112 protein-coding genes and 4 tRNA genes (1 of these 116 running past the window's edge) are annotated in these 115343 nt (G+C 46.3%); 50 read left to right on the top strand and 66 right to left on the bottom strand.

The features are described from left to right. Positions 1–1388 carry the 3' portion of a PepSY-associated TM helix domain-containing protein gene (locus CWB99_RS03080; protein WP_138552505.1) on the top strand. It extends 226 nt beyond the left edge of the window, so 1388 of the gene's 1614 nt are visible here — the last part of the coding sequence; its start codon lies off the left edge, out of view; its stop codon occupies positions 1386–1388. An 82-nt stretch (positions 1389–1470) separates the two neighbouring features. Here CWB99_RS03080 and CWB99_RS03075 read toward each other — a convergent pair whose 3' ends face one another. After that, complete coding sequence (locus CWB99_RS03075) at positions 1471–1992, bottom strand: TetR/AcrR family transcriptional regulator (protein ID WP_138552506.1); 522 nt, start codon at positions 1990–1992, stop codon at positions 1471–1473. 194 nt (positions 1993–2186) lie between these two features. On the opposite strand from CWB99_RS03075, the gene CWB99_RS03070 reads away from it, so the two are divergent. From CWB99_RS03070 to CWB99_RS03050, 5 genes are all read left to right on the top strand, one after another. After that, entirely contained in the window at positions 2187–2396 is a 210-nt protein-coding gene (locus CWB99_RS03070; RefSeq protein WP_138552507.1) for a hypothetical protein, read from the top strand. A gap of 122 nt (positions 2397–2518) precedes the next feature. Further along, complete coding sequence (gene purE / locus CWB99_RS03065; RefSeq protein WP_138552508.1) at positions 2519–3001, top strand: 5-(carboxyamino)imidazole ribonucleotide mutase; 483 nt, start codon at positions 2519–2521, stop codon at positions 2999–3001. A 2-nt stretch (positions 3002–3003) separates the two neighbouring features. Then, positions 3004–4152: a 5-(carboxyamino)imidazole ribonucleotide synthase gene (locus CWB99_RS03060; RefSeq protein ID WP_138552509.1), complete on the top strand. Its 1149-nt coding sequence runs from the start codon at positions 3004–3006 to the stop codon at positions 4150–4152. Positions 4153–4214: 62 nt separating this feature from the next. Further along, positions 4215–5156: a YeiH family protein gene (locus CWB99_RS03055; RefSeq protein ID WP_138552510.1), complete on the top strand. Its 942-nt coding sequence runs from the start codon at positions 4215–4217 to the stop codon at positions 5154–5156. Positions 5157–5460: 304 nt separating this feature from the next. Then, positions 5461–7935 (top strand): S9 family peptidase, encoded by a 2475-nt coding sequence (locus CWB99_RS03050; protein ID WP_171045245.1) that lies wholly within the window; start codon positions 5461–5463, stop codon positions 7933–7935. Between the two features lie 43 nt (positions 7936–7978). Here the strand turns inward: CWB99_RS03050 and rrtA are convergent, their stop codons facing one another. Then, positions 7979–8551 (bottom strand): rhombosortase, encoded by a 573-nt coding sequence (gene rrtA / locus CWB99_RS03045; protein WP_138552512.1) that lies wholly within the window; start codon positions 8549–8551, stop codon positions 7979–7981. An 82-nt stretch (positions 8552–8633) separates the two neighbouring features. Between rrtA and ggt the strand changes: the two genes are divergently transcribed. The 7 genes from ggt to CWB99_RS03010 all read left to right on the top strand — a co-directional run bounded on the left by ggt (position 8634) and on the right by CWB99_RS03010 (position 16464). After that, the gene (gene ggt, locus CWB99_RS03040) at positions 8634–10397 is read left to right on the top strand and encodes a gamma-glutamyltransferase (RefSeq protein ID WP_138552513.1); all 1764 of its coding nucleotides are present in this window, start codon (positions 8634–8636) and stop codon (positions 10395–10397) included. A 173-nt stretch (positions 10398–10570) separates the two neighbouring features. After that, positions 10571–12265 carry an NAD-dependent malic enzyme gene (locus CWB99_RS03035; RefSeq protein ID WP_138552514.1) on the top strand — a complete coding sequence of 565 codons (1695 nt, stop codon included), beginning with the start codon at positions 10571–10573 and terminating at the stop codon, positions 12263–12265. Between the two features lie 656 nt (positions 12266–12921). Beyond that, a complete protein-coding gene (locus tag CWB99_RS03030; RefSeq protein ID WP_138552515.1) occupies positions 12922–13737 on the top strand; it encodes an ABC transporter substrate-binding protein in 816 nt (271 codons plus the stop codon). Between the two features lie 91 nt (positions 13738–13828). Beyond that, complete coding sequence (locus CWB99_RS03025) at positions 13829–14527, top strand: SIMPL domain-containing protein (protein ID WP_138552516.1); 699 nt, start codon at positions 13829–13831, stop codon at positions 14525–14527. A 48-nt stretch (positions 14528–14575) separates the two neighbouring features. Continuing rightward, entirely contained in the window at positions 14576–14950 is a 375-nt protein-coding gene (locus CWB99_RS03020; RefSeq protein WP_138552517.1) for an MAPEG family protein, read from the top strand. 3 nt (positions 14951–14953) lie between these two features. Then, on the top strand, positions 14954–15607 hold the full coding sequence (locus tag CWB99_RS03015) for a sulfotransferase (RefSeq protein WP_138552518.1): 654 nt from the start codon (positions 14954–14956) through the stop codon (positions 15605–15607). 284 nt (positions 15608–15891) lie between these two features. Then, positions 15892–16464 (top strand): tRNA-(ms[2]io[6]A)-hydroxylase, encoded by a 573-nt coding sequence (locus CWB99_RS03010; RefSeq protein ID WP_138552519.1) that lies wholly within the window; start codon positions 15892–15894, stop codon positions 16462–16464. A 116-nt stretch (positions 16465–16580) separates the two neighbouring features. Here CWB99_RS03010 and CWB99_RS03005 read toward each other — a convergent pair whose 3' ends face one another. The 12 genes from CWB99_RS03005 to CWB99_RS02960 all read right to left on the bottom strand — a co-directional run bounded on the left by CWB99_RS03005 (position 16581) and on the right by CWB99_RS02960 (position 24746). Then, on the bottom strand, positions 16581–17363 hold the full coding sequence (locus tag CWB99_RS03005) for a PhzF family phenazine biosynthesis protein (RefSeq protein ID WP_138552520.1): 783 nt from the start codon (positions 17361–17363) through the stop codon (positions 16581–16583). 101 nt (positions 17364–17464) lie between these two features. Continuing rightward, positions 17465–18271, bottom strand: coding sequence for a substrate-binding periplasmic protein (locus CWB99_RS03000; protein WP_171045244.1), 807 nt, complete (start codon positions 18269–18271; stop codon positions 17465–17467). Between the two features lie 226 nt (positions 18272–18497). Beyond that, positions 18498–18695, bottom strand: coding sequence for a hypothetical protein (locus tag CWB99_RS02995; protein ID WP_249331643.1), 198 nt, complete (start codon positions 18693–18695; stop codon positions 18498–18500). 25 nt (positions 18696–18720) lie between these two features. Beyond that, on the bottom strand, positions 18721–19881 hold the full coding sequence (locus tag CWB99_RS02990; RefSeq protein ID WP_138552522.1) for a zonular occludens toxin domain-containing protein: 1161 nt from the start codon (positions 19879–19881) through the stop codon (positions 18721–18723). A gap of 2 nt (positions 19882–19883) precedes the next feature. After that, positions 19884–20201, bottom strand: coding sequence for a DUF2523 family protein (locus CWB99_RS02985; protein WP_138552523.1), 318 nt, complete (start codon positions 20199–20201; stop codon positions 19884–19886). A 1-nt stretch (position 20202) separates the two neighbouring features. Further along, complete coding sequence (locus CWB99_RS02980) at positions 20203–21855, bottom strand: hypothetical protein (RefSeq protein WP_138552524.1); 1653 nt, start codon at positions 21853–21855, stop codon at positions 20203–20205. A 254-nt stretch (positions 21856–22109) separates the two neighbouring features. Next, positions 22110–22244, bottom strand: a complete 135-nt coding sequence (locus CWB99_RS24760) for a hypothetical protein (RefSeq protein ID WP_283235371.1) — start codon at positions 22242–22244, stop codon at positions 22110–22112. A gap of 28 nt (positions 22245–22272) precedes the next feature. Next, entirely contained in the window at positions 22273–22509 is a 237-nt protein-coding gene (locus CWB99_RS02975; RefSeq protein ID WP_138552525.1) for a hypothetical protein, read from the bottom strand. 1 nt (position 22510) lies between these two features. Then, the gene (locus tag CWB99_RS02970; protein WP_138552526.1) at positions 22511–22864 is read right to left on the bottom strand and encodes a DUF1293 family protein; all 354 of its coding nucleotides are present in this window, start codon (positions 22862–22864) and stop codon (positions 22511–22513) included. A 2-nt stretch (positions 22865–22866) separates the two neighbouring features. Continuing rightward, positions 22867–24027 carry a replication initiation factor domain-containing protein gene (locus tag CWB99_RS02965; protein ID WP_138552527.1) on the bottom strand — a complete coding sequence of 387 codons (1161 nt, stop codon included), beginning with the start codon at positions 24025–24027 and terminating at the stop codon, positions 22867–22869. Continuing rightward, positions 24028–24222, bottom strand: coding sequence for a hypothetical protein (locus CWB99_RS23960; RefSeq protein WP_171045243.1), 195 nt, complete (start codon positions 24220–24222; stop codon positions 24028–24030). Further along, positions 24222–24746: a 3'-5' exonuclease gene (locus CWB99_RS02960; RefSeq protein ID WP_138552528.1), complete on the bottom strand. Its 525-nt coding sequence runs from the start codon at positions 24744–24746 to the stop codon at positions 24222–24224. Before CWB99_RS02960 ends, CWB99_RS23960 begins: the two co-directional genes overlap by 1 nt. 205 nt (positions 24747–24951) lie before the next feature. On the opposite strand from CWB99_RS02960, the gene CWB99_RS02955 reads away from it, so the two are divergent. Then, positions 24952–25131: a hypothetical protein gene (locus CWB99_RS02955; RefSeq protein WP_138552529.1), complete on the top strand. Its 180-nt coding sequence runs from the start codon at positions 24952–24954 to the stop codon at positions 25129–25131. 283 nt (positions 25132–25414) lie between these two features. Here CWB99_RS02955 and CWB99_RS02950 read toward each other — a convergent pair whose 3' ends face one another. After that, positions 25415–25663, bottom strand: a complete 249-nt coding sequence (locus tag CWB99_RS02950; protein ID WP_138552530.1) for a hypothetical protein — start codon at positions 25661–25663, stop codon at positions 25415–25417. 628 nt (positions 25664–26291) lie between these two features. Between CWB99_RS02950 and CWB99_RS02945 the strand changes: the two genes are divergently transcribed. Genes CWB99_RS02945 through CWB99_RS02925 form a run of 5 tightly spaced genes read left to right on the top strand, consistent with a single transcriptional unit; the run spans position 26292 to position 31814 of the window. After that, a complete protein-coding gene (locus tag CWB99_RS02945) occupies positions 26292–26675 on the top strand; it encodes a response regulator (protein WP_046004429.1) in 384 nt (127 codons plus the stop codon). Continuing rightward, a complete protein-coding gene (locus CWB99_RS02940; protein WP_138552531.1) occupies positions 26672–27583 on the top strand; it encodes an AAA family ATPase in 912 nt (303 codons plus the stop codon). Before CWB99_RS02945 ends, CWB99_RS02940 begins: the two co-directional genes overlap by 4 nt. Positions 27584–27621: 38 nt before the next feature. Further along, complete coding sequence (locus CWB99_RS02935; protein ID WP_171045242.1) at positions 27622–28536, top strand: DUF58 domain-containing protein; 915 nt, start codon at positions 27622–27624, stop codon at positions 28534–28536. Further along, on the top strand, positions 28526–30472 hold the full coding sequence (locus CWB99_RS02930; protein ID WP_138552533.1) for a transglutaminaseTgpA domain-containing protein: 1947 nt from the start codon (positions 28526–28528) through the stop codon (positions 30470–30472). The genes CWB99_RS02935 and CWB99_RS02930 overlap by 11 nt, the downstream gene beginning before the upstream one ends. Before the next feature lie 4 nt (positions 30473–30476). Then, positions 30477–31814 carry a Na+/H+ antiporter family protein gene (locus tag CWB99_RS02925; protein ID WP_138552534.1) on the top strand — a complete coding sequence of 446 codons (1338 nt, stop codon included), beginning with the start codon at positions 30477–30479 and terminating at the stop codon, positions 31812–31814. Between the two features lie 103 nt (positions 31815–31917). On the opposite strand, the gene CWB99_RS24535 is transcribed toward CWB99_RS02925, so the two are convergent. From CWB99_RS24535 to CWB99_RS02900, 5 genes are all read right to left on the bottom strand, one after another. Then, positions 31918–32832 carry a hypothetical protein gene (locus tag CWB99_RS24535; protein ID WP_249331640.1) on the bottom strand — a complete coding sequence of 305 codons (915 nt, stop codon included), beginning with the start codon at positions 32830–32832 and terminating at the stop codon, positions 31918–31920. 8 nt (positions 32833–32840) lie between these two features. Further along, entirely contained in the window at positions 32841–33353 is a 513-nt protein-coding gene (locus CWB99_RS02915; RefSeq protein ID WP_138552535.1) for a GNAT family N-acetyltransferase, read from the bottom strand. Positions 33354–33601: 248 nt separating this feature from the next. Then, positions 33602–34033, bottom strand: coding sequence for an acyl-CoA thioesterase (locus CWB99_RS02910; protein ID WP_049864149.1), 432 nt, complete (start codon positions 34031–34033; stop codon positions 33602–33604). After that, a complete protein-coding gene (locus CWB99_RS02905) occupies positions 34030–34842 on the bottom strand; it encodes a M23 family metallopeptidase (protein WP_249331648.1) in 813 nt (270 codons plus the stop codon). The genes CWB99_RS02910 and CWB99_RS02905 overlap by 4 nt, the downstream gene beginning before the upstream one ends. 28 nt (positions 34843–34870) lie before the next feature. Continuing rightward, complete coding sequence (locus tag CWB99_RS02900) at positions 34871–35725, bottom strand: 6-carboxytetrahydropterin synthase (RefSeq protein WP_138552537.1); 855 nt, start codon at positions 35723–35725, stop codon at positions 34871–34873. A gap of 351 nt (positions 35726–36076) precedes the next feature. On the opposite strand from CWB99_RS02900, the gene fabA reads away from it, so the two are divergent. Continuing rightward, positions 36077–36592, top strand: a complete 516-nt coding sequence (gene fabA / locus CWB99_RS02895; protein WP_010384707.1) for a bifunctional 3-hydroxydecanoyl-ACP dehydratase/trans-2-decenoyl-ACP isomerase — start codon at positions 36077–36079, stop codon at positions 36590–36592. 78 nt (positions 36593–36670) lie between these two features. On the opposite strand, the gene rmf is transcribed toward fabA, so the two are convergent. From rmf to lrp, 7 genes are all read right to left on the bottom strand, one after another. Further along, complete coding sequence (gene rmf, locus CWB99_RS02890; RefSeq protein ID WP_046004422.1) at positions 36671–36841, bottom strand: ribosome modulation factor; 171 nt, start codon at positions 36839–36841, stop codon at positions 36671–36673. A gap of 516 nt (positions 36842–37357) precedes the next feature. Continuing rightward, positions 37358–38647, bottom strand: coding sequence for a serine--tRNA ligase (serS, locus tag CWB99_RS02885; protein ID WP_138552538.1), 1290 nt, complete (start codon positions 38645–38647; stop codon positions 37358–37360). An 11-nt stretch (positions 38648–38658) separates the two neighbouring features. Further along, entirely contained in the window at positions 38659–39045 is a 387-nt protein-coding gene (gene crcB, locus CWB99_RS02880) for a fluoride efflux transporter CrcB (protein WP_138552539.1), read from the bottom strand. Next, positions 39045–40397 carry a replication-associated recombination protein A gene (locus CWB99_RS02875; protein ID WP_138552540.1) on the bottom strand — a complete coding sequence of 451 codons (1353 nt, stop codon included), beginning with the start codon at positions 40395–40397 and terminating at the stop codon, positions 39045–39047. The genes crcB and CWB99_RS02875 overlap by 1 nt, the downstream gene beginning before the upstream one ends. Next, the gene (gene lolA / locus CWB99_RS02870) at positions 40390–41043 is read right to left on the bottom strand and encodes an outer membrane lipoprotein chaperone LolA (RefSeq protein WP_138552541.1); all 654 of its coding nucleotides are present in this window, start codon (positions 41041–41043) and stop codon (positions 40390–40392) included. The genes CWB99_RS02875 and lolA overlap by 8 nt, the downstream gene beginning before the upstream one ends. Then, positions 41043–43676, bottom strand: a complete 2634-nt coding sequence (locus CWB99_RS02865) for a DNA translocase FtsK (RefSeq protein WP_138552542.1) — start codon at positions 43674–43676, stop codon at positions 41043–41045. Before CWB99_RS02865 ends, lolA begins: the two co-directional genes overlap by 1 nt. Positions 43677–43744: 68 nt before the next feature. Continuing rightward, entirely contained in the window at positions 43745–44224 is a 480-nt protein-coding gene (lrp, locus tag CWB99_RS02860) for a leucine-responsive transcriptional regulator Lrp (protein WP_138552543.1), read from the bottom strand. 139 nt (positions 44225–44363) lie between these two features. On the opposite strand from lrp, the gene ald reads away from it, so the two are divergent. The 9 genes from ald (at position 44364) to CWB99_RS02815 (ending at position 55769) form a co-directional block, all read left to right on the top strand. Next, positions 44364–45485 carry an alanine dehydrogenase gene (ald, locus tag CWB99_RS02855; RefSeq protein WP_138552544.1) on the top strand — a complete coding sequence of 374 codons (1122 nt, stop codon included), beginning with the start codon at positions 44364–44366 and terminating at the stop codon, positions 45483–45485. Between the two features lie 135 nt (positions 45486–45620). Continuing rightward, positions 45621–46448 carry an HDOD domain-containing protein gene (locus CWB99_RS02850; RefSeq protein WP_138552545.1) on the top strand — a complete coding sequence of 276 codons (828 nt, stop codon included), beginning with the start codon at positions 45621–45623 and terminating at the stop codon, positions 46446–46448. Between the two features lie 84 nt (positions 46449–46532). Further along, entirely contained in the window at positions 46533–48407 is a 1875-nt protein-coding gene (locus CWB99_RS02845) for a methyl-accepting chemotaxis protein (RefSeq protein ID WP_138552546.1), read from the top strand. A gap of 84 nt (positions 48408–48491) precedes the next feature. Next, entirely contained in the window at positions 48492–49085 is a 594-nt protein-coding gene (locus tag CWB99_RS02840; RefSeq protein WP_138552547.1) for a PilZ domain-containing protein, read from the top strand. A 54-nt stretch (positions 49086–49139) separates the two neighbouring features. Continuing rightward, on the top strand, positions 49140–50183 hold the full coding sequence (locus CWB99_RS02835) for an agmatine deiminase family protein (protein ID WP_138552548.1): 1044 nt from the start codon (positions 49140–49142) through the stop codon (positions 50181–50183). A 6-nt stretch (positions 50184–50189) separates the two neighbouring features. Continuing rightward, positions 50190–51080, top strand: a complete 891-nt coding sequence (locus CWB99_RS02830) for a carbon-nitrogen hydrolase (RefSeq protein WP_138552549.1) — start codon at positions 50190–50192, stop codon at positions 51078–51080. Between the two features lie 113 nt (positions 51081–51193). Then, positions 51194–54667, top strand: a complete 3474-nt coding sequence (mfd, locus tag CWB99_RS02825; RefSeq protein ID WP_138552550.1) for a transcription-repair coupling factor — start codon at positions 51194–51196, stop codon at positions 54665–54667. Beyond that, complete coding sequence (locus CWB99_RS02820) at positions 54664–55509, top strand: CsiV family protein (RefSeq protein WP_138552551.1); 846 nt, start codon at positions 54664–54666, stop codon at positions 55507–55509. The genes mfd and CWB99_RS02820 overlap by 4 nt, the downstream gene beginning before the upstream one ends. Positions 55510–55520: 11 nt before the next feature. Further along, positions 55521–55769 (top strand): hypothetical protein, encoded by a 249-nt coding sequence (locus CWB99_RS02815; protein ID WP_010384588.1) that lies wholly within the window; start codon positions 55521–55523, stop codon positions 55767–55769. A 63-nt stretch (positions 55770–55832) separates the two neighbouring features. Here CWB99_RS02815 and CWB99_RS02810 read toward each other — a convergent pair whose 3' ends face one another. Beyond that, entirely contained in the window at positions 55833–56336 is a 504-nt protein-coding gene (locus CWB99_RS02810) for a GNAT family N-acetyltransferase (protein ID WP_138552552.1), read from the bottom strand. A gap of 100 nt (positions 56337–56436) precedes the next feature. On the opposite strand from CWB99_RS02810, the gene CWB99_RS02805 reads away from it, so the two are divergent. Next, the gene (locus CWB99_RS02805) at positions 56437–56640 is read left to right on the top strand and encodes a hypothetical protein (RefSeq protein WP_054015048.1); all 204 of its coding nucleotides are present in this window, start codon (positions 56437–56439) and stop codon (positions 56638–56640) included. 110 nt (positions 56641–56750) lie between these two features. Here CWB99_RS02805 and CWB99_RS02800 read toward each other — a convergent pair whose 3' ends face one another. The 11 genes from CWB99_RS02800 to bioB all read right to left on the bottom strand — a co-directional run bounded on the left by CWB99_RS02800 (position 56751) and on the right by bioB (position 64840). Beyond that, on the bottom strand, positions 56751–57179 hold the full coding sequence (locus CWB99_RS02800) for a hypothetical protein (RefSeq protein WP_138552553.1): 429 nt from the start codon (positions 57177–57179) through the stop codon (positions 56751–56753). A 38-nt stretch (positions 57180–57217) separates the two neighbouring features. Then, a complete protein-coding gene (locus tag CWB99_RS24755) occupies positions 57218–57346 on the bottom strand; it encodes a hypothetical protein (RefSeq protein ID WP_283235372.1) in 129 nt (42 codons plus the stop codon). 83 nt (positions 57347–57429) lie between these two features. Beyond that, positions 57430–57834 carry a DUF3574 domain-containing protein gene (locus CWB99_RS02795; protein ID WP_138552554.1) on the bottom strand — a complete coding sequence of 135 codons (405 nt, stop codon included), beginning with the start codon at positions 57832–57834 and terminating at the stop codon, positions 57430–57432. 148 nt (positions 57835–57982) lie between these two features. Beyond that, entirely contained in the window at positions 57983–58318 is a 336-nt protein-coding gene (locus CWB99_RS02790; protein ID WP_138552555.1) for a 2OG-Fe(II) oxygenase, read from the bottom strand. Positions 58319–58370: 52 nt separating this feature from the next. Further along, on the bottom strand, positions 58371–60359 hold the full coding sequence (locus CWB99_RS02785; RefSeq protein ID WP_138552556.1) for a methyl-accepting chemotaxis protein: 1989 nt from the start codon (positions 60357–60359) through the stop codon (positions 58371–58373). A 178-nt stretch (positions 60360–60537) separates the two neighbouring features. Next, a complete protein-coding gene (locus CWB99_RS02780; RefSeq protein WP_138552557.1) occupies positions 60538–60783 on the bottom strand; it encodes a Rho-binding antiterminator in 246 nt (81 codons plus the stop codon). Beyond that, positions 60767–61222 (bottom strand): hypothetical protein, encoded by a 456-nt coding sequence (locus CWB99_RS02775; protein WP_138552558.1) that lies wholly within the window; start codon positions 61220–61222, stop codon positions 60767–60769. The genes CWB99_RS02780 and CWB99_RS02775 overlap by 17 nt, the downstream gene beginning before the upstream one ends. Beyond that, on the bottom strand, positions 61219–61914 hold the full coding sequence (gene bioD, locus CWB99_RS02770) for a dethiobiotin synthase (protein WP_171045241.1): 696 nt from the start codon (positions 61912–61914) through the stop codon (positions 61219–61221). The genes CWB99_RS02775 and bioD overlap by 4 nt, the downstream gene beginning before the upstream one ends. After that, positions 61911–62666, bottom strand: coding sequence for a methyltransferase domain-containing protein (locus CWB99_RS02765; RefSeq protein ID WP_138552560.1), 756 nt, complete (start codon positions 62664–62666; stop codon positions 61911–61913). Before CWB99_RS02765 ends, bioD begins: the two co-directional genes overlap by 4 nt. After that, a complete protein-coding gene (locus CWB99_RS02760) occupies positions 62663–63796 on the bottom strand; it encodes an aminotransferase class I/II-fold pyridoxal phosphate-dependent enzyme (RefSeq protein WP_138552561.1) in 1134 nt (377 codons plus the stop codon). The genes CWB99_RS02765 and CWB99_RS02760 overlap by 4 nt, the downstream gene beginning before the upstream one ends. Then, the gene (gene bioB, locus CWB99_RS02755) at positions 63797–64840 is read right to left on the bottom strand and encodes a biotin synthase BioB (protein ID WP_138552562.1); all 1044 of its coding nucleotides are present in this window, start codon (positions 64838–64840) and stop codon (positions 63797–63799) included. 114 nt (positions 64841–64954) lie between these two features. On the opposite strand from bioB, the gene bioA reads away from it, so the two are divergent. Continuing rightward, positions 64955–66244, top strand: coding sequence for an adenosylmethionine--8-amino-7-oxononanoate transaminase (bioA, locus tag CWB99_RS02750; RefSeq protein WP_138552563.1), 1290 nt, complete (start codon positions 64955–64957; stop codon positions 66242–66244). Between the two features lie 174 nt (positions 66245–66418). Then, positions 66419–67756 carry a KamA family radical SAM protein gene (locus CWB99_RS02745; protein WP_125717577.1) on the top strand — a complete coding sequence of 446 codons (1338 nt, stop codon included), beginning with the start codon at positions 66419–66421 and terminating at the stop codon, positions 67754–67756. A 67-nt stretch (positions 67757–67823) separates the two neighbouring features. On the opposite strand, the gene CWB99_RS02740 is transcribed toward CWB99_RS02745, so the two are convergent. Continuing rightward, positions 67824–68258, bottom strand: coding sequence for an AAA family ATPase (locus CWB99_RS02740; protein WP_046004386.1), 435 nt, complete (start codon positions 68256–68258; stop codon positions 67824–67826). Positions 68259–68621: 363 nt separating this feature from the next. Between CWB99_RS02740 and asnS the strand changes: the two genes are divergently transcribed. Continuing rightward, positions 68622–70019 carry an asparagine--tRNA ligase gene (asnS, locus tag CWB99_RS02735; RefSeq protein WP_054015032.1) on the top strand — a complete coding sequence of 466 codons (1398 nt, stop codon included), beginning with the start codon at positions 68622–68624 and terminating at the stop codon, positions 70017–70019. A 57-nt stretch (positions 70020–70076) separates the two neighbouring features. On the opposite strand, the gene CWB99_RS02730 is transcribed toward asnS, so the two are convergent. The 15 genes from CWB99_RS02730 to gyrA form a co-directional block, all read right to left on the bottom strand. Next, positions 70077–71294 (bottom strand): glycoside hydrolase family 18 protein, encoded by a 1218-nt coding sequence (locus CWB99_RS02730; RefSeq protein ID WP_138552564.1) that lies wholly within the window; start codon positions 71292–71294, stop codon positions 70077–70079. Between the two features lie 152 nt (positions 71295–71446). After that, positions 71447–72064, bottom strand: a complete 618-nt coding sequence (locus tag CWB99_RS02725; protein ID WP_054015030.1) for an FKBP-type peptidyl-prolyl cis-trans isomerase — start codon at positions 72062–72064, stop codon at positions 71447–71449. Between the two features lie 154 nt (positions 72065–72218). Continuing rightward, complete coding sequence (locus tag CWB99_RS02720) at positions 72219–72587, bottom strand: hypothetical protein (protein ID WP_138552565.1); 369 nt, start codon at positions 72585–72587, stop codon at positions 72219–72221. Between the two features lie 51 nt (positions 72588–72638). Then, positions 72639–72729: transfer RNA gene (locus CWB99_RS02715), tRNA-Ser, on the bottom strand. A gap of 656 nt (positions 72730–73385) precedes the next feature. After that, entirely contained in the window at positions 73386–73823 is a 438-nt protein-coding gene (locus CWB99_RS02705; protein ID WP_138552567.1) for a nucleoside deaminase, read from the bottom strand. 131 nt (positions 73824–73954) lie between these two features. After that, entirely contained in the window at positions 73955–74368 is a 414-nt protein-coding gene (locus tag CWB99_RS02700) for a hypothetical protein (RefSeq protein ID WP_138552568.1), read from the bottom strand. A gap of 223 nt (positions 74369–74591) precedes the next feature. Further along, on the bottom strand, positions 74592–75302 hold the full coding sequence (gene pyrF / locus CWB99_RS02695; protein ID WP_138552569.1) for an orotidine-5'-phosphate decarboxylase: 711 nt from the start codon (positions 75300–75302) through the stop codon (positions 74592–74594). A gap of 34 nt (positions 75303–75336) precedes the next feature. Continuing rightward, the gene (lapB, locus tag CWB99_RS02690; RefSeq protein ID WP_138552570.1) at positions 75337–76488 is read right to left on the bottom strand and encodes a lipopolysaccharide assembly protein LapB; all 1152 of its coding nucleotides are present in this window, start codon (positions 76486–76488) and stop codon (positions 75337–75339) included. Then, positions 76485–76748 carry a lipopolysaccharide assembly protein LapA domain-containing protein gene (locus CWB99_RS02685; RefSeq protein WP_138552571.1) on the bottom strand — a complete coding sequence of 88 codons (264 nt, stop codon included), beginning with the start codon at positions 76746–76748 and terminating at the stop codon, positions 76485–76487. Before CWB99_RS02685 ends, lapB begins: the two co-directional genes overlap by 4 nt. Positions 76749–76763: 15 nt before the next feature. Further along, the gene (ihfB, locus tag CWB99_RS02680) at positions 76764–77054 is read right to left on the bottom strand and encodes an integration host factor subunit beta (RefSeq protein WP_046004371.1); all 291 of its coding nucleotides are present in this window, start codon (positions 77052–77054) and stop codon (positions 76764–76766) included. Positions 77055–77112: 58 nt separating this feature from the next. Further along, a complete protein-coding gene (rpsA, locus tag CWB99_RS02675) occupies positions 77113–78780 on the bottom strand; it encodes a 30S ribosomal protein S1 (protein ID WP_010384522.1) in 1668 nt (555 codons plus the stop codon). Positions 78781–78876: 96 nt separating this feature from the next. Further along, the gene (cmk, locus tag CWB99_RS02670; protein WP_138552572.1) at positions 78877–79584 is read right to left on the bottom strand and encodes a (d)CMP kinase; all 708 of its coding nucleotides are present in this window, start codon (positions 79582–79584) and stop codon (positions 78877–78879) included. 219 nt (positions 79585–79803) lie between these two features. Beyond that, a complete protein-coding gene (gene aroA, locus CWB99_RS02665; protein ID WP_138552573.1) occupies positions 79804–81081 on the bottom strand; it encodes a 3-phosphoshikimate 1-carboxyvinyltransferase in 1278 nt (425 codons plus the stop codon). After that, the gene (gene serC, locus CWB99_RS02660) at positions 81081–82163 is read right to left on the bottom strand and encodes a 3-phosphoserine/phosphohydroxythreonine transaminase (protein ID WP_138552574.1); all 1083 of its coding nucleotides are present in this window, start codon (positions 82161–82163) and stop codon (positions 81081–81083) included. Before serC ends, aroA begins: the two co-directional genes overlap by 1 nt. A gap of 144 nt (positions 82164–82307) precedes the next feature. Beyond that, complete coding sequence (gene gyrA, locus CWB99_RS02655; RefSeq protein ID WP_138552575.1) at positions 82308–84971, bottom strand: DNA topoisomerase (ATP-hydrolyzing) subunit A; 2664 nt, start codon at positions 84969–84971, stop codon at positions 82308–82310. A gap of 182 nt (positions 84972–85153) precedes the next feature. Between gyrA and ubiG the strand changes: the two genes are divergently transcribed. The 5 genes from ubiG (at position 85154) to yfaE (ending at position 90614) form a co-directional block, all read left to right on the top strand. Beyond that, on the top strand, positions 85154–85864 hold the full coding sequence (gene ubiG / locus CWB99_RS02650) for a bifunctional 2-polyprenyl-6-hydroxyphenol methylase/3-demethylubiquinol 3-O-methyltransferase UbiG (protein WP_138552576.1): 711 nt from the start codon (positions 85154–85156) through the stop codon (positions 85862–85864). Next, positions 85861–86508, top strand: coding sequence for an HAD family hydrolase (locus CWB99_RS02645; protein ID WP_138552577.1), 648 nt, complete (start codon positions 85861–85863; stop codon positions 86506–86508). Before ubiG ends, CWB99_RS02645 begins: the two co-directional genes overlap by 4 nt. 366 nt (positions 86509–86874) lie before the next feature. Further along, the gene (gene nrdA, locus CWB99_RS02640) at positions 86875–89160 is read left to right on the top strand and encodes a class 1a ribonucleoside-diphosphate reductase subunit alpha (protein ID WP_138552578.1); all 2286 of its coding nucleotides are present in this window, start codon (positions 86875–86877) and stop codon (positions 89158–89160) included. A gap of 51 nt (positions 89161–89211) precedes the next feature. Then, on the top strand, positions 89212–90342 hold the full coding sequence (nrdB, locus tag CWB99_RS02635) for a class Ia ribonucleoside-diphosphate reductase subunit beta (protein WP_125717593.1): 1131 nt from the start codon (positions 89212–89214) through the stop codon (positions 90340–90342). Next, positions 90342–90614 (top strand): class I ribonucleotide reductase maintenance protein YfaE, encoded by a 273-nt coding sequence (yfaE, locus tag CWB99_RS02630; protein WP_138552579.1) that lies wholly within the window; start codon positions 90342–90344, stop codon positions 90612–90614. The genes nrdB and yfaE overlap by 1 nt, the downstream gene beginning before the upstream one ends. Here the strand turns inward: yfaE and CWB99_RS02625 are convergent. Then, the gene (locus CWB99_RS02625; RefSeq protein WP_138552580.1) at positions 90606–91130 is read right to left on the bottom strand and encodes a YaeQ family protein; all 525 of its coding nucleotides are present in this window, start codon (positions 91128–91130) and stop codon (positions 90606–90608) included. The genes yfaE and CWB99_RS02625 overlap by 9 nt on opposite strands. Before the next feature lie 141 nt (positions 91131–91271). Between CWB99_RS02625 and CWB99_RS02620 the strand changes: the two genes are divergently transcribed. Further along, positions 91272–93818 carry a TonB-dependent receptor gene (locus tag CWB99_RS02620; RefSeq protein WP_138552581.1) on the top strand — a complete coding sequence of 849 codons (2547 nt, stop codon included), beginning with the start codon at positions 91272–91274 and terminating at the stop codon, positions 93816–93818. Between the two features lie 114 nt (positions 93819–93932). Here the strand turns inward: CWB99_RS02620 and CWB99_RS02615 are convergent, their stop codons facing one another. The 3 genes from CWB99_RS02615 to CWB99_RS02605 form a co-directional block, all read right to left on the bottom strand. Continuing rightward, on the bottom strand, positions 93933–94481 hold the full coding sequence (locus tag CWB99_RS02615) for an NAD(P)H nitroreductase (protein ID WP_138552582.1): 549 nt from the start codon (positions 94479–94481) through the stop codon (positions 93933–93935). An 82-nt stretch (positions 94482–94563) separates the two neighbouring features. Then, entirely contained in the window at positions 94564–95265 is a 702-nt protein-coding gene (locus CWB99_RS02610; RefSeq protein ID WP_138552583.1) for an HvfX family Cu-binding RiPP maturation protein, read from the bottom strand. A gap of 140 nt (positions 95266–95405) precedes the next feature. Further along, entirely contained in the window at positions 95406–97367 is a 1962-nt protein-coding gene (locus CWB99_RS02605) for an FAD-dependent oxidoreductase (protein WP_138552584.1), read from the bottom strand. A gap of 241 nt (positions 97368–97608) precedes the next feature. On the opposite strand from CWB99_RS02605, the gene sppA reads away from it, so the two are divergent. Continuing rightward, positions 97609–99480, top strand: a complete 1872-nt coding sequence (gene sppA / locus CWB99_RS02600; RefSeq protein WP_138552599.1) for a signal peptide peptidase SppA — start codon at positions 97609–97611, stop codon at positions 99478–99480. An 89-nt stretch (positions 99481–99569) separates the two neighbouring features. Then, positions 99570–100580, top strand: coding sequence for an asparaginase (ansA, locus tag CWB99_RS02595; protein ID WP_138552585.1), 1011 nt, complete (start codon positions 99570–99572; stop codon positions 100578–100580). 66 nt (positions 100581–100646) lie between these two features. Here the strand turns inward: ansA and gndA are convergent, their stop codons facing one another. Next, positions 100647–102020 carry an NADP-dependent phosphogluconate dehydrogenase gene (gene gndA / locus CWB99_RS02590; RefSeq protein ID WP_138552586.1) on the bottom strand — a complete coding sequence of 458 codons (1374 nt, stop codon included), beginning with the start codon at positions 102018–102020 and terminating at the stop codon, positions 100647–100649. 320 nt (positions 102021–102340) lie between these two features. Between gndA and pyk the strand changes: the two genes are divergently transcribed. Next, positions 102341–103774, top strand: a complete 1434-nt coding sequence (gene pyk / locus CWB99_RS02585) for a pyruvate kinase (RefSeq protein WP_138552587.1) — start codon at positions 102341–102343, stop codon at positions 103772–103774. 75 nt (positions 103775–103849) lie between these two features. Here the strand turns inward: pyk and CWB99_RS02580 are convergent, their stop codons facing one another. The 4 genes from CWB99_RS02580 to CWB99_RS02565 form a co-directional block, all read right to left on the bottom strand. Further along, positions 103850–104674, bottom strand: a complete 825-nt coding sequence (locus CWB99_RS02580) for a LytR/AlgR family response regulator transcription factor (RefSeq protein ID WP_138545584.1) — start codon at positions 104672–104674, stop codon at positions 103850–103852. Positions 104675–104678: 4 nt separating this feature from the next. Then, the gene (locus tag CWB99_RS02575; RefSeq protein WP_138552588.1) at positions 104679–105749 is read right to left on the bottom strand and encodes a sensor histidine kinase; all 1071 of its coding nucleotides are present in this window, start codon (positions 105747–105749) and stop codon (positions 104679–104681) included. Between the two features lie 162 nt (positions 105750–105911). Then, positions 105912–107153, bottom strand: a complete 1242-nt coding sequence (locus tag CWB99_RS02570) for an amidohydrolase family protein (protein WP_138552589.1) — start codon at positions 107151–107153, stop codon at positions 105912–105914. A 10-nt stretch (positions 107154–107163) separates the two neighbouring features. Beyond that, positions 107164–108546 carry an amidohydrolase gene (locus CWB99_RS02565; RefSeq protein ID WP_138552600.1) on the bottom strand — a complete coding sequence of 461 codons (1383 nt, stop codon included), beginning with the start codon at positions 108544–108546 and terminating at the stop codon, positions 107164–107166. A gap of 610 nt (positions 108547–109156) precedes the next feature. Between CWB99_RS02565 and CWB99_RS02560 the strand changes: the two genes are divergently transcribed. Next, positions 109157–109516 (top strand): DUF3718 domain-containing protein, encoded by a 360-nt coding sequence (locus CWB99_RS02560; protein WP_138552590.1) that lies wholly within the window; start codon positions 109157–109159, stop codon positions 109514–109516. Positions 109517–109619: 103 nt separating this feature from the next. Here the strand turns inward: CWB99_RS02560 and CWB99_RS02555 are convergent, their stop codons facing one another. Further along, positions 109620–110312 carry a DUF445 domain-containing protein gene (locus tag CWB99_RS02555; protein ID WP_138552591.1) on the bottom strand — a complete coding sequence of 231 codons (693 nt, stop codon included), beginning with the start codon at positions 110310–110312 and terminating at the stop codon, positions 109620–109622. A 135-nt stretch (positions 110313–110447) separates the two neighbouring features. Here CWB99_RS02555 and CWB99_RS02550 point away from each other — a divergent pair, with 135 nt between their 5' ends. Together CWB99_RS02550 and CWB99_RS02545 are read left to right on the top strand one after the other, a co-directional pair. Further along, the gene (locus tag CWB99_RS02550) at positions 110448–111302 is read left to right on the top strand and encodes a fructosamine kinase family protein (protein WP_138552592.1); all 855 of its coding nucleotides are present in this window, start codon (positions 110448–110450) and stop codon (positions 111300–111302) included. A gap of 78 nt (positions 111303–111380) precedes the next feature. Then, positions 111381–111584, top strand: coding sequence for a CPXCG motif-containing cysteine-rich protein (locus tag CWB99_RS02545; RefSeq protein WP_138545590.1), 204 nt, complete (start codon positions 111381–111383; stop codon positions 111582–111584). Between the two features lie 202 nt (positions 111585–111786). Here the strand turns inward: CWB99_RS02545 and CWB99_RS02540 are convergent, their stop codons facing one another. Next, the gene (locus CWB99_RS02540; protein WP_138552601.1) at positions 111787–112428 is read right to left on the bottom strand and encodes a riboflavin synthase subunit alpha; all 642 of its coding nucleotides are present in this window, start codon (positions 112426–112428) and stop codon (positions 111787–111789) included. A 138-nt stretch (positions 112429–112566) separates the two neighbouring features. On the opposite strand from CWB99_RS02540, the gene CWB99_RS02535 reads away from it, so the two are divergent. The 5 genes from CWB99_RS02535 to CWB99_RS02515 all read left to right on the top strand — a co-directional run bounded on the left by CWB99_RS02535 (position 112567) and on the right by CWB99_RS02515 (position 115303). Next, positions 112567–113922 (top strand): MATE family efflux transporter, encoded by a 1356-nt coding sequence (locus CWB99_RS02535; protein WP_138552593.1) that lies wholly within the window; start codon positions 112567–112569, stop codon positions 113920–113922. Continuing rightward, positions 113894–114880, top strand: coding sequence for a DUF3080 family protein (locus CWB99_RS02530; protein ID WP_138552594.1), 987 nt, complete (start codon positions 113894–113896; stop codon positions 114878–114880). Before CWB99_RS02535 ends, CWB99_RS02530 begins: the two co-directional genes overlap by 29 nt. 126 nt (positions 114881–115006) lie before the next feature. Beyond that, positions 115007–115083: transfer RNA gene (locus CWB99_RS02525), tRNA-Val, on the top strand. Between the two features lie 33 nt (positions 115084–115116). Next, positions 115117–115193: transfer RNA gene (locus tag CWB99_RS02520), tRNA-Val, on the top strand. Positions 115194–115226: 33 nt separating this feature from the next. After that, positions 115227–115303, top strand: a tRNA-Val gene (locus CWB99_RS02515). Positions 115304–115343 lie beyond the last annotated feature (40 nt).

Genomic DNA, 115343 nt, shown 5'->3' with positions numbered 1-115343 from the left:
CTGACAGCGTAACCCTGCATTTTGACAAGTCGCTATCGCCTGTAAGTTGGTACGAGCAGGGCAATGGAAGAGGACTTGCCCTTGATGAGGTCAAGTGGCACGGAACATTAAACGGTGACGGTGAGTTGGTTACCCAACTGGTACCTGTCAATACGCTTTCGGCTATGCTGGATATGTTACATCGCACTGCGGGTATTATTGGTGAAATTGATCACCATCAGGCGGGGGTTTTTGTTCTCGGCGTTGCTGCATTTGCATATTTTATTGCGTTGGTTTCTGGGGTGATATTTCTGCTCCCAACCCTGGCTAAGCGTTTTCAGGCACTGCGCCAGGATGGGGAAAGAAAGCGTTTTTGGCTGGATGGCCATAATTTGCTGGGTATTGCGAGTTTACCCTTTCACATTGTTATCGCTATTACCGTGACCGTTTTTGCGTATCATGATGTATTTTATGGTGGCTTGTCGCAACTTTATGGTGATAAGCCGATGTTTCCAGCGCCGCAGCAGCAAAAAATTGAACGGCAATTAACAGATCTACCAAAGGTATCAGAACTAGTTGCGCACGTAGAGGCACATGCACCGGGTTATACTGTTTCGTATATCAGGTATGCAAATCTGACCAAACCAGCCGCATCAGCCAGCGTAGGTGTAGTAAATGAAGAGCAGCTTATGCGCGGTGCGTTGAATGACTACGTATTTATAAATCCTTACACGTTCAAAATTGCCTCATCCAGTGCTGCACATCCGGATCAAAACATATGGGCGAAACTCGTGTCGGCGTTTTTTAGTCTGCATTTTGGTAGTTATGGTGGAGAGTTAGGCCGTTGGGCTTATTTTCTGATGGGCCTGGCCGGCGCTGGTTTATTTTATTCTGGGAATATTCTGTGGCTTGAAAAAAGGCGTAGAAAAGGAACCCAGCAGCAACGATCTTATCAGATCATGGGGGCACTTACAGTCGGTGTCAGTCTTGGAGCGCTAATGGGCATTGCTGCTGTATTTGCAAGCAATAAGTGGCTAACTTTGACGTCCGTGAACATAAATCATGCTTATTTGTTCGTTTACTATGCGAGCTTTTTTAGTGTTTTGGGAGCTGCATTTGTTTACGGCCCAGCGCGAACGGCAATTCACGGACTTAAACTCCTGGCATTGTTGTGTGTTATCGTGCCAGCGACATCACTTCTCGCCGCGGTAATTCCGGCCACCGAACTTTGGACACCCAAAAGCTTTGAAGCGCTTATGGTGGAGGTGATATCGTTGCTGTTTGGCGTATTCTTTTGGTTGCTGTCTAAACATGTTGCGCGCCGAGCCTTGCAAAATGAACCGGGTAGTATCTGGTATTTAAAGGAGTCTAAGGCAACTTCAGGTATTTCGATTAGACATACTGTTTAGCGCACGAAGATAGGGCTGGTCTTGGCAGAGTTAGAGGCTCTGCCTTTTAAATACCTAACTAAGAACACATCATACTGTGAGTTTAATACAATAATGTCAGCTTATTAGTAAGAGTTCGTAGCATAGAGTCTTCACAAGAAGAGGGGTCTGATAACCCCTGTATAAGGGTCATAAAGTAACAATCCATCATCACTGTTGCCTTCGTTTCATCGTATTCCTGTTCGGCAAAAAGCAGATGTTTGAAAGCATCAAGTTGCGCTGCAAAATACGACTGATGCCAAAGCAGATCTCCCAGTAAAGCCTTGCTAAATTCTCTGTGTTGCAAATAAAAAGCAAATAAATAACTGGCGTAGTGTCTGAGCTTAAGCCTTGCAGTATGATGCTGATCCGTCTTTTGAGCCAAAGCTATCACGCTGTCAATTTGCTGATGCATGGCCGTTTTAAGAATATCAATTTTATTAGGGAAGTGACTAAATACAGTTCCTGTGGCAACGCCTGCAGCGGTGGCTATTTGTCGGGTTGAGGTATCTTTATAACCTTGTACTATAAACAGCTGCCAACTGTTGTCTAATATCAACTGCCTTGTTTTTTCTCTCTTTTTCATTGGTGCTTAAGCTAAAAACTTTTCGCTATTATATCACGGTTACAGGGTACCTTAACACACTACATACCACGCCGTTTAAGGTTGCGTAAAAAACAACAAGTCAGTAATGGCTTCTTAATTCTCATTATAATTCTTGATAATTGAGCGCGCTCACTTATAATTGTGAGCGCGCTCAATTATGTTAAGGAGGCTTTATGTTGCAGCGATTGATAGGTTATGTATTGTTTATTCCATTCATTACGTTCTACAGCTACGTCTTGGGTCCTGCGCTCAAAGTAGTACTGGTGCCTGGCGGGTTGGCTATACTCTTTTTGATTTTAGGACCCGAGGCTTTTTTTCATCACTGGAGAAAAGCTAAAAGTAATACTGAAGCGACAATAAAGGAGAGTATCCAGCCGGGCTGAAAACACGGCGGTACGGAAATGTCGATTCGCTTTGAAGCGCCACTTGGGTATAATACGCCTGAAGTTGGCGCACACCCCAAAAAACTGCGCCTAAATCGTTCAATTTTAACTGAGGAATAATTATGACGGTTGGCATCATCATGGGCTCGAAGTCCGATTGGCCTACAATGCAACATGCAGCGGAAATGTTGGATAAATTCGGTATTGATTACGAAACTAAAGTTGTTTCTGCACACCGCACTCCTCATTTGTTGGCAGAATATGCTTCCTCAGCGGCAGAACGTGGCATTAAAGTCATCATTGCTGGTGCTGGCGGTGCAGCCCATTTACCAGGCATGGCTGCTGCATTTACCAGCCTGCCAGTATTAGGTGTGCCTGTTAAGTCCAAAACTCTCAATGGCGTAGATTCTTTATTGTCTATCTGCCAGATGCCGAAAGGGGTTGCGGTAGGTACTCTTGCTATCGGTGATGCTGGTGCGGCCAATGCTGGTTTGCTTGCTGCACAAATTCTCGGCTGTCAGCAGCCTGAAATTTTCGAGAAGGTCGAAGCGTTCCGTAAAACACAAACCGACACCGTTCTGGCAAACCCTAACCCAGCAGAGTAGTAATGAAAGTATTAGTATTAGGCGCAGGCCAGTTAGCTCGCATGATGAGCTTGTCTGCCACGCACTTAGATATTCAGGTTTCAGCCTACGATGTGGCGACCCAGCAAGTCATAAATCCAGTAACTTTCGAAGCACATAGTGCCAGTCTGGAGCAAGCCATTGCAGATGTGGACGCTATTACTGCTGAGTTTGAACATATCCCTGCAGATGTACTGTCAGTATGTCAAAAAACAGGGAAGTTTTACCCTGGTGCAGAAGCCATACTGACGGGTGGTGATCGTGCTAAAGAAAAAGCGCTGCTGGAAAAAGCAGAAGTGGCCTGTGCTCCCTATGCGTTGATCACTGAAAAAGCCCATTTTCTGGCGTCCATCGAAGAATTAGGTAAGCCGCTTGTCGTCAAAACCTGTCAGGCAGGATATGACGGTAAGGGTCAATGGCGTGTCAAACACGATAACGAAGTAGAGGCGATTTGGCAGGAAATGTCTGAGTTTCTTGCCGCGGGCACAGACACTGCACCGCATGCGATTATTGCCGAGCAAATGATCCCATTTGATCGTGAAGTATCTATTATTGGTGTCAGAGACCATAACGGTCAATGCCGTATTTATCCATTGACTGAGAATCAGCATACCAACGGCGTACTGACGTTGTCTGTTGCTGGCAAAGAAAAGTCTGCAATCCAGTCACAGGCAGAAACCGCTTTTGCGGCCATTGCCAATGAGCTCAATTATGTTGGCGTGTTGGCAATAGAGTTTTTTGATGTCAACGGTACTTTGCTGGTCAATGAAATTGCACCGCGCGTGCACAATTCTGGCCACTGGACTCAGCAAGGCTGTCACGTCAGCCAGTTTGAGAACCACATACGTGCAGTGACAGGCTTACCCACGGGTGATACTAGCCTGCTAAGACCGACTGCCATGATTAACGTGTTAGGCCAGGATGGTATACCGGCAGAAGTGTTGAGTGTAACAGGCGTTACGAGTCACTGGTATGGCAAAACGGCAAAGCCGGGCAGAAAGATGGGGCACATTAATGTCTCTGCTAATAGCCTGCATCAACTGGGCGAGCGGCTGGCTGAGCTTGCTGAGATACTCCCCGAAGTCGATTACCCCGGCATTGCTCAGACAAGTCATGCCCTGATCCTCAATTAGGGCAATCATCACGCCGGGTTTACCCGGCGTTTTTTAACTGATGACTGCTGGGGAGTAATAACATGATATTAGAACGATCTGGTTTACACCGAGCCTTATTTCTGTTTGCTTTCTTGTTTGCGTTATCTCCATTTGCCAGCGCCTCTTTGGCACTGTTCATTGGCCTGGGGTTTGCGCTATTACTGGGCAACCCTTGTCCTGATTTATCCAACTCTGGCTCAAAATGGTTATTAAAGTTGGCTGTCATTGGTTTGGGGTTTAACGTTAATATTGAGGAGGTTTTGAGTGTAGGTCGTAGCTCTGTAGTATTAACTATTATCAGTATTACAGCGACGATTGGCTTGGGTGAAATACTGAGCCAGGTATTCCGGCTAAACCGTAATACGGGCACTCTCATCTCATTTGGCACGGCTATCTGTGGTGGCAGCGCTATTGCCGCTATGGCGCCCGTTATCAAAGCAAAACAAGAAGAGATCGCCATTTCATTAAGTGTAATCTTCGCCCTAAACGCACTTGGTTTGCTTATCTTCCCTTGGCTTGGGCACTACTTTTCTCTGTCAGAAAGTCAATTCGCATTATGGAGTGCACTGGCAATTCATGATACCAGCAGTGTTGTGGCGGCCGCCGCAGTATATGGCCCGGTTGCGCTCACAATGGCTACGACCATTAAGTTAACCAGGGCTATGTGGATCGTCCCTTATGCTGCTATTGCCGGCGTATTTTGGCGCTCTTCCGAAAAGGCGAGTATCCCTCTATTTATAGTTGGCTTTATCGCTGCGGCAATGATCAATACCTGGTTGCCTGATTACCAGCCTGTATGGTCTGTACTTTATAGCGGCGCAAAGTCAGTTCTGGTTGCGAGCTTGTTTTTGATAGGCAGTGGTGTCTCAATGACAATGTTACGTCAAAGTGGTTGGCGACCTTTTGCTATGGCCTCTGTGCTTTGGTTTATCGTCAGTGGCGTGATGTTACTCCTGATCCTCGATGGCCTGATCTCATTATAAGACAGTGAACTGAACGGGTGCTCCACATAGACATCAATGCTTTACAAAAAAAATAAAATAAATGAATTTTTTTGGAACTTATTACGCAAGCGTCGGGTCTACTTTTATGAGGCGTGGATAGGCCTCATTTCATACTCGTTGTCCATCAACGACTATGTGAGCGCAGAGAGTATTTGGCCAGTATCTTTACTGGCCTTTTTTTTGCAATAATCGTTCTATTAGGTCATTTATCTTAAATTGTTCGAATTATCCGTATTCTTCTGCTTAAATTAGCCCACAATAACAACCTTAGACAATTCATATAATGAAACAATCTCTTACTTCTCTTGCCGTGGCATCAGCGCTGTTCCTCGCCGGATGTCAGGTCACCCAATCAAGTCATAACAAATCGACCTCATACGAAACCCAACCCGCAAAAGTGATTACGTCCAAAGCGGCCACTGGGTCTGAATCGATTACGCTAGAGCAGGCTATGGCTCATCCTGACTGGCTAGGTCGAAAACCTGAGAAGGGGTTTTGGAGTACCGACAGTCAATCCGTTTTGTTTAAACAAAAACAAGCGGGTAGTGAGCTAAGAGATACTTTCAAATATGGTCAGCACGGGCTTGAACAAGTCGCGTTATCTGACAAGCACCAAATTGGTGCTGTAAACGCGGTATATTCACAAGATGGCAAACGACAAGCCTACACCTTTGCGGGCAATGTGTTTGTCAAAGACGTTGCTTCCAATTCGGTTCGTCAGTTAACACGCTCCAGTCAAACGGCAAAGCAATTGCAATTTCTCACATCGGGCAATCTTTCCTATTTTGCAGGTAATGCCTTTTATGCCATTGATTTGGAATCCGGACTTACGACCGAGTTGGCTAAGCTGGTGCTTAGCGATGCACCTGAAGGCGTTGCTGAGCCAAAAACTTATATCGCTCAGGAACAGCACAAATTAATTGACTATGTGGCGCTGCAGCATAAAAACGCAAAAGATGCGCAGAGCCGCCAAGAAGCGCTGGTCGAGCAAAACGCCACTCTCGACAATAACCAATTTTATCTGGGTAAAGGCCAGCGTATTGTTGAAGCCAGTTTATCTCCCGCGGGGGATAAACTGCTCGTCGCAATAACCAAAGACGTTCCTGAGCGCAGTGAACAGGACATCATGCCTAACTATGTGTCACAGGATGGTAATATTGACCCGGTTAAAGCACGCAGCCGCGTAGCAGATAACAAACCTGTCGAGCACAGCCTTGTCTATATCGATCTCAATAGCCAGCAGCAAAGCATGCTGCCTTATAACACGTTGCCGGGCTTCGATGAGGATGTATTGGCACAAGTCAGGAAAGAAAATGCTCAGGCAATTGGTAAAACGTATACCAGTAAAAAAGCCCCCCGCCATATTACACTGATGCTTGACTGGGCATGGGACCAGTCTGCAATTCAATGGAATACACAGGGCTCTGAAGTAGCTGTCATGTTAGAGTCCTGGGACAATAAAGACCGCTGGATAGCAAGTGTTGACTTTAATAGCAACAAACTGGTTTCTCAGCATCGTTTGCACGATGAAGCCTGGGTAAACTACACGCACAATGATTTTGGCTGGCTCAACAACCAAGATACCCTGTATTACCTCTCTGAAGAATCAGGCTACAGCCATTTGTATACCAAAGCCCTGAACGGCGAGGCGAAGCAACTGACTTCAGGAAAGTTTGAGGTGTCAGAGCTAACGCCGACAAAAGATAACAAGTCCATCTACTTTAAGGCAAACATCAAGCACCCTGGTATCTATGAAATTTACCGAGTTGCGCTGCAATCAGGTGAAGTTGAAACGCTGACAAACCTTGATGGTATGACAGATTATGTGTTGAGCCCTGATGAAAGCAAACTGCTACTGACGCATTCAAAAATTGTCATGCCGCCTGAATTATTTATCGCTGATGCTAAACCAGGCAGCACGCCAAAACAAATCACCCATACTGTGTCTCAGGAATTTCTGAATAAAAAACTGATAGCACCAAAAGTGGTGGCTGTGCCATCGAGCAATACCGAGCAACCGATTTATGCCAAGGTATACTATCCTGCTGACTATCAGGAAGGGGAGCAGGGCAAAACACGCAAAGCCGTGATCTTTAACCATGGCGCCGGCTACCTACAAAATTCACATATGGGCTGGTCTGTGTATTTTCGTGAATTTATGTTCCACTCCTTGCTTGCCAGCGAAGGCTACGTCGTGATGGATATGGACTACCGAGCTTCAAAAGGGTACGGTCGAGACTGGCGTACAGCTATTTACCGCCATATGGGTAAACCAGAGATAGAAGATTTAGCAGATGGTGTTAACTGGATGGTCGAAAACGTCAACGTAGACAAAAACTCTGTTGGTACCTATGGTGGCTCTTATGGTGGGTTTATGACTTTCATGGCCTTATTTACTCGGCCTGAGCTGTTCCAGGCGGGTGCTGCGCTCAGACCCGTTACTGACTGGGCCTATTATAACGACCCCTATACCTCGAATATTTTGAATCGCCCAGCAGATGACCCTATTGCGTATCGTCGTAGCTCACCCATCTATTTTGCTGAGGGACTAAATAAACCTATGTTGATCAATGCACCTATGATTGATGATAACGTCTTTTTCCAGGATGTTGTGCGTCTGGTACAAAGATTAATTGAACTCGAGAAAGAGAATTTCGAAACTGCCATTTATCCTGTAGAGCCACACGGGTTCGTGCAGCCCTCGAGCTGGTTAGATGAATACCGCCGCATCTATAAATTGTTTAAAGAAAATCTATAGTTAATGTACAGCGCAGATCTGTCGATCTGCGCTGTTACAACGTTCACTTTTTCTGCCACAACAGAGGTATCGCCAGTACCAGCCCTCCGACGGCACCAATTAAGTGTGATTCAATGGCAACACGAGACGAAATGAGTTGACCTACATCTTCACTGGGGCCAGCGTATTGTTCCCACACCAGCTTGCCAGCAATACCGAGAAATAACAGAATACCGGTTCTTTCGCCCACTTTTATATCCTTGACTGCTCCCCAGACAATAACGCCGTGTAACAGGCCACTGAGTCCAGTATAAATACGAATATCCGGGCAAAATAACCAGATCCCGATTCCGGTCCACAATCCAAGTATCAACAGGTGAAGTGCATAAACTTTAGGAGTGCGGTACTCTGCATGGAGTACCCAGATAAACACGATGCCAACTACGTTCAGTAACCAATGCATCCAGTTGGTATGAACATACTGACTGGTCCAGATCCGCCATAGCTGGCCCTGGTCAATCAGCTCTCGGTTAAAAACCAGTATTTCCCTGATTGATGGGATCATCAGTAAGGTACAAAAGAACATTAAAACGAGCGGGGGAAAAAGGTAACGAGGCGCTAAAGGGAGATCAAACATAATATTTCTTAGAATTTTTTTGCATATTGTGCCTGTTTACTTTTATGATGCCAATCATCTATCAGAAGAATTTCCAGACTCTATGAAATATCGCCTATCACTTGCCGCACTGGCGCTTGGCGCCGCCATACCATTCACTTCTTTAGCCCTAGACAATAACACCAGAGAAGTCAGAGAGCCCGAAGCTGCAACCGGTTTGCAGCTAAAAAAAGAGAAGACGGCCAAAAAGTATATGGTCGTTGCAGCCAATGCGCATGCGAGCAAAGCCGGCCAGCTCATGTTACAACAGGGTGGCAGTGCTATTGATGCCGCCATTGCAGCGCAACTGGTGCTAACGCTTGTTGAACCCCAATCCTCGGGGATCGGGGGAGGGGCCTTTATCCTTCACTACGACAAAGAAAATGAATACCTGACTACATTCGATGGTCGAGAAACAGCACCTAAAGCAGCTGCACCTTCATTGTTCTTGGACAAGGAAGGTAAACCCGTACGTTGGATAGAAGCCGTTGTTGGCGGACGCTCCGTAGGCACACCGGGTGTATTACATGCAATGAAGCAAGCACATGATAAATACGGTAAATTGAAGTGGCGCCATCTGTTTAAGCCTGCAATAGAGCTTGCAGAAAAGGGCTTTTTGGTTTCTCCACGACTTCATATGCTGTTGGAAAAAGAGCTTAACCCGGGGTTGACCAAGTTATCCCCAGCCAAAGAATATTTTTATCCTGAAGGAAAAGCTCTGGAAGCCGGTACTTTGTTAAAGAACCCAAAACTTGCGAGATTATACCGAGAGATTGCAGAGTTTGGCTTGAAAGGGTTTTACGAAGGTAAAAATGCCGATGACATAGTGCGCGCAGTCCAAAAATCGGCGATTGCGCCGGGTGTATTGTCATTATCTGATCTTAAAAGCTACCACAGTAAAGAGCGTGCTCCCATTTGTACCATCTACCACAGTTACCGGGTGTGCTCAATGGCTCCACCAAGCAGTGGCGGGATTGCCGTTTTGCAGATCCTAAAACTGCTCGAGGGTAAGAAGCTTAGTCAATATAAGCCAAACGACCCAGAAGCCCTCCATTTATTTACTCAGGCTTCTCGATTGGCTTTTGCTGATCGTAACTATTATATTGCCGATCCTGACTTTGTAGAAGTGCCAACACAGGGTTTGCTGAATCCTGCTTATCTAAAGCAAAGAGCCGCACTTATCACGGATAAAGACAATAAAGAGGTTCCCATTGGAGACCCTAGTATGGGTAAGCTGGCTTATGCTCAGGACAACAGCTACGAGTTGCCATCAACCACACACTTATCGATAGTGGATGCACAGGGCAATGCGGTTTCTATGACTTCTTCGATTGAAATGGCCTTTGGCTCAACCGTCATGGTCAACGGATACCTGTTAAACAACCAACTGACCGACTTCGCGTTGTCTCCGAAAATTGGTGATCTTTGGGTTGCGAACAGAGTGGAAGCTAACAAGCGTCCACGCAGCTCAATGTCCCCTGTCATGGTATTCAACAAGGATGGCTCATTGAAACTTGTTGTTGGCTCACCGGGTGGCAGTCGCATCATCAATTATGTGGCACAAACCGTGATTGGCGTACTTGATTGGGGCATGTCACCGCAGCAAGCTATTGACCTGCCAAAGGTGACAAACCGCAACCAATACACCACGCTTGAAAAAGGTACCGAGGTGGTCAAGTTAAAGCCGCTTTTGGAAGCAAAGGGGCATACTGTGAGAGTCCGAGACCTTAATTCGGGTATTCACGCCATCGCAGTAACAGAAGATCTGTTATTGGGGGGCGCCGACCCACGTAGGGAAGGCGCAGCAATGGGAGAATCCAGCGAGTAAGTTTGGCGCTTAAGATCGAATTACCGTATAATGTACGGCTCTGTTTACGCATTGACCATGCCTGAACAGAGCCGTTTTTTATTGGTCTGACATGCTTAAAATTCATTGAATTTTAATGCATTTGCGCAATAATAATTCTTTGTACTTAATTTAACGAGTCACAGCTTGTAAATATGACTAAACAATCCGATCCCAATTATCTCTACATTCCATACTCTGGCCCAACGCTTTTAGAAACTCCGCTATTAAATAAGGGCAGTGCATTTAGTCAGCGCGAACGAGAGAACTTTAACCTCACGGGTCTCGTACCTCCCCGTTTTGAAACCATAGAAGAGCAGGTCGAACGCTGTTATCAGCAGTTCTCAAGTTTCAGCGACAACCTTAACAAGCATATTTATTTGCGTGCTATACAGGACAACAACGAAACCCTGTATTATCGTCTTGTACGTGATCACCTGGAAGAAATGATGCCTATCATTTACACCCCAACGGTAGGCGATGCATGCGAAAAGTTTTCCGACATTTACCGCAGCTCACGTGGTTTATTCATTTCTTACGAAGAACGCCATCAAATTGACGATATTCTGCGTAACGCGACCAAAAATAAGGTTAAGGTTATCGTAGTGACCGACGGTGAGCGTATTCTGGGTCTGGGTGACCAGGGGATCGGTGGAATGGGTATCCCAATCGGTAAGCTTGCATTATACACTGTATGTGGCGGGATCAGCCCAGCATACACCTTACCGGTAATGCTCGATGTAGGCACAAACAACGAAAAGTTACTGAATGACCCCATGTATATGGGCGCACGTCATAAACGTATTTCTCAGGACGAATACGACGAGTTTTTAGACTTGTTTATCAAAGCCGTTAAGCGTCGCTGGCCAAACGTTTTACTCCAGTTTGAAGACTTTGCCCAACCCAATGCAATGCCTTTGTTGGGCCGCTATCGTGACGAAATTTGCTGTTTCAACGATGATATACAAGGTACTGCCTCAGTTACCGTTGGCTCTTTGTTGGCGGCTTGCCGCGTTAAAGGTACAAAGTTATCTGAGCAAAAGGTGGTGTTTGTTGGAGCGGGTTCTGCCGGCTGTGGTATTGCAGAACAGATCATTGCACAAATGGTATCCGAAGGTATTTCTGACGAGCAAGCTCGTAGCCAGATATTCATGGTCGATCGTTATGGTCTTCTGACCGAAGGCATGGAAGGATTACGCGACTTCCAGGCAGCATTGATTCAATCAAAATCGGCGCTTGAAAACTGGAACTTCAGTGGTGAATTTGCGTCTTTACTTGATGTGATGCACTGCGCTCAGCCAGATATTCTGATCGGCGTATCCGGTCAGCCTGGTTTATTCACCGAGCAGGTTATTAAAGCGATGCACTCTGGGTGTGAACGTCCTATTATCTTCCCTCTAAGCAACCCGTCGCGTCAGGTTGAGGCACATCCAAAAGATGTGATTGAGTGGACTGAAGGTCAGGCAATCGTCGCAACAGGTAGTCCGTTTGAGCCTGTCGAGTTTAACGGTCAAACCTTTACGATTCCGCAGTGTAACAACAGCTACATTTTCCCGGGCATTGGACTGGGCGTATTGGCAGCTAAGGCCTCACGCATCACAGAGTCTATGCTGATGATTGCCAGTGAAACACTTGCAGAGTCTTCACCCTGGGCTAATACAGGTAAAGGCAGTTTGCTTCCTTCACTGGTTGAAATTGAACCTTTGAGCAAACGGATTGCATTTGCTGTGGCTAAGAAAGCGATGGAAGAGGGCGTTGCGCTGGAGATGCCGGAAGACCTAATCTGGGCAGCCATTGAGAAAAATTACTGGTTACCAGAGTACCGCAACTACAAGCGTTGTAGTGTGTAACTAGGTAAAAGGCGCGATATGTATGTTCGCGCCTTTTAACTATGGTTCTAACACATTCGTCAAACGACAGTATTTATTGTTGTTGAGAAGATACTGTCCGTCAGTAATGTAAGAAACTCTTACCATCTTTTCACGAGCATGAGCAGACATTACTATAGATAAAACAGCGTTTTCAGAACTGGGAAAGTAAACGGCTTCGCAAGTAGACCCAGGACTGGATTGTAACTTAAATAATGTATGATCTTTTGATGTGTGTGGGTGTGCATTCGAGAAAACTTGCAGATTTAGCACGTAAGTGTTCGAAGTGTGAATTGTTGGAGCAGCCCACGCAAGCGCGTTTACAAATAAAAGTGGTAGCCATAAAAACAGACATTTTTGCATCATAATCAACCGGGTTATTGTAAAAGTCAAGATAGTATCACCTTTACTACCCCCACCAAAAGTACTCATTCACATTGATTTCGTTATTTAAATTGCCTTGGCAGATTTACTCTTTTTAGGCCACACTTAATACTAGTATTAAGCGCTCTGCATGTAGCGTTTGGCTGTGCATGGAGCACTGATATAGAGAGTCTGTGCAATCCGACCCCATTTTGCTCTGTAGTAGGATCCCAGCAAAACCGGCTTTGCATAGATGTGCGAGTTAGGTGAACTGAATGCACTATGCTATCTTAGCTGTTTTATTGCTCGTTTCTGTGTTTGTAAAGAGTGAACCTATCTACGTAGATATTATTTCAGACTACTCTCCAGATTCACGCAAAGCCCCCGCAGATCTGGGGACCCAGCTACTTCTTCAACTAGAGCACACACTTCAGGGAAAGTTAGTTCTGACCTTTATGCCAGCCAGCCGCAAAAGAGAGTGGCGAGAACTCGTTCGTAATCCAAAAGCGTGCCTGTACAACAAAGTTAAGACGCCTAAGCGAGAGACCATGGCGTTGTTTACGCCTTATCCGTTAATGTCATTTCCTGCCAACCGTTTAATACTCAAGGATCAACCAAATATTCCCGATACCATTTCTCTGGGCACCATTGTCAGAATGGGCCTGAATATTGGGGTGTCGGAGGGCCGTTCTTATGGCCTGGAAATTGACAATTTTATCGCTTCGAACCAATCAGCTTTTTGGGTAGCACAAGGCAATCAAAGTGCTTATCGGCTCAGGACGATGCTGAGCCAGGGCAAGCTGGACGGGATAATAGAGTACAGCTCGGTCTTTATTACTGAACATCCTTCTGCACAGGCCCTCAACAGATATAGTTTTCATGCCATAGAAGAGGCTGGTTTGACTATTTTTGGCTACATAGCGTGTGCAAAGTCAGACGAGGGCCGCAAAGCAATCGGCCTGTTTCAATCAGCACTTGAAAGACCCGATTTACAGCAAGCGATACTCATCGCCCACACAGGATTGTTCTTTGAGCAAGAGGAACCCTTTATTCTTCGCTCTTTACACAAAGCGTATAACATTCAGCATTGATTAACAAACTTGTGCTTTAATTGGCGCATCTGTTGTGGTGTTATAATTTCAACACCACATTATCTCATTTGATTAAAGTAAGGAGGCGTCCATGCGCTCACTTTTAGCCGCCGCAATTTTTGCGCTCAGTACCGGCGCACAAGCAGGCAGTTTGCCCGAAGGTCCACACTTGTATGTCAAAGGAATGTCTTCTGTAGAAGTACAGCCTGACGCAGCCATTATTCGTGTTGCGATAACTGAAAAGCACAAGTCATTACCAGATGCAAAAGCTAATGTTGATCAAATCATGGCCAAGGCGATTCAGATAGCCAGAGATTTCGATATCAAGACCAATGATATCCATGCGGAGCAGCTTAATGTGCATCGTCAGACACGCTACAATCGCAGTAACAATGAAGAAGAGTTTGATGGCTTCAGAGTCAGTCGCAGCCTGACGGTAAAACTAAAAGATTTGGCTGAATACCCAAACTTGCTTCAGGCCTTTGTAGACAGCGGTATTAATCAATTTAATAACACGGAATTTGTTGTTGAAGACAAAGCTGAGTACATGAAAAAGCTTAAAAAGTCTGCTATTGAAGAGGCTAAGGCGGCAGCCAGAGAGCTTGCAGATGACTTTGATGTTGAGCTGGGTCGATTATATTCGGTATCATTTTCGCCCATGAATGTGCCCGTACAGCCTTATGCCCGTGGCAAAATGATGGCGGCAGAGTCGATGGATGTCAGTCAGGCCTATAACACTGGAGATACAACACTGACTGCCGAAGTGTATGCTGTGTATTTTATTGAATAAACTCTCTATACTGGACCTACTTATAATACTTACAAGTAGGTCTGCGTCATGATAACAGGATTTTTTGCTGCCATATTTACGCTTTTTTATATCAAACTCAGTTTTGATATCATATGTTTACGTCACAAACACAAAGTTGCGCTAGGAGATGGTGGTAACCCTGCCTTAGAGCGAGCGATCCGCGCCCATGGCAACTTCATGGAATATACGCCTTTACTATTGATACTGTTATTTGCTTTGGAATTTCAAGGTGGTCAGGCAATTTGGCTATACATTACGGGCAGCACTTACTTAATCGGCCGTATTTTACACTCATTCGCGCTGAATATGGCTAACCTGAAGCTACGTGTTTTGGGTATGGCATTGAGCTTTTTGTCGCTGCTGGCACTGTCGATTATTAATATTTACTGTTATTTTATTTGATTAATGGAAAAAATCTTTATTACCGGATTACCAAGAACCGGTACAACCAGTGTGTGTGCTGCTTTTTTAGAATTGGGTTTTAAAACAGCACACACAGCTTACACCCGAGAAACCTTTTCTCAAGCTCAGGTTATAGCTGATACCCCTATATTCAATGACTACGAAACACTGTCAGAACTGTACCCAAACAGCCGCTTTGTTTATCTGGACAGGGCCATGTCAAGCTGGGTTCCCTCAATACGGCGCTTACTAACCCGTATGTTACCCAGGCTGGAAACCCAGCAGGGCGGCTTCAATGACACCTTGAAACGTTGCTACTTTGATACCTTTGAACACTTAAGCGCAGATAATCTCGAATGCGATCAGTACCTGATAGAGAGCTATCACAAGCACCGCGCAGATTGTCTGAGTTTTTTAGAGCGTTCTCAGCAAACATACCTGATCCTGGATGTAGCTCAACCAGATAGCTTACAAACACTGACGGACTTTCTGGATATTCATACTGATTTGGCGAGTACCATGCCAAACCTTAATCAGGGAGGAAAAGTGACAGCGTGGAAGCAGATTGATCATCCACTGAAAGTAGAATCTACCAGAAACGGAAAAGCAGACAGAGACAGCCTGCTGTATAGCACGGCTTATACCAATTTCACTTAATACCTGTTCTATTTGAAGGAGCAAATAGGGCGCTAACGGCGTTAAAAATTTCTCATTTAGAACAACTAAATAGCAAAATTTTTGCCTTGTTATCGACCCTATTTTCTCGCCTCAAAATAGAACACTTAATTAAGCAAATTGGTATTAGTTGTGTCGCAAAAATGTCCGATACTAGTGTCGCAGGTATTGAGAATACCCAAGAGCAGGGCCCATCCTCCAAGTTTGGATATTGCAGCCGTTCTTGGGTAAAATACCCAGAAAATTCATAGCAGAATAAATAACAGATGTTTGAACTAAAATTTCACACGCCCTTTGAGTGGACGCATAAAGTCATGGCCGAGTTTGATACCTTTTTACAGGATCACGCTGCGGCAGAGAAAAAAGCTTCCGGTATGGCCATGTCAATGTTGAGCCATTATCCGGATCGAATTAAACTCGTTAAAGCAATGGCAGACCTTGCTATTGAAGAGATGATCCACTTCAAGCAAGTGCTTAAATTACTGACTGATCGCCAGGTGACTTTGGGCAACGATAAAGCAGATCCCTATATTAAAAAAATGCGCGCACTATTTCGTCAGGGCTCAGATGAGTTTTTAATTGACCGCTTGTTAGTTGCTGCGGTTATTGAGGCCCGAGGCCATGAGCGCTTTTCACTGGTTGCGGAAGCCTTACCAGAAGGCAAAGAAAAAGACTTTTACGTGACCATAGCCAAATCGGAAGAAAAACACAAAAACCTGTTTGTTGAACTTGGCTATGAGTACTTTGACAAAGCTGTGATCGACGCACGCCTGGAAGAAATACTGATTGCAGAAGCCGAGATCTGCGAAAGTATTCCATTTACCGCCGCATTGCATTAATTGTATAGAATTAAGGTAAAAACCTCATATTTCATTATGTTAAATTGATTGCAAAGTTTAAAAGGGAGGGGAATGCTACTCCCTTTTTTGCTTGTATGAACCACTTTCAGTCGTGTTTAGATAGAAATTTGACCCTGCAAATAATCTACAGCATTGCCTTCAAGTATTACTCTGCCTTCGACAAGCGTACACTTTATCTTCCCGGTTCGTTCAGATAACTGCTGTGCTGTCAGTTTATTTTTGTCTAGTCGCTCACACCAGTAAGGTGCCAGCTGGCAATGAGCTGAGCCCGTAACGGGATCTTCATTCACCCGCAGTTTTGGATAGAAACAGCGACTGACAAAATCAACGGAGTCTCCACGCGCAGTAACAACAACGCCACGTAAATCAAGCTGAGCTAGCTTCTCAAAGTCAGGCGATACCGCTTTAACTTCAGACTCATGGCTTAGTACGACAAGGTAATCGAACCCAGCCAATACAGCTTCAACGCTGGAAACTCCCAAGCCTACTAGTATATTCTCAGGGGGGTCAACAGGGTGTGGAGGTGTAGCGGGGAAGTCCATACTGTATCCCTCAGGCAACTTAGTCACCGAGAGTAAGCCGCTTCGCGTTTGGAATTGAACAGTTTGATCATGAAAACCTAAATGAGTAAACAAAACGTGGGCAGTCGCCAGGGTTGCATGACCACACAAGTCTACTTCACCTTTTGGTGTAAACCAGCGCAGCTGGTAGGTGTTTTCTGCAGAGACAAAAAACGCAGTTTCCGATAGGTTATTTTCTTCCGCTATTTTTTGCAGCAGGTCGTCAGGCAGCCAGCTTGGCAGAGGACACACGGCTGCTGGATTACCTTCAAACACCGCTGATGCAAACGCATCAACCTGAAAAATATCTAATTTCACATTATGCTCATTGTATGGATCATCTGACTTCAACCTTAACATGTGCGTGTGAAATCGGCCAGTGAGCAGCAGGGCGCTTGTGCTTTTTCCGCTGTCAATAGTTACTGTTTATTGCAACTATTGTCAGTGTTGTATTTGATCTCGTCCAGAATGCCGTGCTTTTTAAACTCAGCGATCGCCCGATTGAGCTCAATAACCAGGGTTTTACCGTACTTATTGTGCTTTGAAACGGCGAAAAACAGCCCGTTCATCTGTAAAATGGGTTCAACCATCACCAAATCCTGAGCCATAGTCGCCAATTCGATATTGCTATGGTGCGCAAAAGACGCAATTTCCATCTTGATAACTTCCGGATCGCCAACAATAAGGTTGACGCGTCCAGCCATCAATAGCCTAATGTTGTGCGCATCATCAACGGCTTCCATGACGTTGAACTTACCAGCATCCATAAGTCGGTCAAACTCCGGCGTATTTTGATAGCCACGGACCACGCCAATGCGTTCATCAGCAAGTGCAGCCAAACTGGTAAAGTGGTCCGTGTTATAGTCCTTGCGTTTGTACAGCGCGATCGGACCCCATCCAAATGCCTCTGTGAGAGTGAGATGATCTAATCGGCGTGTACCTGGAAATGTATCCGATGGCGATTCAGGCTCAATGAAATACTCAGGTACCAGCAAATCTACTTTTCCATTTTCTGCATACGCTACAGCACGCGCCCAGGGGTAAAAAGTCACAGTTGCGCCATAGCCCTGACTGTGAAGCAAGGCAATCGTGGCCTGCATGACCCATCCTTGCTTGCACAAGCTCAAACCAATATAGGGTTGCCATTCTAAAGTAGTGACCTGAATTTGTTTGTCAGCTTGAATATTGTAACGAAAGGTATGGTCACTGATTTTTTTACCTGACACGGTATGAGTGCCTTTATAGTCGCGATACGTAACGCTCACTTCTGGTGTATTCGCTAAGCTCTTAAACGGGTAGAGCAAAATTAGACAAAGATATAACGACAAAGCATACGGCATTGTAGACAGACTCTTAGATTTGTTAGCATAAGCTTAGTCATTAACTGTAAACTTGTCACAGATATAGCATTTAACATAATATGAATTATAGGATATTGGCTATCGGCCGGAGTCAGTCAATTTTTTTAAATCGACCTGTTTTAATATTGCGGACCTGCGCCGGTATATGTCCCGGATTTTTTATCATAAACTCAATCATCTGTTTGATTTCGATTTCCTGCGACTCTGGTATCCAGACCGTCCGTTTAACCAAACCCTGTGATTTCATTTTTTGCTCATAGCGCTGGTTTTTAGTCAGTTTTTTGGTCACCAGTGACCTATCGTCTGATTGCATTTTACTCAGCCCCCATTGAATCATCAACACTGGGCATATTGTCCTGCGGCATCATTTCGATTTTTGGTGCATCGCAGGTTATCCAGTCTGCATAACTATCACCAAACTGGATTTGTATAGAGCAACGATTATGGACAATGGTGCGATAACCCGCCAGCGCTAAATCACGCAAATCCATTTGAAACATATGCTGACCGTTTTGACTGGCGCTAATATGATACGTGCGAACTATTCTCGCGTATTCGTCAGTATATTCCGCAAACCCGCTAATATGTAAATCAACCCGATAATATGGGTGTTTACCAGAAAAACTAACTGGCTCACTAGCGACCTGGACACCATTATTTTTTTGCTGAGAATGATTATCAGGACCAGCATTTAACTCTGATGATGGTTTTTCAACAGGTGTTTTAATTGGTGGTTTATCGTTCGTTTTGTCATCAGCGGACACGCCAGCAACACCCAACCCAAACGACAAAACCAGCATAGCCGCCCCACCAATAACAAAACCATTCTGCCACCATTTTTTTGTATCTGATGCGGTAGTTTCATCAACAGCAACGCCTGATTTTGTATGCGATTTATAAAACGAAAAATATTTAGGGTCATATGCACGCTCCTCAGTATGCACAACAGTAGAGTTTGAGCAACTCGCAGAGCTGTGTATTTTTCGTATGTATTTATCGTTCTCACCAACAAATGACTTTTTAATACAACGATAATGCGTACCAATCAAATCACGTATGTTACGTTCGATTTTTCTGAAATTCTGAGTTATCAAATAAATATCAAACCCATAATGACGGTGCATGTCATAAAATTCAGAGAGCGATTTATCGGTCGAACCAGATGGCATCGCCAGATGCGCCTCATCAATAAAAAACGCAACCCGATTACCCTGCTCATTCTGCCAGTTCTCATACTGTATATAATGCTCTCGTTTGGAAAATGGACGCTGACCGCCATAATTATGAAACTGACCATCAATCACCTCGATTAAATCGACAATTTCATCGCCATAAACGGCCCTAAAAACATCCAACTCCAACGGTATATTGGTAACGATTTTCCGTTTTTGTTTGGTTATCATAGGTATGATGTGATTAACAACACACTCATAGGATTTACCACCACCTGTTTTACCTGACACTCCGTAAATCATGTTTAACTCCCTAATCTCGTAAACGGCACCAATTGCAACATAAATCTAATTGTTAATGAGGTGATTATCATGCCAGTGGCCTCACCCAGACCAACAGCACCCATATAGTATGCAACATTTGGCGGTATGCCATTTATATAACCGGATATATCCAACCCCTCAAACAGGGCACCCATACCCTCCAAAATAACAACAACCAAATCCATAAATATTTCAAAAATAAAATAAAACAAATCCTTTAATGCATCCAATAGGGTTAATAATATCGAATATAAAAATTGCTGAAAATCAACCCACGTTTTAGCTAACCATTCCAACATATTAACCCCCAAATATTATACGGCGACAGGTAAACACAGCCGTTATCAATATACAGATACGTATAAATGCCAACACAGGCGGCGATATCACAACCAGTTCGACACACCCAAAATTCATGTTTCTGCCCAGATTAAAACACCAATTAGGTGAGCTGGGCGCACCACCTGACGTATTAAATTTGAATTTATCTAAAAACGAAATGGCAGGTGTATTTGATAGCAACTCTGATTTTTCAGACCATATGCCAGGCAATCCATCTGGGTAACTCGATTCCCAAAACGACGCTGATTTAGCTGGGTCGAAAACACCGAAATCAGGGAGGCAATCAGGCGAATCACACGGCTCACAATCAGGCCCAGTACACGGCTCAGGCTCACAATCATCTCCCGTGCATGGCTCGCAATCAGGCCCAGTACACGGCTCAGGCTCACAATCATCTCCCGTGCATGGCTCACAATCAGGGCCAGTACATGGCTCAGGTTCACAATCCGCACCGACGCATGGCTCAGGGTCGCAATCCGGCCCAGTACACGGCTCACAGTCAGGCCCAGTACACGGCTGACCACCGCCATTGTCATCAGTATCGATAATGGTTTTAATGGTGCCAACTGTCTCGCCAACGCCTAAAATTGCTGCGTTCGCATCCTCAACACCCACAACCAACGCGTCAACACCATCAACAACCTCACCCAGCAGGGAGACCATTTCAGACTGGTCCTCTCCAGTCATTTCAACAGCAGAAATAACGCCATCCAACTGAGCCTCCAGCGTACCGCGCGTGGCATCCAGAGACGATATAACGGCCTCCTCAGCAGATTTATCCCGCAACTCATCAACGATTAATTTGGTGTTATCGATGGTTTTTTCATTTGCCCTCTGAATCCTAAATAAATATTCATTCGACTGCTCAACCAATCTAAATTGGTCATCATTATCTAGGTGTATATTTTCCAGCATTTTATACATGTTTTCATAGCCGCTGTTTTGATTATCTATCACAGCAGCCAAATTTTTATTTATTTTGTTTAATGCGTCGATTTCCAATCCTGACTCACTACCATCACCCTCATTCTGTTCTGGGGCGCCTGTTTGGTTCCTGCCATTTTTTTCTACATCATCCAATTTGGGGAGGTTGAATGGCTCCTCAGGCTCAGTTTTATCAGGACCATCATTGCCACACTGCGTCCATTCCTGACCGTTATAATGGTCACTAATTAAAAATGAGCCGTTTTGACTGGGATTATATTTGCAGATAGTGCCGTCAGGATTTTCAAAACACCGCGACCGTTTATCAGCACTAAACGTGAGCTGGTCAGACTCAGACGGCATAGGACAATTTTCGTCAACGTTAGGTAGCCCACAACGCTCATCGCCATTAACATCAACATACAGACGAGTAAATCTGGGGTCATCCTCTGGCGGGCAGGTTCGTGTCTCAATATACTCATCAGGACGATAAAACCCGAGACGCACCTCATACGCCTCCCAGTTACACCCATTATCAGGGTCACACCCAACCTGCCCCGCAGCAGTGGCCCAAAGGTGAAATTGATTCTCATCAGGCGCCTCACGATAATGAAACATTTTATATGACACATCGCCGTTTTTTTTCGGCGCATATGCCTGCTCTGCGTTAGATTTACACGTGGCCATATTAACCCACGCCTCATTATATTTACCTGTCTGACATAAACCTCTCGACTCCTGAGTTCTATCAGGGTCTCTATGTGATGGGTCAAATGCAAATACACCACAAACAAAAATGGCGCTAAACAGCGCCAATATATATTTAACAAACACTGGTTATTACCCCCAGCCAAAATTTTTACAGACTATAAATCCAGTTAACGCCCCCATCATCGCTATAATCGTATAGATGAGGGCGGCTATTAAACCGCCCATTCCGATTAGGCCGCGCGAACAGCACGTTTCGCTAATTGAATACCTTTCAGCGCCATGGTAATTCCCACGATTGCGACACCAGTGGCACCAATAAACGTCGCGACAGTAGACAAATCAACAGCAGCAAAAATATCAGCCATAATATATTCTCCAATTTATTTAGTTTAATTAAATCATTTTAATAACAGCCCGAGCGGCTCGGACCTTATAACTCAAGAACCCCAGCATCACCACGACACCAAAGCCCCATGTAAACGCCTCAGTTATACCGAGACTGGTTATTTGATAGCTGGCCGTTAATGCCTGCGCATCAGCAGCCGGAACCAACACATAACCCGTGCACTGCTCCAGCGTTTCTGATGTTGCGCTAACAGTGCCGTCAGCTCTCAAATAAATACATTGCATTTTATTTATGCCCACCCAGAGAATGTTTGAAATGCTGTTTTAAATCAGCATCAACAGGTATTAGCTCGACAACCTCGTTCTCAAACGTTTCCGAATTAAACGCAAATTTCAAATCGTATTCACGGTCCGAAACAAATGCGCCCGTATCAATCAATAAATGCGCATACGCTACGTTAATCTGTATAGGTTTTTTATTAAACGGCGTGTCCGTCGTTTTACCCGCGGATTTGCGCTTGAATTTCGGACTATCAACCGACTCAAACGGATATAAAACCTCTAATTCCGCATTTTCCACATCTGGGTTTTTAGACTGCGGAAATGATGTAATGCCAATGCCTGCAATAACAATAGCCATGTTTAAATGCTCCTAAATTGTTCCGTTAATATTTGTTTGTATGTATTAGGCAAATCGAGTGATTTACCTGTTATATATTCATCGGGTATTAAATAACCGAGCGCCTGCTGAATATCGCCAGCGGTCATTTCCAGAATTTCAGACAACGCCTTGCCACACATGCGACGCACCCAGCGAGCGCGAGAGGCTAAATCAGTTGCAGCCTCAGATTTTCGAGGGGATACAGTGGTGTTAATACCCTCAGCCTCTATCATGGATTGCGCAAATCTACACAAACCCGCAAATGCAGCATCAGGATTTAATAATGTCTCTACAGGGTATTTTTTCAGCTCGACCTCGTTTCGATACCAAACACAATCAGCCTGTATACCCTGCTCTAATTTTTTATTGTAAATACGCCAAAATACAGGGCTGGTCCGTTTACCAAACGTCACCATTTCGACATCGTAAACCCCATTAATATCAACACTATGCCGAGGGGACATTGTGGGGCTGCGGCCACCACCAGAGCGAGCGAACGCATTGTCATAAAATGCGGTCTCAGCATATTTGCAATCAAAATTGCCGTCATAACAGTCATAGGCCAAATCGACACGCGCTAGGTATCTGATTTGCAATACATTTGATAACCAATGATGCAGTACAAACGGCGTTGTGTGTGACCAGAGGTGTTTGCACCCCTCGCCTGATATCTGGATGTAGCAGGTATCGCGCTGACCACCAATACCAACAAACCCGATTTGCGTACCCTCATGGGTAACCAGATTCATGCTGTTTTGATAACCATGGAACCCCCTGTCACGAGGGGCTGACAGATTAAAACCGAGAATCTCACGGCAAAAAACATGAAGGGTTTTTAGATAAAAATCAGACATTAACGTCGCAATGCGTTGTTTTTCGGTCTCGATTAGAGCCATGGTTTTTTCATGGCTGAGACCGTGATAATTACACTCGGATTTAATGTCTGGATGGGACGGCCACAGGTGGTCAGTCTGTTTAGATTTGAGATAACCGGCACGCGAACAGTAACGCAAATCAGCCAATTTGAACGTAAACGCCAGATGGTCGATACCTACCTGATTTTGTTCATTTTTACGTGTGCGGTCCAAACGATTTTTAATCATTTTGGACGCTAACTCACTGGTTTGAGTAGGACCGTACATCTAAATCACTCCCTGCTGTACCAACTGAGGATAATTTTCGTCAGTTATTTCAATGGACTGACAATCATATTCATGGCTCAACCATGCATTGAATAAATACATGTTTTCGAAAAAATCATATTGACGCCCATACTCTGGGTGGTCATAGGTCACCTGAACCCCTGCCTGATGATTATTTTCGAAATAAACAACCATCAGCCTGCAAATTCCATGAATTCAACCATCAACAAACGCGTCATCTGGCAATCACCCAATGCCCTGTGAGCAACACAATCAGATGTATCAACACCCTGCTGATAACAGGCATTAACCAGACGCTGCCATTTGTAATCACCATAGGGACCAATTTCACCGTAGTACTCTGCATAATTGTGCATGACGCAATATGAGCAATCAGACGTGTCCCACAAACCCCCCTCAAGCGACTGATTTAACAGACGAATGTCATAATCCGCATTGTAAATAGCGAGGATTTTGCCTGAGATAGCTGATTTGATTTCGTTCAGAACAGACTGGATAACAGGCGCATGAGCAACCATCTCGTTAGTAATACCGTGAATGGCAATGGCCTCTGATGGAATTTCGATTTCAGGATTTATCAACGTATCCAGCAGAACATTGCCAGACATATCAATAATGGATATTTCACAAATGCGTGCATCTGAATCTAATCCAGTAGTCTCCGTATCCAATACAACGTAATCACATTTTTTGAACATAACCGAAATCCTTGGGTGTTGCGTTAAAGCGAATGTTACTGAAATCGAAACCCTCGGACAGGTCAAAAAAGACCTGAAAAGCTGATTTCTAAGTTTCTCAGTAATTATTTATAGGTGCAGAGCTTAGTTTCTTAGATTCTTAGTGTCAACAAAAATTAGATTCTGAGTTTATAATAATTTCGATGAAGAGAACCGAGGTAGGAAAATGCCAACTAAGCACATTGATGACTCGACATGGAGAAAAGTCGAAAAAGAACATGTAAAAGCGGTGATTTCGACGCAGAGATCACTAAAAGACACTGAAATATTAAAAATACTAATTAACAAAGGGTTGGAGGTAATCACCGAAGAAGACTACCAAGACTTTGCAAATGGTAAAAAATAGACCGAGATTAGGGAAACGCCCGAATCGTCGGTAAGTTATACCCCGTAATACAATCACGGGGTATTTTTTTGCATCACCGCCGCTGGGAACCCTCCCGCGGGAGCGGTGCCCTCCCATCGTCTGCGATAGCGTTAAAAACAATGGTTTATCAGGAGGCGATTGAATTTATCGAATAGTTTTGAATAGGGGCGCAATTGACATGGGGAGTTTGGGCGACAGCGCACCCTGATAACCAATCGCAATTTTGATACCCGACAGCTAAAACCGCCGAACCTCTGGAATGCTAATCATGGCCTACGGCCATCAAACCACTAAACGCCTGCTGAAAATCAGTAACAATCTGCCGATTTCGACGCAATTCGTCCCTAGCCTCGGTAATTTGCGCGCGCTGTGTTGAAATCTGAACCAGTTTATCAGAGTGAGCATGCACCAAATGCGTGAGCAGCTTGCTAGTCGTCGCTATTCCCAACTCTGTTTTCAGTCGTTCAATCTCTGCCAGTGTTGCATCATTCGGTCTGTATGTGATTGCCATAATAACCCCGTTTGGTTTCATTATTCGCCCTGGACAATAATGTCCTGGAATGGTTTTGATATCATTTATCTTCCTGGAAATCGTTTACCTGGTCAAGTTTTGATTTCATTTTGGTGCTTCAGATGGGTTTTCCTGGAACAGTTTTGATAGCAATCGCCACCGCCAAAATCCTATAACCCGCCATTATGTTACGGGCAGCGCGGCCAGCCGCTCGATGCTCGGGCGGGACCATTGTCCCTCGCATAAACCAAACAGCCCCAGCCGATTGCTAGTCTGGCTGAGGCTGTCTAAACATAACGCCGCTCTCACATTATAGGAAGTTAAATGATTACCGCTCTGTGCTGAGACTGAAATCATCTTTCACAATAAAATGTCCTATACTAGACGGTATCGGACATTTTGAACTTATATTTGCATGACTATAAAACTGCCGATCTCTTGTGGTTTTCATATTCGCTATCATCAGCTAACCTTACATCCTGTCACATCTTTCAGTACCGGTGCATAAATTAATGTGCTAGCCACCTTACCGTTAAGATGAATTTACAGTTAATTGATAAAATGCCATTGAGCTCACTTTACGCTTGTCTTAGTATTAGCCTTGTCGTTCAAAAGAAGTAAATACAATATGGAACTTGTCAGACCCCTAGAGCCAATTTTAATCATCGATGACGTCGAAGATGTACGTAGTTACCTGATAGACATTCTTGAAAACCTGGGTTTTGAAGAAGTCTATGAGTCTGAAGACTTCAAATCTGCAATGCCCTTGATGGCCGAAAAGTCTCCCAATGTGATTTTCCTGGATATCGAATTACCCGATACCGATGGCACGCAAATTCTGGAATATATCAATGACAATTATCCCAATGTCCATGTCATTATGTGTTCTGGGCATAATAGCCTCGAAAACGTACAAAATACTTGGGAGTTGGGCGCAAAAGGCTTTATAGCAAAACCTTTTAACGCTAAAAAAGTCGATTCAGTTATGAAAAGACTCGAAATGATTGCATGAATAAAACCACCGAAGAAATAATCAGTCAGCTCTCAGAGTTGATACTGGGAAAAGAAGAGCAGATCAGGCTCGCTGTCGTTTGCCTGCTTTGTAAAGGGCACCTGTTAATTGAGGACTTGCCCGGCATGGGTAAAACCACCCTCTCCCACGGTCTTGCGAATGTGCTGGGATTGAGTTACCAGCGAGTTCAGTTCACCAGTGATCTGTTGCCGGCCGATATTACCGGTTCCAGTGTGTTTAATACCTCACAACAAAGCTTTGACTTTCACCCCGGACCTATATTTAGTCAGGTATTGCTCGCCGATGAAATAAATCGAGCCAGTCCAAAAACACAAAGCGCATTGCTCGAAGCCATGGAAGAGCGTCAGGTCACGGTTGATGGTAAGACACATCCTTTGCCTGACCCGTTTTTTGTCATTGCCACACAAAACCCGTTGCATCAGTCGGGGACTCATCCGCTCCCAGAGTCGCAGCTCGACCGATTTTTTTTGCGGATCAGCTTAGGTTATCCGGATGAGCAAGCCGAAAAAAGCCTTATTTTGGGCAACAACCTGCAAAGGCAGGCTTTGAGCGAGATACCATGCGTGTTAGACATGAGTGCGCTGGCCGCACTTCAGCAAGCTGTGCTTTCCATCAACCTGTCAGACTCCGTTGTGCAATACATTATCAACCTGGTAAATTTCACGCGCTTTAGCGGGCAGTTTAGTGATCCCCTATCACCACGTGCCAGTATCGCTTTAGGGCTGGCAACTCGTGCTTATGCACTAACTCTGGGGCGAGATTATGCATTACCTGATGATGTGCAAGCCGTATTTGGAGCCGTTGCCGGTCATCGTCTGAATATCGCTACACATGAGTTGGACGATGTGATCATGAACGTCTTTGATAACGTCGCGGTTGTATTGTAACAATGCGCAGTGACTGGCTGCAGTCCTGGCTGGCTGACATGATTAAGCGCAAACACAGCGCTGCGCAAATCACACTCTCTCATCATAACATTTATATTGTTCCGTCAAGGCAAGGCGCGTTCTTTCTATGTATGGTGATCCTTAATTTTATCTTGGGCAGCAATTACCAGAATAATCTGATACTCGGCGTCGCATACATTATGCTTCTGATCCTGGTACTTGCACTAATATATGGGTACCTCAATTTACATGGCTTGACGATACAGGTGCTGGATATTAAGAACAATTTTGCATCAAAGCCAGTTGAAGTACTCATCAAACTTTCTGCACCCCATGATTGTTATTCCCTGGATATCGCAAGTCAGGAGTATGACTTCAGCCCCAGCAACAACAACTATCAGCAAGGGGCAACCGTCTCCTCACTTTTTTTACATCCAGAGCAAAGGGGCCGATATCAGCTTGGCAGAATTAAACTATCCAGTCGCTATCCGTTCGGTTTGGTGCGGGTCTGGACCTATCTGAATGTAGACAGAACATTTTGTACCTACCCTACTCCACTCACCTGCCAACTGACATTCAGTACCCAGGAAGCGAATGAATCTCAGGGGCAATACTTACACCAGAGTACACAAAGCCATGAAAACTTTGACGGCCTGGAGCGTTTTAGACCGGGCATAAGCAAAAGCAGAATATCCTGGCGACATTTTGCTAAAAACCAGCAACTGCTGGTCAAACAGTACAGCGGCGACAGTTATTATTCCCAGCATACCTTTGATTATGCCGCACACGATGGCAACAAAGAAGCCCGGTTATCGAAGCTATGCTACCAGATCCTTGAAGCTGACAAGCAAGGGGATGTGTTTGCGTTACGTCTGAGTAATGCGGTTCAGCTCGGCGTCGATCGTGGCGACAAACATCGGGAAATGTGTTTGGAGGCACTAAGTGACTTCTGACAAACTTCTGGGTGCACAAACCTTAATGACAACAGTAATGTATGGGATAGTCAGCCTCTTACTGTTTAACAGTTTTGGGGTTGTATTTACCAGTGCCATGCTGCTTATCGTGCTGTTTAAGGTAGCAATCTATCGGGACCTGGTTAAAGGGCCCTCTGAGACAATGATCAACCTCCTGGCTTTTACTATCATACTGGTCGTATTTGTAGCGATAGGTTTTTCAAATCTGGTCGAAATGTTCGTATCCTTGCTACTAGGCGCGTGCGCGCTGAAGACTATCCAGGCAAAAAGCAAAAAACAGGCAATGTCTGTACAGTTGCTCAACTTTTTTGTTTATCCTTGTTTTTTTATCTTTTCTCAGAATGTTTTGTCACTGTTTTTTGTACTTGCGCTTTTGGTGGTGAATCTGGCTCAAATGCTTTGGATAGAGCATGATATTAAGCTTCGCAGCGCCTCAAAGCAAGCGACTAAACACCTGTTACTTGCCCTACCACTTGCCGCTATCATGGTTGTCCTACTCCCTAAAGTTTCACCATTTTGGCAACTTCCCGGTGCCAAAAAAACGCAAACAGGATTGTCGGAAGATATAGACCCTTTTCAGATTTCAGAACTGTCTCGCTCAGACGAATTGGTATTCAGAGCCATACTGCCCAATAATGCACAGATGCAGCCGCCGTTTTACTGGCGCACTTTAGTACATGATAAATTCGACGGCACACGATGGCGGGTATCGCCGCACCATGACGTGCCGCTGCAAGCGCCCTATAGAGCAGTCGGCGAAAGCTACTCTGTGATTGCCAGAGCATCGGGTAAAACCTGGTTATATAGTCTGAGCCAGGCCAAATCAGCAACGCGCGGGGTAAATACCAACCACTTTGGTACTTTGTTTATGCAAAAGCACCTCAGCAGTAGCATTGAATATCAGGTTACGCCCATCCACATTACGGGTTCTGGCCTGGTAAACTGGCAATATAGAGTGAATACCGCACTGCCGGAAGAAATAAACCCGCTAGCTACTGAGATGTCTCAGCAATGGGATCGTCGCGCCGACAACACCGCTGAGTTTATTGAACAAATGAAGCAGTATTTTGTTCAGAACAATTTTCGTTATTCACTCAAACCACCGGCAATTAGCGCGTCGGATAGTATTGATGTGTTTTTAACCCAGACTCGGGAAGGGTTTTGTGGCCACTACGCCGCAACGGCGGCATTTATGTTGCGTGCAGCGGGGATCCCCGCCCGTCTCGTGTCTGGGTATTTGGGTGGTGAATATAACGAAGAACGCGGCTATTATAGCGTTTATCAATATGATGCCCACGCCTGGGTTGAGTACTATGTGCCACAGCAAGGCTGGTATCGTCTTGATCCGACTGCCTGGGTAGCGCCAGACAGACTAACAGGTTCTCTGTCTGAATTGACGGCACTCGAAGAGGAATTTAAAGATAACCTGGGTCTGAGTTTGATGTCTTATTCAAATTTGGCTGTGGTTAACTGGCTCAGGCTTCAGATAGAACAACTAGACTATCAGTGGACACGCTGGGTGCTAAATTTCGACCACCAGAAGCAATCACGACTGCTGAGAGACTTATTCGGACAATACCACAAAGTGTTACCTGGGCTGAGTGTGTTCCTACTGTTAATCACGATATTTATCGTACGCTTTTGGTACCTGCAACGAAAGCAGATTGTTAAATTACCTGAAGCTGTCAGGCTACATCACGCAATCTGTCGCCTGGGGGGAGATGGGCTTGTCAAAGTGACCCCGGCACAAGCATTGTCGGCGTTGCAGTCTCAATACCCCACTTTATCGCAGGAGTTGGAAGAATTTAACCAGTACTTTGTAAAATCAAGATTTTCCCGAGTGCCATTAACCAAGGCGGAAGCTGCAAGGATGAAGGCGCTGGGTCGTTTAATAATAAAAAAGGCGAAAAAGTAATATTATGAATGCTGTCATTATTGGTGTTTTGCTGATGCTCGGCCTAACACTATTTAGAGTAAATGTGATCGTTGCAATGACGATCAGCGCCATGGTTGCCGGGTTAAGTGCCGGCCTTGGGTTATCCGATACACTCAATGCGTTTAATTCTGGCCTCTCCGGTGGCGCAGAGATTGCGCTGAGCTATGCCATGTTAGGTGCGTTTGCTGTTGCCATTTCTAAGTCTGGGTTAACCCAGATCCTGGCCGACAAACTGCTGTCACTGGTGCACGGTAATCAGCAAAGTTCCAGTCAGCTGTTAAGTATGCTGATTATGGTTATTATTCTGGGCTGCTCTGTTGCATCACAAAACCTTATTCCGGTGCATATCGCTTTCATCCCAATTCTTATACCGCCACTGTTAGTGATATTTAATCAGCTGAATATCGACCGTCGAGCCATCGCCTGTATTTTGACTTTTGGTCTGGCAACATCCTACATGGTTTTGCCTTACGGATTTGGCGGTATCTACCTTTACTCAATCCTGCATAAAAACCTGATTGATAACGGCCTTGAAATAGTCAATACACAAGTTCCTTATGCAATGGTGATCCCGGCATTAGGGATGCTTATTGGTCTGATCGTTGCTGTGTTCATCAGCTACCGTAAAAAACGTCAATATACACATGATGAAGTTAAGCCAGACATGTCCGTGTCCGGTATCACGACCCAAGATGCTCAGGAAAAACGTAAGGTTATCATTGCCGGTACACTTGCGATTATCTGTTCCTTACTTGCACAGAACGTCAGTGGCTCCATGATTTTGGGCGGTCTCGTTGGCGTTATGATGTTCAGCCTGTTCGGTATTGTTAAGTGGGATCAGAGTTCGGATGTATTTAGTAAAGGCGTGGCTATGATGGCGATGATTGGCTTCATTATGATCTCTGCACAAGGTTTTGCGTCTGTTATGAAAGAAACAGGTCATGTTGCCAGCCTGGTAAGTGCGTGTGCTGATTTTGTTGGCGAGAATAAACCTCTGGCCGCTGCCATGATTTTACTGGTGGGTTTACTCATTACCATGGGAATTGGTAGCTCCTTCTCAACAGTGCCTATCATCGCAACTCTGTTTGTACCTTTGTCAATGGAAGTGGGCTTTTCTGCTATGGCAACGGTTGCCCTTGTAGGAACAGCAGGAGCGTTGGGAGACGCAGGTTCACCGGCATCTGATTCGACCTTAGGACCAACATCCGGGTTAAACGCCGATGGTCAGCACGACCATATCTGGGATTCAGTAGTCCCAACCTTCATTCACTTTAACATCCCTTTGCTCATCTTTGGCTGGATTGCGGCAATGGTGCTATAAAAAAGAAAAAGTCGACCCAAGGGTCGACTTTTTCTTTTGTGGTTATCACCTGCTGTGAAGCAAAGACTAAACGGCGACTCCACACTGCCTCAAGCCCAGTAAATCACGGTGTGCTTTTAAGACCGTTGAACAGCACATCAAACCAGCGAATATCCTCAGGACCAAGCTGTGCTTGGTTGTAAAGTGATGGGTCGTTATACACATCTTTGTAGATATGATACATAGCAATTTCCGTGAGTACTCGCCACTTATCGCCATCGAGCTCCTTTATTTCAGTGGTACTAAAATCAAAGTCAAGCAATGGGTCGTGCTGGCTCTGCTTGGTGCGTAACGCCAGATCAAGCTGCTGTAAAATCGGGTTAATAACCTTAACCGTACTTGCGTCGCCGAATTCTCTCAGTACGTTTTCTTCTGCTTGCCTGATGGCTTCAATCTCTTTGCGGTCGGCCAGCTTTTGCGCAGCTGGCCTGAGTGTGAATTTAGAGACTATGCCTGCAACGCCCGGGAGTAACGCTTTGGCAGCGATCCCCGCACCTAGTAAGGGGTTCGTTAGTGCAGCCACACCACCGATCAAAAGCATGCCATAGGTGAGTTTGCGGTCCAATGCATCTATTTGATCTGCCAGAGAGTGAAGTGAATTCGGGTCCTCACTGGTTCGTTCGATAGCAAGCTGTGCAGCACAGTTCACCATATATTCTCGCAGCATGGCTTCAGCGTTAACGGTTGGAAAGTGAAAAACACGCCTTTTTGGTAGCTCGTTAACTTCAGGCACCCCTTGGGGCAGGCTCCTCAGAGTATGCAGAGCAAAGCCATGTTCACTAAGGGCGAAGGGGACGACAAAATAGTGCTTCTCATCATACTTTATGGCACTGTTACTTGCGGTCCTTTCCACGGACATAAAAATAGGCAGCCCGTTCACCTTTTCTTTTACAAACTGAAAGCCTGACGCAAGATCTGCTGACACCTTTTCTGGCATGTCAGACAACATTACTTTGCCTTTGTTAAGTAACTCTTTCATATAACCCTTTATGACAAGTCAGCTGTGTATACGCACATAGTTTTCGGCAACTTATCTTGCATTGCGATGGAATAGTTTCGTGTCAGTTTAGCCCCTACCCGCTGAGCGATTTTGATACTGGCGACATTGAAATCCAGACAATGAAACTCAATATGCCGTACCTCTTGCTCTTCTATCAGACAGGGTAACATGACACGGAGAATCCGCGCTATTACCGCGTGACCACGTGCCTGTTCACACAGCCAGTACCCAATTTCGCAGGTATTTGGTGCATCAACCGACTTAACCGCAAAAATGCCGATAAATTGATGATGAAACAGGACAGAAAAATAGCGACTGCCAGGCATTTCTAGACGCTCTGTGATGTATTTTTGGGCGCTGTCCAGATCTGTAACAGCCTGTGCCCAGGGTAAATAAATCTCCAGGCTCTCTCTGCTCATGTTCACAGCTTCCAGGAGCACACTCGCTTGTTTTATGTTTAGAGGAGTGAGATGTAAATGCGGTGAAATGTAGTAATCCATTATTCCCTTCCAGGTAATACTCTATCCTGCTTGTCGAGCCCCTTGCTCAGCTAACGGTACCCGACAAATTGCCATATTGATATTACGCAAACTAGTTTGCGTTTAAAATCCAGTTTGTCGATTAATCGGGACTATTTTTAGCTATTGCTAAGTTTATTAAAGATAGTTTTATGTATGATGTGTTCCCTGCTGGTTAAAGAAGTCTAAAAGACTTCTCTTTTGAATTGATACTGATTACATACTTTCTATTAGCTAAAGCCATTTAACATTTGGTCGCATACGACAGGCGTAGGTCTGTGGTTGTCATCAACGGCTACAAATGTAAAGCTACCAGAGATAGCCAGATGCTTATCGTCTTTATGCATGGTTTCAAGATATATGTGAACTTCTACCTTCAAGCTGGTATTGCCAACATGGGCGACTTTTGCCACAAGTTCAGCGAATGTACCAGCAGGAATGGCTTCTTTAAAATCCACCCGGTCGGATGAAATGGTCACCAAGGGCTTACGGCAAAAACGTGTTGCAGCAATAAAGGCCACCTCATCCATCCAGGCTAATGCGTCACCACCAAACAAAGTATTGTGATGGTTAGTGCGACCAGGAAATACCGTCTTAGTTACAGAGGTTTGCGAGTCTTTGATTCGTTGAGCTATTACTGCGTCTTTATCTGTTTGTGTCATTCTTTACTGCTTTTCGTTGCGAGTTTATCAATCATTAGAAGTTCAGGATCTAAGCGCTCATTAAACCAATTAAAACGCCAGTCCAAATGTGGTCCGGTTACCCTGCCGGTTGCACCTATATCGGCAATATGGTCGCCAAGTTCTACCAGCTGCCCTTCTTCTACATGTAACTTGTTCAGATGAATATAGGTAGAGGTAATACCGTATCCGTGATCCAGTATCAGTGTACCGCCACTGTAATAGAGATCTGGATTAGCAAAAACAACTTTGCCTGATACAGGCGCCAATACCGGCGTACCGGTTTTATTGGCAATGTCCAATCCAAAATGAGGTCTTCTTGGCTTGCCGTTAAAATAGCGCTGGCTACCATAAACGCCCGATATTCTGCCCTTAGCAGGTCGGTATACAGGATCATCAAAGTACGGTAGTGTACTGGGTTTACTTCTGGCAGCGCTTACCTGTGCGCCCTCTTTGCGGATCCGTGCCAGCACTTCTTTTGGTGGCGACACATACTTTTTCTCTACGCCTGTGATGCGGTCAATATCGTACTCTCTGGACGTGATCAGTAATGACTTAGTGTGTGTTTTGCCTTCTTTATCAACCCAGCTTAGGGTGTGCTCCACGTCTGCGTCCCGGCCAAACCCAAATACGAATTTTCCCTCAGGAGAGATAGCCAGCTCTTTGTCATTAAGCCGCGCTGACTGCACACCTGCCAACTTGCCAATCACCATGCCACCCTGGGTGAGTGATCCTTTAAGCTCAATGGCATGAGCAGACCCCATACCAAGGCATAAACCGGCCAAAAACATGGCCGTTTTCTTTGCTTTACTTAGCAAATCAGGCATAAGCAATTGCTCCTTTTCCAACGCCTTCAAACGCCTTCACTTTCACTTTTCGCTCTGGATACTGTGCTTTGATCTCAGCGGCGAGATACTCTGCAATACACTCAACGGTACTATCACAGGGGAGCAAGTCACACCGTGCTTTACTGATAGCCAATTCGAAGTAGCCCTGAGAAGCCGTATAAGCAAAGGCATAATCGCCGGCTTTTGCTTTGATATGTTGCAGTGCACCTGTTTCGATCAGATCCTCTTCACTGCCCAGGTAGATATCCTGCCAGCGCTCCGCCCATTCTTTTTGCAAGCGAGGCATACTGATATCATCAAGATAAATGCCAATGTCAGAGCGGTGACCGTGAATAATACGCTGGCAATTTCCGTCATGCTTCTTCAGGCCATGACTGTAATGGTAATAAAAACTGCGACTAGGCTCCGGGCGAAGCTCAATCTCGAGGTCTTTCACGTTATCAGGCATGTTGGGCAAAATTTGTTGCTTTAAAAATGCAATCACATTTTCTTCGTTGATCACGTCACCTTCGACGATGCAAACTGCTTCTTCAGGTGCACTCATTGCAAGGTGATGACCACCAAACTCGCCATCAAAGTCCACCCGGCCATCTTGCACCGAAAAGTTGCATTGCAATTGACTTGGAATTGCCAGTTTATGATCAATTGTGTCATCGATAATGGCTTTGATCTGTTTCTTTACTTTGGCAAAGTCCAGCACCATAGATTCTTCATTCAACTGGCCATGAAGTGTCATATCAACAATCCAGCTCTCACCCACTGCACCACGTTTACCACACAAGTAAGAAAAATCAATTACCGTCAAGGCATCTACAAAAAGGATCATAAACTTCCGTTACTATTAAAAACGACTGCGGCAATTATAGAGATTTTTAAAGTAAAAATCGCCTTGAAAGGTCGATAAATAAAGAATTTATCGATTAAGATAGATACTTTGAATAATTTTCATTCGCCCTGGCGCACCCTGCCTCTTTTGCTGTCATGTTTCTTCAAAACAGTGCTGTACTCAACACTGCTGAGAAGCGCTCGAATATGATTTGACTAGGTTGCAGAACAGGAATGGGATGTACAAATTCGTTAAGACGCTCACAAAGCAGGCAAATTTTAACTGTTCAGAGTTGTTTGGCGTACAAGTGTAAGCTAAAGTAGCGGCAATTTAAGACTAAGATTGAAGATTATGGAACCAAAAAATAGCTATACAAAAGAAGAACTGATCCTCTGCGCTGAAGGCAAAATGTTTGGCGAGAACAACTGTCGCCTGCCGATCGATAACATGCTCATGATGGATCGTATCATTGAGATTAATGAAGATGGTGGTGAATTCGGTAAAGGCCAAATCGTAGCAGAGCTAGATATTAATCCTGATCTGTGGTTTTTCGACTGTCACTTCCGTGGCGACCCGGTCATGCCTGGTTGTCTGGGCCTGGATGCAATGTGGCAGATCGTTGGTTTCTTCCTGGGTTGGTCAGGCGGTCCAGGTCTTGGCCGTGCATTGGGTGTGGGTGAAGTAAAATTCACAGGTCAGATCCTGCCAACCGCTAAAAAAGTAACTTACCGTGTAGACATGAAACGTGTGATTAAGCGCAAGTTGTTTATGGGTCTGGCGGATGGCACAGTAGAAGTTGATGGTCGTGTGATTTACGAAGCAAAAGACTTAAAAGTTGGCTTGTTCCAGGACACCAGCGCCTTCTAAGTACCTAAGCGTCTATAAAAACAAAGCCCCTTTAAAGGGGCTTTTGACATTGCTTAGTCATTAGATATTTATAGGAATTTAGGTTTTGTACATGTTGCGGTTATCTATGGCCTCTCGCCATCCCCCCAACCATTCTGATCTGTGCTCTACTTGCTGATATGGACATAACTCTTTGGACCGGCCCGCTAAACCTGCTTTGAATCCCTGGGCATGTGCTCTTTCTAAACGGTCTCTTTTCTGTCTCTTCATAGGTAAATTCCTCACCTTTATATTTTTCAAGTTGCTTTCGTCGTTACGACATCCACATTTAATAAATAGTTAATAAATTCGTAAATATCAATCCGTACGAAACACGACAATGTCCTCTGTACAATTTGATTTAGTGCCTCGCCGCAGGCTGCCTGGCAGCCGATAGCTCGAATTTCACTTAACTACTAACATTTTTACTATTGCATATGGTTAAACAACGGCCGACTGCGAATGCACTTTTTTGCCAGACACACGTCGACTAATTCAGGATTGGCCAAACCTTCAAAAACAATAAATCATATATCGTTTTGACATGCAACATGCTGGCGATGAGTGAGGGTAATGAAAATGGAAGAAAAGAGATATAAATACAACAAACCCTTTTTCTTTAGCTATTTTATCTTTTTTACTCTTTTTTTAGGCTTATTTATTAATATTTAAGCGTAAAAAAACATTCATTAATTTGTAATAAAAAAGGCCACAGGAATGCGGCCTTAGATCAATGCGTTAAGCACTTTACTGGATTTTCTCAACACCACCCATGTATGGTCTCAACACTTCTGGCACCACAATAGAACCATCTGCTTGTTGATAGTTTTCTAATATTGCGACCAAAGTACGGCCAATTGCCAATCCAGATCCGTTTAACGTATGTAGTAATTCTGGCTTCTTCTCACCAGCACGACGAAAACGTGCCTGCATACGACGAGCCTGGAAATCCTGCATATTTGAACAAGAAGAGATTTCTCGGTACGTGTTTTGTGCAGGCAGCCAAACCTCTAGATCATAGGTTTTAGCGGCACCAAAGCCCATATCACCGGTACACAGGACAACTTTACGATAAGGTAGATCCAACGCCTGCAAAATGCCCTCTGCATGACCAGTCAGCTCTTCCAGTGCAGCCATTGAGTCTTCTGGCTTCACCAGCTGAACCAATTCTACTTTATCAAACTGGTGCTGACGAATCAGACCACGGGTATCACGGCCATAACTGCCTGCTTCACTTCTGAAACACGGCGTGTAAGCAGTCATGCGAACAGGTAACTCTTTTTCATCGAAGATTTCATCACGTGCGCAGTTGGTCAGCGGAACTTCTGCGGTCGGGATTAAGCTGTACCCATCCTGATCTTCGCTCAGCGCCTCAGTGTGGAACAAGTCTTCTGCAAACTTAGGCAGCTGACCTGTACCGTAAAGGCTTGCTTTGTTAACCAGGTAAGGCACACACATCTCAGTGTAACCATTTTTATCTGTGTGCGTATCCAGCATAAATTGTGATAAAGCGCGGTTCAGACGAGCAATACCGCCACGCATCACGGTAAAACGTGAACCACTTAACTTAACACCGGTTTCGAAATCCAAGCCCTTGCCCAGCGCTTCACCCAGATCAACGTGGTCTTTTACTTCAAAGTCGAATGTTTTAGGCTCGCCCCATTTGCTGATTTCAACATTTTCGCTTTCATCAGCACCAACAGGTACATCATCGGCTGGCAGGTTAGGTAAAGTTGCTGCAATATCTTGCAATTGAGCCAGCACTTCATCCTGCTCAGTTTTTGCTGCGCTAAGCTGATCACCCAGATCTGCAACTGCATCAAGTAATGGCTGAACGTCTTCCCCTTTTGCTTTGGCCTGGCCTATCGCCTTGGAACGGCTGTTACGCTCACTTTGCAGCTCCTGAGTTTTGGTCTGCAGTGTTTTTCGTTTTTCTTCCAGCGCGTTAATAGCTGCCACATCAAGTTCAAAGCCACGTTTTTTCAAACGCTCCGCAGCTTCATCAATGTCCTGGCGTAAATACTTTGCATCTAACATAGTTTGTTCTTTTAACCTTTTTGCATGACTAAGCACAGGCCTATCCAGGCCATGAAAATACACATCACGACATTCAACACTATATTCAGTACCATTTTCGCAATCTGGCCTTGCTGAAGTAACAGCAAAGAATCCATAGAAAAGGTAGAGAATGTCGTTAAAGCACCCAAGAAGCCAATTCCAACTAGACTTTTAGCCGGTGATACTTCAATGATCTGCTTATCAATTAGTCCGTAGAGAATGCCCATCAACAGTGAACCCAGAATATTAACGGTCAATGTGCCAAAAGGGAATCCCTTACCTAAGAGTTTTAAGGTGATATCACTAATAAAAAAGCGCAGACAGGCGCCAAGGGCACCGCCCGAGGCAATCATCAGGTAAGTTTTAAGTAGATCCATCAGAGGTCATCTTCATCTTTGTAGCGCTGCTGTGGACTTTGCTGGTTTTGGGCGCGCAAATAACGGAGTTTTTCCGAAATTTGTTTCTCAAGCCCTCTGTCACTGGGGTCATAGTATCGACGTTGCTGAATTGCCTTGGGGAAATAGCATTCACCCGCAGCAAATGCACCGGGTTCGTTGTGCGCATAGCGATACTCTTCTCCATAGCCAAGCTCCTTCATAAGCTTGGTGGGTGCATTACGTAAATGCTCAGGTACAGGGTAATCCGGGTCACTCGCGGCATCTTGTTGCGCCTGATTAAATGCCACATAAACCGCATTGCTTTTTGCAGCACTGGCCAGATAAATGGTAGCCTGCGCAATGGCTCGCTCGCCTTCGCTGGGCCCCACTCTGTGATAAATATCCCAGGCATTGAGCGCCACCTGCATGGCTCGAGGATCAGCATTGCCAATGTCTTCTGTGGCAATAGCCAGCAACCTCCTGGCAACGTACAAGGGATCTCCTCCTCCAGCCAGAATCCGACAATACCAGTAAAGCGCAGCATCCGGATCACTACCGCGCACTGATTTATGAAACGCAGAGATCAAGTCATAATAGATGTCGCCGCCTTTGTCGTATTTTGCCAGGTGCGAAGGCAAAACCTGTTTTAGCACAGCTTCGTCAATCACAATTTGACCTTCGCCATTAGCACCCAGATCGGTGGCCTGTTCCAGCAGGTTTAATGCTTTTCTGGCATCACCGTCCGCTGCATGTGACAGGGCATCCACCACGGCATCATCCAGCGTGATTTGCTGACGACTAAGCTCTTTATCCTGGGAGAGAGCCTGACGTAATACCAGGCCAAGCTCATCCAAACTTAAAGGTTTAAGGGTATAAACTCTGGCCCGGGATAAAATCGCATTATTCAATGCAAATGACGGATTCTCTGTGGTCGCACCGATAAAGATAAAGGTACCGTCCTCAATGTGCGGCAAGAATGCATCCTGTTGCGACTTATTAAACCGATGCACTTCGTCGACAAAGAGTATCGTGCGCATACCGCTCTGAGCCAGGCGGTTTTTTGCTTCAAGGACTTGCTCGCGAATTTCTTTCACACCGGCAGTCACAGCAGATAACTTGCACAGTTGTGCATTGGCGTGGTGAGCAATGATTTCAGCGAGCGTGGTTTTTCCCACTCCAGGCGGTCCCCATAAAATCAAGCTGTGACATCTCCCTTGGGAAATGGCTCTTCGCAGCGGGCTGTCTGACGCCAAAATGTGGCTTTGGCCAATGTAACCGGTCAGGTCGGTTGGACGCATTCGCGCGGCCAAAGGCCGCACGTCTGGCGCAAAATCAAATCCCAGATTAGTCACTTTGTGTCTGGTCGTCGACGACCACCCCTTCTGGGATCACAAACTTAAACAGCGCTGCATCAATTGGTACATTGATTTGTGCACCACTAAACTTAAAGCTAGAGATCTGGCCAGATGAATCTGTCACGTTAAGCTGACCTATTTTAAGGCTGCTGTCTGCAAACAAAACATCAAGGCGCTCCACCTGAGCGCCCGTTTGAACAGGTTCGATACGATACCCACCTGAAATCTCTGACACACTATATTTTTGCCACTGTTTCGGGTCTTGTGTTGTTAGCAATACAAAAGGTGTAGTATCAATCAAACCAAGCGTATTGAGAATGGTAGCCTGCTCTGCAAAGCTGTCGAAATAGACTGTTCTTAACCCATCCGAAACCAGCAGCGTTTCATCAGGCTCATCCTGCTGCCAGCGTATTTTTGCTGGATATTGTAAGGCGATTTCACCTTTACCTGACTGGATCAGGTGACCATCCTGATCGATAACGCTTTGCTCAAATTTGGCACGGAAGCTCTCCAGTGCCTTTAGCTTTTGTTTTAAAGACTGTGCCGCGACGCTAATCGTCTGAGCTTCGCTCGTTTGTGCTGCACTTGCTACGGGGGTGACCCCGATAACACTCAGGGCCAGAATAAGTGGTTTTAACTTCATTAATTCGCTCCACCTTTAGGCACCAGGACTTCTCTGGCGCCATTGTGCCCGGGCGCACTGACAACGCCGGACATTTCCATTTGTTCAACCAGACGAGCTGCGCGGTTATAACCCACACGTAACTTACGCTGAACACTCGAGACTGATACCTTGCCAGTTTCAATCACAAATCCCACCGCTTCATCATAGAGCGGATCCGATTCTTCATCTTCACCTTCGCTTGTCTCGCCTGGTAGTAAAATATCTTCTGTGGCCTCGCCACACAAGATGTCTTCGATATAGTTCGGTTTCCCCCGCGCTTTCCAGTCGCTCACCACGGCATGCACTTCATGGTCGTCTACAAACGCGCCATGCACACGAATTGGTACACTGGTGCCAGGTGGCAGATACAGCATGTCACCCATCCCCAATAGATTTTCTGCACCCTGCTGGTCTAATATGGTACGCGAGTCAATTTTACTCGATACCTGGAATGCCATCCGCGTTGGGATATTTGCTTTGATCAAACCCGTGATCACATCAACAGAAGGTCGCTGGGTTGCCAGTACCAGATGAATACCGGCTGCACGAGCCTTTTGAGCGATCCGGGCAATTAACTCTTCCACTTTTTTGCCGACAATCATCATCATGTCAGCGAATTCGTCAATCACCACTACAATACTTGGCAACTTATCGAGTTCCTGTGGTTCATCTGCCATACCATCGGTATCTTTAAACAGCGGATCCATAATGGGGTGTCCGGCTTCTTTGGCATCCAGGATTTTTTGATTATAGCCTTTGAGATTACGCACGCCCAGTGCCGACATCAGCTTATAGCGACGCTCCATTTCACCCACACACCAGCGCAGTGCATTGGCAGCTTCTTTCATGTCGGTGACCACCTCACATAACAGGTGTGGAATGCCTTCATACACCGACAATTCGAGCATTTTCGGGTCAATCATGATCATCCGTACATCTTCTGGTGGCGACTTGTACAGCAAGCTTAATATCATAACATTAACGCCCACTGACTTACCTGAACCAGTTGTACCTGCAACCAGCAAGTGGGGCATCTTGGCTAGATCTGCAACCACAGGCTGACCCGCGATATCTTTACCCAGTACCATGGTCAGTGGCGAGGGGTTTTGCTCGAATTTAGGTGCGTTTATCACCTCTGAAAGACGCACGATTTCACGGTTTTTATTGGGTAACTCCAGTCCCACATAGGTCTTACCCGGGATCACTTCTACTACCCGAACGCTAACAGCTGATAGTGAACGCGCCAAATCTTTTGCCAGCCCGGTAATTTTCGCTACTTTTATTCCTGGCGCCAGGTCTAGCTCAAAACGAGTAACAACAGGGCCAGGATAAACCCCCATGACCTTGGCCTGAATATTGAAATCCAGTAATTTAGCCTCTACGAGACGAGATACGGCTTCCAATTCCTCTTCTGATATCGGATTCTTCGCCTTATCGGGCCTGTCCAGCAAGTCAAGCGAGGGCAACGGTTCTTTCGGCGGCTCAGCTTCTAATAAAGCCTCAAACTGCTCTTTAGCGCTTGGTGGTGGCTGATAACCAGGGGCTGGTTTTTCTTTTGGCTTCAATGGTCTGGCTGGTGAAACGACCTTGGTCTCTGCAGGCGCAGGTGTGTCGTCTAGCGCATTAAGTGCAGCAACCGTATCAAATGCTTCGTCGTCAACCGCTGAAAAATTAATTTCCTGTTCAAGAATATCATCGAGTTCATCAAACACGCTTGGTGCTACAGCAATGTCGTCTACAGAGCGGTTGTCTGTTTCTTTCACCATGTCTGGAACAGACTCTGTGACAGGCTCAGCTTTGGGACCAAACAATCTGTCTTTAAGCTTCTTGGGCTTACTTTCTTCTGTTTCCGGCTGCTCTGCTTCGACGGACATGTCCGACTTATTCTCCACAGCTGCGTCAGCATTGAGTCCACTCTCAGGCGCTGTCTCTTTATCCAAAGTGTGTATCAGGGTAGGTTCAGACGTAGCCTCATTATCAGCATGGACACTTTCTGGCGTAGCAGTTGAAACTGGTATGTGCTCTGAACGATGTTTTATCTTTGCAAAACACCACTTACAGAACGCCACCACCTTTTCGCCAATATAGTCAACAAACTCAACCCAGGAAACGCCGGTTAAAAGCGTCAAACCGGCAAAGAAAAAACACAATAACAAAATGGTGGTGCCGGTAAAGTTAAACGCTGGCATCATCGCACTGGCGACGACATCCCCCACTACCCCACCGGAAGAAAAATTATAAATGTCGTCAAAATTAATGCTGCTGATTGCACTGGCGGACGTGATAAATAAGGTGCCACCAATCAGCCTTAACCCCAGGGTTGTGTAATCTAGCTGCAATAATTTGTGTGGTTTTTTAAACAACAAGTAGCCGAATAACTGAATAAATGCCGGCACCAGAAAAGCCAACCAACCAAAACTGAGTAGCAGAATATCGGCAACCCAGGCACCGGCTGCACCTGTGATGTTATTAACCTTGATAAACTCGCCCGTTTGAGTCCAGGCAGGATCCGCTGGGTCAAAGCTGATAAGTGCGCACAGCGTAAAAATTGCTGCCGCCGTACTGATGATCAGGCCAGTTTCCAGCAGGCGCTGAATACCATTTAAGCGCATTGTGTAATACCTAAATACTGTTTAGTTAATTCTAACATGACTTTTTGCACACCTTAGCAAGAATTTCCTTAGGGTGCACAAGGTTTTATCACTTCACCTTGCTCCCCTTTAACTTCTTCCATAACAACATAAGTACGACTTTCGCTGATACTGGGCAGTTTCAATAGTATCTCACCCAGGACTCCTCGGTATTCAGACATATCCGTAACGCGGGTTTTTAACAGATAATCAAAGTTACCGGATACCAGGTGACATTCAATAATCTCGTCATGTTGCTTTACCGCCTGATTGAACCGATCAAATACATCAGGCGAATTTTTATTGACCGTGACTTCCACAAAGACCAACAAACCCTGACCCAGTTTGACTGGATCCACAACCGCCTTGTAACCTTTTATATAACCTTCGCGTTCAAGCTTTTTGACCCGCTCCAGACAAGGTGTTGCACTGAGCCCAATCCTTCTGGCCAATTCTACATTAGAAATTCGTCCGTCTTTTTGCAGTTCAACTAAAATCTTTCTATCGGTTCTATCTAACTGGGTATACATGATCAGTTTTTTATCCTAAATATTTACTTAATACAGTGTTAATAACTGCTGAGTATATCAAAAAAGGTAGGACATACTAGCAAACCATATCTATAATGGTCGAAAATTTTTACCCCGTTCTTAATTGAGGCGAATTGTTATGATTATTGGTGTACCTAAAGAAATAAAAAACCACGAGTACCGTGTTGGTATGGTTCCAGCAAGTGTTCGTGAACTGATTAATCACGGCCACCAGGTAATAGTAGAAACAAATGCCGGTATCGGTATCGGTTTCACAGATGAAGACTACATTCAGGTAGGTGCTGAGATCCGTGACACGGCGGCACAGGTTTTTGCAGAAGCAGACATGATCGTGAAAGTGAAAGAGCCTCAGGCTGTTGAGCGTGCGATGCTTCGTGAAGATCAAATCCTGTTCACTTACCTGCACCTGGCACCTGATCTGCCTCAGACAGAAGACCTGGTTAAGAGCGGCGCAATTTGTATCGCGTACGAAACTGTGACTGACGCACGTGGCGGCTTGCCTCTGCTTGCACCTATGTCAGAAGTAGCTGGCCGTATGTCTATTCAGGCTGGTGCTCAGGCACTTGAGAAGTCTCGCGAAGGTCGTGGCATGCTGCTTGGCGGCGTACCTGGTGTGGAGCCTGCTAAAGTCGTTGTTATCGGTGGTGGTATGGTTGGCCGTAACGCTGCTCAAATGGCGGTTGGTCTGGGTGCTGACGTTACTATCCTTGACCGTAACATCGACGTACTGCGCAGCCTGAACGCTCAGTTCGGCAGCCAGGCAAAAGTGATTTACTCAACTGCTGATGCGCTTGAGAAGCACGTACTGGAAGCTGACCTGGTTATCGGTGGTGTACTTATCCCGGGTGCTGCTGCACCTAAGCTGGTTACAGCGGATCACATCAAATCAATGAAGCCTGGCTCTGCCATTGTTGACGTAGCTATTGACCAGGGTGGTTGTATCGCGACATCTAAAGCAACTACGCACGCCGAGCCAACTTACATTGTTGACGATGTAGTACACTACTGTGTTGCTAACATGCCAGGTGCCGTGCCTCGTACTTCTACGTTTGCACTAAACAATGCAACTCTGCCTTACATCATCAAGCTTGCGAATCTGGGTTACAAAGAAGCCCTGCTTGCTGATCAACACTTCCTGAACGGCCTGAATGTCATCAAAGGTCAGATTACGTGTAAAGAAGTGGCTGAAGGTTTCAACATGGAATATGTTGACGCACGTTCAGCGCTAGCTAACGTATAATTATACGCAAAGCGTTCCAAAAGCCTCGCTGAAGCGGGGCTTTTTGCTTTTAGCCCCTTCGCGAAACAGAGAGTTGCCTGCACCACAGATTATTGACTATCTTTTTATAATAGTCAGTCGTACAGGTAGTGTTGCATGGCCATTTCCCTCACACAGCAAGAAAAACTCATTTTAAAAACGGTCAGTATTCCTCCGCGTCCTCAGGCACTGTTGCAGTTTTCAGAAGAAGCTAAACTTCCCGAGCCCAATATCACTAAAATTTCCGAGATTTTACAAAGCGATGTAGCGATCAGCGCGGCCATTTTGCAAGTAGTCAATTCTGCCGCCTTCCGACGCGCTCGGGAAATAGATTCCATCGAACAGGCCGTCATGATTTTGGGTCTAAAACGGCTAATTCCCTTGGTTAAAGCCGTTGCTTTGAAATCATCTGTTGACCTGCCACCAGCACTCAGCGATTTCTGGGAAACCCAGTCAGAAATTGGACAGCAGGCGTCATTGATCTGCAACCGGCTTAATCGCCCGGCTCTGGCTAACCATGCCTATATGCTTGGTTTGTTTCATGGCGTTGGCATTCCGATTCTATGTCAGCACTTTGATGACTATCAGAGTGTATTAGACAAAGCACAAACCGATGGATGGACCGAAGCCAGTCAGTTTGAATTCGCACAATATCATACCAGCCACGGTACCATAGGCGCTTTACTGGCTCAGCAATGGCGTTTGCCAAAGATAGTGATAAACGTGATCTACTATCAGCATGACGTTGATGGCATTCTTACTTCAGGGGAGCTGGATAGTCTTGGTAACGACTTGCTATCTATTTTAAAAATTGCCCGCCACAAAACGTATTTGTCTACCAATCCCGTAAGCGAACAAAACCCAGAGTGGCAGGTGATCAAGGATGATGTCATGGATTATCTTGAAATGTCCGATGAAGAACTGGATGAACTTTGGGGTGAATAGTCACGCTCCAGGCTATTTAAATACCTAAATAATTGAAAGTTTCCGTCAATGATTTACCTTTATAGAGGGAAGCAGTTAGGAGATATGCCTGTGAAGTTCAAATTTAAGGTAATTGCCGTTTCAGCCTCAGTGCTCTTTCTGGCCTTGTTACTACTATCACTCAAACAGTATTTTTTGCTGAAAGATAATTTACAACAACAAGTCAATGATAGTGTAGGAGAAATAATTCAGGGGATCAGCAATACGGTGACCTCACAAATGCAGGGTGCCATTGATTTAGCAGTTCTGACCACCGGCCTGGTAGAGCAAAGTGACACGCTGCAAGATGCTCTGCCACTGATTTCACAACCCAAGCTGAAAGAGACCTTTTTACTGATAGGCTATGGCGAAGACGCAACCGGCAACTATGTAGCCAGTGATCCGGGTTGGGATCCAGGCCCTACCTGGGATCCGCGTGTACGACCCTGGTTTGCCGGCGCAAAACAAGCAAATCAGCTGATAGTCACAGCCCCATACGCCGATTCGGTCACCAAAGAAATAGTGGTGTCCGTGGGTACGCCTGTGAAAAAAGGGGGCAACTTCCATGGCGCTATCTTTTTTGATGTCAGTCTGGCCAAGCTCGGTAACATGATCAATTCTTTCGAATTGTTCGACTCAGGCTTTGCCTTTATGGTCAGTAAAGATGGCACTATTATTTCTCACCCCAATACAAAACTTAATGGCCAACAAGCTAGCGAGTTTTTGGGCCGTACCCAAGTATCACAGATGGTGCAGGAAGTTGAGATGAACAACCGCACCTATCTGGTCACCTTTAAAGATGTGGAAGGGCTGGACTGGTACGTTGGTGTAGCACTGGAAAAAGACAAAGTATTTAGTGCAGTTGATACCATGGCACAAGACGCTACTTTATTCTCAATTATCGCCGTGATAGCCGCTGTGGTCGTACTTTCTTTGGTCATAAACTTGCTACTAAAACCGCTTGAAGACATCAATGTCGCCATGGCGAATATTGCGCAAGGCCACGCAGATCTTACTGTACGTTTAGAGGCTTCTAATGAGCCAGAATTCGCCTCACTGGCAGAGAATTTCAATCGCTTTACCTCTCGTCTGCAAAATCTGATTGCTGATATACAACAACTTGGTCATGAAGTACTAGAAGATGCCCGCCAGACTTCAACAGGTGCAAACCAGGCAACTATGGCTATCGAAGAGCAGCTTAATGCGCTTAATACGCTGGCCACCGCGACAGGTAATATGTCAAATACGGAGCAGCAAGTAGCGGATACCGCTCAACAGGCTGCTGATGCCATACAAAACACCGACAATCTTGCCAGCAACGGCGAAACCATAGTCGCTGAGTCAACTGATGCCATCACCGAGCTGTCGGTGCAGATTAAACGTGCGGTTGACGTTGTGGCAGAGCTGGAAGTGTCTTCGTCGGGCATTGAACAGATCTTGTCTGTGATCAATGGCATTGCCGAGCAAACCAACCTACTGGCGCTCAATGCTGCGATAGAAGCAGCCCGAGCTGGTGAGTCAGGTCGCGGGTTTGCCGTTGTTGCCGATGAGGTCAGGACCCTGGCACAACGCACTCAGGAAGCCACTACAGAAATTAAGGCCATGATCGACCAGCTACAAAGTGGTGCTCAAAGTGCGGTAGGTGTGATGAATCAGAGTCAGACCATAGTAGAGAAGTCGGTCAATAAAGCCAATGACACCCGTGAAGCCCTTGAGTCGATCCGTCAGTCTATAGCAAGCATTGTTGATTTAAACGTCAGTATTGCAGATATGATCAGTGAACAAAAGCATGTGGTAGAGGAAGTGAATAATAACGCCTCACAAATTCGTAACTTGTCAGACACTGTATTTGATGAAGCCAAAGCCGTTGATCACACCATGCAGTCTCAGGTAGAGAAAATTGCCAAGCAGGAAAACATGTTAGAACAATTCAGAGTCTAATTCTGAAACAGCATAATACTAGCGAGTGCGGTTAAAACTCGCTAGTATATGGATATAAAGACAGTACCAATATCATTTCGGCATATGCATAGCGACCTAAAAGAGACTTTCGAGCAATATTTCCAGATTGCCGAATCAAACCAGATTAATCTGTATCCTGTAGACACCAATATGGTGCCAAAAAGCCAGGCACAGCTTGAAGCTGCCATTCCGCCTCTGTTCAGGTTGGCAAATGAAATCAATGAGCTGGACTTAAATGCGCTGAGACCATTGCGTAACCTTGGCGATGTGGCCAGTGACCTGGCAGCCTATCTGCAGGCCCAGTCACGAAAAATCGACTTGATCATGAGCCATATCCTGGCCACGGAACAACCTGAAGACGAGCTGCTGAGATGCGATAGTTACGGCGGCGGTGGTATTACTGCAACGCTTGAACAGGACTATGATGTTGGCCAGGACTTCAGAACCAAGGTATTCCTGCAACACGAAGCCAGCGCCATCTTTTGTTATGCGCAGGTCATAGACAAAGAAGCTGTGGACTCGGGCTTTCGCTATACCCTGGCTTTTACCCAGATCCGCGATAATGATCAAGAGCTACTGGTCCGTGCCAGTTTACATGCTCAAACCCGGCAGCTAAAAAAGCGTCAGTCGCCTGACGAAAACGAACAAAATAGCTGACAGCCAAGCTGTCAGTGCTAAACTAGTCGTCTACTATTTTTGATTGATAACACCATGAGTTTTACACTTTTACCTGAGTGGGCGCCGCAAGATGCGGTGATGCTCACCTGGCCACATCAAGATACCGACTGGGCAGATATTTTACCCCAGGTTGAACCCGTTTATATCGCTTTATGTCAGCACATCTCTCAAGTTGAGAAAGTGGTTATTGTGGCACACAGTACTGAGCTAAAAGCACACATTAACCGTAAACTTATCGCCGCAGACGTCGATATGACGCAAATTGTGTTTGTTGATGCACCCTGCAACGATACCTGGACTCGCGATCATGGTCCACTCACAACGCGTGACGCATCGGGTCAGCTGTCTGTAAAAGACTTCACCTTCAATGGCTGGGGCAATAAGTTTGCCGCCGAACTGGATAACCAGATAAACGCTCAGCTTCACGCTCAAGTCGTCAACCCCGCGAACCACTACGAACGCATCGAGCTGGTCCTTGAAGGCGGCGGTATTGAAATTGACGAAGCAGGTACCCTGTTAACCACCTCTGAGTGTTTGCTCAATCCAAACCGTAATCCGCACCTGAGCAAAACCGAACTTGAGCAGGAGCTAACTAACACACTGGGTGCAAAACAGTTCCTTTGGGTTGACCACGGGTTTTTGGCAGGTGACGATACCGACAGCCATATTGATACGCTGGTACGCTTTGCCCCCAATAATACTTTGGTGTATGTCAGCTGTGATGACCCGCAGGATGAGCATTATGCGGCCCTGAGCGCCATGGAAAAACAACTTAAGTCGTTTCGTACCCCGCAAGGAAAACCTTACAACCTGGTTGCCCTGCCCTGGCCCAAAGCGGTCTTTAACGATGAAGGCGACCGTTTGCCGGCCACCTATGCAAATTATCTGATCATCAATGACACCGTTTTGATGCCGTTATATGGTGATGACAACGACGCCCAAGCGCTGACTCAATTGCAAAGCGCTCACCCGGAACGTACCGTGATTGGCATTGACTGTCTGCCTATTATTCATCAGTTTGGCAGCCTGCACTGTATTACCATGCAGCTACCCGCCGGATTTTTAAAACAGGACTAAATTTTAATGAGCAACAACACGTTAAAAGTCGCACTGGTTCAGCACAGCAATAGTGATGATTTACAAAACAACCTGGACAAGTCCATTGCGGGGATCCGCGATGCGGCGGCCCAGGGGGCTAAACTTGTGGTATTGCAGGAGCTTCATCGCAGCCTGTATTTTTGCCAGACCGAAGACACCGACCTTTTTGATCTGGCAGAAACCATTCCAGGCCCAAGTACAGACCTGTTTTGCCAGCTAGCCAAAGAGCTGAACCTGGTGATCGTTGCCTCGCTTTTCGAAAAACGCGCGACCGGCCTGTATCACAACACGGCGGTCGTGTTTGAAGCCGACGGCAGCATTGCAGGTAAATATCGTAAAATGCACATTCCTGACGACCCGGGCTTTTATGAAAAGTTCTACTTTACACCGGGCGACATGGGCTTTACCCCAATTCAAACCTCAGTCGGTAAACTGGGTGTGCTGGTATGTTGGGATCAATGGTTCCCGGAAGGCGCACGCTTGATGGCGATGGCCGGTGCTGATATGTTGATCTACCCCACCGCCATTGGCTGGGATCCGCGCGATGATAAGGACGAGCAAGTTCGTCAACGCGACGCCTGGATGATCGCACAGCGCGCTCACGCCGTATCTAATGGCCTGCCAGTATTGAGTGTCAACCGTGTCGGTCACGAAACCGACCCCAGCGCCCAAAGCGAAGGGATCCAGTTCTGGGGTAACTCCTTTGTCGCCGGACCTCAGGGTGAACTACTGGCACACGCCAATGAGACAGAAGAGCAGCTATTAGTCGTTGAGCTGGACCAGAGCCGTAGCGAGTCGGTACGACGCATCTGGCCTTACCTGAGAGATCGTCGCATTGACCACTATCAGGATCTTTGCAAAATCTATCGGGACTAAACCATCCCTCTTACGGCCTGAGCACATTATCAGGCCGTTGTTTTATCATCGCGAAAGCGAATCGATTAAAACTACGTGCAATAAAAACAACATGCAGTAACAGGAGTATATGAATGGCAACAGCGCAGTGGAACCAACTTCCCTGGGTCAAATCACAAAAGGATAAAATCCATTGGGGCCAGCTGGTCGGTAGCAGTATGTCCATTGCCATCAGTGAAGGCGTCAGACAACATGATGCATTGGTTGTGGTCGTCACCCCCGACACGCCAAGCGCGCTGCGACTTGAAACTGAGCTGGGTTACTTGCTGGACGAAGACAAAGTCCATGTTTTCCCCGACTGGGAAACCTTACCTTACGATCACTTTTCGCCGCACCAGGACATTATCTCACAGCGTCTTGCCAGCCTGAACTCTTTACGCCATCAACATCAGGGCGTCTTACTGCTGCCCGTGTCGACCTTAATGTTGCGCACCGCACCGCCAGAGTTTATTTACGGCAACGCCCTGCAATTCAAAGTAGGCGACTCGCTGGATGCACAAAAGCTGAAAGAAACATTGGCACAGGCCGGTTATCGCAATGTGCAACAGGTGATGGAGCATGGTGAATTTGCCGTGCGTGGTTCTATCATAGATTTGTTCCCCATGGGCAGTACTACGCCATTCAGGCTCGACTTTTTCGATGATGAGCTCGACAGCATTCGCCTGTTTGATATTGAAACTCAGCGCTCCAGCGAGCAGATCAAGTCAATCGACCTGTTACCGGCCCATGAATTCCCCACCAATGACGAAGACATAGAGCGTTTTCGGATTGCTTATCGTGAAACCTTTGGCGCGAGCAGCGAACAAGACTCCATTTACATGCAGGTTACCCGGGGCAACTGGCCGGCGGGTATCGAATATTATTTACCATTGTTTTATGAGCAGGTAGCCACGATTTTTGACTATTTGCCAGAACAAGCGGTGTTTATGCATCTGGGCGACATTGAGCAAGCCGCCTCGGAGTTCTGGCTGGATGTTAACAAACGCTATGAAAGCCGTCGGGTTGACCCATTACGCCCTCTGCTGGAGCCGGTGCGCCTGTATCAAAATGTCGAAACCCTGTTTGAAGGCTTTGCACGTTACCCCAGAATTCGCCTGAGTGAAGCAAGCTTAGGCACTAAGGCGGGCCATACTAACCTCGGTGCCAGTTTAGTGACCGATGTCCGGGTTGACCATAAACAGAGCGACCCATACAAGCCTCTGCTGGATTACATTACCACTCAAAAGAAGAACAAAGGCCGGGTGCTGTTCAGTGTTGAGTCGGATGGTCGTCGTGAATCCCTGATGACCTTGCTCAAGCCAAGTGGCCTGAAACTCAAAGAGTTCGACAGCTTTAGCGACTTTGTTGGTGCACGTAACGATGTGGGCCTGATAGTCAGTCCGCTGGAGCGTTCGGTGCTGCTTGATGGTACCAAACCTCTGAGCATACTGACGGAACAAGAGCTGCTGGGTATTAAGGTGTCGCAGCGCCGCCGTCGCAAGCATAAATACGATCAGGGTCAGGATGCACTTATTCGTAACCTGGCCGAACTTAAAGAAGGCCAGCCAATTGTGCACCTGGACCATGGTGTCGGCCGTTATCTTGGTCTGCAAACCATTGACGCAGCCGGTGTTGCCACTGAGTTTGTAACCATCATCTATGCCAACGATGCCAAGTTATATGTGCCGGTATCGGCGCTGCATATGTTGAGCCGTTACTCCGGTGGTGAAGAAGCTTCAGCCCCGCTGCATAAGCTCGGCTCTGATGTATGGGAAAAAGCCAAACGCCGTGCGGCCGAAAAGGTCCGTGACGTTGCCGCCGAGCTTTTGGACATTTACGCAAAGCGCCAGAGTAAGCCTGGACACTTATTCAAACTCGACGGCCAGGCGTATCGCGAATTCAGCGACACCTTCCCGTTTGAAGAAACCGACGACCAACGCAACGCCATTGATGCCGTACTAGGTGATATGCAAACCCCGCTGGCAATGGACCGGCTGGTGTGTGGTGACGTTGGCTTCGGTAAAACCGAGGTGGCAATGCGCGCCGCGTTTGTGGCCATTAACGACAACAAACAAGTGGCCGTGCTGGTGCCGACCACCTTGCTGGCCCAACAGCACTACGAAAACTTCCGTGACCGCTTTGCGTCTTTGCCTATCGAGGTAGGCGTATTATCTCGCTTTAACAGCACCAAAGAGCAAAAAGATACCCTGGATAAACTCGAAAATGGCCAACTCGATATTGTCATTGGTACGCACAAGCTGCTGCAGCAGAGCATCAAGTATAAAGACTTAGGGCTACTGATTGTCGACGAAGAGCACCGCTTCGGGGTCAGACAAAAAGAGAAAATCAAGCAACTGCGCGCGGATGTAGATATACTCACGCTCACCGCAACGCCGATTCCCAGAACCCTGAATATGGCCATGAGCGGCATGCGCGACCTGTCTATCATTGCCACGCCACCAGCAAAACGCCTGGCGGTTAAAACCTTTGTGCAGGAGCGCAATGATGAGGTTATTCGCGAAGCGATTCTGCGGGAAATTAAACGCGGTGGTCAGGTGTACTTCCTGCACAACAATGTAGAGACCATAGATAAAACCGCGGCTGACATTGCCGCATTGGTGCCCGAAGCCAGCATTGCCATCGCTCACGGCCAGATGCGTGAAAAAGAGCTTGAGCAGCTGATGAGCGACTTTTATCACCAAAAGCACAATGTGCTGGTGTGTACCACCATCATCGAAACCGGGATTGATATCCCGTCTGCCAATACCATCATCATGGACCGCGCAGACAAGCTGGGCCTGGCGCAGATGCACCAACTGCGCGGTCGGGTTGGCCGTAGCCACCATCAGGCTTATGCCTACCTGCTAACTCGTAACAGCCAAACGCTGACCAAAGATGCAGTGAAACGCCTGCAGGCCATTGAGTCACTTGAAGATCTCGGTGCCGGTTTTGCCCTGGCCACCCATGACTTAGAGATCCGCGGCGCCGGTGAATTACTGGGGGATGAGCAAAGTGGTCAGATCCAGACGGTGGGCTTTACCCTGTATATGGAAATGCTGGAACAGGCCGTTCAGGCACTCAAAGAAGGTAAAGAGCCGACGCTTGAAAACCTGTTACAACAGCAAAGCGATGTGGACCTGAAGATCCCCGCCCTGCTGCCTGATGACTATATCCATGACGTCAATATGCGCCTGAGCATGTACAAGCGCATTGCCAGCGCCAATAATGAAGAGGCACTGGACGAGCTAAAGGTTGAGCTGATCGACCGCTTTGGCCTGCTGCCGGATGCAGCGAAAAACCTCTTTAGTATCCAACTTTTGAAATCAAAAGCGGCTAAACTGGGGATCACCAAAGTAGAAGCCAACCAAAAAGGCGGCTACTTTGAATTCAGTGCCAGTACCACGGTTAACCCGACATTCATCATTGCTCTGATACAAAGCAACCCGGCTGTATACCGCATGGAAGGTGCCAGTAAGTTACGCTTTAATATCGAAGAGAAAAATGGTCAGGAACGCTTAAAACTGGTAAATGCAATGATAGACGACTTTCAGAAAAAGGCGGTGGCATGATAAGGACAGCCCTTTCACTGACGATACTGAGCACAGCGCTGCTGGCCTCTGCGCCAGCCAGTGCAAAACGCTGGTATGAGGTTGAGCTGATCGCCTTTGCCCAGCAAAAAAACGATCAGCTGAATGAAGACTTTACGATTGAAAACCCTGAGCTGGATTTAGACCGGACACTGGACTTACTGACAAAAGGCTATAACAGCGCAGGCCAACAGGCTTGTCTGAATGGTGACAGTCGTTTTGACCCTCGCCCGGTAACCAGTCGCTTTGTTCAGCAGGATGCCTCGTGGCACTGCGCCGACGGCATAGATTATATGGAAAAATATCAGCAGCTGCCGTTGACGCCCTATGCTGAGCCACAGGAGCATAAACAAAGCATCTACTTGCTAAGCGAAGAGCAACTTAAATTCGACAGCGTGCTCAATCAACTAAAAAGGAAAGGACTCGAACCTATTCTGCACACCGGCTGGCGCTTTCCCGACCAAAGTAAAAAACGCGCGCCGAACATACTCGTTTATGGCGGACAAAAGTTCGAGCAGCCTGCCAGCTATGTGGCTCGCTTAGATACGCCCGATGATGGCTTTATCAGCCTGCTGGGTGAGCCCAAAGAGCGTGCACTAAGAGAGCAAGACCCTGCGCTATGGCAACTACAGGGCTGGATGAAAATCCATATACGGCATTACTTATACGTCACCAGTAACTTTGACTATCATTATAAAAGTGATGAGGGTGACTTAGAAAGCGCCAGAATGTCTCAGTTTACCCGGGTATACAGCGGTGACATCCATTATTTAGATCATCCCAAAATGGGGATTATCTTCCAAATCAGAAAATACAGACACTGACGGAAACTACTATGAAAAAAATTTTAACTTTGACTCTGCTCCTCGGCCTGGCCGCCTGCTCTAAAGTAAGCATGGAAAACTACGATAAAATCGAAGTAGGCATGGACAAGACTGAACTTGAGCAGATCCTTGGCTCGGCAGATCAGTGTGAAGAAAAAACCCTGCATACCAACTGCACCTGGGGCAACGACAGCAAACACATTAAAGTAACGCTGGTATCGGATAAGGTTACCCTGTACAGCAAAAAAGGGCTGGAATAGGCACTACTCGTTAGTTAATACGCATTTGAGGTACCCGGCTGAATAGCCGGGTATTTTTTATGACTACACAGGCAATTGGCTCGTGTGCAGCTCAAAAACGCAAAGTTTCCCGCAACTGATTTGCTTAAATCCACACCCTAGCAATAAACGCTGACAACCTGCATTTTCCTCTGAAACCTTGCCAACAACCCGGGAAACCTCGCAATCAGGCACCAGTTGATACAGCGCATGCAAAGCTGCGCTGAGTGCCTCAGAGGCCAACCCTTGGCGCCAAAACCTAGGCGCAAGCTCAATGCCAATGTGAATGTGCTTTGTATTGACGTCGTAATCGTACAACCCCAGCGTACCTATGAATTCACCGTCGTATTCTATGGCAAAGCGTCCGCCTCGCCCTTCGTAGAATTCTTCAAGATCAGCCTGTAACATCGCCCTGACTTCTGGCTGGGTTAGCTTATCGCCATAATCATTGTACTGGCTTACTAAAGGGTCGTTTAACAGCGCCACCAGCGCCGGTACATCACGATAGTTCACCAGCCTTAACAGCAATCTGGGGGTTTTAATTTGCATCGGGTTACATCATCCAAAAGCTTTTAATAAAGCCCTCTCTTTTTCGCTAAATTAGTATAAACTATCGGGCCTTAAGTAACAGCCGCCAGGAGTCGTTGAGATGAGCGAAGAGTATATTGTCATTCCCCCCACCACCAAAGTATGGTGCCCGGAAAAAGGCGAAGGCTGGACACTGACCGGGATAACCGGTATTGAAGAAAACACCTCAGTGATGTTCAGTGGCGTCCGCTACACCATCCCGGCAAAGACCATTGTCGAAGAACTGCTGCCAAATTATCAGGCAAGAGAGAAAGAGCAAGGGTGAGCTCATCAGCTCACCCGCACAATATTAACTAAGAAAGATACGCCGCTACCATACCGAATATCTTCATTCTGTATAACTGCCAGAAGATAGAATTTTTACGCATTAATGTGCTAGGCATAAAATCGCACTTTGATTTTCCTGAAGAACCATATGCAAATGTAGCTAAACAGAAACACGACCGCGCTATAGGCCGCTGCAAGATAAGGCGTTAACAAGTAGCCAACCACATTTCTGCCGCCATCAGCGATAAACATTTTACTGGCTCTTGATTCCGCTTCAGTCCAGGTCGCTTTTTCACTTGGGCTGATAAACCTATCCCCATCTCTGTCTAGCTGTGCAACGACCAAATCCAGCTGATAATTTAGGTTATACAAAGGCACAACAATAACGAGGTACATCAGTACAACACTGAGCACATACTTAGTAAAAATCGGCAAAGGTTTTCGACTGAAGCCTTTAAAGAAGAGCATGACCATCGGCAATACTAAAAAAAACAGATAGCCAATCATTCTCAATAAAACAGCAGTTTCTACACTCATGCTAATCATAATAGATCTACAGCTAATGCCCTTATTAGTTAGCTATTTTCATCGACGATTTGAGACATACCGTCAGCCATAATTTCTTGCTCAAACTCATGCCTATCGCGCTCTTTGCAAGATAACTCTACCAGGTTCACAGTAGGGATTGCGAGCTTTACGATCATCTTTTGTATTTCCCTTGGCATATAAATGTGAGCGCTTAAAGCAAGATCGCAAATATTTCATTCCTTTTCACTCATTTCTTGGACTATTGCCCGTTCGTAGCGCTTTTATAATCTGGCCCGATAAAATCCCACTCAGCAACCGGTACTTTTACCAGCATTACCGACTCCTGGCCAAATCGACGGGCATATAAAGACGCCAGCACCTTGGCCTTTTCAACGCCCTGCTCGTCTACAATCACAGTCACCACTTTCGAGCGCTCTGGTTTACCTTTGTAGTAACCAACCGAATCAACAACATTAAAACCATCGAACGTCTTCACGATTTCATCGTTTTGAAACGCTTGCCATTGCTCCAGCGATACCCCACCGCCACCTGGCAATGACAGACCAAAGAACAGTCTGAGCCGATAGACTTCATCTGCATAGGCGGATGAAGCACTCAGCAACAAAGTGAGTAACACAAAACGACTTATCAGTTTTACAGTCATGTATTTTCCTTATTAAGGGCGCGAAATTTATTTTCACGATTTGAGCGCTTCTAGGCTAAATAAAAATTGTTCTTTGCTTTTGGCGATTTAGATTGATCTGTATATCAGGCTAGCGGCTGACTTAAGAGTATGATGACTATTTATTCTCTCACCCACCCACACTTAACACATAGCGGCTGCCTTGCGTAACTTTAGTCACGGCATGGGCTTCTATGTCGGGTCTGAACAGTTTAACCCTTGTCCAGTTAACAAGGGTATTTTGGCAGATAAACTCTCCACCTTGTTTGGCGTGTTTGAGGATAATATTGAGCCGATAATGTTTGCCAGAGTCGACCTGATCCACATGCTGTTTAATTTCACTGCCAACCGGGAAGTGGATCAGGTAGCAGTCGAATTTAATGGGCCAGATTGCACCGCATAACAGCATTTTATCGTACCCCGAGTCTTGCCTTCCCGCTTCCCAGCGCCATAACTTATTCAACATACCTGCACTCTCTAAACGCCTGCGCAGAGATCGTCTTGTTGAAACTGCGCCTTTAGTCGATTTTAAAATTGTCCATCGTGCGTTGCAGTGTATCACTGTTTAGTTTCATGTCATCAAAGAGTTTTTTCAGTGCCTGAGAGGTTTTAAGTTCTTCATTTGCCGCATCTAATACCGCGGTGGTATTACTGGAGATGTCTTGTGCAACCACAGACTGCTGCTGCGCCGCCGTGGCCACGGAGGTAGTCAGTTGCTCTACGTGATTACTGTGATCGCTCACCTGCATAGAAACCTGGCGAGTTTGTTCTACCTCACTCATAATACTACTCGCCAGGCCAGTGTTTTCCTTAATGGCATTGACCACATTGCGACTGATGTCATTCAGATTGCTGAGTAATGTAGAGATCTGCTCCGACGACCCCTTACTGTTGTTGGCAAGCCCTCTGACTTCATCGGCAACGACAGCAAAGCCCCGGCCATGTTCGCCCGCTCTGGCCGCTTCAATGGCTGCATTCAGGGCAAGCAAGTTGGTTTGATCAGCTACGCTGCGAATTGAGTCCAGTATGGTGTTAATCTCTTCAACCTGCTGCTCCATATTGAGTGCCATTTCGTTTACCTGCTCCATGTTTTGCGATAACACATTCATGGCATCCAGGTTGCGCTGATTGTCCTCCAGCAACTTTTTAGATTCGTCATTAAGCTGATCACTGGCTGTCAGCGTATCTGAGGCCGCTTTGGCGATGTCTTCGCTGGTTGCGGCCATTTGCTCTATCGCCGCGGCAATATTTGTTGCCAGGCTCTGGGTGCGCTGCGCATCTTCGGTGACATGACCGGCCGCTTTTTCCATCTTATTACCCAGCTTTGTGCCCACATTAATAGACTTAGAAAGCCCCACTAGCAGGTCCTTAAAAGCATACACAGTGCTATGGATAGACTCCGAAATTTTACCCAGCTCGTCACTGGTTTTTAATCTCACATCCAGCGTCAGGTCACCATTATTGGCCACTTTGGTCAAAATGCCTGTCAGCTCGTTCAGCTCGTCCCGCAATGAAGTAAATAAATGGATATTAATGACTGTGATAAATAGCATAGAGATCAAAAATAACACGAATAGCCAGATCATTTGCTCGATAAGATCGGCCTGATACGCTTCACTGATAATACGTGTGTGCTCCCATTGTTTATCGAGCAAGGCTTTTACATCCTGAATTTGCCCGGTTGCCTGAGCAAACCACTGGCTGCTGTCTGGCAGTTGCGAAAAATCAATATTATCGGCAGTAGAGACCGTCGTAATAACCCGGTCCAGAGTTTGTGCGCGATTGTCTGACATGATCTGCTTGTAGGTGTTCAGTGTGTCATCATTAAGGGCGGTTTCTAGCTGCTCTTTAAGTAACGTCAGTTGCAGCTGATAATAGGCAAGGTCGCGCTTTGTGGCTTCATCGACAGATTGCCTGGCCAGCGCGCCATTTACCTTACCCCGCAACTGCCCTTTGCGCTCTTTACTCTGCGCCATGAGCAAAGCAATAGACAAATTAGATGCCAACTCCCGGTTAGTCACGTAGGCCTGCATCCGCATTGCCGTACTCAATGTAAGCTGATTGACATGACTGTAGTAATTGAAGGCATTCTTACCCAGTTGCTGATCCACCTCACGGCGTAGTGCATCTTTTTCTCGCAGTAAGCTGAATAAGTTTGGCAACCATTGTTGCACCATTTTATCTTCTTTAAATGCTCCGCGATATAAGTCTTCCAGTGCAGCAACCGAGGCATCGGCTTTTATTCTCTGTGCGGCAACGGCCTGGCGGGTTTGTCCATTCGGGTTACCCAAAAAGCCCGCCGTTAAGCCCCGCTCCACAGCATGATGATGTGCCACTTTTTCCATCGCATCCAACAAGCCTATGTAGGCAATGTCTTTTTTGGTGGCCTCAATATCCTGCCAGTACTGAAAAACCACTTTGCTAAGCAGAATAAGAATGAAAATAAGTAAAGCGGTAGAGCAGATAATGGATAGTTGTATGATAGAAAAGCGCTTTAGCAGATTCATGATTTCTCCGGTGATCACTTAATGACGCCAATCTGATACACCATGACTGGCTATCCTTATTGATACTAAAGATAGTCAAAAATCTGCAAAATCAACAATAACTGCGCTGCGACCTTAGTTGGGTGATCTCAGCGTGCCGGGCAACTCCCAGTGGCTGCCCGGCACGCTTATCAAACAGTCAGCTAAATTGTTTTTCGCCAAAATGTGGATTGCGCACATTAATGGTCAACTTAGCGATCTGGGTCAGCTGCTGATACCGGAGGGTGCCATCAACATTTAATTGAATACACTCATTCTTTTGCTCATCGCGGCATAAGTCCACGGCAACGCCCGTGAGCTCCTCGCCATTTTGCAGACTCAGTGTAATCGGGTAGTGAAACATGCAGACAATTTCAAAGTAATCGTAATCACTGCAACTGATCATACGCTGATTCTCCTGTTCCAAGTGTGCCCATGACGATCTGGTTCACAGAGTGCTGTCTGAACAAGTTTGACGCCGTAATGACATCTTCAACTGACGCGTCTGGCGATATGTACAACCAAACACTTTCCGTAGGGTTCTCGATGCGCAACTTATCTACTAGCTTACCGAGCTCGCGGATCTCATTCAGAGGGTAACTGACCTTCTCATACATAAAGTATAGATGGCCACTCGCCAGCAATTTTACTTTAATCGCTCTGTCGTGGGCACAACCATAGTCGCAATGGTTGATTGGTTTTCCTTTGACAACAGAAAGCGCCTGAGTTAACGACTGTCGCGGAGTAACGAACAGCAATAGCAGGAATGCCAAACTCAGGCTTGCATAGCTCAGTACAGACAATACTGAGTTATCGCTACGGTGCTGACGACGCACTCGGGTCATGCTTTGGCGCTGTGCTGAAGACCCAGTAAATCAAGCAATGCACTGTGGATCTGCAGTTTGGGTGTGCCTTCGCTGTATGGTGCGACAGCAAGCAAGGGGGCTTTTAACCGTTGTTTTAAGGTCTCCAGATTGGCATCGTATTCCTGCATCTCGGGGTCTACCTGATTGGCCACCCAACCAACACAGTTTAGCCCTGCAGCGGCTATTGCCTGCTCGGTCAAAAACGCATGGTTCAGACAGCCAAGCTTCATACCCACCACCAGGATCACGGGCAATTCTTCTTGCTTTATCCAGTCATACAAAAACTGAGTGTCGTTGATCGGCAATGCCCAGCCACCGGCGCCTTCCACCAGCGTATATTCAGCACCTAAGCTGCCTAGCTCCTGATACTTTTCACTTAAGGCTTCACAGCTAATAGTCACACCTGCACGCTGGGCAGCGATATGTGGTGCAATGGGCGGTTCAAAGCAAAACGGATTGATCTGCTCGTATTTACCGTGCACTGACGCCGCTTCCATCAGGCTTAGTGCATCTTCATTAACCAGCTGGCCAAAGGCTTCTTCGGCACCTGCCGCCAATGGTTTAAAGCCCACTGCTTTTTTTCCCCGCTGGGCCAATAGTTTTAGCAGCAAAGAAGAGACATGGGTCTTGCCCACTTCGGTGTCTGTGCCGGTGATAAAAAATGCACTCATAATTTAGTCAGCTCCATAAACGCAACCTGATAACTTAACTGGGCACGGCCATTGGTAAGTGGATATCCTGCCAGTAATTTACGATATTGTGTCTTGCCCAGCAAGCCTCGGCGCTGGCCTTCATGTTGCAACTGGTTAGCACCGATGGCTTTCACAGATTTAAAAGCTGCCTGCGCAGTTGCAAAGGTTTCTTTAAGGCACATAAACTGGGCATCATCGAGCGCGAACCCGGCCTCTTCAGCATAGGCTAGCAAACTATCGAAGGGTGTAAAACGATTAACATGACAGTGTGCATCTACATTCTGCCAGGCCTGCTGTATTTCGCGCAGTGAACCGTCGGCAACTACACTCAGATAGGCTTTACCGCCGGGTTTTAATATTCGATTCAGCGCCTTAAACAAAGCCGGATGATCCTGACTCCATTGCATAGCAAAGTTGCTAAAAATGGCATCTACACAGTTATCTGCCAGCGGCAAGTTGTCCATATCCGCGCAGACTTTAAATGCCCCTTGTGGCCCCTGCTCCAACATACCAGCACTGAGGTCCAGCGCCACCAGCTGGGCGCAGCGCGCACTTAGCGCGTCATAGTGTTGCATAGGACCGGCGCCCAGGTCTAACAAGGTTGTACTGGGTTGGGTAATTTTCCTGAGCAGGATCTCCGCGGCTTGTTGCTGGACATTGGCATGCTGTACATAAACCTGAGACGCGCGAGAAAAACGTGAAGCGACCTGCGCTTTAACAGACGCTCTCATATCGCCTCCTTAAGTGCATTAAGTAACGCATCTATATCTTGTGTTGTATGCGCTGCAGTCAGCGTCACTCGCAGCCGGGCTGCGTTTTGTGGCACCGTGGGTGGACGAATAGCAGTAAGCCAAATGCCCCGCTCCTTGAGCTGCTGTTGCGCCGCCAGAGCATTGTCTGCTGAGCCCAGTACAATAGGCTGAATGGCGGTGTCTGAGGGCATCACTGCAATGCCTAATTGCGCAGCGGATTGCGAAAAATAGGCAATGTTGTTTTTTAATGCCGCTCTTTGTGACACTGCACCGCGTAACTGAGCAAACTGGCTGAGGGCGATGTCGGTCAGCATGGGCGACATGGCGGTGGAGTAAATGTATTCGCGGCTAAACTGGAGCAGATACTGCTGAACCCGTTCACTGCATAACACTGCGGCCCCCTGACAGGCCATGGCTTTGCCAAAGGTGATCACCAAAAGCTCTGGTTTTACGCCACGTTCAACACTGCCCAGCCCGTTGTCGCCCACCACGCCGAGCGCGTGGGCGTCATCGACCATCAGCCAGGCGTTATGGGTTTTTGCAAGCTGCGCAATATCAGCTAAAGGCGCACAGTCCCCGTCCATCGAGAACACGCCTTCCGTCACAATCAGTTTATGTTTTGCTTTGGATTTTTCGAGCCGGGCACGCAAATGCCCCACATCGTTGTGGTTGAATCGGGTCAGCTTGGCCTGACTATGCAACGCACCATCGAGCAGGCTTGCGTGGTTGAGTTTATCCTGAAACAGCTCTGACTCGCGCCCAACCGCCGGGTCGTTAAATAGTGCCTGAAGTACACTGGTATTAGCTGCAAAGCCACTTGCAAAAAGTAATGCGCTTTCGTAACCAAAAGCTTCGCACAACTGTGATTCAAACGCCGCATGTACTGACTGAAACCCGGTCACCAGCGCTGAGCTGCGACTACCTGGTTGGCCTGTCAGGTTCAGTGTTTGGTCGGCCAGTGCCAGATAATCGTTACTGGCAAAGTTGAGGTAACGCTTACCACCCACTTCAATTTCACGGGCAGAGACCCTGTCAATGCACTGACGATGGCGCAGCAAAGAGGCAGCAGCTCTGCTACTCAGAGCCGCATCGATGAACTCAAAGGCCATTTAGTTGGCTTCGTAGAACAGTTCAGAAGTGGCTTTGTCTGCAATGGCAGAATTCAGAGACGCTTCATAGGCTTCGTCTGAGTAATCCTGACGCTTCTCCGGCTGCATACCGAGTTTTCTTAGCAGGTTCATGTCTGCGTCGGCTTCCGGGTTTTCTGTGGTTAATAGCTTGTCACCGTAGAAAATCGAGTTTGCACCGGCAAAGAAGCACATCGACTGCATCTGCTCGTTCATCGCAGTACGGCCCGCTGATAAACGCACATAACTGTAAGGCATCATAATACGTGCAACGGCAATGGTGCGAATAAACTCAAAATGGTCCAGATCTTCTGCGTCTTCAAGTGGTGTGCCCGCTACTTTAACCAGCATGTTAATTGGCACACTTTCTGGTTGTTTTGGCAAGTTAGCCAGCTGCATCAGCAGACCATAACGGTCAGAAGCTTGCTCACCCATACCAACAATACCACCGGAACAGACTTTCATACCCGCGTCACGTACATGATCAAGTGTATCCAGACGATCCTGATAAGTCCGCGTGGTAATGATCTGCTCGTAGTACTCAGGCGATGTATCCAGATTGTGGTTGTAGTAATCCAAGCCTGCTTCTCTGAGCGCGTGTGCTTTATCATTATCAAGCTTACCCAGCGTCATACAGGTCTCCAGACCCAGCTCTCTGACTTCGCGCACCATTTTCTCGATATAAGGCATATCGCGATCTTTCGGATCAGACCAGGCAGCCCCCATACAAAAACGTGTTGCGCCCTTTTCTTTGGCCACCTTGGCCTGAGCTACCACTTTTTCTACTTCCATCAGACGTTCACGCTCCAGGTCAGTTTTATAATGACCCGACTGAGGGCAGTATTTACAGTCTTCCGGACACGCACCGGTTTTAATAGATAAGAGTGTAGAGATCTGTACTTCATTGGGATTAAAGTTTTTTCTGTGAATGCTCGCAGCATGAAACAACAGATCATTGAATGGCATTTCAAATAGTGCTTTAACTTCTTTATGCGTCCAATCGTGACGTACTGTGCCCAATTCCATAATTATTCTCTTCTTTTGACTGACATTTTTTGGTCAGTTGTTATGACGGTGATTGGCTTAGTCTACTTCTTGCTTTACCATTGTCAACACGGACCACTTAAGAAAGGTTTACAAGTGAGCAATAATAACACAACTGATTTAGCCTTTGATAAAGCGCATATCTGGCACCCCTATACCTCCATGCTGGATCCCCTGCCCGTTTACCCGGCTAGCCATACCCAGGGCAACCGTATCCACCTGGAAACAGGCGAAGAATTAATTGATGGTATGGCATCCTGGTGGAGCGCCATTCATGGCTATAACCACCCCGATATCGTAACTGCAATTACTGAGCAAGCAGGCAAGATGAGCCATGTAATGTTTGGCGGACTGACCCATGCCCCGGCGGTTGAGTTGTGTAAAAAGTTGGTTGCCATGACCCCGGCTCCCCTCAATAAAGTGTTTCTGGCAGACAGCGGATCGGTCAGTGTTGAGGTGGCGATTAAAATGGCTCTGCAGTACTGGCTGAGCCAGGGCCATACACGCAAAACTAAACTAATGACAGCGCAAAAAGGCTATCATGGCGACACCTTTGCCGCCATGAGTGTGTGCGATCCGGTAAATTCTATGCACAGCATGTATCAGGGCTTTCTGCCGGAGCATATTTTTGTGCCGGCACCCTCCGGGCGCTTCCATGAACAGGCATGTGAAGAAGAGCTTGCGCAACTTGAAGCGTCATTTGCAGCCCATCATCAGGAGGTTGCCGCGTTTATCATTGAGCCTATTGTACAAAACGCCGGCGGGATGAACTTCTATCACCCGGATTACCTGAAAAAGCTCCGCACACTGTGCGACCAATATGATGTTTTGCTGATCCTCGATGAGATAGCGACCGGCTTTGGCCGTACCGGAAAATTATTTGCCTGCGAGCACGCCGACATTAGCCCGGATATTCTGTGCCTGGGTAAAGCCCTGACCGGTGGCACCATGACACTGTCGGCAACGCTCACCACAGATGAGATAGCCATTGGGATCAGTCAAGGCGAAGCCAAAGTACTAATGCACGGCCCCACTTTTATGGGTAATCCGTTGGCCTGTGCTGCTGCAAATGCAAGCCTAAGCCTGTTGCAAACGAATGCCTGGCAACAACAGGTCCAACGGCTGGCGAATAGTTTAACGTTGCTCGAGCGCTGTAAAAGCCTCGATGCGGTGCAGGATGTCAGAGTGCTGGGGGCAATCGGGGTGGTTGAAGTAAACCGCACCATAGATGTAGCAAAAATACAGCGCTTTTTTATTGAAAAAGGCTTGTGGATCCGCCCGTTTGGCAGGCTGATCTATCTGATGCCTCCGTATATCACACCGGATGAAGATATCGCGCAACTGGCTGATGGGATTTATGACGCCATCGCACAGAACGCGTACTAGCTTTCCTCAGCACAGCTAAAAAGTGCGATAATAAAAGCAAAATTGGCACTTTTTTTGCCAATTTTGCAATTATTTAAGATATTTCATCGTTTGTACCTGAAATCATTTCATGGCTTTGTTAGACTAGGCGACTTTGATTGTAAATTTCGAAATAGAGTTGAGAATCGAGTAACTATGCAACAAACCGTCAAATTGCAGCCAGCTGAAGCTTATCAGCCACCGCGCTTTACTGTTTATCAACACCGTCAGATTGATAAAATTGAGCAACTTGAAAAACTGCCTGAGCACCTGCGCTTCCAGATGAAGGTGGTTGCAAACGTTTTCCCTTTCCGCGTGAACAACTATGTTATTGATGAACTGATTGACTGGGACAAAGTACCTAACGATCCTGTTTTTCAGCTTACTTTCCCTCAGCGTGGCATGCTGGACGACGAGTCGTACGAAGAAATGGCCGCACTGCTTAAGCGTGAGCACACACCAGAAGAAGTTTTTGAGCTATCAACTAAGTTAAGACAAAAGCTTAATCCGCATCCAGCCGGTCAGATGGATAAAAACGTCCCCACCTTTGACGGTGAGCGCGTTGAAGGTATTCAGCACAAATACAAAGAAACCGTGCTGTTCTTCCCGGCACAGGGCCAGTACTGCCACTCTTACTGTACTTTCTGTTTCCGCTGGGCGCAGTTCGTTGGTAAAGCAACCCGCTTTAACAACAACGACGAAGATCTACTACACAGCTATCTGGAAGAGCACACAGAAGTGACCGATCTGCTTATGACAGGCGGTGACCCTATGGTTATGCGTACCGTTAAGCTACGTAAGTACCTGGAAGCGCTGAAAGAGCCACGCTTTGATCATATTCGTACTATTCGTATTGGTACTAAGTCTCTGACTTTCTGGCCATTCCGTTATGTGACCGATCCGGATGCGCAAGACTTGTTAGCCCTGCTTAAAGAGCTGGTCGACGCTGGTAAGCACGTGTCTATTATGGCGCACGTTAATCACAAGCAAGAGCTACGCACCGACATTGCCAAAGAAGCGATTAAATTGCTACGCAAGACTGGTGTACAGATCCGTACTCAGGCTCCTTTACTTAACCACCTCAACACCGACCCTAAAATGTGGTCTGAGATGTGGAAAGAGCAAACACAAATGGGCATGATCCCTTATTACATGTTCATTGAGCGTGATACCGGTGCTAAGCGTTACTTTGAATTGCCGCTTTACAAGACCTGGGAAATCTTCCGTGACGCCTATAAAGAGGTATCGGGTGTAAGCCGCACAGTGCGTGGACCTTCGATGAGTGCCGGACCGGGTAAAGTTGAAGTCTCTGGTGTGACAGAAATCAACGGCGAAAAAGTGTTTGTATTGCGCTTTATTCAGGCTCGTAACCCGGATTGGGTGCAAAGACCTTTCTTTGCTAAATATGATGAAGAGGCAACCTGGCTGGATGGCCTTAAGCCGGCATTTGGCGAGGAAAAATTCTTCTGGCAGGACGAATACGAAGCCATGTAAGGGTTCAAGTTACAAGAAAGCCGACAACATTGTCGGCTTTTTCTTTTCTGATAATCGCTTATTGCAACTACCACTCAAACATATAGGCCATTTTACTGATGGTTCTCAGTGCCACACCATGAGTGTTACGTTTGGCATATAGGTGCTGCATTGACTTATCTTTCACTTCGCCGACTATCACTTCTTTGACCTGATATCCCATCGCCTGTGCTGCACTGGTGTAAGCAACAAACTCCCAGCGTTTGATATTGGTGTTATCAGCTATCACCAGCGGGATCCCCTCAGCCAGCGCATTGATAAAGCGCGCCAGGTTCAGATTATGGTATTCCGGCAGCCTGAACTTTTCAAAATGATATTCGCCCTGCTCATTATGAAAGTAATCATCGGTAGAACAAATGATAAATTGCGTTTCATCGCCTGCTACCAGCTCGTCTGCCAGTGCGTAAGCGTAATGTGTTTTCCCAGAGCCAGGTAATCCCCGTAATATAAATGCCTGTTTCATCTATTGAACGACTTATATCCAGTTTTTCTTAGTAGTAGGCGGATATAATGCCATAAATTTTGCATTTAAGTAATTCATCAGGCAAATGGCACGCAGTTTTTACTTGGTAATCAGCAAACGACGGCACACTTTTCATAATAAATAGCTCCGGGGTGAGCAAATATCGTTCGTTCTTTTGCCTGCGCCCCCTAAATAAGGGAAAAAAGCCTTAAGAAATTACCTCAGACCCTCATTTGGTGGTTTTTTTATATGTCCATCGCAGGTAAGATACGACATAGCTGACTGCGCAAAAAGCGTGGTCATGGCAGTGAGTTAAACAACACACGCAACAGACTAATTATAAATAATCATTTTGGAGTAAAGATGAGCCACACAGCGATAACGGAGCTACTAGCAGGCACCGTTGCGGTAGACAGCCAGGTTACTGTAAAAGGCTGGATCCGTACACGACGCGATTCAAAAGCGGGTATTTCATTCCTAGCCGTCCATGACGGTTCTTGTTTCGATCCTATTCAAGCCGTAGTCCCTAATTCGCTTAATAATTATGAAGAAGTGACTCGTCTTACCGCTGGCTGCTCTGTGGCCGTGACCGGTGTTCTGGTGGCCTCTGAAGGTCAGGGCCAGGCTTTTGAAATTCAGGCTAACAAAGTAGAAGTACTGGGCTGGGTTGAGAATCCGGATACCTACCCGATGGCAGCAAAGCGTCACAGCATTGAATATCTGCGTGAGCATGCTCACCTGCGTCCACGCACCAACGTTATTGGCGCGGTTACTCGCGTTCGTAACTGTTTGTCGCAAGCTATCCACCGTTTCTTCCACGAAAGAGGCTACATGTGGATCAGCACCCCTATCATCACAGCAAGTGACTGTGAAGGTGCGGGCGAAATGTTCCGTGTTTCTACACTGGATATGCAAAACCTGCCACGCACAGACAAGGGCGACATTGATTACAGCGAAGACTTTTTTGGTAAAGAAGCTTTCCTGACCGTATCTGGTCAGCTGAACGGCGAAACGTATGCCAGCGCCATGTCAAAAATCTATACGTTTGGTCCAACATTCCGCGCGGAAAACTCGAATACCTCGCGTCACCTGGCGGAATTCTGGATGGTTGAGCCGGAAGTAGCGTTTGCCGATCTGGACGACATTGCGGCCCTTGCCGAAGACATGCTGAAATATGCCTTTAAAGCTGTATTGGAAGAGCGCCGTGACGACATGGAGTTCTTCGCACAACGCATCGAAAAACAGGCAATCACGCGTCTGGAATCCTTTATCGACAAAGACTTTGCACAAGTTGATTACACCGATGCGATCGAGATCCTGAAAAACTGTGGTAAGAAGTTTGAATTCCCGGTTGACTGGGGCGTAGACCTACAATCAGAGCACGAGCGTTACCTGGCAGAAGAGCACTTTAATGCGCCGGTTGTTATCAAAAACTACCCGCGTGACATCAAAGCTTTCTACATGCGCCAGAACGAAGACGGTAAAACCGTTGCCGCAATGGACGTTGTTGCACCGGGCATCGGTGAAATCATCGGTGGCTCTCAGCGTGAAGAGCGTCTGGATGTGCTTGATAAGCGTCTGGAAGAAATGGGTCTGGATAAAGAAGACTACAGCTGGTACCGCGACCTGCGTAAATACGGCACGGTGCCGCACTCAGGCTTCGGTCTGGGCTTTGAGCGCTTAGTTGCTTACGTAACCGGTATGGGCAACGTCCGTGACGTTATCGCCTTCCCGCGCACCAAAGGTAGTGCAACTTACTAATCTTATTTAGTTTTAAAAAGCCCCGCTTGGGGCTTTTTTTATGCCTGTTGGACTTATTTATTGCGCTGCAACATAATTCTGGCACGCGCCCAACTCGCTGTACCTGTGCGCATGTCCTTCGGTCATAGGCGCAACCCCATGCAAAGGTCCCCCATTTATCCGCCAGTTTTTTCCTGCAAAGCTCACGACATCTCCTGTGTGATACACACTCGGGTAAGCTTGCCAGGACTCTGCACATGGCTGGCATTTAGGTAAAACTTCCCCAATGGCATCCAGGAGCTTATTCTCACCGCGCGCGTCCTGATGCAACTCCCAGATAAAAATGCCCGGATAGCCATTGTCGGCAACAAACTGTGACTTGGTACGTACCAGCTCCGGCGTCTCCCAAAAATGCAGGTAGTTATCCAGCTCATAGAATCCAGCATTATAATCTACGCCGAGTCCGTCAACGAAGGTTTCGACAATGTCTCGTGCCGTATAGGTCATGACAGGGCCACTCACACCGTCCGGGAAGGACTTATTGTAAAAAGGAATACCTAAGCTGGTTTTGCTCACGTCATACTTGGTGATCATGCTTTGGCTCCATTGTGCAGGATTAACCAGGCCATCATGGATATAAGACCAGGCAGCATGATGGTTTTTAGGTGAGCCTCCCCACCCTCCGGTATAGTCATAAGCCATGAAGCGTATGTAATCGGCATGCTCATCTAAGTCGGGATGAAAGTTAATTCCGGACCAGCCACCGGCCTGAACATCTACACTGACCTCCAGGTGCGCAGGTAATGCCGCTCTCAAGTCTTTGACCAGGTCCAGCAGATAACCACTCTCGACTGGGTTTGGCTGGTTGTATGTACTCCAGTCTTCCCAGTCGACATCGATACCATCTAACTTGTGTAACTCAGCATAAGCAACCAGATTCTTTACCAGGTTAGCCCGAGCCTGCTCATCCATAGACAGAAAGTCGACTCCGGCTCCGCCCACTGAAATCATGACACCGGTATTGTTGGCATGGGCGTGTGCCACTATGTCATCGATATAGCGATCAGCTTCAAGTGTATTCAGCGTGCCATCGGCATTGGGATAGGCAAATGCCACTATAATATGGGTGAGCTTATCGGTAGCCAGGTCCTGAACATCCAGTTGACCACCCGCAGGGTAATCCCAGGTAGAATAAAAGCCTTCAACTCGTGGACAGAAAGCCTCTTGTGCCCATGCAGACTGCATTGACAGGCCGGATATAGCCACAGCTAAAGTAAGACAGGTTTTCTTAAACATAACGCGCTCCATGTTGTATAAATATTAAACACAACAAATATCACGTTAACAAAAAATTTAAAATTGAAGATTTATAATAATGGAAAAGATTAGCGAAGCACTGAAGGGGTAAAAATAAAGGCCGCTTACATTAAACGGCCTCTGGCGTTAGATTATAGTACTTCTAACAGCTCAACATCGAAGATCAATGTAGAGAAAGGTGCGATTGATGCACCGGCACCACGCTCGCCGTAGGCAAGGTCGTGTGGTACATACAGACGCCATTTAGAGCCAACAGGCATTAGCTGTAGTGCTTCAGTCCAGCCTTTGATTACGCCATTTACTGGGAACTCAGCAGGCTGACCACGCTCGTAAGAGCTGTCGAATACGTTACCGTTGATCAGAGTACCGTGGTAATGAACACGAACAGTTGAATCAGCTGCCGGCTTGTCGCCTTCACCTGTTTCAATTACTTCGTACTGCAGACCAGACTCAGTGACTGTGATTTCAGCGCGCTTGGCATTTTCTTCCAGGAATGCAGTGCCTTCAGCAGCAAGTACTTTAGCTTCTTCTTCACGACGCTGTTGAATTTCTGCATTGATTTTTTCGAATGCAGCCTGGATCTCAGGGATCTCGACACGGAATGCTTCACCGGCGTAGGCATCTTTCATACCTTCAAATACCGAGTTCAGGTTCAAACCTTCAAACGGGTTAGACTTAAGCTGCTCACCCATTTGCAAACCAATACCATAACTTGCCTTTTCAGCATCTGTGTTGAATAAATCTGACATATTAGATCCACTTATTTATCAGTTTAAAAGAAGCGGCAGTGTATCACAGCACACAGATGACTAACAGGGAGGCGAATAACTTTATAGAAACAGCAGGATTGGAGGTAATGTGCAGGCAGCCCGGCTGCCTGCGAATCTTGTGAGTGGCTTGCGCCTATTGCGTTTTGCTGTAACTTTTCTGTTTGAACTCTCTGACGATGAAAGTGGCAAATGGCAAACTGAGCGTCAAACCTATGATTAACTCGTTACTGTACCCTGCCAGGCGCTCAGTAAAATAACAGCCGAAGCCAACGACGCCAAACACAGCAATGACCACACTGGCTACCATAGGAAACAGCTTTTCATACTTGGTGATGATGTGTCCGACAAGCAAGTTGAATATGAAAGTGTAGAGCAAGGTGATACCGATACTGGGATACGCCTGCCCGTCAATTGCCAATACCAAAGCAGCCTGCAGGCCACTCAAATAAAAGAAACTAAAAATCACCCATAACGAACTATGAATAACAACTTGCTTAGTCATCACTGCCTCCTAACGAAAAAAACCGCCGTATAGGCGGTTTTGGGAATGAGGTGGCGGAGAGATAGGGATTTGAACCCTAGATACGCTATTAACGTATGCCGGTTTTCAAGACCGGTGCTTTCAACCACTCAGCCATCTCTCCGTTGTTGGCGCGCATTCTATTGCGCCACGGCGTAAATGTAAAGCCTTAATTTAAGATTTTGCAAAAGTAATGCTTAGATGGTTATCTTTCATTCATCCTGCTTAATCTAAAGCGTAGCCAGCTAATAATACTGTCTCGGTCTTCTCGCAAATAGTGCACCTATTACACTTACCCCAATACAAATCAGTATCACAAATGCCATATCAACGATGCCCTGTGTTGGATCAATTACCGGGAATAAATGTTCAATGAAAATGGGGATAACAGACATAACCGTCACACAACTGAGCACCTTAAATGCGCGACTAAAGTCAAAGCGTCGACTATAGTTCATCCAGCTGGTTAATATGAGCAAAAAACAACCAGGTGACAACAGTGCAAGCCACACCTCACTAATGTGCGGTAGTATGATACCAGTAGAAATACACCCTAAAATACCCCAGACAATCCAAGTCCACCAATTCTCCCGTTCTTTCAAAAATAGATTGCCCATTACTATTCTTCTTATAATTGTGCTCTGAGACTGCTACGCTTTAGCCTAACAAACATTCAGGTCACAAAACAACCGCAAGACCGATAATTAGTGGACAAAGTTCCTTTTTTAATGACAAATCACAGTTTCAAAGACCGAGATAAGAAATTCACTTTCAGTAAGATCATTCACCTATGTCTTCATTCCATAGATCAGGGCGGGCTTTGATAAAATCGTCCATCATAGTGATGCATTCAGGATCCTGACGAACATCCAGTTCTACACCATTTTCACGAAGTAACGCTTCATTACCCATAAAGTTTTTGTTTTCCCCTATCACCACTTTCGGTATACCGTAAAGCATGACAGTCCCTGAGCACATTGGACAAGGCGACAACGTGGTATATAAAGTACACTCTTTGTAAACCGCAGCGCTCAAACGGCCGGCATTTTCCAAGGCATCCATTTCGCCATGTAGCACCGTACTCCCCTTCTGGACTCGCTGATTATGCCCACGTCCAATTATTTGGCCTTTATGAACCAGCACAGAACCAATCGGGATCCCCCCTTCATCAAGCCCTTTTTTCGCTTCTTCAATCGCCGCAGCTAAAAACTTATCCATCGTTGCACTCCTGATGTTTATACCAATTTGAATATGAAGACGGATCGTCCTCAACTTCTCCCAAGCTAGCATGTAATTGAGGACAAAATAAGAATAACCTAACTCTGATACGGCGGTGCCATCTGAGCAAATTAACGCTGTACCTGATATCTGTATTGCTGGTTGAGCTGTTGAGCCTGCACATCGTCAACAACGCCTTGTTTGCTCAATACCGCAATAATTGAGCCCGGCTTTCTCGCGAGGTTTACTGCGATTTTATCGATCTCTACATTCCCTTTGTATTGCTCCAGCACCTGCTCTATGTCTTTTTCTGACCAGGGTAACCCATAATTTTTCGGTAACCCTTTCTCGAAGTTTTCCTGCTGTTTTTGAGCCAGAGTTTTCTTTACTTTTTTGGCCTTGGGCTGCCACTGTAAAGACTGAAAAAGGGCCCTAATCACGTCTGGGTGGTTATAAGGCGACTGTGCGGGCAGGATCTCTCCTGTGATGGGGTCAATGCCATTAGCCAGGCCATGCACTATGCTGGCCACTTGTTGCTGGTCCATATCAGCTCCTTGATGTTGATACCAATGCGTAAACTTCCTGTAACAATATTAGTGTAGCAGGCTTATACATGTTGGGGGATTTTTCCCTTGATTAAATATCCAGCACAACTTGGATGTTAACGCATAGAAGTGATTTTGGACGCTGTAGTAGCTGGCCTAAGGTTGGCACAGCAAGACCAGCTATTTAGAGCTAGCTGGTCTTAAGTCTGAGATGGGACTGGGTTTAAAGACCCCTGATTGATTCGTTGATGGCGCTCAGGGCTTCCACCGGATTAGTAGCCTGAGTGATAGGCCTGCCAACCACAAGATAATCACTACCCGATTTTATTGCCAACTCAGGTGTCATGATGCGTTTCTGATCTCCGGCATCACTCCCCGCAGGACGGATCCCCGGTGTGACCAAGCAAAACTCATTGCCTAATTCAGCCTTGAGGGTTTGTGCTTCCTGCGCAGAGCACACAACACCATCGAGCCCTGACTCTTTTGCCAGTTTTGCCAAGTAAAGCACCTGCTCTTGAGGCGTTTTATCTACGCCCAGTTTGCTGAGCTGTGCCTGGTCCATGCTGGTCAGCACTGTTACTGCAATCAACAGAGGGGCTTTGTCTCCATAAGCTTCGAGTGCTTGTTTTGCTTTGCTCATCATTTCGGTGCCACCACTGGCATGCACGTTAACCATCCAAACACCCAGCTCGGCTGCCGCAGTTACAGCTTTAGCGACAGTATTTGGGATATCATGAAACTTCAAATCCAGAAATACATCAAACCCTTTATCGATCAGCTTTGAAACAAACTGAGGACCGAAGTAGGTAAACATTTCTTTTCCAACTTTTAGTCGACATTCATTCGGAGAAAGCTGGGATACAAACGCCAGCGCAGCAGCTTCGTTGTCGTAATCCAGTGCAATAAGCACCTTTTTCATTTCTGTGTTTGACATAGTTGACCTATTTCACCTTCTAACATGTCGATTTTTAATACCCGTCCACGCCCTGGCTTGGCAGTATTGACTCCCAAGACTTACAGGAAGGACATAACCAATAGAGTTTGTGGCTGGTGAAACCACAGTTGCGACACTGGTAGTCTGGCTTTGTTGCTACATAGGCAGACACCAGATTGTCTACTTCATTTAATACAGACTGAAACTTATCTTGTCTTTGGGCGAGCAATTTAAGTAAAAAACTAAAACCACGGATTGATGGTTCACGCTTTAGTGTGTCTGTAAGATATTCAACCGCTTGCTCTGTATTGCCTGCTTCCATTAGACCTTCGCAGTGTTTTATTTTTACCAATACACCGCTGGCTGTGAGCAGATCATTCACCAGCGTATAAAATTCGTGCTCAATATTAAGGCGCTGATAACAAATTTGCAGGTCTTGCAATACAAGCGGGATGGCACAAGGGAATTGTGAAACCAACTTACGCCAATAATAAATAGCTTTGACATTATCCTCTTTGCCCAGAGCATCATGGCCTAGTTCAAACAGTGGCCTAATAGTGGTTTTTGGTAATTTGAGTGCTCGCTCAAAATACTCTGTATCACACTGGTCCTGAGCTGGCCTTTCAAGTGCAGCTTCACAATAAAAATTGGCAATGGCGGCACAATAAACTTGTTCGGTAAACAGATCCGAATGGCTCTCATACATATTGACGCCCTTTTGCCATTCGCGCGTTTGCGAGTAAAGCTGAATTATGGGCGTCAGTGCTTCTTCATAGTCTGCTTTAACCAGCTCGACCAAATGTTCTTCTGCACTGTCTAATAAACCTGCCATGATGTAGTCTTCGGCAAGAGCTAGCTTACAAGACTGAATAACCTGAGTATCCAAGCTGGGTTGCTTTAGCAATAGCTCGTGAATGCGGATGGCTCGATCGAGCTCACCCCTTTTGCGGAATAAGGTGGCGAGTATGAGGTAGTGCTCTACGGAGTCGGCACTGACCTCTAACAATTTTATCAGGTGTTCTAGACCCTGATCTTCTTCTCTATCTAAAAGAAACTTTAATCCTTTGCTGTACTCCGAAGTAATCTTTCGGTTTTGTTCATGAGCTTGATTCTTAGCACTGTTTTTCCCCATGACGTAGCCATAAGCAGCTGCTACCGGAAGCAATAGGAAAAGTAACTCAATCATTTACTGTTTTGCGCTTGCGTCGAATGATTGACTCTCTGCTGCTGGCGAATTTGCCTTTTTAACTGCGTTATTTTGCCAATGCCCAGCAACACCCCTAGCACTAAACCGAATACCACACACAGGCTCATTAAACTGGCCAACGGTACTTCTGAACTGGCGATGATATAATCCACTCTGACCAAAGCTGGGTTTTGTGTTCCCAGTACGAAAGCGATTATCACCAGTACCAAAAATAATCCTTTTCTTACTACCTGGATCAAGCGTTACCTCTTTATTTAGCTTTCAAGACTGGCATTTACGCGGTCGCGAAGTTCTTTACCAGGTTTAAAATGAGGTACGTACTTTCCATCCAGCTCTACGGTTTCACCAGTTTTAGGATTGCGACCTGTACGAGGTGAACGATAGTGGAGTGAAAAGCTACCAAAGCCGCGGATTTCGATGCGATCCGAGCTTGAAAGTGAACCTGCCATCTGCTCTAAAATCTCTTTTACCGCATTTTCAACGTCTTTGACTGGAACGTGAATATGTTGCTCAGCAAGTTTTTCGATTAGTTCTGACTTTGTCATAGCGTTTCCTTTAGATAAAAAAGAAGGGCAAAAGTGCCCTTCTATTCAAGACTGAGTATTAGTCTTTTTGAGCGTTTTTGAAAGCTGCAGCCATTGCATTTTCGAATGCTGGCTCTTCTTTCTTCAGCTTCTCAAGCGCTTCTTTCTCTTCAGCTTCGAAGATAGCTTTAACAGATAGGCTGATAGTACGGTTCTTACGATCAACACCTACAAATTTAGCTTCAATTTCGTCGCCTGCAGAAACAACGCTAGTTGCGTCTTCGATGCGCTCTTGTGCGATGTCAGCAACACGGATGTAGCCTTCAACGCCTTCGATAAGCTCAACAGTTGCGCCTTTCGCGTCAACATCTGTCACTTTACCTTTAACAATAGCACCTTTTTTGTTTGCGTCTAGGTAGTTATTGAAAGGATCAGCTTCGATTTGCTTAACGCCTAGTGAGATACGCTCACGCTCTGGGTCAACCTGAAGAACGATTGCAGAGATCTCGTCGCCTTTCTTGTATTCACGTACGGCTTCTTCGCCAGGCGTGTTCCAAGAAATGTCAGACAGGTGTACAAGACCGTCGATACCACCGTCAAGACCGATGAAGATACCGAAATCAGTGATAGACTTGATCTTACCAGTAACTTGGTCGCCTTTGTTCTGTAGACGAGCAAATTCCTGCCAAGGGTTAGCTTTACACTGCTTAAGACCAAGAGAAATACGACGACGCTCTTCGTCGATTTCAAGAACCATAACTTCAACAGTGTCACCTAGTGAAACAACTTTTGAAGGATGGATGTTCTTGTTAGTCCAGTCCATTTCAGATACGTGTACCAGACCTTCAACGCCTTCTTCGATTTCAACGAAGCAACCGTAGTCAGTCAGGTTAGTAACACGACCAGTCAGCTTAGCGCCTTCTGGGTAACGGCCAGCGATAGCTGCCCAAGGATCTTCGCCAAGTTGCTTAAGGCCTAGAGAAACACGCGTCTTCTCTTTGTCGAACTTAAGTACTTTAACTGCGATCTCGTCACCAACATTTACGATTTCGCTTGGGTGCTTAACGCGCTTCCAAGCCATGTCAGTGATGTGAAGTAGGCCGTCAACACCGCCCAGATCTACGAACGCACCGTAGTCTGTCAGGTTCTTAACGATACCTTTAACTTCTTGACCTTCAACAAGGTTAGCCAGCAGCTCTTCACGCTCTTGTGAGTTTTCAGACTCGATAACAGCACGACGAGAAACAACTACGTTGTTACGCTTCTGGTCAAGCTTGATTACTTTGAACTCAAGCTCTTTACCTTCAAGGTGTGTTGTGTCACGTACTGGACGAACGTCAACAAGTGAACCAGGTAGGAATGCACGGATTGAATCAACTTCAACAGTGAAACCACCTTTAACTTTACCGTTGATGATACCAACAACAGTTTCTTGTTCTTCACAAGCTTTCTCAAGGCGGATCCAAGCTTCGTGACGCTTCGCTTTCTCACGAGAAAGAATAGTTTCACCGAAACCATCTTCGATTGCGTCTAGTGCAACATCTACTTCGTCGCCAACAGCAACTTCTAGTTCACCAGCAGCATTTTTGAATTGCTCTGCAGGGATTGCACTTTCAGACTTAAGGCCAGCATCTACAAGAACAATGTTGTTCTCGATTGAGATAACAGTACCTTTAACGATAGAGCCTTGCTCTGCTTCAAAACCCTTTAGGCTTTCTTCAAATAACTGCGCAAAATTTTCTGACATACTAAATACGTCTCATAAATAAACATTCCAATTAGCAACCATGCTGCATGGGGTGGTTAATATAACGTCGGCTTCCTGCCAACGCGGTAAAAAAATCTAGTTCGATGCGGGCAACTTACCAGCGGCAATCGCCTCTTGAACCAAAGAGATTACTTTCGCAAACACTTGTTCTGCATCTAATTCAGTTGTATCGACCACAATAGCATCCTCCGCTGGCACCAAAGGGGCGACTTTGCGGTTCATATCGCGGTCATCACGAGCTTCAATCTCGCTTAAAAGACCATCTAGTGTAACATCCAGGTCTTTATCCTTCAACTCCAGATAACGACGCTTTGCACGCTCTTGTGCACTGGCTGTTAAATAAATTTTCAATTCTGCTTTTGGGAAAACGACCGTACCCATATCTCTACCATCGGCAATCAAACCACTTTCACTGCGAAAAGCTCTTTGACGACGCAATAGTGCTTCACGAACCCGGGGTAATGCGGCTATTTTTGACGCAGCTGCGCCCACTTCCTCATTGCGGATCGTATGTGTAACGTCCTCACCTTCAAGTATCACTTTAATTTTTTTCGTAACGCCATCGATTGGAAACTGAACATCCAGATTCGCGGCAAGCGGCACTAAAGCCTCTTCGTTATCGAGTGCAATATGATGATGAATAGCGGCCAAAGATAAAACGCGATAAATAGCGCCACTATCCAACACGTCCCAATCGAGCTTTTCGGCAAGCAAACGACAAACCGTTCCTTTACCTGAGCCGCTTGGGCCGTCCACGGTGATTACTGGCATTGCAGCCTGCATTTAAACCTCCCGAAATGCACACCAAAAATTAACGGCAGTATTATACGCAAGTTTACTGAATAGATCCTTATTGACATGTAACTTTTTGTTTGATTTTAAATTTACAGTGCAAACAATGGTGAGTGAGATGGCATGACAGGCAACCTGTTCATAAGTAACAAGTTGCCTGAGAGCGGCTAAATTTCAGTTACCTAAAGCGACCAAACAGTCGTTCCGGTGTTACTGACTAACCGAAGACAAAACGTCAAAATAAGTTGGGAAGGTTTTCGCTGTACAGCCGGGGTCATTAATGACTACATCCACCCCACCCACGGCCACCATGGAGAAACACATGGCAATGCGGTGATCATTATAGGTATCGATCTCAGCCAGGCGGAAAGCCGCAGGCGGTGTGATTTCGATGAAATCGTGTCCTTCTACTACCTCAGCACCGACCTTTTTAAGCTCCGTTGCCATGGCGTATAAACGATCCGTTTCTTTAACACGCCAGTTGTAGATGTTACGAATTGCCGTTTTGCCCTTTGCAAACAAAGCAACGGTCGCCAATGTCATTGCAGCGTCAGGAATCGCGTTGGCATCAATATCGACCCCATTGAGCTCCCCTTTACGAACCACCAGTTTTTCGTCGTGCCAATCAATTACCGCCCCGACTTGCTCCATCACAGAAGCAAAGCCGATGTCCCCCTGAACACTCTTGCGCCCGACCCCATTGATTTCGATTTCGCCGCCTGCAATAGCCGCTGCGGCGATAAAGTAAGATGCCGACGATGCGTCACCTTCAACCATGATGCTACCTGGAGAAACATAACCCTGCTGGCCTTTAACATGAAATACCTGATAGTTGTCATGCTCAACCGTAACGCCAAACTGCGCCATCACACCCAGCGTTATGTCTATGTAGGGTTTTGAAACCAGCTCACCCTTGATCCGAATGGTGGTGTCCTTGACAAACAGTGGTGCAGCCATAAGCAGAGCCGTCAGAAACTGACTTGAAATGCTGCCGTCGATTTCAACGTCTCCCCCCTCAATGGCATCCCCGTTGACCTGTAGCGGAGGGTAGTCTTTATTTTTCAAATATTTTATGTCGGCACCTAAGGTATGTAGCGCATCAACCAGGTGACCAATGGGACGCTCCTCCATTCTGGGTTCACCTATCAGGGTGAACTGGCCCTGAGATGCCGCCAGCACGGCGGTCAGTGGCCTGAACGCGGTTCCCGCGTTACCCAAAAATAATGCCTCAGACGGCGATTTGAAACGTCCGCCCTGACCATAGACACGAGCAGACGTTTTGTCCGCACTTAACTCAACATTCACGCCCATCTCTGCAAGCGCTAACAGCATATGGCGAATATCGTCACTATCGAGCAGATTGTTCACTTGTGTGACACCATCACACAAGGCTGCCAGTAATAAAACCCGGTTTGACAAGCTCTTAGAGCCGGGCAAGGTGACACTACCGTTCACTTTGCTAATTGCATTAAGCTTGAGTTGCTCCATCAGCTGTTCTCCTGAGCAAACTTTTCCATAAATGCGATCAGCGCTTTGATCCCTTCAATAGGCATCGCATTGTAGATACTGGCTCGCATGCCACCCACAAAACGGTGACCTTCCAATGCAATCAGGCCGTTTTCCTGTGCCTGTGACAGAAATTTCTCATTCAACAATTCATCGTTCAACCAGAATGGCACATTCATCAGAGAACGGCAGTGTTTAGCAACCTTGTTCAGGTAGAAAGAAGAACTGTCGATGTAATCGTACAGCAGCGCTGCTTTTTCTTTATTGTGCGCTTCCATCGCCTTAACACCACCAATTGACTCGAGATATTTAAATACTTCAGCGGCCAGATACCAGGCAAACGTGGGTGGCGTGTTGTACATGCTTTGCTGTTGCGCTTCAATCGCGTAATCCAGAATTGCAGGTCTTGGCAGACCTTTTCGCTCAAGCAGAGTCTTGCGTACAATGGCAATACTCAGCCCTGATGGGCCTATGTTTTTCTGTGCACCGGCATAAATCAGATCAAAGTCATCTACGTTCATTTCACGCGACAGAATATTTGAAGACATATCTGCGACAATCGGCGCGGTTGGATGCTTTGGTACATCAAATAGCTCTATGCCATCAATGGTTTCATTAGGACAATAGTGAATATATGCTGCATTTTCAGGTAAATCCCACTGCGACACAGGCAGCACGTCAAAAACACCATCCTGATCTCGTCGGATATCAATCGCCTCGACCTGAGTGAATTTTTGACCTTCTTTGGTCGCGCCGCAGGACCAGATACCATTTTCAATGTAAACACCGGGTGCGTCGTCCTGGTGCAAGTTAAGAGGCACTGCCGCAAAATGGCCGCGACCGCCGCCGTGCATAAACAACACCTCAAACTCATCTGAAATATTCATCAGACGGCGAAGACTTGCTTCACATTCACGGGCCAGTTCCAGAAATGGCGCTGAACGATGGCTAATCTCCATCACAGAGACGCCAAGATTCTGCCAGTTAATAAATTCTTGCTGGGCTTTTTTCATAACAGCAGGTGGCAGCATCGCCGGACCGGCACAAAAGTTATAAACGCTCATAGTTTCCTCATTCCAGTTTTTATACTGCACCAGGCAGTGTGCTTAATTATCTTTCACGGGCACATTGTTTGTGATGTTGCGCCCAGACTGTAGACGTCGGAGAATAAAAAAGCGGCCTAAGCCGCTTTTTTATCTTGAACCAGATTACTCTGGCGCCTGCTCATCAGTGTCAGGCGTTTCAACAAGCTCTGCTTCCCCTTCCAGGGTGTCGTCGATTTCAATCTCTTCGATACGTTGTAAACCAACTACCTGCTCGTCGTCAACCGTTCTGATCAGGATAACGCCCTGAGTATTACGTCCAACGGTAGATACCTCGTTGACTCGGGTACGGACCAGAGTGCCACGATTAGAGATCAGCATGATTTCGTCATTGTCCTGAACCTGTACGGCCCCAACGACGCGACCGTTGCGCTCAGTCACCTTAATTGACACAACCCCCTGAGTTGCACGGCTCTTCGCCGGATACTCCTCAAGTGGCGTACGCTTACCATACCCGTTTTCAGTCACGGTTAGAATGGCACCGTCATTCTTAGGCACAATTAACGAAACCACTTTGACGTCATCAGGCATCTTGATGCCGCGAACACCTGTCGCAGTACGACCCATAGGGCGCAGCGCCATCATTTCTTCGCCAGTTTCAGGGTCGATCTTCACTTCACCGGTTTCTGAATCGCGCAGCTTCTCGTTGAAGCGAACGACTTTACCATGGTCAGTGAATAGCATGATGTCGTTTGTGCCATCAGTGATATCTGCACCGATCAGGTTATCACCGTCATTCAGGTTAATCGCGATAATCCCGCTTGCACGTTGACGGCTGTATGCTGTCAGAGGCGTCTTCTTCACTACACCATTGGCCGTCGCCATCAGTACAAATTTATCGTCTTCATACTGTTTAACCGGCAGAATCGTGGTGATACGCTCGTCGGCTTCCAGTGGCAGTAAGTTAACGATTGGCTTACCACGCGCAGCACGCGATGCCAGAGGTAACTGATACACTTTCAGCCAGTACAGGCGTCCTGATGTTGAGAAACACAGAATAGTATCGTGGGTATTGGCAACCAGCAAACGCTCAATGAAGTCTTCATCCTTCATCTTAGTTGCCGCTTTACCTTTACCACCACGACGCTGCGCTTCGTAATCAGACAGAGGCTGATATTTCACATAGCCTTCGTGAGACAGGGTCACAACCACATCTTCTTCGTTGATCAGATCTTCCAGGCTAATATCGTGCGCTGCCGCAGAAATCTCAGTACGACGGTCATCGCCATAGTTTTCCTTTATTTCCGCCAGCTCGTCACGGATCACTTCCATCAGACGATCTGGTGATGACAAAATAAAGAGTAGCTCAGCAATTAGATCTAGCAGCTCCTGGTATTCACCCAGAATCTTTTCATGCTCAAGGCCTGTGAGCTTGTGTAAGCGTAAATCAAGAATAGCCTGAGCCTGTTGCTCTGACAGATAGTACTGGCCATCACGGATCCCCAGCTCAGCATCCAGCCAGTCTGGGCGTGCCACGTTCTCTTCGCCAGCACGCTCCAGCATAGAGCGCACAGAACCCAGCTCCCATGAACGTGCGGTTAGTGCTGCTTTTGCTTCTGCCGGAGTCGGTGACTTACGGATAAGCTCAATAATCGGGTCGATGTTCGCCAGCGCAATTGCCAGACCTTCAAGCGTGTGCGCACGATCACGTGCTTTACGCAGGTCATAAACGGTACGACGCGTAACCACTTCACGGCGGTGAACAATAAAGGCTTCGAGCATTTCTTTGAGGTTGAAACACTTAGGCTGATTGTTATCCAGCGCAACCATGTTGATACCAAAGACAGTTTGCAGCTGAGTTTGAGCATACAGGTTGTTCAGAACAACTTCGCCCACTTCACCACGTTTGATCTCAATAACGATGCGCATACCGTCTTTATCAGATTCGTCACGCAGTGCGCTGATCCCTTCTACCTTCTTGTCTTTAACCAGCTCGGCGATTTTCTCAATCAAACGCGCTTTGTTAACCTGATATGGGATCTCGTTGACAATGATGGTTTCTTTGCCGGTTTTCTCATCGGTTTCGATTTCAGCACGGGCACGGATATAGACTTTACCGCGGCCGGTTTTATAGGCCTGTTCAATGCCTTTTTTGCCGTTGATGATAGCTGCGGTCGGGAAATCCGGACCCGGAATATAATCAATCAGCTCATCGATGGTGATATCCGGGTTTTGGATCACAGCCAGGCAGCCGTTGATCACTTCAGTCAGGTTGTGAGGCGGAATGTTTGTCGCCATACCAACCGCGATACCAGACGAACCGTTCACCAGTAAGTTAGGGACTTTTGTTGGTAACACATCAGGAATTTGTTCTGTGCCATCGTAGTTTGGCACGTAATCAACGGTTTCTTTTTCCAGGTCTGCCAACAGCTCGTGAGACATTTTCGCCATACGAACTTCGGTATAACGCATCGCAGCTGCCGAGTCACCATCGACAGAACCGAAGTTACCCTGACCATCCACCAGCATGTAGCGAAGTGAGAAAGGCTGTGCCATACGAACTATAGTATCGTAAACCGCACTATCACCATGCGGGTGGTATTTACCGATCACGTCGCCCACAACACGGGCTGATTTCTTATAAGGTTTGTTCCAGTCGTTACGCAACTCGTTCATTGCGAATAACACGCGACGGTGCACAGGTTTCAGGCCATCGCGGACATCCGGTAACGCACGTCCAACGATAACGCTCATCGCGTAATCAAGGTAGGAATTTTTCAATTCGTCTTCGATATTGACCGGGAGGATTTCATTGGCAAGATCAGTCATTTAATACCACTTTCCTTCAGAGTCTTTCCCTTTTGTGTCACACTATGGACATCAAAAGGCTCAATTATTATTAGTTCGACTGGGGATACTATCATAGTTTCTGCCCTAATGCAGTGGCTAAATCACTCGGAAATTTAATCCAATACCGATAGAATGCCCTCAGCTCAACGAGGAAGTTTTTTATGACCGAACATCAAAATGTAGATTTAAGTGAAATTGCGAAATTTGAAGAGATAGCAGAACGCTGGTGGGATCGCGACGGTGAATTTAAGCCGCTGCACGATATTAATCCGCTGCGATTAGATTTTATCAATGACCGCTGTGGCGGGTTATTTGAGAAAAATGTGCTGGATGTGGGCTGTGGAGGTGGCATTCTGACCGAAAGCATGGCAAAGCTTGGCGCAAAAGCACACGGTATTGATTTGGGCCAGGAACCGTTAAACGTTGCTAAATTACACGCACTCGAAGCGGGGGTGAGCATAGACTACCGTAAAGTGGCTGCCGAAGAATTTGCTGCACACCACCCCGAGCAGTTTGACGTAGTCACCTGTATGGAGATGTTGGAACACGTACCTGATCCTGCATCTATCGTTGCAGCGGTTGCAAAAGCAGCCAAGCCCGGAGCTGATGTGTTTTTTTCGACATTGAATAAAACCCATAAGGCGTTCTTACTTGCTGTCGTTGCTGCGGAGCGAGTATTAAAAATGGTGCCTCCAGGTACCCATGACCACAATAAATTTATTCGCCCCTCAACTTTGATTGGCTGGGCTGAAGCAGAAGGCCTGAAAGTACGTCGTGCTGCCGGGATCAACTACAACCCGTTTGGCAAAACCTTTACACTGACCAATGATGTCAGTGTCAATTACCTACTACATTTTGAGAAGCTCGCATGACACAGGCTGTAATATTTGACCTCGACGGCACATTGCTCGATACCAGTGATGACTTAGGCTGTGCACTGAACCACGTTTTGAAAAAACACGGTATGGCGCAAGTCGATCGCGCTGTGTATAGCCCGGCTATCTCCAATGGTGTAAAAGCATTATTGGAAGTTGGCTTTGGTGACAAACTCACTGAATTCGACTTCGAAACCCTGAAACAGGAAGTCCTCGACTACTATGCACAGAACCTCGCGGTTCACTCACACTGTTTTACAGGGGTTGAGTCTTTATTAGAGACTCTTGCGCAGAAAGGGATTAAAACGGGCATCATGACCAACAAGCCAACCTTTCTGACCCTGCCCTTGCTGGCGCAAATCGCCGTACTCAGAGACATTGAGGTCGTTGTCTGTGGCGATACATTAACCGTTGCCAAACCCCACCCCGAGCCGCTGCTGCTTGTGGCCGAAAAACTGGGGGTTAATCCTGAGCAATGTATATATGTAGGAGACGCTGCTCGAGATATTGCTGCGGCCAAAGCGGCTGGTATGAGGTCAGCGGCAGCCTTATGGGGCTTCATTCCATCCCTGGAAGAGGCACACAGCTGGTCTGCGGATCTGGATCTTACTAACCCAGAATCGATCTTTTCTCATATTTAGTGTCATTTATAATAAAACACCACTATATATTGTGCTTTATACTATATTGAGAACAAACTTGCGCAGAAAAAAAACAGTCGTGCAATTTGCGAAAATTTCTTAAAAAAAGCGAAAAATCGACTGGTGTGAGTTGATTTTTTTTTGCTTACAGCGTCGTTGGATAGCAGAAGGTTAGTATTTGCTAACATAAAAATATTATCCCTATGTTATCCACAATCCATAGAAAGTTGTTCTATTGCAAAATGACGCTAACCCCACTATCTTGTGATCCTCTTTCTAGCGGACACCATATATAGTGGTGAAATGCTAAGCAATTATGAATATGCGATGAAAATTACCGCATTCCGGGGGAATACAGGCGTAGCTATGAACCAACAATTATCTGTCAGTAAACGAAACGGCCGTAAAGAGCCGCTTGATTTAGATAAAATTCATCGAGTGATAAACTGGGCTGCCGAAGGCCTGAATAATGTGTCGGTTTCTCAAGTCGAGCTTAAGTCTCACATTCAGTTTTATGATGGAATTCGTACAGAAGACATTCATGAGACAATCATTAAAGCCGCTGCTGATCTAATCTCAAAAGACACACCAGACTACCAATACCTTGCGGCGCGTCTGGCTGTATTCCATTTGCGCAAGAAGGCCTATGGCCAGTTCGAACCACCTCATCTTTACGACCACGTGACTAAACTGGTTGAAGACAAGCGCTATGATGCAGGTCTGTTAACCGACTATACCCGTGAAGAATATGAGCAGCTAAACAACTTCCTCGATCATGACCGTGATATGTCGTTCAGTTATGCTGCGGTAAAACAGCTCGAAGGTAAGTACCTGGTTCAGAATCGTGTAACAGGTGAAATCTATGAAAGTGCTCAGTTCCTGTATATCCTGGTTGCTGCCAGCCTGTTTTCAGATTATCCAAAAGAAACACGCCTTGACTACATCAAGCGTTTTTACGATGCGGTTTCACAGTTCAAGATTTCGTTGCCGACACCTATTATGTCGGGCGTACGTACGCCAACGCGCCAGTTCAGCTCATGTGTATTAATTGAAACAGCAGACAGTCTGGATTCGATTAACGCCACTTCATCTGCCATCGTAAAATACGTCAGTCAGCGCGCAGGGATCGGTGTCAACGCAGGTCGAATTCGTGCGCTGGGTAGCCCTATTCGCAATGGTGAAGCATTCCACACAGGATGTATTCCTTTTTATAAACACTTCCAGACAGCAGTAAAGAGCTGCTCTCAGGGTGGTGTACGTGGCGGAGCAGCAACGCTGTTTTACCCACTTTGGCACCTGGAAGTTGAAAACCTGCTGGTGCTGAAGAACAACCGTGGTGTTGAGGAAAACCGTGTAAGACACCTCGACTACGGCGTTCAGTTCAACAAAACCATGTACACGCGTCTGATCAAAGATGACTATATCACGCTATTTAGTCCGTCAGACGTACCGGGGTTGTACGATGCCTTCTTTGAAGATCAGGACAAATTCGAGCGCCTGTATGTACAATACGAGCAAGACGAGTCTATCCGTAAGAAGCGCATAAAGGCACTTGAGCTGTTCTCTATGTTTGCGCAGGAACGCGCAAGTACGGGCCGTATCTACCTTCAAAACGTAGACCACTGCAACACGCATAGCCCGTTTGATGCCAAAGTTGCGCCAATTCGCCAGTCTAACTTGTGCCTGGAAATTGCACTGCCAACTAAGCCACTCAGTCATGTTAATGATGAAGAAGGCGAAATCGCCCTGTGTACGCTGTCGGCCTTTAACCTGGGTGCTATCAGCAGCCTGGATGAGCTTGAAGAGTTAGCTGAGTTGGCCGTTCGCGCTTTGGACAACTTGCTTGACTTCCAGGACTACCCTGTTCCGGCGGCAAAAAATGCGACTATGGGTCGTCGTACACTGGGTATTGGTGTTATCAACTACGCCTACTACCTGGCTAAGAATGGCGTAAAATATTCAGACGGCAGTGCCAACGGCCTGACTCATAGAACGTTTGAAGCGATTCAGTACTACCTGATGAAAGCGTCCAACAAGCTGGCTCAGGAACGCGGCGCATGTCCTAAGTTCAATGAGACAACTTACGCAAAAGGTATTATGCCAATCGATACCTACAAGAAAGATGTCGACAACATCTGTAACGAGCCACTGCACCTTGACTGGGACGTACTGCGTCAGGACATCATGCAATACGGTATGCGTAACTCAACCTTGTCTGCACTGATGCCGTCTGAGACCTCTTCTCAGATCTCAAACGCAACCAATGGTATTGAGCCACCGCGTGGTCACATTAGCGTTAAGGCCAGTAAAGATGGTATCCTAAAGCAAGTTGTGCCTGAGTACGAAAGACTGAAGGGCAACTACGAGCTGCTATGGGATATCCCGTCAAACGATGGTTACCTTGGTCTGGTAGGTATTATGCAAAAGTTTGTTGATCAAACGATCTCAGCAAACACGAACTACGACCCTACTAAGTTTGAGGGTGGTAAAGTACCTATGAAGCTGTTGCTTAAAGATTTGCTTACTGCATACAAACTGGGTGTGAAAACCCTGTATTACCACAACACCCGTGACGGTGCATCGGATGCTCAGGACGAAATGAAACCTGAGGTTGAAGACGATGATTGTGCAGGCGGCGCTTGTAAAATCTAATCATGGTTAGCGGGTATTTTACCCGCTCTTTTTTGGTGTCGAGAATTATCTATGTCGTATTCTACGTTTAACAGAACCCACAACGATCAATTGCAGGAACCGATGTTTTTCGGTCAGTCTGTTAATGTCTCCCGTTATGATCAGCAGAAGTACCCTATTTTCGAAAAGCTGATTGAAAAGCAGTTGTCTTTTTTCTGGCGACCAGAAGAAGTCGATGTGAGCAAAGACAGGTTAGACTTTCAGGCATTACCAGAGCACGAAAAGCACATTTTCCTGAGTAACCTGAAGTACCAAACTCTGTTAGACAGCGTCCAGGGACGTTCTCCCAATGTGGCTTTGTTGCCAATTGTATCTATCCCTGAGCTGGAAACCTGGATTGAAACCTGGGCGTTCAGTGAAACCATTCACAGTCGTTCATACACACACATTATTCGTAATGTGACTAAATCACCTGAGCTTATTTTCGACGACATCGTTGAAAACGATAAGATCAGTGAGCGTGCAGAAGCCGTCACTAAGCACTATGATGAACTAATAGAAAAAGTATCACTTTATAACCTGTACGGCGAAGGCAAACACGAAATCAACGGTGAGACAGTGCATATTAACCTGTTCGAGCTGAAGAAAATGCTGTATCTGTGCATTATGTCGGTGAACATTCTTGAAGCCATTCGCTTTTATGTGAGCTTTGCCTGTTCGTTTGCATTTGCTGAGCGTGAGCTGATGGAAGGTAATGCAAAAATCATTAAGCTGATCGCCCGAGACGAAGCGCTTCACCTGTCTGGTACTCAGCACATTCTGAATATCATGCAAGATGGCAAAGACGACCCGGAAATGGCCATTGTTGCTGCGCAATGTCAGGAACAAGCCATTCAGATGTTCGTAGAAGCCGCGGAGCAGGAAAAAGAGTGGGCTGAATACCTGTTTAAAGATGGCTCTATGATTGGGCTGAATAAAGACATTCTGTGTCAGTATGTTGAGTACATCACCAATGTCCGCATGACCGCGGTTGGATTACCAGCACAGTTTGAAAGCAATAGTAACCCAATCCCCTGGATCAATGCCTGGTTAGTCTCTGACAACGTTCAGGTTGCCCCTCAGGAAGCTGAGATTAGTTCTTACCTGGTTGGTCAGATTGACTCAGAAGTTGATGCCTCTGACTTTGGTGACTTTGATCTGTAATGGCAGACAGGCCAGTCAAAAAAATCTTTCTTGACCCAGAAAAAGAGCCGCTGTTACACGCGGCTCACTCCCCTTCATTACTCGCAACGCTTGAAGCAAACCAGGTTGAAGTAGCCTATCAATGCAGAGAGGGATTCTGTGGCGCCTGTCGCGCCAAGTTATGTCGAGGTAAGATTGCCTATAATCAAGAGCCTTTGGCGTTTGTGCGTGACGGAGAAATTTTGCTCTGTTGCAGCAAACCCGTGACAGACGTGATCATTAAGCTAGTGTAGTTTAATGATCTCACTCTGGTAGTAATCCACTTTATCACTCACACTTATCACCCCATTGTCTATGATCACATCCCAGTGCAGACTGCGTGAGAGCGCAGCAGCCAGCTGACTTACAAACTCCGCCGATAAAGAAAAAATTCGAATGTCCTGCATCGCTATCAAATGGGGAGAGAGCTCCTTGTACCAGGCGTCTGCGTCGGCCACCAGACAAACCACTTTATTTGCATGTTTACGATACTTTTGCAGTTCACCCAGGCTGAGCTCACCAATATACAGCGCAACTTCGATTTGGCCTTGGGCATTTTCAAGCCAGACATCGGGCTGATTTTTCTCTCTCACTCCCAGCCAGTGCACGTTGTCTAAGTAAGACAAGCCACAGAAACCTATTAGCTTCAACACAAAGTGCTCCAGCGTTTCGGCTTTTTGCAACGCTGCGGTGAACACTTCCTGATGATGTGACCGATGAAACAGATCTGCTATGTTCATCCGTACTTTAAAAACAAAGAGATCTGTCATAATTCATCCATCCAAACCTATCACTGTAACTATATGAAGCCGTCAAAATAATGCAACCTTGCGGATATAGTATAACATCATTGATACCGCATTGGTGCGGTGTTATATTATTGCAAGTATAATCAATCCAGAAAGAGCACTATGTTTAAACAATCTTTGATCACTTTTGCCATAACCAGCGCAATTTTTTCTTCTCAGGCCTCAGCCGCACAACTGAAAGGTAAAGTGCTGGATACCAACAACCAACCAGTTCCTAATGCCACCGTACACTTACACGGTAAGTCACAGTCAGTAAAAACTGACATTAACGGTCAGTTTAGCATTAATGTCGATCAGGATTCACAGCTTCATGTAAGCAAAAATAACTTCGTAAACGAGCGTATCGATGTTTCTCCAGACTCGCCTTATGTCACAGTCAAGCTGACCCCAAGCTCTGTAGAGAGTGTTGTTGTCTATGCGTCTGCACTACACAAAAATAACATCGAAATGGCTTCCCCTGTTACCGTGCTTAGTGGTGACGAGCTGAAAAACAGCGCACAACCAACACTGGGTGAAACCCTTAAGCAACTGCCAGGCATTAATGCCAGCTATTTCGGGCCAGTCTCTTCCAGCCCGATCATTCGTGGCCTAGACGGTCCGCGCGTTAAAATCACTCAGAATGGCCTGGACAGCAGTGACGCATCTCGTGTTGGTCCTGATCATGCGAATACCAACGATTCGTTGTCTGCACAGCAAATTGAAGTACTACGCGGTCCTGCTACTTTACTGTATGGCTCAGGCGCCATTGGTGGTGTGGTTAATGTAGTAGACAACCGTATCCCAACTGATGTCATTGAGGTTGTTCAGGGCGCTGCTGAGTTCAGCCATGACACCAACTCAAACACCAATACAGTTGCCGCCTTATTTGAAGCGGGCAACAACGGCTTTAACTTCCACTTTGATGGCGTAACGCGTAAAGGTGGTGACTATGACACACCGCGTTTTGCTCTGCCGGGTGAAGAGCATGACGATCATGACCACGATGAAGAGCATCATGACGAACATGAGGAACACGGTCACGACGAGCATGCAGAAGAAGAGCATGGCGAGGAAGCACACGGCGAAGCTGAGTACGCAGAGCGTGTTGCCAATACCTTCATCGACTCTGAACAGTTTAATATTGGTACCAGCTTCGTTGGCGATCACTTAACGGTTGGCTTATCTTACGGCCGCATTGAAACAGACTATGGGATCCCTGCTCACTCTCATGAACATCACGACCACGGCGACGATCACGATCATGATGAACATGATCACGATGAGCACGACCATGATGAGCACGGTGAAGACGAACACGATGATGCACATGGTAATGAAGAAGAGTCGGTCTTTGCCCGCGTAAAACAAGACAGATGGCAGGCCCTGTTTAACTATGCACTGCACAATAACTGGATTGAGTCTATTCAGGTGCGCGCTGGTTTTACCGATTATGAACACTCTGAGATTGAACATGGTGCCGTTGGTACAACGTTCACTAACGAAACAACTGAACTGAGAACCAACATCGAACACAGGTTGGGCGAGTGGCATGGTATTATCGGTTATCACTATACTGATAGCGATTATGCTGCAGTGGGCGCAGAAGCTTTCACTCCTGCTACCAATACCAAAACTCATGCTCTTTATATCCTGGAAGAACGTCGCTTTGGTGATGTGACGTTAGAATTGGGTGCACGCGTTGAGGACTTTGCGCTGTCGAGTAGCTTTACCTCAGGCCACGATGAACACGACGAACATGATCATGACGAGCACGATGAGCACGAGCATGAAGGTCATGAAGATGAACATGTGGCTGAAATCATCGACTACACACTGGATACCACTAACTTCAGTGCATCCATTGGTGCTGTATATGATTTTGCAGAAGGTCAGAATGTCGCTGTCAACCTGTCACGCTCTGAACGTGCGCCTTTGACTGCTGAACTCTTGTCAAACGGCCTGCACATTGCAACCTCTACCTACGAGCTCGGCCTTGGCTATCACATCGAAGGTGACGAAGTTCATTTCGAGCCGGAGAATATAGAGCAGGAAAGATCCACTAACCTGGACATTAGTATCAGACGTTTCATCGGTGACTTCGGTTACACAGTAAACTTTTTCTACAATGATGTTTCTAACTACTATTACCAGCGCAACACAGGTTATATGTACACAGGCGAGCATGGCATAGAACTGGCCGACCACCATCACGATGGTGCATTACCTGTGTATCAGTTTGAAAGCGCCGATGCTGAACTATACGGATTTGAATTTGATGCCCACTATCAGATTGATGCCCGTAACCGTATTAAGGTATTTGGTGATCACCTGAGAGCTGAACTTGACTCTGGTGAATATCTACCACGTATCCCAGCCAATAAACTCGGTACTAGCTACCGTTTTGAACTGGAAGATTTCTCAGCGGAGCTAAGCGCCACGCATTACATGACACAAGATAAACTAGCGCAGTCAGAAACGAAGACGGACAGCTATACTTTGCTTAATGCCAGCTTCAGTTATGATTTCAGTTTATCGGGTGTAGACTTAGTTGGTTATGTGAATGTCGACAACATCACAGATGAACTGGGCTTCGTACACAGCTCGTTTATCAAAGAGCAAGCTCCACTGCCAGGACGTAACTTCAAGTTAGGGATCCGTGGCTATTTCTAAGTTTGTAGGCTCTGTTTATCTTACACGCTAATAGCCAAAGACAAACAGTTCCTATCTGAGCCCAATGCCGCCACCTGGCGGCATTTTCTTTTCCGTATCAAATAAATCTTCGCATTACAACTGAGTGAAAAAATCTTCTGGCTGATGCCTGACAGGTTTAGTACATTGCACTGTTGGCGTGCCAAGGTATAGATAACCGACAATCTCATCCTGTTCGTTCAGGCCAAGCTGGCGCTTAACGGATGCGCTCTGCGCAAAATAACCTGTTCTCCAAACACCAGACAGGCCCTGTGCAAAAGCCGCTTGTTGCATAGCAAACACGCTACAGGCTGCGCTTTCAATCTGCTCGATTCTGGGCACTTTTGGGTGCTCCATATAGGGGGAAATGGCAATGATCAGCATAGGTGCACGCTCAGGCAGTGATTTGGCACGGTCGATGATACGCTGCTCTTGTTGTTCCTCGACTGCTGCCTGGTAGAATATCTCGCCCAATTTCTCTCTGCCCTGCTCCTCTACCAAAATAAAGCGCCAAGGCTTTAAGCCACCGTGATCAGGCACCTTGAGGGCAGCTTTTTTTATCACTTCAAGCTGGTCGGTATTTGGTCCCGGAAAAGACAGGTTGCTGTCGGATTGTCGCGTCAGTAAAAGTTCTATGGCATCCATTTGTAATTCCTAAAATTTCTGTTCACTCACTATTCTAACGCGACACAGGCCTAAAAGTTTAGTAGCAGTTGCTAAAAACCATTCATGGCAAGTAATCCTTAGTAGGTTCGAGATATTTACGGAGCCAATAGTCGAGGCTGAAATAGCGCCCACCCCCCGTAAATATCAGGCTTACCAGCATTGCAAAGTAAATGGCTGCGAACTCAATGCCATTATTCAGGATAACCGGGTTTCCGTATTCATAGAGGTATTCTGGTAATCCATTGGCGTCAACAATTTCTTTGATGCGGGACAGCCGCTCAGCCACCTCGTTACTCGCTTCCAGGCTCTGCTTAGCGACATCGCTTCCCAGCCAGGCAAATACTTGCGCGGCGCTGGTATCCGGATTACTAGGTGCGACCGAGAACCAGCCGTTATGCCAGTGCACCTGAGTCGCGGCAACAAACATAGTCACGGCAAGTGGCACAGACACCAGGCGCGTAGCCAGTCCGATCAACAGTAGCCAGCCGCCAAGAAATTCACTCCAACCCGCGAGAAAAGCCAACAAATCCGGCGCAGGCAGGCCAAGTCCCCACTGCGCGTTACCAAACCAGGCAACGACATTTTCATCGGCCAGCAAGCGTTGCCACCAGGCGAGATCCGCATTAGCAAGGTTGAGTTTATTGAATCCGGCAATGATCATTACGGGTGCCAAAATAAGCCTGAGCATCAGAGGCGCCAGGCCATCCAGTAAAGACGCTTTGTCCAGAAGAGAACGATAAAGGAGGTAGAATGATTTAAGCATATATAAAGTCTGTTATAACTGATGTTATGAGTGTAGACCTTATATCACCGTTTTTTATTGCAAATAGTATGCTTTTAACTGCCACACAACACGGGCGCCATACATAAAGCCTACCCGTGTTGTGTTGTTCATCGTCAGGTTTATATCTTTCTCGCTACCTGCAACGCTTCATAGATAGCTCTCTTGGCATCAATAGCCGCCGCCAGCTTAGCACCGCCAATGACATGCTGGTTGGCAGGCATGGCGTCTTTGTCAAATAAAGCATCGTTCGATGTCTGACCAATACAAGCAACCACGGTATCCACGTCCAGGACGCGCTCTTTCCCGCCTTGCTTAACAAGCAGACCTTTGTTATCAAAAGAAATATACTCACATTCGGCAATCTGTTCGACGTTATGGTGCTTCGCTACCGCTCGGTGGATCCACCCTGTCGTTTTGCCTAAGTTGTTACCAAAGCGACCTTCGCTACGTTTAAGCATATAGAGCTTTTTACCCGTCCCGCTGTCTGACGGCTGACATTCAATTCCCCACTGCGCTTTAAATTCTTCTATGCTCTGATCTGCCTGCTCAGCCAGAAAAGCAACCATATCAAAACCAATTCCTCCGGCGCCAAGAATCGCGATTTTATCACCCAGCTCAACTTCCTTACGGATCACCTCATCGTAAGCAAAAACACGCTTACCATCGCTACAGGTAATTCTGGATTGTCGAGGACTGACCCCGGTTGCAAATACAATGTCATCGTATGACTGAGCCATAGATGACTCATATTCACAACCAAGCTTGAGCTCAATGCACAGGCGTTCGACTTCCTTCAGGAAGTAGTTCAAGGTGTATTTAAAGTCTTCTTTACCAGGGATCCGCATGGCCAGATTAAACTGACCTCCAGCATGTTCATTCTTGTCAATCAAGGTCACCTTATGGCCCTTTTTGGCAAGATAACAGCTGGCGGACAAACCCGCCGGGCCTGCGCCGACAACTAGCACCTGTTTGGGGCTGCTTGTACGCTCCAGAGGATAATCAAGCTCGAAACCTGCCTGCGGATTAACCAGACAAGTAGCCCGCTTGCCTTTAAATACATGGTCCAGGCAACCCTGATTACAGCCAATACAAATATTGATTTGTTCAGCCTTATCCTGCGCATACTTGTTAAAAAACTCAGGATCGGCGAGTAAAGGGCGCGCCATGGAAATCAGGTCCGCCTCTCCCTGATTGAGAATATCATTGGCAAGCTCAGGGGTATTGATCCGGTTGACCGCCACGACTGGAATATCCACAACATCTTTAAGACGCTTAGAGGCTTCACGAAAAGCGCCCGCTGGCACCATACTGGCAATCGTTGGAACTCGCGCTTCATGCCAGCCGATCCCCGTATTGAGGATGTCTACACCCGCCTCTTCCAGCGCTCTGGCCTGAGCCGTAACCTCTTGTGCTGTTGAACCATTAGGGATTAGATCCATTACCGATAAACGAAATACAATGATGAACTTAGGCGAAACCTTTTCACGTACAGCACGAACAATCTCAACGGCCAGCCGCATTCTGTTTTCCAGGGTGCCACCGTATAAATCTTGACGCTTATTGGTGTGTTCAGCCATGAACTCGTTGATCAGATAGCCTTCAGAGCCCATGATTTCAACACCATCATACCCTGCTTTCTCCGCCATTTTGGCAGATTTAGCGAAATCTTTGACTGTGTTGCGGATCATGCTCAGCGACATAGATTTTGGTGTATAAGGGTTAATGGGCGCTTTAATCTCGCTGGGTGCAACATTAAAAGGGTGATAAGCGTAACGCCCGGCATGTAATAACTGAAGGCAAATCTTGCCACCGTGTTCATGCACGGCATCCGTATATGCACGGTGCTTGATAATGTCATAGCGACTGTTAAACGAGGAAGAAATCGGGGTTAATTTACCGCGTAAATTCGGGCTGTAACCTCCGGTGATGATCAAGCCAACACCGCCTTTCGCGCGCTCCTCGTAAAAGGCTTTAAGTCGTTTCCTGTTATGCCATCCCTCTTCCAGGCCTGTGTGCATAGAGCCCATGACCAAGCGATTTCGCAAATCTGTGTTCTTCAATTGTAGTTTTTGTTCTAACATTGCGTGCCCCAATGTAACTGGTCTTACCTGTGAACATTAATGATTTTATATTTTTTCGCAAGCAAAAACCGCGACTAATTTCTTTTAAATTGCACGCAGAGATAGAAAACTGGCTGTTTTTCAGCCTGTCATCAGCAAAATAATACTTAGTTACGTTTTTGTTCTAACGGCTTATGAGCAACTAAGTTATGATTAACATCGAGCACATTCCACTTAGATATTCAGAGGTACGGCTTTGAAATTGATCGGTAAATTTTTTCTTGGTATCTGGCACGCGCTGAACTTTTCTCGTCGCCTGGTTCTCAACTTTTTGTTCTTTTTCCTCATCATCGCGGCTGTCATAGCTGCCTTCCCAGCTGAGAAAGAGCCACAGATTGCACAAAGCAGTGTGTTACGTCTAAACCTATCAGGAAAATTGGTTGAGCAACTCACTTATGTGGATCCCGTAGACGCAGCAATGGGAGACATTTTTGGTAAGCAAGATATGCCAAAAGAGATGTTGGTTGATGACGTTGTTGATACTATTAATATTGCCGCAAATGACGCTCGTATTCAGGCACTCTATTTAGATTTACGTCACATGCACTATGCGCACCTCGACAAGTTACGCGATATTGCAAGTGCCATAGAGACATTTAAAGCAGCCAATAAAAAAGTGTTCGCACATAGTCCTTATTTCAGTCAGTCTCAGTATTATCTGGCTGCCCATGCCGATGAAGTCTCCATCCACCCTTACGGTGGTATTAATATTAGTGGCTATGGCTCGTATCCTATGTACTTTAAAGATGCCCTCGAAAAGCTCAAAGTCACTCAACATATCTTCCGCGTAGGGACCTATAAATCAGCGGTAGAACCTTTTATTCGTAATGATATGTCTGCAGCAGCCAAAGAAGCGAATCAACTGTGGCTTGACGCTCTGTGGGACCAGTACAAGCAAGATGTCGCGAGTAAGCGCGGATTTGATACAGCAAACTTTGACGAAACCTTAACTCAGTTTGTTGATAAAATGGCCTCTGTTACCGGAGACTCTGCACAGTTTGCTGTTAAGTATGGCTGGGTGGATAAACTTGAAACCGATCAGGAATTCAATCAAAAGCTCATTGATCTGGTTGGGACTCAGGACAATGGCAAGCGATTCAAACAAGTCGCATTTGAAGACTATTATACTGCCGTGTCATCTCATGGCTTTGGCGCAAATCCGTTTACAGATAAAGTGGCCGTGATCGTTGCCAAAGGCAACATTGTTGACGGTAAACGCAAGGCTGGCATGATTGGAGGAGACTCTACAGCGGCACTACTTCGAAAAGCAAGGCTGGACGAAAAAGTAAAAGCAGTGGTGTTAAGAATCGATTCTGGCGGCGGCAGCATGTTTGCATCTGAAATCATTCGTAATGAAGTATTGGCCATAAAAGCCGCAGGAAAACCCGTCATTGCCTCTATGGGGTCAGTCGCAGCGTCCGGTGGATATTGGATTGCAGCATCAGCCAATGAAATTTGGGCGTCGCCCAGCACGATTACCGGTTCAATCGGTGTATTCGGCACCATTCTAACTTTTGAAAATTCTCTAAAAGAGCTTGGCATCTATTCGGATGGTGTTGCCACCACTGAACTAAAATCCTCCTCCTTAGCTCGAGGCCTGGATCCTAAATTTGCACATGTATTACAAATGGGCGTTGAAGACGCATACAATAAATTCATCTCTGTCATTGCGGACTCACGAAACCTGGCTGTCTCTGATGTTGATAATGTTGCTCAGGGCAGAGTGTGGCTCGCCACGCAGGCACATGAGTTTGGGTTAATTGATAAACTGGGCACCAAGCAAGAGGCAATAGAGGCAGCAGCGCAAATGGCGAACCTTGAACACTACGATGTATTCACTGTTGAGCAAACTCTGTCTGAAAAAGAACAGCTGCTTCAGGATATTTTCGGCTCTGCAGCGGTCCAATCACTGTTGGCATCGTCGGATGACCAGGCGACTCAGATAAGCACTATTGCTCATCAGGGCATGAACCAGATTTTAAACCAGGTTAAGCATAGCGCTACCGTAATTGCACAGTTTAATGATCCTAACAACATCTACACCCTGTGTACGACCTGTGTTGTCGCCGAGTAGAGAATGTCTCTTTGATTTGACTGCATTGTGATGCTGCAGTTGATATAATTAGCCCGGACTGAATTCCGGGCTTTTTTTTAGGTAGCAGAATGAAAAGAAAAAAAATCTATATTGCCTACACAGGCGGCACAATTGGCATGAAGCAATCCAGCCGGGGTTATGTCCCCGTTGCCGGCTATTTGACTGAAACAGTCAAAAGCAATGCCGAGTTTACCCGGGAAGAGATGCCCCTGTTCGACATTCATGAATACTGTCCGCTTATCGATTCGTCGGATATGTCGCCCCTGCACTGGCAACTGATAGCAGATGATATAAAAAGCAAGTATGATGAGTATGACGGGTTTGTGGTGCTCCACGGCACAGACACCATGGCTTATACAGCTTCGGCATTGTCATTTATGTTTGAGAATCTGACTAAACCCGTGATCATCACAGGTTCTCAAATCCCCTTGTCTCAGCTTCGCTCTGACGGCCAGGTTAATTTGCTGAATGCTATGTACCTTGCTGCGAACTACCCTATCGCTGAGGTCAGCCTGTTTTTCAATAATAAATTGTTTCGTGGTAACAGAGCTATCAAGGCGCACGCTGACGGATTTGACGCTTTTGCATCACCGAATATGGCGCCGCTTGCACAAGCTGGTATTAATATTCAGTTGATAGAAGGCCAGTTAAGTCCCTACGTCGATCAAGCCTTACGGGTTACATCTATAGCGTCCCAACCAATCGGCGTATTACACCTTTACCCCGGGATTAGCAGTACCATGGTAACTAATGTCCTGCAAAGTGATATTAAGGCGCTCATCCTGCTTAGCTTTGGTGTCGGTAATGCGCCACAGCAAGAAGATATCCTCTGCGCGCTCAAAGCAGCTTCAGATAGAGGCGTTGTTATTGTGAATCTAACTCAGTGTATTCAGGGGCAGGTCAATATGGGGGGCTATGCAACTGGCAACGCCTTGCTTAACTGTGGCGTGATTAGTGGCTACGACATGACACTTGAAGCCTGTTTAACAAAGTTACACTATCTATTCAGTCAAGGTCTGGAATTGGAGACGGTTCGACATCTCATGCAGGATAATCTGCGTGGCGAGTTGACCCGTTAAGCAAGTGCTTTAGTTTACAAAAAACCGGAAGTTGATTTGACTTCCGGTTTTTTGAACACTCACCGATTATCTTACTTTAGCAGCTATCTCAGTCAGGTCGGTCAAATGACATGACTCCCCACTGTGCGTTTTAATACCATGCTCACCGAAGTAATCTCGCTGCGCTTGTACTAAGTGGCCATTACTAGGTGTGCTCAGTGTTGCAATGTAGGTTTGCGTTGAAGTAAGCACAGGGAATGCCAGGCCGCTTTGGATAGCCTGCCCAGCTACTTTACGCAAGGCATTTGCAGGCCCTTCCAGGGTATCTATGAACTCAACCCCTTTGGCAATATCATCCAGATAATCTGCTCGAATGATACATCCCGCGCGCCATGTCTGAAGCGTTTTATCTAAATCGACTTTCCATTGGTGCGACCTGGATGCCCCTTTAATAAGAGCAAGACCCTGACGATAGCAAAGCAGACTGGCAAAGTAGAATGCATCTCTTAGCTCGCTAAGGTCCAGCTCAACACTGTTCGTAGCACGGCTTGCATAAGTCATTTCTTTCGCTGCTGGTGTATCAATGGTGTTAGTCAAATGTCTTGCCTGCACAGCTGCAACTAAAGAAGGTACCGCAATACCTAACTCCAGCGCATTTTGTGCGGTCCAAAGACCCGTGCCCTTAGCACCGACTTTATTATCAATAAGGTCAACCACAGACTCATTTTGTTCATTCTCCAGGCTGAGAATATGGCTGGAGATAGCCAGCAGATAACTATTGAGCTGACCTTCAGACCACTCTTTAAACACTTCTGCGACTTGCGTCGGCGTTCGGCCTGTGCCAATTCGCAACAACTGATACATCTCTGCAATCAATTGCATCAGCGCGTACTCAATGCCGTTGTGAACCATTTTCACAAAATGACCGCTGGCAGACTGACCAACACGTGCGAAACAAGATTCGCCATTATGTGTGGCGGCCACTTTTTCAAACCAAGGGATCAAACGTTCCCAACCGCCTTCAGAGCCACTGGCCATCATGGCCGGACCATGTCTGGCACCTTCCGCACCACCGGAAATCCCCATAGTGGCGAACTCAAATTTATTTTGGTATTTCAGTTTACGTGAAATACCATCTTTGTAGTTACTGTTGCCACAATCAACAATGATGTCACCCTTTTCAACACCGGCTTCGATTAAATCCTGACACACCTTATCCACCAGCTCACCAGCCGGAACTAACAGCAAAACGGATCTTGGTGTGTCCAATCGTTTTACCATGTCAGCAAGATCGGAAACTATGTGAAGGCGCTCGGCAATACCCAATGACTGTGCGCAACTCAACAACTCGGCACCTGCATCCGGGTTTTTATCATAGGCGACTAATGTCATGCCCTGTTCTACTAAATTTAGCGCGAGGTTTTTCCCCATCACACCCAAACCAACTAATGCAACTTGCATTAAGTTTCCTCCTCGGTAACAAATTCTATACTATATCGGTAACGCACCTTAATTATACCCCAGCTGAGAGGGATATACAGCAAAGTACAGCTTACCTAACTGATCCCGCCCATCTGCTTGTTAATTAAACAAAACTTGATAAGTGCGGTTGTTCATTGACAAAAAGTCATGATTGACGCCACCTGACACCGGTGTCATAATCAGTTCATATAGATCATATAATTTAATTTGCATGTTAAAAAGGGTTATAAGATATTTCTTTCTTAAAACCCAGCAAGTTAACCAGAAAAGTCACCGAGACAAGCCAACAGGAGAACCTGATGCTTAGACGCACAAAAATTGTAGCAACACTTGGGCCAGCTACAGACAGAGATAATAACTTAGAAAAAATCATTCGCGCAGGCGCAAACGTTGTCCGCTTAAACTTTTCCCACGGAGTCGCACAAGATCACAAAGACCGGGCTCAGGCGGTCAGAGACATTGCAAAAAAACTCAATAAACATGTCTCTATTTTGGCAGATTTACAAGGTCCGAAAATTCGGGTGTCCACTTTCAAAGACGGCAAAGTAGACCTGGCTGTAGGCGCTAAGTTTACACTGGACGCGGAGCTCGAAAAAGGTGAAGGAACCATCGAATCTGTCGGTATCGATTATAAAGAGCTACCAAATGATGTGAAATCAGGTGATTTATTGCTGTTAAACGACGGACTTATTCAATTAACTGTCGACTCAGTAGTGGGCAATAAAGTTCATTGTACCGTCACCGTCGGTGGAATACTGTCAAACAACAAAGGGATTAATCGACTGGGTGGAGGGCTGACAGCGCCTGCATTTACTGAAAAAGACAAGCAGGACTTACTCACTGCTACGGAGATAGGCGTTGATTACATAGCTGTTTCTTTCCCCCGTAGCGGTGAAGACATGCGCTATGTACGCGGGCTTGCAGAAAAAGCGGGATCAGATGCACAGTTACTCGCTAAAATTGAACGTGCTGAAGCTGTAGAGTCTGTTGAAGCGATTGACGACATAGTATTAGCGTCTGATGCCGTGATGGTTGCCCGTGGTGATCTTGGTGTTGAGATTGGCGATGCTGCACTGGTCGGTAAACAAAAACAAATCATTAGTCGTGCACGTTCATTGAACAGAACGGTTATCACAGCAACACAAATGATGGAGTCTATGATAGACAATCCGATGCCAACCCGCGCAGAGGTAATGGACGTTGCGAATGCTGTGCTCGATGGAACAGATGCCGTTATGTTGTCAGCTGAGACGGCTGCAGGCGATTACCCGGAAGAAACTGTTGCGACAATGGCGCGTGTTTGCCTGGGCGCTGAATCTCAGCCACAAACGCATATTTCAAAGCACCGCTTAGACAGCATGTTTACCGACACTTCGGAGACTCTGGCTCTCTCTGCAATGTATGCAGCTAACCATCTGACTTCAGTGAAGGCCATCGTGGCACTGACCGAATCGGGAAACACAGCGAAATTAATGTCCAGAATTAGCTCTGGCTTGCCAATCTACTCATTGTCACGACATGCCAGAACATTAGGTCAGACAGCGCTATACCGAGGTGTTTATCCGGTTTATTTTGACTCAACTCAATGCAGTGAAGAATCAACCGTTCGCGATGCGCTAAATACACTGGTAGAAACAGGTGCGCTGGAACAAGGCGATACGGTGATCCTGACTCACGGTGACGTTATGGAAACTATTGGCGCAACCAATACAATGAAAATTGTCACCGTTTAAGTTGTGATATATCCGGGTGGCATGTCTGCCCGGAGATACCTTCCCTCACTCGCTAAAACTGCTGCTTAAAGCGTATCAGCTCGCTAAAGCAGCTTTTACCTTGTCTCTGTAACTACGGCTTACTTTAAGCTCCTGGCCATTTTCCAATACCAATAAGTACTCTCCGCTACTTTGCGTAACCAGCTTACTAATTTGCTTGGTATTCACAATGGCAGACCGGTGAACACGCACAAACAGTTTAGGATCTAATTCCTGTTCAAGCTCTTTCATTGTTTTGCGCAGAATGTGTGTCTGACCGTCAGAGCAATGCAAACACATGTAATCACCGGCAGCATCAATCCATTGGATCGAGGCAGCGGATACACGAATGATCTCGCCTTGCTCTTTTACTGCAATTGACTCTGGGTACTTTTTATCCTCAATGGTGTCCCCTGTAGCCAGTTTACGCAGGATTTCTTCGCAATTATTGCCAGTAATTCCGGCAACGAAGCTGGCGAGCTTTTTCTTGTGAGCATTGTCTTGTTGTGTTTTCAAATAGCTATGCACTTTTTCAACCGCCTGTTTTAGTCTGTTGTCATCTACGGGCTTTAGGATGTAATCTAAAGCATGAATTTCAAAGGCTTTTACTGCATAATGATCAAAAGCAGTGACAAACACGATGGCAGGCAGCGGCTTCACACTCTCACTGAGTGCTCTGGCTACTTCAAAACCATTCATGGTTGGCATTTGAATGTCGAGAAAAACGAGATCTATCTGCTGACTGGCGCATAGCTCGAGCGCCTGCTCTCCTGAGCTGCACAACTCGATAACCTCTATCTCTTCTATCTGTTTTAAGCGCACCGCCAGGCCTTTTCTGGCTAGGGACTCATCATCTACAATTAGCGTTCTGATTTTGCTCATTACTTTACTTCTCAGCCTTTTCAAAAGGAACTCGTATATTCACCTTCAGCCCTGAAGGTGTATTGTGCGCAAGCACAAATGAATAGTTGTTTTCGTACAGGGTTTTTAGTCGATCCTGGGTATTCGCGATGCCAACACCCTGTACATTGCTTAGCTGGCCATTTTCGATTGTAGCACCGGGCCCGTTATCCCCTACTTCTAACAATAGCTCATTGGCAAAGACCTGAGCCCGTATCTCAATTTTGCCACCGTTAGCCATATGCGCAATAGCATATTTAATCGAGTTTTCAATTAAGGGCTGTAAAATCAAACTGGGTACCAGGGCCTGCTTAGCGTCCTCAGTAATGTCAAACTCAACTTCCAGACGTTCATCAAAACGCACCTTTTCAATGTTCAGGTAGAGCTTTAGCGCATGTAGTTCCTGCTCAAGAGGCACCTTTTTGATTGGATCGGTATTTAGCGTATACCGTAAGAAATCACTCAGCCTGGACACCATTTGATTGGCATCTTTGTTTTCTTCGACCAAGACCAAAGTCGAAATTGCGTTCAACGTGTTGAAAAGAAAATGGGGGTTAAGCTGATAACGGAGCATCTTTAGCTGCGCTTCATGTGCCATGGTATTTGCTTTGAGTGCTTTTTGGCGTTCGCTCTGCAGCAACTGATAGTATTTAATGCCGAAATAGAGGCCACTCCAGCAGAGAATAATATAAACAGAGTCCAACCCTTGCTGCAGGTAATAGTACCATTCTTCAGGCCGGTAGCCGTGACGGTATATTTCCCACATGTTGAACTTTTGCACAACAGACCAAAGCGTGCCTGTTAAATACGAGGCGCTAAAAACAACAAAAATGAGCAGTAAAGGTTTAGCATTCCATACCTTGCGATACAGATAGCGCAGTGGCACCGTCATCAAACAGCCAGCATAGGCATTCAGCACGATCACAAACACATAAATATCGCGCATTTCGAATACTTTTGAACCGATGTAGTTTACTAGTGCATAGCCTATCCAGCCTGCAATTTGTAAAACCCAGAAAAATCGCTGTCGATTATCGACCAGAGCTTGCCATTTCAAACGCTATAACCTCTTAAGACTTAGCCAAATTATATCCTAAGGCGGCTTTGTTCAACAGCGTCAGCGGTCTTGCTTTTCTAACGATTAAACGCAAATTACTCAGCGAAATTAAGTTAGCAAAATAATAACAAAGGCCCTGTCGGGCCTTTTCACATTTAACGTTTACTTAGTATACGCTCTTGGCATATCTGAGTCGGTAGTATAACGCTCTCTGAGCTTATCGTGACGAGACTCAGTACTGACCTCTTCTCCGTTAATCCAGAGTTTGTCTAAGGTTGTACTGAACTCAAATGGATCGGCACTCCATAATACTAAATCTGCACGCTGACCAGAGGCAATTTTACCGCCATCAAGACCGAACGTTTCAGCAATATTACTGGTTACCGCTTTCAATGCACCTTCGTAGCTCATGCCGTGGGCAACCGCGATACCTGCATCAAATCGTAACTGATACAAATTGTGTGCCCCTTCAAAGGCAAACCCTGACAGCAAGACCTTAACACCAGCGCGCTCAAGCTTACCCGCATTAGTAAGAGCGGCATGCAACGAGCTGAAGCTACTCGGTAGGTTTGAAACAGCACTGATCACCACCGGTACTTTGGCTTTGGCGATTTCATCTTTCACCAACACAGCGTCATTGACGCCCCATAATACCAGTTTCAGGCCGAACTGTTCCTTAACCTTCAGTACTTCAAGGATATCCGACGCCCTTTCTACTTCGGCAACAACTGGGATTTCGCCTTTGAGCACAGCCGTGAGCACCAGCTCTTCGCGACTTGGCTTTTTAGCGTCTTTCTTGTCGTCTTTTTTGCCTTTCGCTAGTTTTTCTTGTTGCGCTTCCAGCTTTTCAGTCAGAGTCTTGTACTTCATAGCACGAGAGCCACTGCCACTGGCATCCATATCGATGACTAACGCAGTGCTGGTTTTTAATACACTGTTGAATTCGCCAGAAAGATCAACAACAAACGCAAGTCCCTCAAAAATACTTTTACCACCATGAGGGATCACAACATTCTGCGTAATACCGCCTTTGCGACCATAAGGGATAAGCGAAGATCTGGGGTTGAATGCAGGACTGGCATCAAAATCAATCCCGGCTTTATCATCGCCGCCGTCCCTTGAGCCGGCAACCGCACTGACTTCAACTAACCCGAGTTGGTTCATCGAGCCAATGAAACCTGGTGTCAATACTCTGCCCTGCGCATCGATAGTCTTATCGGCTGACACATTGCCAGGATTGACTGCCGTAATAGTGCCATTTTCAATAACAACCGTTGCCCCCTCAAGCACACCGGCCTCTGTCATGGTATGAACTGTTGCATTGGTGATAGCCGTTGTCTGAGCGAACACACTAGTAGAAGCTAACAGTGCGCCAGTCAATAAAGAAACATTAAACTTTTTCATCATTTACTCCTTAGCGCTGACCCAGCATAAAATCACTTACAGCCTGATATTTTTCATCATGGCGGTCATATACTTTGGCACCGTCGATATAAACAGTTTCAGCTTTAGAGTAAACACTGAACGGGTTTCTATCCCAGATCACGATGTCCGCTTGTTTGCCTTGTTTGACTGAGCCCGTTATCTCTTCAATACCAAGAGATTTAGCAGCATTGTAGGTGATCCACTTAATCGCATCTTGCTCTTTCAGTGAGAAACCTGCCTGGTTAGCAGTATTCATGATTTTAGCCGCTTCATGGTTCAGACGTTGAATAGTCGTGTCTGAATCTGAGTGAACAACCGCACAAGAATTCTTAACGGCATCCACGATTGCAACATTTTCCGGCACCATGTCATAGGCTTCCATCTTGAAGCCCCACCAATCTGGCCACAGTGCCGCACAGTTTCCATTCTCAGCCAGAAGATCAGCGACTTTATAGGCCTCAATGCCATGGTGGAAAGTCCCCGAGTGATAACCAAACTCTTTGGACAAGTCGATCATCATCGCCATTTCTTCCGCTTTGTAGCAGTGATTGTGGATCAGGATTTCACCGTCCAGTACGCCACGAAGCGTATCAAGACGAATATCACGCTTCGGCGCATCGGGATTCAGGCCAGCGGCATAAGCTGCTTCATATTGCTCCCATGCCTGCTTGTATTCACTTGCTTCAGCCCACGCAGCTCGGTAACCGGCCATATTACCCATACGAGTATAAGGTGCAACGCCCTTGCCTCCGTATACGCGTTTCGGGTTCTCACCACAAGCCATTTTCAGACCATAAGGTGCACCTGGAAACTTCATACCCTGCATGGTTGGTGAAGGCACATTTTTCAACGTTACACTGCGACCACCAAACAAGTTGGCAGAACCTGGCAGGATCTGCAATGTGGTGATCCCTCCTTCTCGGGCACGATTAAAACCTGGGTCTTGTGGCCAGACTGAGTGCTCTACCCAAACCTGGGCGGTATTTGGTTTAGTGATTTCGTTGCCGTCAGCGTGTGATTCAACGGAAGGGTTAGGATAAGCCCCTAAGTGCGAGTGCACATCAATGATCCCAGGTGTTACCCACTTCCCCTGTGCATCTATAGTCACGTCTGCCTGGGCAGACAGATCCTGTCCTACCTGGCTGATTTTACCGTCTTTAAGCAAGACATCAGTTTCTTCGAGACGCTCACCAGTTCCGGTCAAAACCGTTGCATTGGTGATAAGTGTAGAGCCCTTGCTAAGTGGCTGATAGGTGCTTGGGTATGGATTTTTTTCAATAGTGACTTTTTCTTTTTGAGGTCCTTTATCTTGGCACCCAAGAAGAACTGTACTTAATGCAAGTACAATCGCCGTTGGCTTGAATTTTTGCATCATTTTTCTCTTATTTTTCTGCGTGATTGATCACCCCGCAGGGTATTGGCTAACAATTGACGTAAAATTGCAAATTTGTTTCGACAGTTCACAATATAGCTCGGCCACCTGCACATTTCGAGTTTTCTCCCTGTAATAGAAGCTCATGTGGGTTAAAGACTCATTCACTCAATCAGATTAATAAGTCACTTGCCTAGCCCGGGCACTTATCTCGATTCTGTGAGTTAAGCAAAAATACATGGATAAAACACCACATTGTGGCGCTTGGCTCTATTGATCGTGCAACACACTTTTGCGTTCCTAGTTTCTCAACCCGTAGACACACTCTGAGAAGCATAGACATAGTTTTGACACAGGTATTAATCTAAGTTCAAGTAAACGCAAACAGCACTATAATGAAACAAAGAGAAATAGTTAATCGAAAAAAACTTTCCCAGGAAACCTCTTGCACTCACTTACGCCAGACACAACTATATCATTAAAATCAGCTTGTTACTCAGAGATTTTAAAGCCGACATAGTTTATTACATTCGGATATTGTCCCGTTACAGCATTTTGCATTATTCGCATCAATACTTGTGGTGAGCTTTTCATAAACCTGGAGAACATCATGAAATTTGCCAAGGCCCTAATCCTGTCACCACTACTTCTGGCAACCAGTATATCGGCCAATGCTGGAGGCGTTGAGTTTGTTGGAACCGACAACAGTGTTGCCACCCAACTGTGTATTGCTGTCGGCGCAAACCATCGCCTGACGTTGCGTAAGGAATTAGAGGAACACCACATAAGTCGTCAGATTGTGACAGACAAACTGACCTGTAACGATTTGAGTGTCTCTCAGTTTACGAAAAAGTTTGGCCTCCACAAATCTGCACAACTGCTGAATATAGACACCAACACAGATACCTCTATTCGTGATATCGCGATGTCAGAGCAGCAGAAAACCATTGCCGTATATGGGTCTAAATGAGTGTTTATCATTGTTAGCGCATTGCGACATCAGGTTAGGTTATGTCTCAATGCGCAGTTATTCAGCAAGTTACCAATCAGGTTTGCTTATAAGCCCTGCTACCTCAGATAACCGTTGCAATCAGGCCAAACACTCCCCCAAATACGCCCCCCCAGACTACAAGCCAGCCCAAGTGGGTGTGGATCATATCCTGAACGATACTTTTAACCATAGCAGGTGTCAGTTCAGCCAGACGCTCTTCTACAGCATGTTCAATGGCAACTTTTATCGCGTCAACCGACTGCCCGCTGGTCAGCAACCCTGATAGTTGCTGTTGAAATTCGGGCCCTTCACTGATCTCGAATAGGGCTTCTTTCATTTTATCCGTAAAGCTGTCTTTCATCGGTTCAATAGCTTCTTTTCCACCCACCATCGCCAGCATAGCACCAAACTGTGAAGCCTCAATAACCTGTACCAACTTATTGAATGCAGGAGATAAATCTGTTTGTTTGATGACCGGCTTTAGATCCAGTTGAATTTCGTTCTTCTTGGCAAAACTTCGAAGCTTGTCATCATTAAAGAACTCTTCGAGTATGAGTTTACGTATCGCAGTTTTGAATTCTCTGAATTTAATAGTGATGACCCCCGACCCATATAGACCAGGCACCTTTTCAAATAGCATATGGATTGCAAGCCAGTTTGTCACAGCTCCAGATAGTGCAAACAGCCCCATAGTTAACAGAACATCGACTTTCATTAACCAGCCAATGAGTACAACCGCGGCGGCCAGGATATTCGTCGCTAGACTTTTACTCATTATTGCCTCTTGTGATCTGAGTATTTTGTTCGGCCGCATATTGTAGTGAATTTAAATCTGTCTACAAGTATTTGTGTTATAGCAAAAATCGACCATAGTTTAGGGTATGTGTGGTACTCAACCTGTGAAGGTACTATGTGGAATCTCGTAAATCAGTATATCAGTGAGGCAATTCATGAACACTTCGAGTTTACCCGTAAAACGCAATTGCCCTGCAATGGGCAAGCTCGCTTATTCAAAATAGAGAATGACCATCACTGCTACTTAGTCAAAGTGGACCACATTCAGGCCCTCGAACGTTTTGAGTGTGAAGCTAAAAACCATGATACTCTGATCCGAGATAGTGATTTTTTGATAGCAGATACGATTGCAATTGGCTCAAGTATAGAGTTTTGCTTTTTAGTACTTGAGTGGCTGGAAACGTCGGGAGAGGTAGAAGATTGGTTTACCTGTGGGACGACTTTAGCGAAATTGCATGCACGTCACGAGCAACAAATGTATGGCCTTGAGGAAGACAACTACTTCTTTGACTTGGCACAACCAAACCAGTGGCACAAAAAGTGGGAAGTGTTTTTCGCTGAAGAACGGATAGCCTGGCAGCTACAACTATTGGCTGAGAAAGGCATCAAGCTTGTGGACATAGACAAGTTTGTTGAGGAAGTTAAGCCTATGCTCCCTCATCAGGTCGCCCCTTCTTTGTTACACGGCCACTTTTGGCGCGGGAACATTGCTTTTGCTCAAGGAAAGCCCTGCCTGTTTTGCCCTTCCTGTTACTATGGCGACAGAGAGGTTGATTTGGCCGCCAGTGAGCTATTTGCGCCGTTACCCCCGGCATTTTACGAAGGATACGACAGTGTTTATCCGCGTCTGGATGGATACGAGGGTCGTCGCCGTATCTATCAACTTTACCCACTTTTGTGCCATGCCAATATGTTTGCAGGAGACTACCTGAAACAAGCGGCCAGTCACATCGAAACCCTATACAAATAAGTGCAACTTTACTGTAATAATCGACAATGCTGCTATAGTTATTAATGCGAAAAATGGAAAACTCGTTGGAGTAAACTCATGAAGCAGCTGTATGACCAACGTATTAGTTGCCCGCATTGCGGTCATCATATCTTTGTTAGTCTCGACGCCAGCGAAGGTGATCAGGACTACTATGAAGATTGCGCAGCCTGTTGCAACCCAATTCACTTAAATATGCATATCGACTATGCGATCAACAAACTTGAACTGAAGGTAGACTCAGACGACGAACAAGTATTTTAACAGGCACGGATTGTGCCTGTTTTATACCAATCAACCTGAGTAGCTCCGTCACTTTTGAAGCTAAAAGGCCCAATATTTGAGTGACAAATGCTTGTTGGTTACCTGTATCTCAGATCTCAAGCCACGCATTTATCCCTCCAATAACAGTACGCAAAAACACCGTTATCGTCGGCGCTTTTCACTTCAATAAGGCGGACTAATATTATAAAGAGAAGCTTCCTCTGTTTTTACGTAAATAGTGCTCTACGGTATTGACTGTTGTGTATGTTTGCTGGTCGACTTCAATGTTCAGCGCATCACCAACGTGGGCCACACCTAAATTGGTCAAGGTCAAAGTTTCAGGAATAAGGTGAAGCCAAAAGCCCCCTTCTTCCAATTTGCCGACTGTTAAGCTCGCACCGTTCACACAAATAAATCCCTTATAAAGAATGTACTTTATCCACTGGTCATCAATGGCCAGCTTGATCCGGCAATTGTCCGCATCCTGAATGATTTGTTCAATTGCCCCCTGGCAATGCACATGCCCAGACACTATATGCCCGCCCAACTCTGTGCCAAAGGTCACAGAGCGCTCAAAATTAACCCGGGTCCCCTGTTGCAAACCACAGAGGTTGGTCAGTTTGAGCGTCTCATCGATCACATCAAAAGACACCTGGCCAACAACATCAGCCCCTCTCACTTCAAAGTCAGTCACGGTCAGGCAACAGCCGTTGATTGCAATGCTGGCACCATGAGTTAACTTTTCCAGGTATCGACTATCAACTGATAGTACTAATTTCATGATCCCTTCACGCAATACGGCACTAACCACCGTCGCTTGAGTCTGTACAATTCCGGTAAACATAACGCTCAGATTTTCGAGAATAATGGCGCGCAGTGTATCGCAAACAGTCATCAGATTAAACTGCGCGTTCATCGGATAAAAGTGGTAAGTTTTTAAGAAGTTATTTAAGATTAACGTTTTAGGAAGTTCAGATTTAATATGAAATTCGCTTTATGGGAAGCTAAGCGCCTGATACGCCTTGCCACCCCTGTCTTTTTTGCCCAGATAACCTTAGTGCTAATGTCCGTTGTCGACACTATGATGGCGGGACAAGTTAGTGCTGAGGACCTCGCTGCGCTATCAATTGCAACCGGTACCTGGAACCCAATGATTTTTTCTTTGCAGGGGATTTTGCTCGCCATCACCAGTATGGTTGCCTACTGTGATGGCGCCAAACAGCGAGAGGGTATAAAAACCTATTTTCAGCAAGGTATCTATCTGGCACTTGTTTTGTCTTCACTCGGCTTTATCGCCAGCGCATTTACGCCACTGATCTTTGCTCAGATTGGAGCCGCCGAAGCCATAACCAGTTTAGCGCAGCAATATATCGATTTTGTAAAATGGGGACTCCCGGCCTTCTTATTGTTTTCTGTCTATCGCAACGTGACTGAGGGTGTTGGCAATACCAAAGCTGCATTGTACATCAGTTTGTTAGGCCTGTTAGTCAACGTCTTTGCCAATTATGTGTTTATATACGGGAAGCTGGGTATGCCCGCACTAGGTAGCGCAGGCTGTGGCCTGGCAACTACCCTGGTGTTTTGGGTGATGGCTACAGCGCAATTGGTGTATAGCTTTAACAACAAATATCTGGATGGAAAGTGGCTGATAAAAGCGTTTGCACGCCCAAGCCCAACTACACTCGTACAGATTATAAAACTGGGCCTGCCTATCTGCCTGGCTACTTTCTTCGAAGTCACTTTATTTGCCTGTATTCCTTTGTTTATTGCAGACTTGGGTGCAATTGCAGTGTCTGGGCATCAAATTGCAGCCAGTGTCACTACCATTTTGTTTATGCTGCCACTTAGCTTATCAATGGCAATCGCAATTCGTATTGGCACGCTATCCGGAGAAGGCAATTATCCGCGGCTGGTGAATTCGGTCTATACCAGTTTTGTGTGTGCTGTCGTGGTCTCCGTACTTGTTGCCACCTTTACTTTTGTGATCCGCAACGAAATTGCCTGGGTATATACTCAAAACGCAGAGGTTGCGGTGTTGGCTTCCGGCATCATAGTACTGGCATGTATTTATCAGCTCCCAGATGCCTTACAAGTTGCTGCAAACGGGGTTTTGCGTGGGTTAAAATACACCAGCCCTATCACCATAGTGACCTTTGTTTCTTACTGGCTGATTGGCTTCAGTCTGGGGTTTGTATTGGCAAAAACAGATATCCTGACGTCAGCCATGGGAGCCAGAGGGTTCTGGGTCGGTATTATTGTTGGCCTGACGTGTGCTGCGATATTGCTTTTGTATTTTGTGAGGAAACGGCTTGATACGTTACGCCCTGACTCTGTTTAGTGTGATACTGGTCGCTTGTGCACCGGTGGCTAGTGATATTAACCAGGAATATGCCGACAGGCTAGCACATGTGCTGGCGTTGGACCCTTTGCAGATAGCAAAGCCAACCCCGCTGGAGGCCTATCGTGCCACACGACCTGAAGCCACTTTTAGACTGTCTGTTTTACAGCTTGCCAACCTGGGACACTGTGCGCTGGCTCAGGACGTTGCGATGCACAACAACCAACTCGGCAAACTAGCCGTGCCCAGTGAGGTCTTTAAATATCAGGTGCGGTTTATCCAGCTGGCAGATCAATGTGTTGACGACGACAGAACCAGCGATCCTGACGTCAAACGCACTTTAACTCAAGCTGCCGCATACAAGCGAACGGCCCTGCCTCAGTATTTCGCATTCATGCTTTCTGCCGAAGAAGAACTCACCCAATTTAGCAGACTAACATTTGCAGAGATCGATAAACGTGGCTCAGACGATGAAATCAGAGCCAATGAAGGCCTTGCCACTTTGGCATCAATCGCGAACACCCTGTCAACACCAGAAAACATTGACCCAGAACGTATCACGCCTGCCCTCAGAAAACTGCATAACAACCCCTATGCTCAGACTTTGCTGACCAGTGCACGCAAGCAAATTAACTGGAACCAGGCTTTAACGGCATGGTTATCGCAAGTAGAACTACAAACAACTGTATGTCCTGAAGGAAAAAACAAACGCAAAGCCGAAATATTGCATAACGTATTTAATAAGTTTTCGATTTCGACATTGCAACCTTATCAAGCTCAACTGAGTAATCAGCTACAGGAATTGAGTAACTCCGTAGCAAAAATTTCGGCGGCGATACCTTACCCGCCCTACCCAAATCATGCTGAAGCGCTGATGGATGAACTGAAAACGTCAAGCCGACAGCATGCACAGTGGTGGCAACGCTTCTACAAAGTGTGTAAAGTTGCACCGGTATGAACGAAAAAAGTGCAAACAAACATTAATTTAGCAAATTTACTTGATCCCACTGAACGCTCACTATATATTAGCGGCCGTTGGCAAGTGACTTAATGCAACAAAACAGTCATATCAGCTCAACAATGTACGACCGTAGCTCAGTTGGTTAGAGCACCACCTTGACATGGTGGGGGTCGGTGGTTCGAATCCACTCGGTCGTACCAACTTATTTGATAAGTCACAATGCACACCTCTGTACGACCGTAGCTCAGTTGGTTAGAGCACCACCTTGACATGGTGGGGGTCGGTGGTTCGAATCCACTCGGTCGTACCAACTTATTTGATAAGTCACAATACACACCTCTGTACGACCGTAGCTCAGTTGGTTAGAGCACCACCTTGACATGGTGGGGGTCGGTGGTTCGAATCCACTCGGTCGTACCAACTTATTTGATAAGTCACAATGAATACCTCTGTACACCCG

The organism is Pseudoalteromonas rubra (assembly GCF_005887095.1).
Classification (GTDB): domain Bacteria; phylum Pseudomonadota; class Gammaproteobacteria; order Enterobacterales; family Alteromonadaceae; genus Pseudoalteromonas; species Pseudoalteromonas rubra_E.
The sequence above is the reverse complement of the archived record's forward strand: the minus strand, read 5'-3'. Positions and strand labels throughout refer to the sequence as shown.

Coding starts and splice junctions, on each gene's coding strand:
- CWB99_RS02810 (WP_138552552.1), bottom strand. CDS start 56,336: ATGCAAATTAAAACCCCCAGATTGCTGTTAAGGCTGGTGAACTATCGT.
- CWB99_RS02745 (WP_125717577.1), top strand. CDS start 66,419: ATGCAACAAACCGTCAAATTGCAGCCAGCTGAAGCTTATCAGCCACCG.
- serC (WP_138552574.1), bottom strand. CDS start 82,163: ATGAGCGTTTATAACTTTTGTGCCGGTCCGGCGATGCTGCCACCTGCT.
- ggt (WP_138552513.1), top strand. CDS start 8,634: ATGAAATATCGCCTATCACTTGCCGCACTGGCGCTTGGCGCCGCCATA.
- CWB99_RS02645 (WP_138552577.1), top strand. CDS start 85,861: ATGACACAGGCTGTAATATTTGACCTCGACGGCACATTGCTCGATACC.
- CWB99_RS02550 (WP_138552592.1), top strand. CDS start 110,448: ATGTGGAATCTCGTAAATCAGTATATCAGTGAGGCAATTCATGAACAC.
- CWB99_RS02720 (WP_138552565.1), bottom strand. CDS start 72,587: ATGACTAAGCAAGTTGTTATTCATAGTTCGTTATGGGTGATTTTTAGT.
- CWB99_RS02615 (WP_138552582.1), bottom strand. CDS start 94,481: ATGGATGCCATAGAACTTTTACTGACGCGACAATCCGACAGCAACCTG.
- ald (WP_138552544.1), top strand. CDS start 44,364: ATGATTATTGGTGTACCTAAAGAAATAAAAAACCACGAGTACCGTGTT.
- CWB99_RS02540 (WP_138552601.1), bottom strand. CDS start 112,428: ATGTTTACCGGAATTGTACAGACTCAAGCGACGGTGGTTAGTGCCGTA.
- CWB99_RS02570 (WP_138552589.1), bottom strand. CDS start 107,153: ATGAAAAAGTTTAATGTTTCTTTATTGACTGGCGCACTGTTAGCTTCT.
- CWB99_RS02970 (WP_138552526.1), bottom strand. CDS start 22,864: ATGGCTATTGTTATTGCAGGCATTGGCATTACATCATTTCCGCAGTCT.
- CWB99_RS02565 (WP_138552600.1), bottom strand. CDS start 108,546: ATGCAAAAATTCAAGCCAACGGCGATTGTACTTGCATTAAGTACAGTT.
- nrdA (WP_138552578.1), top strand. CDS start 86,875: ATGAACCAACAATTATCTGTCAGTAAACGAAACGGCCGTAAAGAGCCG.
- CWB99_RS02560 (WP_138552590.1), top strand. CDS start 109,157: ATGAAATTTGCCAAGGCCCTAATCCTGTCACCACTACTTCTGGCAACC.
- CWB99_RS02605 (WP_138552584.1), bottom strand. CDS start 97,367: ATGTTAGAACAAAAACTACAATTGAAGAACACAGATTTGCGAAATCGC.
- CWB99_RS02940 (WP_138552531.1), top strand. CDS start 26,672: ATGAATAAAACCACCGAAGAAATAATCAGTCAGCTCTCAGAGTTGATA.
- CWB99_RS02845 (WP_138552546.1), top strand. CDS start 46,533: ATGCCTGTGAAGTTCAAATTTAAGGTAATTGCCGTTTCAGCCTCAGTG.
- fabA (WP_010384707.1), top strand. CDS start 36,077: ATGGAACCAAAAAATAGCTATACAAAAGAAGAACTGATCCTCTGCGCT.
- rpsA (WP_010384522.1), bottom strand. CDS start 78,780: ATGTCAGAAAATTTTGCGCAGTTATTTGAAGAAAGCCTAAAGGGTTTT.
- CWB99_RS02625 (WP_138552580.1), bottom strand. CDS start 91,130: ATGACAGATCTCTTTGTTTTTAAAGTACGGATGAACATAGCAGATCTG.
- CWB99_RS03060 (WP_138552509.1), top strand. CDS start 3,004: ATGAAAGTATTAGTATTAGGCGCAGGCCAGTTAGCTCGCATGATGAGC.
- CWB99_RS02740 (WP_046004386.1), bottom strand. CDS start 68,258: ATGAAACAGGCATTTATATTACGGGGATTACCTGGCTCTGGGAAAACA.
- CWB99_RS02555 (WP_138552591.1), bottom strand. CDS start 110,312: ATGAGTAAAAGTCTAGCGACGAATATCCTGGCCGCCGCGGTTGTACTC.
- CWB99_RS02805 (WP_054015048.1), top strand. CDS start 56,437: ATGAGCGAAGAGTATATTGTCATTCCCCCCACCACCAAAGTATGGTGC.
- rrtA (WP_138552512.1), bottom strand. CDS start 8,551: ATGTTTGATCTCCCTTTAGCGCCTCGTTACCTTTTTCCCCCGCTCGTT.
- CWB99_RS03055 (WP_138552510.1), top strand. CDS start 4,215: ATGATATTAGAACGATCTGGTTTACACCGAGCCTTATTTCTGTTTGCT.
- bioB (WP_138552562.1), bottom strand. CDS start 64,840: ATGGAATTGGGCACAGTACGTCACGATTGGACGCATAAAGAAGTTAAA.
- CWB99_RS24755 (WP_283235372.1), bottom strand. CDS start 57,346: ATGATCGTAAAGCTCGCAATCCCTACTGTGAACCTGGTAGAGTTATCT.
- CWB99_RS23960 (WP_171045243.1), bottom strand. CDS start 24,222: ATGGTTGTTTATTTCGAAAATAATCATCAGGCAGGGGTTCAGGTGACC.
- nrdB (WP_125717593.1), top strand. CDS start 89,212: ATGTCGTATTCTACGTTTAACAGAACCCACAACGATCAATTGCAGGAA.
- cmk (WP_138552572.1), bottom strand. CDS start 79,584: ATGCAGGCTGCAATGCCAGTAATCACCGTGGACGGCCCAAGCGGCTCA.
- CWB99_RS02990 (WP_138552522.1), bottom strand. CDS start 19,881: ATGATTTACGGAGTGTCAGGTAAAACAGGTGGTGGTAAATCCTATGAG.
- CWB99_RS03035 (WP_138552514.1), top strand. CDS start 10,571: ATGACTAAACAATCCGATCCCAATTATCTCTACATTCCATACTCTGGC.
- bioD (WP_171045241.1), bottom strand. CDS start 61,914: ATGAGTGCATTTTTTATCACCGGCACAGACACCGAAGTGGGCAAGACC.
- CWB99_RS03050 (WP_171045245.1), top strand. CDS start 5,461: ATGAAACAATCTCTTACTTCTCTTGCCGTGGCATCAGCGCTGTTCCTC.
- CWB99_RS02980 (WP_138552524.1), bottom strand. CDS start 21,855: ATGGCCACGTGTAAATCTAACGCAGAGCAGGCATATGCGCCGAAAAAA.
- CWB99_RS02935 (WP_171045242.1), top strand. CDS start 27,622: ATGATTAAGCGCAAACACAGCGCTGCGCAAATCACACTCTCTCATCAT.
- CWB99_RS03070 (WP_138552507.1), top strand. CDS start 2,187: ATGTTGCAGCGATTGATAGGTTATGTATTGTTTATTCCATTCATTACG.
- CWB99_RS02700 (WP_138552568.1), bottom strand. CDS start 74,368: ATGGACCAGCAACAAGTGGCCAGCATAGTGCATGGCCTGGCTAATGGC.
- CWB99_RS02905 (WP_249331648.1), bottom strand. CDS start 34,842: ATGTTTTTGGCCGGTTTATGCCTTGGTATGGGGTCTGCTCATGCCATT.
- lapB (WP_138552570.1), bottom strand. CDS start 76,488: ATGATTGAGTTACTTTTCCTATTGCTTCCGGTAGCAGCTGCTTATGGC.
- CWB99_RS02915 (WP_138552535.1), bottom strand. CDS start 33,353: ATGGATTACTACATTTCACCGCATTTACATCTCACTCCTCTAAACATA.
- gyrA (WP_138552575.1), bottom strand. CDS start 84,971: ATGACTGATCTTGCCAATGAAATCCTCCCGGTCAATATCGAAGACGAA.
- lolA (WP_138552541.1), bottom strand. CDS start 41,043: ATGAAGTTAAAACCACTTATTCTGGCCCTGAGTGTTATCGGGGTCACC.
- CWB99_RS03025 (WP_138552516.1), top strand. CDS start 13,829: ATGCGCTCACTTTTAGCCGCCGCAATTTTTGCGCTCAGTACCGGCGCA.
- CWB99_RS02910 (WP_049864149.1), bottom strand. CDS start 34,033: ATGACACAAACAGATAAAGACGCAGTAATAGCTCAACGAATCAAAGAC.
- CWB99_RS02775 (WP_138552558.1), bottom strand. CDS start 61,222: ATGACCCGAGTGCGTCGTCAGCACCGTAGCGATAACTCAGTATTGTCT.
- ihfB (WP_046004371.1), bottom strand. CDS start 77,054: ATGACAAAGTCAGAACTAATCGAAAAACTTGCTGAGCAACATATTCAC.
- rmf (WP_046004422.1), bottom strand. CDS start 36,841: ATGAAGAGACAGAAAAGAGACCGTTTAGAAAGAGCACATGCCCAGGGA.
- CWB99_RS02765 (WP_138552560.1), bottom strand. CDS start 62,666: ATGAGAGCGTCTGTTAAAGCGCAGGTCGCTTCACGTTTTTCTCGCGCG.
- CWB99_RS02610 (WP_138552583.1), bottom strand. CDS start 95,265: ATGCTTAAATCATTCTACCTCCTTTATCGTTCTCTTCTGGACAAAGCG.
- CWB99_RS02955 (WP_138552529.1), top strand. CDS start 24,952: ATGCCAACTAAGCACATTGATGACTCGACATGGAGAAAAGTCGAAAAA.
- CWB99_RS24535 (WP_249331640.1), bottom strand. CDS start 32,832: ATGAAAGAGTTACTTAACAAAGGCAAAGTAATGTTGTCTGACATGCCA.
- CWB99_RS02730 (WP_138552564.1), bottom strand. CDS start 71,294: ATGTTTAAGAAAACCTGTCTTACTTTAGCTGTGGCTATATCCGGCCTG.
- CWB99_RS02725 (WP_054015030.1), bottom strand. CDS start 72,064: ATGTCAGATTTATTCAACACAGATGCTGAAAAGGCAAGTTATGGTATT.
- CWB99_RS02830 (WP_138552549.1), top strand. CDS start 50,190: ATGAGCAACAACACGTTAAAAGTCGCACTGGTTCAGCACAGCAATAGT.
- CWB99_RS02780 (WP_138552557.1), bottom strand. CDS start 60,783: ATGATCAGTTGCAGTGATTACGATTACTTTGAAATTGTCTGCATGTTT.
- CWB99_RS02950 (WP_138552530.1), bottom strand. CDS start 25,663: ATGGCAATCACATACAGACCGAATGATGCAACACTGGCAGAGATTGAA.
- CWB99_RS02620 (WP_138552581.1), top strand. CDS start 91,272: ATGTTTAAACAATCTTTGATCACTTTTGCCATAACCAGCGCAATTTTT.
- lrp (WP_138552543.1), bottom strand. CDS start 44,224: ATGTATACCCAGTTAGATAGAACCGATAGAAAGATTTTAGTTGAACTG.
- aroA (WP_138552573.1), bottom strand. CDS start 81,081: ATGGAGCAACTCAAGCTTAATGCAATTAGCAAAGTGAACGGTAGTGTC.
- CWB99_RS02535 (WP_138552593.1), top strand. CDS start 112,567: ATGAAATTCGCTTTATGGGAAGCTAAGCGCCTGATACGCCTTGCCACC.
- pyrF (WP_138552569.1), bottom strand. CDS start 75,302: ATGTCAAACACAGAAATGAAAAAGGTGCTTATTGCACTGGATTACGAC.
- ubiG (WP_138552576.1), top strand. CDS start 85,154: ATGACCGAACATCAAAATGTAGATTTAAGTGAAATTGCGAAATTTGAA.
- CWB99_RS02945 (WP_046004429.1), top strand. CDS start 26,292: ATGGAACTTGTCAGACCCCTAGAGCCAATTTTAATCATCGATGACGTC.
- CWB99_RS24760 (WP_283235371.1), bottom strand. CDS start 22,244: ATGGCTGATATTTTTGCTGCTGTTGATTTGTCTACTGTCGCGACGTTT.
- CWB99_RS02820 (WP_138552551.1), top strand. CDS start 54,664: ATGATAAGGACAGCCCTTTCACTGACGATACTGAGCACAGCGCTGCTG.
- CWB99_RS03015 (WP_138552518.1), top strand. CDS start 14,954: ATGGAAAAAATCTTTATTACCGGATTACCAAGAACCGGTACAACCAGT.
- CWB99_RS02850 (WP_138552545.1), top strand. CDS start 45,621: ATGGCCATTTCCCTCACACAGCAAGAAAAACTCATTTTAAAAACGGTC.
- CWB99_RS03075 (WP_138552506.1), bottom strand. CDS start 1,992: ATGAAAAAGAGAGAAAAAACAAGGCAGTTGATATTAGACAACAGTTGG.
- CWB99_RS02960 (WP_138552528.1), bottom strand. CDS start 24,746: ATGTTCAAAAAATGTGATTACGTTGTATTGGATACGGAGACTACTGGA.
- CWB99_RS03020 (WP_138552517.1), top strand. CDS start 14,576: ATGATAACAGGATTTTTTGCTGCCATATTTACGCTTTTTTATATCAAA.
- CWB99_RS02840 (WP_138552547.1), top strand. CDS start 48,492: ATGCATAGCGACCTAAAAGAGACTTTCGAGCAATATTTCCAGATTGCC.
- mfd (WP_138552550.1), top strand. CDS start 51,194: ATGGCAACAGCGCAGTGGAACCAACTTCCCTGGGTCAAATCACAAAAG.
- serS (WP_138552538.1), bottom strand. CDS start 38,647: ATGTTAGATGCAAAGTATTTACGCCAGGACATTGATGAAGCTGCGGAG.
- CWB99_RS02545 (WP_138545590.1), top strand. CDS start 111,381: ATGAAGCAGCTGTATGACCAACGTATTAGTTGCCCGCATTGCGGTCAT.
- CWB99_RS02795 (WP_138552554.1), bottom strand. CDS start 57,834: ATGACTGTAAAACTGATAAGTCGTTTTGTGTTACTCACTTTGTTGCTG.
- CWB99_RS02815 (WP_010384588.1), top strand. CDS start 55,521: ATGAAAAAAATTTTAACTTTGACTCTGCTCCTCGGCCTGGCCGCCTGC.
- CWB99_RS02975 (WP_138552525.1), bottom strand. CDS start 22,509: ATGCAATGTATTTATTTGAGAGCTGACGGCACTGTTAGCGCAACATCA.
- CWB99_RS02925 (WP_138552534.1), top strand. CDS start 30,477: ATGAATGCTGTCATTATTGGTGTTTTGCTGATGCTCGGCCTAACACTA.
- crcB (WP_138552539.1), bottom strand. CDS start 39,045: ATGGATCTACTTAAAACTTACCTGATGATTGCCTCGGGCGGTGCCCTT.
- CWB99_RS02705 (WP_138552567.1), bottom strand. CDS start 73,823: ATGGATAAGTTTTTAGCTGCGGCGATTGAAGAAGCGAAAAAAGGGCTT.
- ansA (WP_138552585.1), top strand. CDS start 99,570: ATGAAAAGAAAAAAAATCTATATTGCCTACACAGGCGGCACAATTGGC.
- CWB99_RS02965 (WP_138552527.1), bottom strand. CDS start 24,027: ATGTACGGTCCTACTCAAACCAGTGAGTTAGCGTCCAAAATGATTAAA.
- gndA (WP_138552586.1), bottom strand. CDS start 102,020: ATGCAAGTTGCATTAGTTGGTTTGGGTGTGATGGGGAAAAACCTCGCG.
- CWB99_RS02790 (WP_138552555.1), bottom strand. CDS start 58,318: ATGTTGAATAAGTTATGGCGCTGGGAAGCGGGAAGGCAAGACTCGGGG.
- CWB99_RS02760 (WP_138552561.1), bottom strand. CDS start 63,796: ATGGCCTTTGAGTTCATCGATGCGGCTCTGAGTAGCAGAGCTGCTGCC.
- CWB99_RS02865 (WP_138552542.1), bottom strand. CDS start 43,676: ATGCGCTTAAATGGTATTCAGCGCCTGCTGGAAACTGGCCTGATCATC.
- yfaE (WP_138552579.1), top strand. CDS start 90,342: ATGGCAGACAGGCCAGTCAAAAAAATCTTTCTTGACCCAGAAAAAGAG.
- CWB99_RS02785 (WP_138552556.1), bottom strand. CDS start 60,359: ATGAATCTGCTAAAGCGCTTTTCTATCATACAACTATCCATTATCTGC.
- CWB99_RS02835 (WP_138552548.1), top strand. CDS start 49,140: ATGAGTTTTACACTTTTACCTGAGTGGGCGCCGCAAGATGCGGTGATG.
- CWB99_RS02900 (WP_138552537.1), bottom strand. CDS start 35,725: ATGATCCTTTTTGTAGATGCCTTGACGGTAATTGATTTTTCTTACTTG.
- CWB99_RS02985 (WP_138552523.1), bottom strand. CDS start 20,201: ATGTTGGAATGGTTAGCTAAAACGTGGGTTGATTTTCAGCAATTTTTA.
- pyk (WP_138552587.1), top strand. CDS start 102,341: ATGCTTAGACGCACAAAAATTGTAGCAACACTTGGGCCAGCTACAGAC.
- asnS (WP_054015032.1), top strand. CDS start 68,622: ATGAGCCACACAGCGATAACGGAGCTACTAGCAGGCACCGTTGCGGTA.
- CWB99_RS03010 (WP_138552519.1), top strand. CDS start 15,892: ATGTTTGAACTAAAATTTCACACGCCCTTTGAGTGGACGCATAAAGTC.
- CWB99_RS03030 (WP_138552515.1), top strand. CDS start 12,922: ATGCACTATGCTATCTTAGCTGTTTTATTGCTCGTTTCTGTGTTTGTA.
- CWB99_RS02800 (WP_138552553.1), bottom strand. CDS start 57,179: ATGAGTGTAGAAACTGCTGTTTTATTGAGAATGATTGGCTATCTGTTT.
- purE (WP_138552508.1), top strand. CDS start 2,519: ATGACGGTTGGCATCATCATGGGCTCGAAGTCCGATTGGCCTACAATG.
- CWB99_RS02580 (WP_138545584.1), bottom strand. CDS start 104,674: ATGAGCAAAATCAGAACGCTAATTGTAGATGATGAGTCCCTAGCCAGA.